Consider the following 114,060-nt stretch of genomic DNA (forward strand, 5'->3'; position numbering starts at 1 on the left):
GTCGGGGTGGCGCGGGCGCTGGCGGCCGACCCTCCGGTGCTGCTGATGGACGAGCCCTTCGGGGCCGTCGACCCGGTCGTCCGCGAACATCTCCAGACGGAATTCCTGCGGCTTCAGTCGCAGGTGCGAAAGACCGTGCTCTTCGTGACGCACGACATCGAGGAGGCGGTGCGGCTCGGCGACCGCATCGCGGTGTACGGATCCGGGCGCATCGAACAGTTCGACACCCCGGCGGCCGTGCTGGGCGCGCCCGCCTCGCCGTACGTCGCCGACTTCGTCGGCGCCGACCGGGGCCTCAAGCGGCTCTCGGTCACCCCCATCGAACCCGGCGACCTCTGGCAGCCGCCCGTCGTCCACCTCGACGACCCGCTCACCAAGGCGGCCGCCCGCCTGTCCTCGGACGGCGCCCGGTGGGCCGTCGTCCTGGACGACGCGGACCATCTCCACGGCTGGATCCCGGCGGACGCGGCCGACGGGCAGGACGGGACGGTACGGGACCATGCCCGCCGGATGGAGGCGTGGCTGCCGGTGGGGGCGCCGCTCAAGCAGGCGTTCAGCACGATGCTCCAGCACGACGCGGGGTGGATCGCCGTCCTGGACGGCGAACGCTTCCTCGGCGTCCTCACCCCGGGGCGCCTGCACGAGGCCCTGCGCCGCTCGATCGACGCCGACGCGGGCGGAATCGCCCGCGGCGACGTCAACCTCCAGACGGTGGCCGACACCTGAGCCCTGCCCCCACCCCCGGCCCCGGCCCGGTGCGGGGCTCCGCCCCCGCACGGCACCGGGCCTACGGGGGCGCTCCGGCGCGCCTCGCCAAGCGCGCGGGCTGCGGAGCGCCGCCGGGCGCCCAGCGGCGGTCCCGGTCCGCGGAGCGCGTGCGGGGCCCCGGGGCGGAGCCCCGCCGCGCGGCGGAGCCGCATATCGGACGCTGCGGGAAGGGGCGGCGTGGGGGAAGGACCGCTCAGTCGGCTCGGAGGCGGGTGCTCATCCATTCCAGGGCGGGGGACACCTCGCGCTTCCAGGTGTTGAAGTTGTGGCCCCCGGTACCGAGGATCATCGACGAGATGCGGATCGGCTCGCCGCGGCGGTTCCGGTCCTGCACCTTCGCCACGAACCGCATCGTCGCCCCGTAGTTCTTCTCGCCGCGCTCGCTGCTGCTCACCAGCAGCGAGACCGGCGGGGCGGGCTGGTGGTCGAGGCGCCACATGAGGTTGTTCTCGCGCTCCAGCTGCTTGCTGCCGCCGAAGAGATCGCCGGTGGTCGGGTCGATGGGGGCCTTGTAGTAAGGGGACAGCCCGACGGCGGTGGAGAACGCGTCGGGGTGGCGCATCGCCATCTTCAGGGCGCAGTAGCCGCCGGTGGAGTTGCCGATGACACCCCAGTTGCGGGCCTGTGTGCCCGCCCGGTAGTGCTCGGAGACGGCCTTCGGCACGTCCTTGGTGAAGAAGGTCTCGGTCTGCGGACCGCCGGGGACGTCCATGCACTCCGTATCCCGCGGCGGCACCACCGTCGGCCGCATCATGACCAGGATCGTCGGTTGCATCCTTCCCTCTTTGACCAGCTTCTGGGACTTCTGGGGGTATTTCAGACCATTGATGAGGGCCTCGGTGGTGCCCGGGTAGCCGGTCAGCACGAGGGCCGCGGGGAACCGGCGCTCGGCGTACCCGGGCTGGAAGTACTCCGGCGGCAGATAGACGTACGCGGGGCTCGCGATCCGCGAGACCGGCCCCCGGAAGGTGACCTTGTCGATGCGCCCGCCGGCCGCGGGCGACGAGCCGCCGGAGACGTTGAGCTTGCGGCTCTCGGTGACCTTCACCCGGCCCCCGGGGGTGTCGTGGTCCACCACCACCCCCATCTCGTTCTCGCCCCCGAAGAGGTCGGCCCATGATCCGTAAAAACCGAAAGACTGATTGGCGAACAATCCAAAGGCCGCGAACACCGCCACCTGGGTTGCCGCTAGCATGCCGACCCGGCCGACCACGGCGGTCACCCCGCGTCCGGCCAGCCGCGGCCACAGCCATATCGTGGCTGTGAACAGCAGCAGCGCCGCGACGACAGCCATGATCACGACGTTGTTGCTCGTGAGACCCATCACTATCTTTCTGCCGGGCGGCGGTCGTCCGTGCCGCGGGGGGCGCCTTCCGGCGGGAGCCGGGGGCGGAACCCCGCCGCCTCGAACTGCATCTAGATAGACGCAAATCGTGCGGAAGCTGCGTCAGAGAACCAAAGATCCTTTGACCGAAGCGACGGGAATGCGAATGTCTGACAGTCCAGATGCCGAAAAGTCCGGAGGGGTTCCCAACCGGATACGGCGCGTGCTGCGCGGGCCGCGTCCGGAGACGGTCCCCACCGCCGTCGGCACGGCCTGCACGGTGATCGGGCTCGTGGACATCGTTTTTCCGCGGCTGCGGCACAGCAAGGTGCACGCGCTGGCGGAGCTGCTGCCCGGCGCGGTCAGCTCCCTGGCCGCCGCGGCGTCCATCGTGGTCGGGCTGCTGCTGCTGATGCTGGCGCACGGCCTGAAGCGGCGTAAGCGCCGCGCCTGGGTGGCGGCGGTGGCACTGCTGCCGGTCGGGGCGGCGGCCCAGCTGCTGTACCGGCACTCGGTCCTGGGCACCGTCTTCTCGCTCGTCCTGATGGTCGTGCTGCTGCACTACCGCCGCGAGTTCGCCGCGCTGCCCGACCCGCGCAGCCGCTGGATGGCGCTGGCCAACTTCGTGGTCATGGGCGCGGTGAGCGTCGGGGTCGGGCTGCTCATCGTGCGGTCGCACCCGGACACCATCGAGGGCGCGCCGTCGCTGGCGGCGCAGCTGGAGCACGTGCTGTGGGGGCTGTTCGGCTTCGAGGGGCCGGTCGGCTACCGCGACGGCGCGGACTACACGGTCGGCTACTCGCTGGGCGCGCTCGGCCTGCTGACGGTCGCCACCACCGCGTACCTCGCCTTCCGCCCCGAGCACCCGGCCGCCCGGCTGACCGCCTCCGACGAGGAGCGGCTGCGGGAGCTGCTGACCACCCACGGGCGTCGCGACTCGCTCGGCCACTTCGCGCTCCGCCGCGACAAGGCGGTGATCTTCTCGCCCAGCGGCAAGTCCGCCGTCTGCTACCGCGTGGTCTCCGGCGTGATGCTGGCCAGCGGTGACCCGGTCGGCGACGTCGAGGCGTGGCCGGGCGCGATCGCCGCGTTCATGGAGGAGGCGCGGGCGCACTCCTGGACCCCCGCGGTGATGGGGTGCAGCGAGACCGGCGGCGAGGTGTGGACCCGGGAGACCGGTCTTGACGCGCTGGAACTGGGCGACGAGGCGATCGTGGACGTCGCGGACTTCACCCTCTCCGGGCGCGCCATGCGCAACGTGCGCCAGATGGTCAAGCGCATCGAGCGGGCCGGTTACGAGACGAGGGTGCGCCGCGTCGCCGACCTCGACGCGGCGGAGCTGGAGGCCGTCCGGCGCGCCGCAGAGGACTGGCGGGGCACCGACACCGAGCGCGGCTTCTCGATGGCGCTGGGCCGGATCGGCGACCCGGCGGACGGCGAGTCGGTGATCGCCACCGCCCACAAGACCGCCGAGGAGGGCGCCGAGGAGGGTCCGTACGGAGACCTGAAGGCCGTCCTGCACTTCGTGCCCTGGGGCCCGGACGGGATGTCGCTGGACCTGATGCGGCGCGACCGGAGCGCCGACCCGGGCATGAACGAGCTGCTGATCGTCGCCTCGCTCCAGGCCGCCCCGGCGCTGGGCGTCACCCGCGTGTCGCTGAACTTCGCGATGTTCCGCTCGGCGCTGGCGCGCGGCGAGAAGCTGGGCGCGGGCCCGGTGCTGCGTGGCTGGCGGGGGCTGCTGGTGTTCCTGTCCCGCTGGTTCCAGATCGAGTCGCTGTACAAGTTCAACGCCAAGTTCCGGCCGCGCTGGGAGCCGCGCTTCGTGGTGTTCCGCAACACCCGGGACCTGCCGCGCATCGGGCTGGCCGCGATGCAGGCCGAGGGGTTCGTCTCCCTCGCGCTGCCCCGGCTGCTGCGCCGCGGGCGGCGCGCCGAGCCGCGGCCCTGCGCGCACCAGGCCCCGGCCCGGCGCCGCGAACTGGAGCAGGCCGCCTAGACCCCCGCGTCCCCCGCCCGGGCTGCCGGTACGTCTAGCCTTAAGGTCATGAGGACGTTGCGCGAGCGGGGCCGAGTGACCGGACTGCCGGAATGGGACCGGTGTGCGGTCATGGGCGTGGTGAACGTCACGCCGGACTCCTTCTCCGACGGCGGCCAGTGGTTCGACACCGACCTGGCCGTCAAGCACGGTCTGGACCTGGTCGCGGCCGGGGCCGACCTGGTGGACGTCGGGGGCGAGTCGACCCGGCCGGGCGCGGCGCGCGTCGACGAGGCCGAGGAGCTGCGCCGGGTGATCCCGGTGGTGCGGGAGCTGGCCGCGGCCGGCGTCTCGATCAGCGTGGACACCATGCGCGCCACGGTCGCCGAGCGGGCGATCGAGGCGGGCGCGCTGCTGGTCAACGATGTGAGCGGCGGCCGCGCCGACCCGGCGATGGTGCCGGCGGTGGCCGCGGCCGAGGTGCCCTTCGTGGTGATGCACTGGCGCGGCCAGTCGATCGACATGAGCAACCGGGCGGTGTACGAGGACGTGGTCGGCGAGGTCGTCGCCGAGCTGCGTACCAGCGTGGAGCGGGCCGTCGAGGGCGGTATCGCCCCCGAGCGGATCGTGCTCGACCCGGGACTGGGCTTCGCCAAGGACGCCGAACACGACCTGGCGCTGGTCGCGCACCTGTCCGCACTGCGCCAACTGGGCCGCCCGCTGCTGGTGGCGGCCTCCCGGAAGCGGTTCCTGGGCCGGGTCCTGGCCGACGACGGGGGCGCTCCGCCGCCCGCCAGGGAGCGGGACGCCGCGACCGCCGCGGTGACCGCGATCGCCGCGCGCGAGGGCGCCTGGGCGGTCCGGGTGCACGAGGTGCGGGCGAGCGCGGACGCGGTGCGGGTGGCCCGGGCCATCGAGACGGCCGAGGCCGCATACCCCGAGAACGCGACGAACGCGGCGAACGCGGCGGGAGCGCTGTGACTTCCCTTACCGACAGCGAGCGGGTGGCGCTGGTGAACACCGCTCTGTACGAGGCCATGGAGCAGGGCGACCACGGGGCGCTGGACCGGCTGTGGCTGGATTCCGCCGAGACCGAGGTGTCCTGTGTGCACCCGGGCTGGCCGGTGCTGCGCGGCCGGGGCGAGGTCTTGCGTTCGTACGCGCTGATCATGGCGAACACCGACTACATCCAGTTCTTCCTGACCGACGTCGAGGTGTCGGTGATGTCCGACACCGCGCTGGTGACCTGCACCGAGAACATCCTCAGCGGCGCCCCGGCCGAGGAGGAGGGGCAGCTCGGCCCGCTGGTCGGCCAGCTGGTGGTGGCCACGAACGTGTTCCGGCGCACCGACGACGGCTGGAAGGTGTGGTCGCACCACGGCTCCCCGGTGCTCGCGGAACGTGACGACGAGGGCCCGGAGGGTCCCGATGACGACGATCGGCTGATGCCGGGCTGAGTCCCTGGTCCCGGCCCCGTGATGGCTCGAATGGGGTCCGTTCGAGCCGTGCGAGGTGCGGGTAGGTGAAGGTGGCGCGGGGCTGTGGGAGGCATCCGCCGCGACCCCGTGGGCATGTGCCGCCGACATTCGCAGGTAGATTCGAGGAGGTTCCCCCCCGACGGCAGGGGGTCACTGGTGCGTTCCGGACCGGCCGGGGCGTGCCCGCGTAACCGACGACCAGCAGGAGTGATTCGGGTGGATCGTGTCGCGCTGCGCGGCCTGAGGGCTCGTGGGCACCACGGCGTGTTCCCGGAGGAGCGCGAGGAGGGCCAGACGTTCGTCGTGGACCTCGTGCTCGGCCTGGACACCCGTCCCGCCGCCGCCGACGACGACCTGACCAAGACCGTCCACTACGGCGTGGTGGCCGAGGAGGTCGTGGACGTGGTGCGGGGCGAGCCGGTCGAGCTGATCGAGACCCTTGCCGAACGGATAGCGGACACCTGCCTGAAGCATGATGTGGTGCGCGAGGTCGAGGTCGTCGTCCACAAGCCGCAGGCCCCGATCACCGTTCCCTTCGACGATGTCACCATCACCATTACCCGGAGCCGAGTATGAGCAGCAGCGACCCGACCGTGCAGCCCGTTCCCGCCTCCGTGGTGGAGAAGGTGGACGCCGCCGATGTGACCCTGTCCAACCCCAAACGGGCAGTGATCTCCCTCGGCAGCAACCTGGGCAACCGCCTGGAGACCCTCCAGGGCGCGGTGGACGCGCTGGAGGACACCCCCGGCCTGCGGGTCAAGGCCGTTTCTCCGGTGTACGAGACCGAGCCGTGGGGCGTGGAGCCGGGCACCCAGGCGACGTACTTCAACGCGGTGGTGCTGGTGAAGACCACGCTGCCGCCGTCCTCGCTGCTGGAGCGCGGCCACGCCATCGAGGAGGCGTTCGAGCGGGTGCGGGACGAGCACTGGGGTCCGCGCACCATCGACGTGGACATCGTGGCGTACCAGGACGTGGTCTCCGACGACCCGCGGCTCACCCTGCCGCATCCGCGCGCCCACCAGCGGGCCTTCGTCCTGGTGCCGTGGAACGACGTGGACCCGCGGGCCGAGTTCCCCGGCCGCGGCAGCGTCTCGGCGCTGCTGGACGAGGTGGGCGACGACGGCGTACAGGTCCGCACGGACCTGGAACTGCGACTGCCCGAGTAGACGTTGACCAGGTGACCAGACGTTGATGCGTGGAGGGGCGACCGCTCGGTGAGGCAACTTCGGATCGGGGTGCTGGTCGGGCTGTTCGCCGTGGCCGGTGTGGTGTCGTGGGCGGGCTCCCGGCTGTGGGACACGCTGGGGTCGCTGCCAAGCGTTCCGCTGGCGGCGCCGATCGTGCTGGCGCTGATCGCGGTCGTGCTGCTCGCGACCGCGATCTCGCTGCGCGCCCGGCTGCGCGCCCAGCGGGAGCGGGAGCCGGACGCGAAGGGCGTGGACCCGATGGTGGCCGCCCGCGCGGTGGTTTTCGGCCAGGCGAGCGCGCTGGTGGCGGCGCTCGTCGCGGGGATGTACGGCGGGGTCGGCGTCTTCCTGGTCCTGGAGCAGCTCGACGTACCGGCCCGCCAGGACCAGGCCATCTACGCGGGCGCTTCGGTGCTGGCCGGCGCGGGTGTGGTGGCCGCCGCGTTCTTCCTGGAGCGGGTCTGCAAACTGCCCGAGGACGACGAGGAGAACGGGCGCGGCCCGGGCGCCTCCGCCCGGGCCTGAGAGCGTCGTCCCGGCCCTCAGCGGGCCGTTCAGCGGGCCATGATGAGGCTCATCGCCTCGGCCCGGGTGGCCGGATCGCGCAGCTGGCCGCGCACGGCCGAGGTGAGGGTCTTGGCGCCGGGCTTGCGCACCCCGCGCATGGTCATGCACATGTGCTCGCACTCGACCACGACGATCGCCCCGCGCGGTTCCAGTATCCGCATCAGCGAGTCGGCGACCTGGGTGGTCAGCCGCTCCTGGACCTGGGGGCGGCGGGCGAACACGTCCACCAGCCGGGCCAGCTTCGACAGCCCGGTGATCTTTCCGTCGTGGGACGGGATGTAGCCGACGTGCGCGACCCCCACGAAGGGCACCAGGTGGTGCTCGCACGAGGACATCACCTCGATGTCCTTGACCAGCACCATCTCGTCGTGGCCCAGGTCGAAGGTGGTGGTCAGGACGTCCTCGGGCTCCTGCCGCAGCCCCGCGAAGATCTCCTTGTACGCGCGGGCCACCCGCCCCGGCGTCTCCCGCAGCCCCTCACGGTCCGGGTCCTCACCGACGGCGATCAGAAGCTCACGGATCGCGTTCTCGGCTCGCTTCTCGTCGAACACGCCGATGGTGCCCTCGCCGTCCAGCGTCACCGGGTCCGTCATGGGGCTTCCTCGTTCCTGATGTGCACAAATGCGGAATGCCGCGTCCCCAAGGCTAGAACCTGGGTGACGCGGCATTCATTCCGGGTCCTCCCGGGGCCCTCTCGGGCCCCGGGAGGCCGGGATCAGCTTTCGGAGCCGGAGCCCGACTCCTCGGGCCGCTCGACGCCGTCCTCGGGCGCGGTGGCCTTGGTGAGCGAGGCCGCCGAGGTGGGCTGGGCACCGTTCGCCGGGGCGAGCTCCCGGGGGGAGAGCACCGGCGGGCGGGTGGAGGGCGTACGCCGCGAGGAGCCGGTCCACGCCGGGCGGGCCGGACGCTTCACGACCGGGGCGAAGATCTCGGCGATCTCCTCCTTGTTCAGCGTCTCCTTCTCCAGCAGCGCCAGCACCAGGTTGTCGAGGACGTCGCGGTTCTCGACGAGGATCTCCCACGCCTCGTTGTGCGCGGCCTCGATGAGCTTCTTGACCTCCTCGTCCACCAGGGCGGCGACCTCTTCCGAGTAGTCGCGCTGGTGGGCCATCTCCCGGCCCAGGAACGGCTCGGAGTTGTCGGAGCCGAACTTGATCGCGCCGAGCCGCTCGGTCATGCCGTACTGCGTGACCATCGCGCGGGCCGTCGCGGTCGCCTTCTCGATGTCGTTCGAGGCGCCCGTGGTCGGGTCGTGGAAGACCAGTTCCTCGGCCGCCCGGCCGCCCATCATGTAGGCGAGCTGGTCCAGCATCTCGTTGCGCGTGGTCGAGTACTTGTCCTCGTCCGGCAGGACCATGGTGTAGCCCAGGGCCCGGCCTCTGGAGAGGATCGTGACCTTGTGCACGGGATCGCTGTTCGGAGACGCCGCCGCGACCAGGGCGTGACCGCCCTCGTGGTACGCGGTGATCTTCTTCTCCTTGTCGCTCATGATCCGGGTCCGCTTCTGGGGGCCGGCCACGACGCGGTCGATCGCCTCGTCCAGGTAGTGGTTGTCGATCAGCTTCTTGTCGCCGCGGGCCGTCAGCAGGGCGGCCTCGTTCAGCACGTTCGACAGATCGGCACCGGTGAAGCCGGGGGTGCGGCGGGCGACGGCCGACAGGTCGACGTCCGGTGCGACCGGCTTGCCCTTCTGGTGAACCTTGAGGATCTCCAGACGGCCCTGCATGTCCGGGCGGTCGACGGCGATCTGCCGGTCGAAACGGCCCGGGCGCAGCAGCGCCGGGTCCAGGATGTCCGGCCGGTTGGTGGCGGCGATCAGGATGACGCCGCCCTTCACGTCGAAGCCGTCCATCTCCACGAGCAGCTGGTTCAGCGTCTGCTCGCGCTCGTCGTGACCGCCGCCCATGCCCGCGCCGCGGTGCCGGCCGACGGCGTCGATCTCGTCGACGAAGACGATGGCCGGGGCATTGGTCTTGGCCTGCTCGAACAGGTCACGGACCCGGGAGGCACCCACACCGACGAACATCTCGACGAAGTCGGAGCCGGAGATCGAGTAGAACGGGACGCCCGCCTCACCCGCGACGGCGCGCGCGAGCAGGGTCTTACCCGTACCGGGCGGGCCGTACAGCAGCACACCCTTGGGGATCTTGGCACCGACGGCCTGGAATTTCGCCGGCTCCTGGAGGAACTCCTTGATCTCCTGGAGTTCCTCGACCGCCTCGTCCGACCCCGCCACATCGGTGAAGGTCGTCTTCGGCGTGTCCTTGGTGATCAGCTTGGCCTTCGACTTCCCGAAGTTCATCACTCGGGAGCCGCCGCCCTGCATCTGGTTCATCAGGAACAGGAAGACCACGACGATCAGCACGAACGGGAGCAGCGAGAGCAGAATCCCGACGAACGGGTTCTGCTTCGAAGTCGAGACGTTGTACCCGTCGGGGATCCCGTTGTCCTTCTGGGCATTGGCCTGAAGGGTCCTGGCGAGGTCGACGCCCTGGTCACCGATGTAGGTCGCCTGGAGCTTGTTGCTCCCCGAGACCTTGGCGACATTGTCCTTGAGTTCGACCTTGATCTTGTGCTCGTCGCCGGTCGTCAGCTCGGCGGACTGGACCTGGTTCCTGTTGATCGCCTTGACGACCTGGCTGGTGTCCACCGACTTGTAGCCGCCGGACGAGCCGACGACCTGCATCAACACGACCACGGCGAGGACGGCCAGCACGATCCACATGACCGGCCCACGGAAGTAGCGCTTCACGTCCATCCATACGGGGCGAAACCGCCCCGTCCCTCCTGCCACAGTGAGGCACGGCAGCCCTGGAGGGGCGCCTGTGCGTGCGGTGTATTGCGGTGTATTTAGTGGTGTATGAGCTGTGTAACCCTCAGTCTCGAAAAAGACTGACCTTCGGACGGTACCCCAGCATTGTCACCCGACGCCGCCGTGGAGTGTTAACACATCCGCCTTCCCCTGCTCCAACGGCGGAAAACCGCGCCAGGTTCCCAGGGGGCGGCGGTGCCTCTCAGCCGCCGTAGACGTGCGGGGCCAGGGTCCCGACGAACCGCAGGTTGCGGTACTTCTCCGAGTAGTCGAGGCCGTATCCGACGACGAACTCGTTCGGGATGTCGAAGCCGACCCACTTCACGTCGATGGCGACCTTGGCCGCCTCCGGCTTGCGCAGCAGCGTGCACACGTTCAGCGAGGCGGGCTCGCGCGACCCCAGGTTGGACAGCAGCCAGGACAGCGTCAGGCCGGAGTCGATGATGTCCTCGACGATCAGGACGTGCTTGCCCTTGATGTCGGTGTCCAGGTCCTTGAGGATCCGGACCACGCCCGAGGACTGGGTGCCCGCGCCGTACGACGACACGGCCATCCAGTCCATCGTGACGGGCGTGGAGAGGGCTCGTGCCAGGTCCGCCATCACCATCACCGCGCCCTTGAGCACGCCGACGATCAGCAGGTCCTTGCCCTCGTACTCGTCGTCGATGCGGGCGGCCAGCTCGGCCAGCTTCGCGTTGATCTCATCCTCGGTGATGAGGACCGACTTGAGGTCGGTGCCCATGTCCTTGTCGTCCACCCGCGCCACTCTCGTTCGACGTAACCGGCTCATCTGGCTCGGGCGGGTCAGCCCTGCCGGATCACCAGTCTGCCACCCTCCCGGCGGACCTCGACGCGGCCGGGGAGGTTGATGGCCCGCTGACCCCGCCAGCCGGTGATCAGCCGGTCGACTTCCTCGATGTGGCGGGCGAAGAGCGACCCGGCGGGCGCGCCCGCGGCGATGGCGGCGCGGCGCAGCACCCGGCGGCGGACGGCGGGCGGCAGCCCGTGCAGGCCGACGGTGTCCAGCTCGACGGCCTCGGCGCCGCCGGACCCGGCCCCGGGGGCGGGGGCCGGGGCGGTGCGCAGGACCTCGGCCTCGGCGCGGACGGCCCAGGCGTCGAGGGCGTCGGCGTCGTCGCGGGAGAGCTGGGCGGTGCGGGCGAGGGCCTCGACGACGCCCTTGCCGAGGGCCTTCTCCAGGACGGGCAGCGCCTCGTGGCGGACCCGGGAGCGGGTGTAGGCCGGGTCCACGTTGTGCGGGTCGTCCCAGACGGGCAGCGCCTGGACGAGGCAGGCCTGGCGCACGGTGTGCCGGTCGAGCTGGAGGAAGGGGCGGCGGTAGCGGCCGCCGGTGCCGGAGACGCGGGCCATGCCGGACAGCGAGCGGGTGCCGGAGCCGCGGGCGAGGCCCAGCAGAACCGTCTCGGCCTGGTCGTCGCGGGTGTGGCCGAGCAGCACGGCGGCGGCCGCGTGGCGCTCGGCGGCGGAGTCGAGGGCGGCGTAGCGGGCGTCCCGGGCAGCGGCCTCGGGGCCGCCGTCCCGGCCGACGGACACGGCGATGGACTCGACGGGGGCCAGGCCCAGCTCCCGCATCCGCTCGGCGACCTCGGCGGCGCGCAGGTCGGAGCCCGGCTGGAGGCCGTGGTCGACGGTGACGCCGCCGGCGCGCAGGCCGAGCCGGGGGGCCTCGAAGGCGAGCGCGGAGGCGAGGGCCATGGAGTCGGCTCCGCCGGAGCAGGCGGCGAGCACCAGGGGGCGGCTCTCGCGGGGGGTGGAGCCGCGGGGGGCGGGCGCCTGGGCCGGGGAGGCCGGGGAGGGCTGCGCGGGGGCGGAGGCGGCCGGGGAGTCGACGAGGACGTCGTGGAGGACGCGGCGGACCGCCAGGCGTATCGCGGCGACCGCTGGATGGGGACCCATGTCCGTTTCCCATCTGTCATGCGAGGGGGTGCCTCGGGGGGCGAACGAGATGTCGTCACGCGGGGGGATTCGTCACGCTGTGTATGTCGATGGTGACAGAAGCGAGCTGTTCCCCGAGCATCGCACGCCTACCCGTCGCTAACGGTCCCTCGGACGAGTGATTAACGGGAGCATTCATCCGTTCCCAAGTGAGCCGGTTTCACGACTCTGCCTTACGGTGCACCCGCGCGACCCACTCGGCGGGTTTGCTGATCTCCGACTTGGTCGGGAGCGTGTTGGGGGACGTCCAGACCCGGTTGAAACCGTCCATGCCGACCTGGTCCACCACGGCCCGTACGAACCGCTCACCGTCACGGTACTGCCGCAGCTTGGCGTCGAGCCCCAGCAGCTTGCGCAGCGCCTGGTCGAGGCGGCCCGCGCCGCTCGCCCGCCGCTTCTGGAACTTCTCGCGGATCTCGGCGACGGTGGGCACGACGTCCGGCCCGACGCCGTCCATCACGTAGTCCGCGTGCCCCTCCAGCAGCGACATCACGGCGGTCAGCCGGGCCAGGATCTCGCGCTGGGCCGGGGTCTGGACCAGCTCGATGATGCTGGGCGCGGCGCCGCGCTCCGCGGCCTCCTCGCCGTCCGGCCGCCCACCGCCCAGCGACTGGACGGCCTCCCGGATCCGCTCCAGCAGGGTGGCCGGATCCACGTCGGTCTCGCCCAGGAACGCCTGGATCTCGGACTCGATGTGGTCGCGCAGCCAGGGCACCGCGGTGAACTGCGTACGGTGCGTCTCCTCGTGCAGCGAGACCCACAGCCGGAAGTCGTGCGGGGCCACGTCCAGCTCGCGCTCCACGTGGACGATGTTGGGGGCCACCAGCAGCAGCCGGCCGCCGCCCGCGGCCCCGGCGGGCAGGTCGCGGGTGGCGGGCGCGAACGTCTCGTACTGGCCGAGCACCCGGGACGCCAGGAACGACAGCAGCATCCCCAGCTCGACGCCGGTCACCTTGCCGCCGACCGCGCCCAGCACCGCCCCGCCGGGGAGCCCGCCGCGCCGGTCCTGCATCTTGCCCAGCAGCGGCGACAGGAGCTGGCGGAAGCCCGCGACATTGGCCCGGATCCAGCCGGCGCGGTCCACGACGAGGACGGGGGTGTCGGAGGCCGGGCCGCCGGGGACGGCCATCCGGGTGAAGCCGCGGACGTGCTCCTCCGAGGATTTCGCGTGCCGTCGCAGCTCCGCGACGACGGCGCGCGCCTCGTCCCGGCTCACCTCGGGGCCCGGGCGCACCAGCCGGGTCGCGGTCGCGACGGCCAGGTTCCAGTCGACCATCTCCACACCACCGATGCTCGTCATGGCTTCACGGTACGTGGCCCGCGCCCCATCCGGGAGGAGACGACTCCCCGCACACGCGGCCGCCCCCGGCCCGACCGGGCGACGCGTCACCTCCGGCTCCGCTGTCTCGCCTCTGCCTCACCGGCATCCGCAGTTGGCGAGCGCCGAGGCCATGGTGTCCAGGGCCCGCTGGGCGCCCTGGGGGTCGGTGGTGCCGTTCGTCATGAACGCGAACACCAGGAGCCGCCCGTCGGCGTCGACGACGCTGCCCGCCAGGGTGTTGACCCCGGTCAGGGTGCCCGTCTTGGCGCGCACCACGCCACGGCCGACGGTGTCCGCGTCGTAGCGGGCGCGCAGGGTGCCGCTGAATCCGGCCACCGGCAGCCCGGTGAGCAGCGGCCGCAGCTCGGGGTGGCCGATGTCCGCGGCCCGCACCAGCACCCGGGCGAGCAGCGCGGCGGAGACGTGGTCGTCGCGGTCGAGCCCGCTGCCGTCCGCGATCCGGGCGCCGGAGACCGGCAGCCGGAGCTTCTTCAGCCGGGCGGTCACGGCCTTCGCCGCGCCGTCGAAGCTCGCGGGCTCACCGGCGGCGACGGCGGTCTGCCGGGCCAGGGCCTCGGCGATGTCGTTGTCGCTGTTGGTCAGCATCCGCTCGACGAGCGCGGACAGTGGCTGGGAGCGGACGGTGGCCAGCGGTTGGGGGCGCTTTCCGGCCTCCCGTTCCCGCGGGTCCCCGGTCACCTCGACGCCGCGGTCGCGCAGCATCGAGGCGAAGGTTCCCGCCGCGTCGGCCGCGGGGTCCTCGGAGCGCGCGGCCGGGCCGTGGTCGCTGTCGTCGAGGCGGCCCTCGTCGGCCATCAGCGGGGTGACGGGCGAGATGTTCTCGTTGGGGCCGATGGGGTGCAGCCCGGGCCCGGAGTAGAGCGAGGTGTCGTACCCGAGCCGGACGGACGTCGTGCCGCGCTTCTTGAGGGCGCGGGCGGTGTCGTCGGCCAGGGCGCGCAGCGAGGCGGGGCGCTCGGCGCCCTTGGCGCCGCGGGCGGTGAGGGTCGGGTCGCCGCCGCCCACGAGCACGATGCCGTCGTCGGCGCCCTGGACCACGGTGGTCTTGATCCGGTAGTCGGGCCCGAGGGCGGAGAGCGCGGCGGCGCCGGTCGCCAGCTTGATGGTCGACGCGGGCACCACGGCGTTCTTCGCGCCGGTCCCGAACACCTGCTGTCCCGTCGTCACGTCCACGACGGACGCCGAGCGGTCGCTGCCCAGCGCGGGGTCGTCCAGCAGCGGTTCCAGGGTGTCGGCGAGCCCGCCGCCGGTGGGCGGCGGCACCGCGTCCTCGCCGCTGTCCGGCGACGGCACGGCGCCTGGCGCGCCGAGGGCGGCCAGCACGGGCGCGGCGCTGGGGGCGGGCTTGCCGGGGTGACGCTCGCCACCCGCGGCCGGTCCGCGGGCGGCCCGGGCGCGTTCGGCCGTACGCTGGCCGGTGTCCCAGGGCCCGGAGGCGAGCACCGATCCGGCCGCGACGGCGAGGCCGACGGTGCCGGAGACGGCCACCAGCCGCCAGGTGCCGCGCTGTTGGGGCGGGGTGCGCCGCCAGCGGTCGTGGAGCCCGGTGCGTCGCCACAGGTCGCGGACCCGGCTGTGCCACGGCCGTTCCCGGACCGGGCGGTTCCACCAGTGGTCGCGGAGCCGGACCCGGACGGCGGCGACGCGGCGCCACTGGTCCCGCACGAGGGTCCGCCCGCGTGCGAGCAACTCCCTGAACTGCCGTGATCTGGCTTCAGGCACGACGGACCAGCCCCTTTCGCCACCACACACCTGCGTGGGGGACACTTAATCACCAGACGTATGTGTTGATCATGGAGGAGCCACCCGTGGAGTTCGACGTCACCATCGAGATCCCGAAGGGTTCGCGGAACAAGTACGAGGTGGACCACGAGACGGGGCGCATCCGTCTCGACCGTCGACTCTTCACTTCGACCAGCTACCCGGCGGATTACGGCTTTGTCGAGAACACCCTCGGCGAGGATGGCGACCCGCTGGATGCCCTGGTCATTCTCGACGAGCCGACGTTCCCCGGCTGCCTGATCAAGTGCCGTGCGATCGGCATGTTCAGGATGACCGACGAGGCGGGCGGCGACGACAAGCTGCTGTGCGTGCCCGCGTCGGACCCGCGGGTCGAGCATCTGCGTGACATTCACCACGTGTCGGAGTTCGACCGCCTGGAGATCCAGCACTTCTTCGAGGTCTACAAGGACCTGGAGCCCGGCAAGTCGGTCGAGGGGGCCAACTGGGTGGGACGCGCCGAGGCCGAGGCCGAGGTCGAGGCGTCCATCAAGCGCCTGGAGGCGTCCGGCGGCCACTGAGCCCCGACACCCGAACGGGCCGACCACAAGGTCGGCCCGTTCGTCGTTTACGCAGGTCGGAGCAGGGCAGCCGCGGGTCAGAAGCCGCGGGTGCGCTTGGCCGCGCGACGTCCCGAGGGGTCGTCCCCGCTGCCCGGGATCTTGAGGAACAGCCGGGCCGCCTCGCCACCCAGGTTCACCCCGATGGCAATCGCCAGGGCGAGTGCCGCCGCCTGGGTGAGGTGGGGGATGCCGCGGTCCAGATTTCCCTGGGCGAGGGCGAGCAGTCCGAAGTACGTCGCGCTACCGGGCAGCAGCGGCCCGATCGCCGCCGTGACGTACGGCAGCGCCGACGCGTAGCGGTAGCGGGAGAGCAACTGCCCGAACAGGCCGACCAGCCCGGCGGCCACGGTCGTGGCGGCGACCGGCGGCACCTGGGCGGTGTCGGCGAGCGCGCCGTAGACCACCCAGGCGACCCCGCCGTTGAGGGTGGCGAACAGCACGGTGTGACGTTCCTGCTGGAGCAGGATGCAGAACGTCAGCGCCAGCAGCATCGCCGCCAGGATCTGGGTGACCGGCCGCACATCGTGGCCCAGCGCCGCCTCCGGGTTCAGCTTGGCGTTCAGCTGGAGCCCGCCGTACAGCACGGTGAGCACGCCGCAGACGATGCCGACGATCAGGTAGCCGACCTCCAGCAGCCGGGCCGCGGCGGTGATGTAATACCCGGTCAGCCCGTCCTGGACGCTCGCCACCAGGGCCCGCCCGGGGATCAGCGCGAACAGCCCACCGGTGATCACCGCGGACGACTGGAGTCCCGCGCCCATGAGGCTGAGCGCGATCCCCATCGCGGCGGGCGGCATCGCCGCGACCACGAACTGGTAGAACTCCGGCAGTCCGCGCCCGGACGCCAGCCACGCCAGCCGGTCGCCCAGCATCGCGCCGATCGCCGCCGCGAAGAACACCGGCCACGCACCGCCGACCAGCATGCTCGCCGCGCCCGCCAGTCCGCCGGCGGCCACGGTGAGCGCCCAGCCAGGGTACGGGTGGCGGTTACGGCGGATCTCGGCGAGCCGCCGGTACGCCTCCTCCAGGGTGAAGTCGTCCTGCGAGGTGATGTCGTCGACGAGCCGGAAGACGGCGGCCAGCCGGTTGTAGTCGGTGCCCCGGCGGCGCACCGTACGGCTGGCGGTGACCGGGTCGTCGACCAGCGAGGGCTGGTAGCTGACCGACAGCAGGGTGAAGGTCACGGTCGGCTCGCAGCGGTGGAGCCCGTACGCGTGCGCCACACCGAGCATCGCCGCCTCGACGTCCTCGGCGCCCTCGCCGCCCGCGAGGAGCAGCTCGGCGATGCGGAGGGTGAGATCGAGCACACGGGGGACGGCGGGGCCCGTGTCGTCCTGCGGATCGGTGCGCTCGGCCGGTGTCGGACGCTCGCTGATCGGCATCCGCAGCATCGTGCGCATCCGGTCCTGCCAGGGCGAATCCTTGGTCAGCCGGACCATGGGTATGCCGTTCGGCGGTGTGAAGGCCGGGAAGCCGCCGGTGGTCTGGTTGGCCGACGTGACGACCCCGGCGGGCGGCACGAAGGCCGAGCTCTCGGTCTCGGGTGCGGTCAGCTCGGCGGCCAGCCCCTGGGGGATGGCGAACTCCGAGGTCGGGTGCTCACCATCGGGCGAGGGCGGCCGCGGTACGCCCTGGGGCGGTGTGAAGGCACTGTGCGCCTCATCGGACTGCGGCTTGCGGTTCTCCGCCGTATCCGCGTCCTGCGTGCCCGCGCCACGCTGCCCGTACTGTCGGTCCGACCCCACTGCCTCGCTCCTCGACCGCCTCCCCGTCACTCTTCCAGCAGCCACGATGCATCATCGGCGGCCACCGCAGCCCATTGTGCGGGCAGGTGGCCGCCGAGTGGGAGTGGGGGCAGCGTGTGCGACGGGTGTGTAGTGGGGTGACCCCTGTGAAGTGACGGTGAAGATGCGCCTCGGACGGGAACCCCGGGCCCCGGTCGGCGCTCGGGGCGCCGCCCGGTCAGCGCTTGGCGTGGCGGCCGCGCGGCCCCTGCTGGTCGGCCACCGGCCCGGCCGGTGCCTCGGCAGCCGCCTTCTTGGACTGGCTCCGGGCCCGCAGGAACTCGATCACGATCGGGATGACGGACAGCAGGACGATGCCGACCAGGATCAGCTCGATGTGCTTGTGGACGAAGTCGACCTTGCCGAGCGATGCGCCGAGCAGGGTGACACCCGTGCCCCACAGCACACCGCCGACGATGTTGAAGATGATGAACGAGCGGTAGTTCATCCGGCTCACGCCCGCGATGATCGGCGTGAACGTGCGCACGATGGGCACGAAGCGGGCCAGGATCAGCGACTTCGGACCGTGCTTCTCGAAGAACTCATGCGCCTTCTCCACGTTCTCCTGCTTGAAGAACTTGGAGTCCGGGCGCTTGAACAGCGCGGGCCCGACCTTCCGGCCGAAGAGATATCCGACCTGGTCACCGACGATCGCCGCGACGGCGACGGCCGTGCACACCAGCCACAGCTCCTGCTTGATCACATCGGTGGTGACCAGCAGACCGGTGGTGAACAGCAGCGAGTCGCCCGGCAGGAAGAAGCCGATGAGCAGGCCGGACTCCGCGAAGACGATGGCCAAGACGCCGAGCAGCCCGAAGGTTTCGATCAGATAGTCCGGGTCCAGCCACTGAGGGCCGAGCGCGAGGGTGGTCACGGGTCACAGGCTCCTGGGTCGAGGGGTGCAGGCTCGTGCTCGTGCGAGGCCCGGCCGCAGGGTCGGGGTACGGACTGCTGCGGGGTCATCGCTTCGCAGTGTGCCGCCCAAAGCTATCAACGCCATGTGCGTGCCCGTGGTTCCCGCTGTCCGCCCGCTCACACCCGAGGCCCTCTCAGCCGTGGCGCTCCGCGTTGGCCCGGATCGCGTCCCTGAGGTACGCGGCGAGCCCCGGCTTGGCCTTGTCGATGTTCTCGGTGAAGCGGTGATCCGTCACATAGTTCTCGGCGATGCAGGCGTGGAGCTGGTGGGAACAGTCGTAGTGGTTCCGGACGATCCCCTGCCGGTGCTCCTCGGCGAGGTCCATCGCGGCCTCGGATTCCGGCGCGGCGCCCGACTCCATCAGCGCGACGAAGCGGTCGTTGAGCCCGTCGGCCTCGGCCTGGATCCGCTGCCAGTCCTCCTTGGTGTACGAGGCCGCCCTGCGCTGCGACTCCCGGTACGCCTCGGTGTCGCCCCAGCGCTCCTCGACCTCGTCCGCGTACTGGTCCGGATCGAAGTCCCCGAAGACCTCGAACTTCTCCTCGGGGGTGAGATTGATGCCCATCTTGCGTGCCTCCATGGCGTGTTCGACGGCGGCGGCCATCTTCTGGAGCTGCTCGATCCGGTCGGTCAGCAGCGAGTGCTGACGCCGCAGGTGGGCCTGCGGATCCGCGTCCGGGTCGTCGAGGAGGACCGCCACCTCGTCGAGCGGAAAGCCGAGTTCCCGGTAGAACAGGATGCTCTGGAGCCGGTCGAGGTCGGCGTCGTCGTACCGCCGGTGCCCGGCCGTGCTGCGGGTGCTCGGGCGCAGCAGCCCGATCTCGTCGTAGTGGTGCAGCGTGCGCACCGTGACCCCGGCGAAGCCCGCGACCTGTCCCACGGAATAGCTCATGACCTGGTCCGCTCTCCCTGCATGTCGTTGTACGGGGGCCCGTACGGGCTCCACGGTGGCGCCTCACGTCGCGTGAGGTGCAAGTCCGGATGCCGAAATCATGCGGGCGCGATCCGCGTTCCCTGGCATCCTGCCGATTGTGCTGGGGATAACCGATCTTTCGACGTATCTGGCGGGACTTGCCCTGATCATCCTGCTGCCGGGCCCGAACTCGCTCTATGTGGTGTCGGTCGCCGCCCGCCGCGGCCCCCGCACCGCCTACCGGGCGGCGGGCGGGGTGCTGTGCGGGGACGCGGTGCTGATGACGCTGTCCGCCGGCGGCGTGGCGTCGCTGCTCCAGGCGAGCCCGGCGCTCTTCGCCGTGGTGAAGTTCGCCGGTGCGGGCTATCTGACCTGGCTCGCCGTGGGCATGCTGCGCGGGGCGCGGAAGCTGTGGCGCCAGGGGCCGGGCAGCGGCGCGCGGACTACCGGGGCCGCGGAGACGGCCGCGGGTGCCGCGGACGGCGAGGGCGGCGTGGCGCCCGGGGCGCCCGGGGCGTCCGGGGCGGTCGGGGCGTCCGGGGCGGTCGGGGCGTCCGGGGCGGTCGGGGCGGTCGGGGCGGTCGGGGCGGTCGGGGCGGTCGAGCGGCCCTACCGCCGGGCCCTGGTCGTGAGCTTGCTGAACCCGAAGGCGATCCTGTTCTTCATCTCCTTCTTCGTGCAGTTCGTCGACCCGGAGTACGCCCATCCGGCGCTGTCCTTCGTGGCGCTGGGCCTGTGGGCGCAGCTGTTCAGCATCACCTACCTGTCCCTGCTGATCTTCGGCGGTACGTATCTCGCGGCCGTCTTCCGGCGGCGCAAGCGGCTGACGGCCGGGCTGTCGGCGGGCGCGGGGGCGGCGTTCCTGGGCTTCGCGGCGAAGCTGTCGCTCAGCAGCGCGGGCTGACGGCCACGGGCTGTCGGCGCGGAATCCGGGCGGCGCGGGATCCGGGCATTTGCGCCATATGTCCGTAATTTAATGGGCATGGCACTTCACGGCGGCAGACGCGACGCGGCAAAGCGGCCCGACATCTCGGTCAACCCCTTCTACGGCGTGGCCGATCCGGTCAGCGGCATGACGACGAACCCGCCGCGCCGCTGCCTCCCGGACGGGCCCATGGCCCCCTCCGCCGCGTACCAGCTGGTGCACGACGAGCTGATGCTCGACGGCAACGCCCGTCAGAATCTCGCCACCTTCGTCACCACCTGGATGGAGGCACAGGCGGGGCGGCTGATGTCCGACTCCCGGGACAAGAACATGATCGACAAGGATGAGTACCCGCGCACCGCGGAACTGGAGCGGCGCTGTGTGACCATCCTGGCCGACCTGTGGCACGCCCCCGACCCGCATACGGTGATGGGCTGCTCCACGACGGGGTCGAGCGAGGCGTGCATGCTCGCCGGACTGGCCTTCAAGCGGCGCTGGGCCAAGCGCAACCCCGTCCGCTATCCGGCCACCGCCCGGCCCAATCTGGTCATGGGGATCAACACCCAGGTGTGCTGGGAGAAGTTCTGCGCCTACTGGGAGGTGGAGCCGCGGCAGGTGCCCATGGAGGGCGACCGGTTCCACCTCGACCCCCAGGCCGCCGCCGAGCTGTGCGACGAGAACACCATCGGGGTCGTCACCGTGCTCGGCTCGACCTTCGACGGGTCGTACGAGCCGGTCGCCGAGGTGTGCGCGGCCCTGGACGACCTCCAGGAGCGCACCGGGCTCGACGTACCGGTCCATGTGGACGGCGCCTCGGGCGCGATGGTGGCGCCGTTCCTCGACACCGACCTGATGTGGGACTTCCGGCTGCCCCGCGTCTCCTCCATCAACACCTCGGGGCACAAGTACGGCCTGGTCTACCCGGGGGTGGGCTGGGCGCTGTGGCGTACGCCGGAGTGCCTGCCCGAGGAGCTGGTCTTCCGGGTCAACTACCTGGGCGGCGAGATGCCGACCTTCGCGCTCAACTTCTCCCGGCCCGGCGCCCAGGTGGCCGCCCAGTACTACACCTTCCTGCGGCTGGGCCGGGACGGCTACCGCGCCGTCCAGCAGACCTCCCGCGACGTGGCCTGCTCGCTCTCGACACGGATCGCGGAGCTGGGGGACTTCAGGATGCTCACGCGCGGCGACGAGCTGCCGGTCTTCGCCTTCACGACGGCGGAGGAGATCACCAACTTCGACGTGTACGACGTGTCGCGGCGGCTGCGCGAACACGGCTGGCTGGTGCCCGCGTACTCGTTCCCGGCGAACCGCCAGGACCTGTCGGTGCTGCGGGTGGTGTGCCGCAACGGCTTCTCGGCGGACCTGTCCGACCTCTTCCTGGACGACCTGCGGACGCTCCTGCCCGAACTGCGGAAGCAGTCGGCGCCGATGGAGCGGCCCGCGGAGGTCGCCACGGCCTTCCACCACTGAGCGCGGTGCCCGCCGCCGGGGATCAGCGCGCCTGAGCGGTGGCGCGGAGCAGCTCGACCCTGCGCCGCACGGCCTCCAGGGCGCCCGGCCTGCGGCCCGGCACCCGGCCCCGCAGATCGATCAGCATCGGCGCGAGGGCATGCGCCCGGGCCGGTTCCTGGACGAACTGCCACTGGTGGTGGGCCCGGTCCACGGCGCCCTCCACCTCGGGGTGTCCGGTCGGCTCGCCGTTGCCCAGCCGGGCGTCGGCCACCGCCAGCCACAGCTCACACGCGCGGGCCGGATCCCCGGCGATCCGCGCGAGGTCGGCGCGGACCTCCAGCCAGTGGATCGCGTCGGAGGAGCGCGGCCCGGCCGACCGGAGGGCCTCCTGCTCCCAGGCGGCGGCCATCGAGGCGGCCTCGCTGTGGCGTCCGGCGTGCGCGGCCTCGAAGATCGCGGCGTGCGGATCGGGGACGGGCTCGGGCCGCCGGGCCGGTATGGGCTCCGGTGCCGGGGCGCCCCCGGGGGCGGGCGCGGCAGGCGTGGGCGGAGGCCCGGGCGGCGGCGAGGCGGACGGCGCGGCCGGTCCTCCCTGGGGCGGCTGGTGTTGGTGTGGCCCCTGGGCCTCGTACGACCCGTGTGCACCGTGCGGCTCGTGCGGCTCGTGTGCACCGTGCGGCTCGTACGACCCGTGTGCACCGTGCGGCTCGTACGACCCGTGTGCACCGTGCGGCTCGTGCGGCTCGTACGCCCCGGGCGCCCCGTACGTCCCCGACGCCTCGTACGCCGCGTAGCCCTCCACCGGTGCGCCCAGCAGCAATCCGGGCCCGGCGCCCAGCCCGGCCTCGGCGGCGGCCTGCTGGTGCAGCAGGGCGAACGGCGGGCTGCCCTCGTGCTCACCGCGCAGCAGCCCGGCGAGGGCGCGGCTGTAGACGGGCGCCGCGAGTTGGCGCTTGGGCGGGGCGGGGGCGATCGCCCCGTACAGCGTGAGCCCGCCCGCGAGCGTATCGACCGGCAGCCGTCCGTCGGAGAGCCGCGGCCAGGCGGTCTCGTCCGCCACCAGATCGGCGAGCACCGTGGTGCTGCCCGGCGGCCGCTGGGCCAGCTCGGCGGCCAGCCAGTGCCACGGCAGCGCGGTGTAACGGGCGGTCCTCGGCGTCGTACGGGCCAGCGCGATGTGCGGCAGCCGCTGCTTGTGGTCGAGGGTGAGCTGGCCCGCGAGATAGACGAGCACCGGGCCCGGGTGGGCGGCCGCCGTCCGCAGGTGCGTGAGCACGGTCTGCGGATCGGCGGGGTCCACGAGTTGGACGACGCTGGCGCCGCCCGGCGTGCCCAGCAGCGCGGCCGGAGGCACGGCCGCGAGCTGTGGCAGCGCGGCGGCCGCGTCCATCAGCCGCTGCTTGCCCATCGGACCGGCGGCGAGGAGCAGGGCGTAACCGGGCCCGCTCGTCCGTGCCGCCCCCGTGCCCGCCGTGTCGTTCCCCATACGTGCACCGTATCCGCATCCGGCGACGTCGGGTGGGGGTGTGACATAGCTGGCATCGGGGACGGCGGGTCGGACACTCAGCGGCTGAGCCCCCGGTAACGGGCCACGGCGAGCGGGAAGAAGACCACGAGGAGCGCCAACGGCCAGCAGACCGCGAGGAGTCCGGCGTGCTCCTCGGCCCACGACGCGCCGTGGCCCCCGGGGCTCCCGAACAGGTCACGGACCGCGGTGGCCGTCGCCGACATCGGGTTCCACGCCGCGATCGAACCGATCCAGTCGGGCATCGACCCGGGCGCGGCGAAGACGTTGGACAGGAAGCCGATCGGCCAGACCAGGATCTGCACGGCCTGCACGAGTTCGGGCCGCCCGGCGAGCAGGCCCAGATAGATGCCGATCCACAGCATCGCGAAGCGCAGCCAGAGCAGCAGCCCGACCGCGAACAGCACGTCACCGATGCCGCCGTGCCAGCGCCAGCCCATCGCGAGCCCGACCCCGATGAGGAGCAGCAGGCTGAGCGCGGACTGGAGCATGTCCAGCACGCTGCGCCCGATCAGCACCGCGGAGGAGGCCATCGGCAGGGAGCGGAAGCGGTCGATGACGCCCTTGTTGAGGTCCTGGGCGATCGCGAGCATGGTGCCTTCGAGGCCGAAGACCATGGTGAGGGCGAGCATGCCCGGCACCAGGTAGTGCTTGTAGTTGCCGCCGCCCGGGACGGTCATCCCGCCGCCGAGGAAGTACGCGAACATCAGCAGCATCATCACCGGGAAGACCAGGCCCACCACCACCTGAACGGGCTGGCGGGCCCAGTGGGCGAGGCCGCGGCGGGTCATGGTCCAGGAGTCGACGAGGGTCAAGGCGGTCATACGGAGGTCTCCTCTGCGGCGTCGTCACGGGTCTCGTCGCGCGTCTCGTCGCGCGTCTCGTCGCCGGTGAGGTGCAGGAACACCTCGTCGAGGGTGGGGCGGCGCAGGGCGATGTCCTCCGCCTCGATCCCGGCCGCGTCCAGCGCCCGTACGGTCTCGGTGAGGGCGGCGACCCGGTCGGTGACCCGGGCGCCGATCCGCCGCCGGTCGGGGTCGGTGTCGACCGAGGCGGCGCGGGTGGCCATGCCGATCACCGAGGCGGCCGCGGCCAGTTGACCGGCGTCGCGCAGGACGACGTCGATGCGGTCCCCGCCGATGCGGGCCTTGAGCTGGTCGGTCGTGTCGTCCGCGACGGCCCGGCCGTGGTCGACCACGCAGACGCGGTCGGCGAGCTGGTCGGCCTCCTCCAGGTACTGGGTGGTGAGCAGGACCGTCGTACCGTCGCCGACCAGGGAGCGGACCGACTGCCACACCTCGGTGCGGCCGCGCGGGTCGAGCCCGGTGGTGGGCTCGTCCAGGAAGAGCACCCGCGGCCGCACGATGAGGCTCGCGGCCAGGTCCAGCCGCCGCCGCATGCCGCCGCTGTACCGGCCGACGGCCTTGGTACCGGTGTCGCCGAGGCCGAACCGCTCCAGCAGCTCGTCCGCGCGGGCCGCCGCGCGCCGCCCGCCGAGGTGGTGGAGGCGGCCGAACATCTCCAGGTTCTGCCGCCCGCTCAGCTCCTCGTCCACCGCGGCGTGCTGGCCGAGCAGCCCGATACGGTGGCGGACCTCGTCGGGCCGGCGCAGCACGTCGTACCCGGCGACCTCGGCGCGGCCGCCGTCGTGGCGCAGCAGGGTGGCCAGGATGCGGACGCAGGTGGTCTTGCCCGCGCCGTTGGGGCCGAGCAGGGCGTGCACGGTGCCGGACGGGACGGTCAGGTCGAGTCCGGCCAGGGCCGGTTTTCCTCCGGGCCGCTTTGCTCCGGCCCGTGGTGCTCCGGCTCGTGGTGCTCCGTAGGTCTTGCGCAGTCCTTCGACGACGATCGCGGGATCGCTGTCGGCCACGGTCTTCCCCTCTCGCTCCGCAATGAGCCGCATTAGTCAAATTTGACTACGAACCTCCGGAAGGTACTCCCCGATCCGGGTCTAGTCAAACTTGATTACTGGCGGACCTACTCCGCGTGCGGGTTCGGCGCCCCGTCCGGCAGGACGTCCACCGAGCGCTCCCCCTCGCCCGCCATGACGTACGCCCCGCCTTCGAGCCGCTCGATCAGCCCGCGGGTCCACTCGGCCCCGCTGTCGGCCGAGTGGACCCAGAACTTCATGATCTCGCCGATATGACCCCACTCGTCGGGGCTGTCCTGCGGCGGCGACCAGTGCCGGGTGACCTCGGCCCGCCACCCTTCCAGCGCCGCCACCCGCTCCTTCAGCAGCGCGATGGCCTCGGCGCGGGGCAGGTCCACGATGAACCCGACCCCGGCCGTCAGCTCGTCGATCTTCTGGTCGTGCCGCAGCAGGGCGTCCCGCAGGAGCTTGAAGTACTCCTCCTCGCCCGCCGCGGTCAGCTCGTACTCGGTGCGCGGCGGGCCGCCGGCGGTGCTCGGGGCCACGTCGTGGGCGCGCATCAGGCCCTGCTTCGCCATCTGTTTGAGCGCGTGGTAGATCGATCCGGGTTTGGCGTTGGACCACTCGTGCGCGCCCCAGAACTCCAGGTCGTTACGGACCTGATAGCCGTGTGCGCGCCCGTGCTGGCGCACCGCTCCCAGCACCAGCAGCCGGATCGCTGACATGTGCCCGTCTCCCCATCCTGCCCCCGCCTGACCTGCGCTGGGGTCCAGAGTAGGGGTGTCAGCCCTCCATGAGCGACCAATCGGGCTCGGGCATCGCACCGGTCTCGAAGACCAGATCGAACGCGCCCTTCCCGTCGATCGTCTCGCGGATGATGTCCGCGTGCCCCGCGTGCCGGGAGACCTCCTCGATCAGGTGGAGGACCAGCCAGCGCCAGGTCCGGGTGCCGCCCTCGTCCCACGGGTAGCGGGGCGACTCGAACGTGTCGTCCATCGAGGACAGCGCGAGCACGGCCTCGTCGGTCGCGCGCGCCACCGCCTCGTACCGCTCCAGCAGCACCGGCACCGTCTCGTCGGCGGTGGGGGTGAAGCCTGCCTCGAACTTCGCCAGCGCGTCCTTCGGCGGCCAGTCGTCCACACGGCCCTGGCCCTTGCGGGTCCAGTCCGCTTCGGCCTGGGTCACATGCTTGATCAGCCCGGCCAGGGACAGCGCGCTCGCGCTCGGCGCGCTGCGGGCCTGCTCCTCGGTCAGACCGTGCACGGCGCGCCGGATGCCGCCGCGCTGCGCGTCCAGATAGGCCAGCAGCGCGGAGCGCTCGTCCTTGCAGGCTTCGGAGTTCACGACGGTGGGCATGGCTGCCGCCTTTCACGAGGAGGGCGCCCGGTCGGGTGCCCTTCGACGAACCTCACCTTAGGAAGGCTTGCGGTCAGCTTCTGTCCGCAAGCGCGAAAATCCGCAAACCCGAAGGCCCGCAAGCCTTCCCGGCGTCACGTCAGAACGGGAACTGGCTGCGGCCGTGCTGGATCGAGATCCACTTGGTGGTGGTGAAGTCCTCGACCATCGATTCCCCGTTGAGCCGCCCGACCCCCGAGTGCTTCTCGCCGCCGAAGGGCACGATCGGCTCGTCGTGCACGGTGCTGTCGTTCACATGGATCATGCCGGTGTGGACGCGCTTGGCGAGGCGCACCCCACGCTCGATGTCGCCGGTGTGCACGGCGCCGCTGAGGCCGTAGTCGGTGTCGTTGGCGATCCGCAGGGCCTCCTCGTCACCGTCGAACGGGATGAGCACCACGACCGGGCCGAAGACCTCCTGGCGGAGGATCGCCGAGCCCTCGGGGACGTCGCCGAGGACGGTCGGCTCCACCAGGGTGCCGTCGGCCCGCCCCCGTACCAGCGCGGTCGCGCCGTCGGCGATCGTCTGGTCGACGAGCGCGGTGACGGCCTCGGCCTGGCTCTCGTTGATCAGCGGGCCGATGTGGGTGGCCGGGTCGGCCGGGTCGCCCACCGTCAGCGTCTTCACCTTGGCCACGAACTTCTCGGTGAACGCGCACTCCACCGACCGGTCCACCAGCACCCGGTTGGCGGCCATGCAGACCTGCCCCTGGTGGACGAAGCGGCTGAACACCGCGGCGTCCACCGCGTAGTCGAGGTCGGCGTCGTCCAGCACGATCAGGGCGCTGTTGCCGCCCAGCTCCAGGATGGAGCGCTTGAAGTGCGAGGCCGCGACGGTGGCCACATGGCGGCCGACCCGGTCGGAGCCGGTGAACGAGATGACCTTCGGGACCGGGTGCTCGATCAGGGCGTCACCGATCTCCGCGATGTCGGTGACGACCACATTGAGCAGCCCGGCCGGAAGCCCGGCCTCCTCGAAGATCTTCGCCACCAGACCGCCGCCGCATATCGGGGTGTTCTGGTGCGGCTTGAGGACGACGGCGTTGCCGAGGGCCAGCGCCGGGGCGACCGACTTCAGCGACAGCAGGAAGGGGAAGTTGAAGGGGCTGATCACGCCGACGACGCCGACCGGCACCCGGTAGAGGCGGTTCTCCTTGCCGTCGTCGGGCGACGGCAGGATGCGGCCCTCGGGGCGCAGCGCCAGCTGGACCGCCTCGCGCAGGAACTCCTTGGCGAGGTGCAGTTCGAAGCCCGCCTTGACGTGGGTGCCGCCGCACTCCGCGATGATCGTCTCGGTCAGCTCCTTCTCGCGCTCCTCGATGACGCGCAGCACCCGCTCGAAGACCGCCCGCCGGGCGTACGGGTTGCGGGCCGCCCACTCCGGCTGGGCCCGCTCGGCGGTGCGGTAGGCGAGGTCGACCTCGTCGACGGTGGCCACGGTGATCGAGGCCAGCTTCTCCCCGTCGTACGGGTTGAAGTCGACGATGTCCCAGGAACCGCTGCCGGTGCGCCACTCACCACCGATGTACTGGAAGGCCAACTCGGAGAAGTAGGACATGCCATCCCTATCTGGAGGACGCGGGACCGCATCCGGACACCCGCGAACGCGTGGGGGGTATTCCTGACAGGGCGTCATCCTACTGATCGGTCAGAGCTCGCGCAGGAGCTCCCCGAGCAGGTCCCGGCTCTTCTCCGGGGACAGGCTGTCCGCCCCCAGCCGCTCCAACGCCCGCTCGTACTGCCCCACTTCATCGGGCTTGTCCAGGTAGAGGGCGCTGGTGAGCTGTTCCAGATAGACGATGTCCGGCAGGTCGGACTCCGGGAACCGGAGCAGGGTGAACGCCCCGCTCTCCCCCGCGTGCCCGCCGAAGGCGAACGGCATCACCTGGAGCGTCACGTTCGGCGCCTCCGAGACGGAGAGGAGGTGCCGCAGCTGGGCGCGCATCACCTCCGACCCGCCGTACGGGCGGCGCAGCGCGGCCTCGTCCAGCACCACGTGGAACGCCGGGGCCCGCTCGGAGACCAGCAGCTTCTGCCGCTCCAGTCGCAGCGCGACCCGCCGCTCCACCTCGGACTCGCACGCCTGCGGCTGGCCCCGGGTGACCACGGCGTGGGCGTAGCCCTCGGTCTGGAGCAGGCCGTGGATGAACTGGACCTCGTAGACGGCGAGGTGCGAGGCGGCGCCCTCGAGACCGACGTACGTCTGGAACCAGCCCGGCAGCACATCGCCGTAACTGTGCCACCAGCCGGTGAGGTTGGCCTCGCGGGCGAGGCCGAGCAGTGCCGCGCGCTCCGCCTCCTCGGTGACCCCGTACAGGGTGAGGAGGTCCTCGATGTCGCGCGCCTTGAAGCTCACCCGGCCCAGCTCCATCCGGCTGATCTTGGATTCGGAGGCGCGGATCGAATAGCCCGCCGCCTCGCGGGTGATACCCCTGGCCTCGCGCAGCCGCCTGAGTTGGGAGCCCAGGAGAATGCGGCGCACCACCGATCCACTCGACTCGCTTGCGGTCATGTGTCCGTGACCCTCCCTGTACGGAACGCGCTCTTCCGGTGATTGGGCCCCCGCAACCCGGCAGGCCGAAGTCTGCCACTTTCCGGGCTCCGGTCTGTGCCCAAGCGGTTACCCGACCGGGAGTCCTACGCATATGTGCGTAGAACGAAAGTGTGGCAAAGATGCATGCACTACCTCAATACCCGTGCGTGCACGTGCATTTGCCCTTGCATCTGCCGTCGGCATTCGAAACCATGGGGTACGCGCACGTGCAAGCTCGTACGAGATCTGGCCAGGATTCGTCAGGGCCACGGATGCAGGAGTGCTCGCATGGGGAGCGAAGGTACGGCCCTGCTGGAACCGTTGTGGCGGGGGCTTCCCGCGATCGATCCCTCCGCCGTCTCCGGCGCCGTCTCCTGTTCCCTTCCGGCCCGCTACGACGCGGTCAAGGGGGCGCGGCAGTTCACCGGCGCCACGCTGCGGCAGTGGGACATACCCGAGTTGCTCGACGAGGTGGCCCTCGTCGTCTCCGAACTGGTCACCAACGCGCTGCGGCACGCGGTCGCCGGGGCGCTGCCGGGCGGCCCGCCCGGGGACGGACCCGAACCACCCCTGGTGCGGCTCCACCTGATGTACTCCGCCTCCCGGCTGGTGTGCGCCGTACGCGACCCCAGCGAGGCCGGACCGGTCGCCGGGGAGGCCGGCTCCTGCGAGGAGTCCGGGCGGGGGCTGCATCTGGTGGAGTCGTTCACCGACGGCTGGGGCTGGCATCCGCTGGCCGGAACGCTGCCCGGCAAGATCGTCTGGGCCCTGTTCCGCCTGCCCCGCACCTGAGCCTAGTGAGGCGTCGCCTCCGGCGGCGCCGTCGTGATGCCCAGCGAGTGCAGCTGGAAGAGCCGCGACACATCGTGGGAGGTGACGATCCCCTCCAGACGCCCGTCGTCCACCACCAGCACCGGCATCCCCCCGGCCCCCGGCCGGGCCCGCTCCAGCACCTCGCTCAGCAGCTCGTCCGACGTCGCGACCGTGCACCGCGACAGCGGCGTCGCCACCTCGCGCACCCGCCGCTCCTCCCGCATCCCGGCCGGGACCGCCGCCAGCGCGCGCAGCTCCACGACACCGCTGACCCGGCCCTCGAAGTCCAGCAGCGGCAGCACCGAGTGGCGTGAGTGCGCGGCCACCTCGTCGATGAACCGCCCCACCGGCAGCCAGTCGGCGCCCGTCGCGACCGGGGACGACATCGCGTCGCCCGCCCGCACCCCGCGCAGCGCCGTGTTGATACCGGCGCGCTGCCGCTCCGCGTTGGCGATCACCAGGATGAACAGCCCGACGAGCGAGATCCACAGCCCGCCGCCCTCCCCGCGCACGAACGAGAACCAGCCGACGGCGATGAGCAGCACCCCGAAGATCTGGCCGCTGCGCCCGGCCGCCCGCTCGGCCCGTTCCCGGTCGCCCGTACGCCACCACAGCACCGCCTGCACCACCCGGCCGCCGTCCAGCGGCGCGGCGGGCAGCAGGTTGAACACCCCCAGCAGCAGATTCGCCCAGCCCAGCCAGATCAGCAGCGCCGCCGGTACGCCCCATCCGGCCAGCGCGTTGGCCCCGATCCCGGCGCCCACGGCGATGCCGCCGATGGCCAGGCTGGTGAGCGGGCCGCTGATGGCCACGAGCAGGGCGATCCGGGCGGTGCGCGGCCGCCCCATCTGGGTCACGCCGCCGAGCGCCCACAGCGTGACGTCCTCCACCGATACGCCCCTGCCGCGCGCGGTGACCGCGTGCGCGGCCTCATGCAGCAGCAGGCTCCCCATCAGCAGAAGGGCGCCGATCACGCTCGCGACCGCGTACACGAGCCCGGTCCGCCCGGGTGTCCAGGCGGGCAGCGTCTCGCGGCCGAGCCCATAGGCGAGCAGGACGATCAGTACGGGGGCACTCCAGTGCATGCGCAGCGGCACCCCGAGGACATGTCCGACGCGGACCGAGCCGTTCATCGCTCATCGCCGTTCTCACATCAGAACGACCCCCACCGATACCAGTGTCGCTCACGCGCCTATGTCACGCGCGGGCTCTCAGGGGCGGGCTCTCACGCGTGGCCGACCGGGTCGTGCACCAGGTGATCGAATTCCCCGTCCTTCGCGCCGCGCAGCATCGCCTCGACCTCGGCCGGGGTGTAGACGAGTGCCGGTCCGTCCGGGAAGCGGGAATTCCGTACGGCCACGTGCCCACCGGGCAGCTTGGCGAACTCGACACAGGACCCCTGGGAATTGCTGTGCCTGCTCTTCTGCCAGACGACCCCCTGGAGGTCCGCGGCCGCCATGCCGTTGTACGGGTGGTCGCGCACAGGGCTCTCCACTGTTCGTGCATTAGTGCAACTGTCAACTGACTGGGATGATAGCCGCATTTCTTTACGTATGCATGGGCTAATGCATGAGCAAATGCACGTGCACGTCGAGTGATCACGTGAGCACGGCGTCTTCTGCCCCGACCTGAGCGCGTCAGTCGTCATGGAAGCCGTCATGGATCACGTCATGGACGTCATGGACGTCATGGAAGAAGACGACGAGGACGCCCCGCGGGTTGGCCCGCGGGGCGTCCTCGTCGTCGGGTTCGTCAGGGCGTGCCGGAGGGCTCGGCCAGGGCGGTGGAGGTGGAGACGGGGGCGCCGAAGTCCGGGGTGCCGTCCGCGTTCCAGTTCACCTTCTGCGCCCGGGTGGTACGGGTGCCGCTACAGCCGTCCGTCGCCTTGGCGTTGGCGTGATAGGCCATCCAGACCTCCTTGCCGTCGGGCGACGGGAAGAAGGAGTTGTGGCCCGGGCCGTACACCCCGACCGCGTCATTGCGCTGGAAGACCGGGGCGGCGTACTTCTTCCACGCGCCCGCCGCCAGCGGATCGCTCCCGGTCAGGGGGTGTCCGCAACGTCGCGTCGGATCAGCCCGCGGCGTCAGGGGGCACCTCCCGGCGGTAGCCGGGGGCGCGTGCGATCGCAAGGCGGAGGGTCGCCCTCGCGGGGGCACCTCCCGGACGCGGTAGCTGGGGGAGCGTGCCAGGCGTCGCGGGCCCGACGGGACTTTGCGGACACCCCCTAACCCCTCGCGCAGTGCCCGCCCTTGCTCCGGGCCGTTGTCAGACCCCCCTGCCAGACTCACGGTCATGAGGTGGGCAGCGGCAGAGACGGGCGACGGGGGTGTTCGTCTCTGCCCGCTCGACGCCTCCGGGAAGGCCGCCGGACCGGTCGTCGAGGTCCCGGCGGCGCGGGGCGGGATCGCGGAGGCCGTGCGGTCCCGCCCCGAGGCCGACCGGTGGGTGTGGCGGTCCACCGCCGAGGTCTACCCACGGCTGCTGGCGGCCGGAGTCCGGGTCGAGCGGTGCTACGACGTGGAGGCGGCCGAGGCGCTGCTGCTCGGCCACGAGGGACGCTCGGGCGCCCCGCGCTCCCTCGCCGCGGCCTGGGCCCGGCTGCGCGGGCTGCCCGTCCCCGAGGACCCGCCGGTGCGGGCCGCCCAGACCCAGCCGTCGCTCTTCGAGCCCGGCCCGCCGCCGCTGCCGCCCGGCACCGACCCGCTCGACGCGCTGCTGGCGGTGTACCAGGCGCAGCTGGCCCGTACGGAGGCGGCCGAGCACCCGGGCCGGATGCGGCTGCTGACCACCGCCGAATCGGCCGGGACCCTGGTCGCCGCCGAAATGCGCAGCGCCGGGGTGCCCTGGCGGGCCGACCGCCACCGGGAGCTGCTGGACGAGCTGCTCGGCGAGCGCTATCCGGGCGGTCTCGAGCCGCGGCGGATGGCCGAGCTGGCCGACGAGGTGTCCCGCGCCTTCGGGGAGGGGGTGCGGGTGCGGCCCGATCTGCCCGCCGACGTCATCCGGGCGTTCGGGCGCGCGGGCATCGCGCTCACCTCCACCCGGGCGTGGGAGCTGAAGGAGATCGACCACCCGGCGGTGGAGCCGCTGCTGCGGTACAAGAAGCTGTACCGGCTGCACACCGCCCACGGCTGGTCCTGGCTCCAGTCCTGGGTGCGCGACGGCCGCTTCCGCCCCGAGTACCTGCCCGGCGGCACCGTCTCCGGCCGCTGGACCACCCACGGCGGCGGGGCCCTCCAGATCCCCCGGGTGGTGCGGCGCGCGGTCGTCGCCGACCCGGGCTGGCGGCTGGTCGTCGCCGACGCCGACCAGATGGAGCCCCGGGTGCTCGCCGCGATCTCCCGCGACCCCGGTCTGATGGAGGTCGCGGGCACCGGCCGGGATCTGTACGCGGAGCTGTCCGACCGCGCCTTCGCGGGCCGCCGCGACCAGGCCAAGCTCGCGCTGCTCGGCGCCGTCTACGGGCAGACCTCCGGCGACGGGCTCAAGCACCTCGCCGCGCTCAGGCGCCGCTTCCCGGCGGCCGTGGCGTACGTGGACGACGCGGCCCGCGCGGGCGAGGAGGGCCGTCTCGTACGGACCTGGCTGGGCCGCACCTGCCCACCGGCCGGGGGCGCCGCCACCGACGAGGCCGACGAGGCGGGCCTGCCGCGCGACCTGGACGAGGAGCCGCGTTACGGCAGCACGCCGAGCGCCCGCGCCCGTGGCCGCTTCACCCGGAACTTCGTCGTCCAGGGCAGCGCCGCCGACTGGGCGGTGCTGATGCTCGCGGCGCTGCGCCGCGCCCTGGCGGCCGCCGGGCTCAGCGCCGAGCTGGTCTTCTTCCAGCACGACGAGGTGATCGTGCACTGCCCGGAGCCCGAGGTGGCGGCGGTCCGGCAGGCGATCGCGGAGGCGGGCGAAGCGGCGGGCACGATCGCCTTCGGCACCACCCCGGTCCGCTTCCCGCTCACGGTGGCCGCGGTGGAGTGCTACGCGGACGCCAAGGACTAGCGAAAGGGCGGCCGGAGAGGGAGGGGGCCTCGCCCGACCGGCGCACCTCCGGAGGCAGCGGCCGCCTCCGGCCGCACACGATGGCCACATGAGCATCAGCCTCGAGCGGCTGCGTCGCTGCTCCATCGCCGTGGACCTCGGAGCGTCCAGGACCCGCGTCTACCTCAAGCGCACCGGGGTGATCGTCGACGAGCCCACCGTGGCCGCCGTCAACACCCGCACCGGCGCGGTCATCGCGGTCGGGGCGTTCGCCGAGCGCATGACGGGCCGTACGCCCGCCCACATCCGTGTGGTGCGTCCCGTGGCGGGCGGCACCGTCGTCGACATCGCCATGGCCCAGCGCATGCTGCGGCTGCTCCTCGGCGCCAAGCTGCGCCGCGCCTGGCGCCGCAAGCCGCGGCCGAGCGCCGCCGTCTGCGTACCGCACGACGCCGATCCGCTCGCCCAGCGCGCCGCCGTGGAGACGCTCGCCGGACTCGGCGCCAAGCGGGTCGAGCTGGTGGACACGCTGATCGCCGCCGCCGTGGGCTGCGGGCTGCCCGTGGAGCGGCCCGAGGCGACGATGATCGTGGTGTGCGGCGCGGCGACCACCCAGGTCGCGGTGTTGTCGCTGGGCTCGATCGTGGCCGCCGAGCGGGTGCCGGTGGGCGGTGAGACGGTCGACCACGCCGTCGTCCAGCATCTGCGCAACGAGCATGCGCTGATGCTGCCGAGCCAGGCCGTCCGCCCGCTGCACCTGATCCTCGGCGACACGGCGCTCGCCTCGCTCGGCACCGAGGTGCACGGCCGCGACGTGGCCACCGGGCTCGCCCGGTCCGTAACGGTGGACGTCGAGGGCGTACGCAACGCCATCCGCACCCCGCTGACCGGCGTCCTCGACGCGATCAGCGCCGTACTGCGCCGCTGCCCGCCCGACCTGGTGGCCGACCTCGCCGACCGCGGCATCATGCTGGCGGGCGGCAGCGCGGTGCTGCCCGGTCTGGACACCCTGCTGCGGGAGGCGACCGGCGTCCCGGTGAACATCGCGGACAACCCGGGCGTGTGCGCGGTGGAAGGGCTCGGCGCGATGCTGGAGGGCAAGGTCCAGCCCCATGTCCTCAGCTCGGCCATCACCTGAGGACCGCCGCCTGAGCACCGCCGCCTGAGCACCGCCGCCTGAGGGCCCTTCACCCGCTCCTCCCCACCACTCCTCCGGGCAACTCGAGCAACTGATCGGAACTTTCTTCCCGCCGCGTTGAGTGGCCGCCCCCTCCCGTCCGTACGAAGGGAGGAAGAGGCCGACATGGCCACCCAACCCCCCCGGGGCACAGACCGGGAGTCGTCAGTTGATGTTGTCCAACTCAGGTCCTGTCCTGGAGGTTCTGGTGCACGACGACGCCGCCGTGGCCGATGAGCGTCCGTCCAGATCGCAGCGCGGTACACCGGACGAGCAACTCATGCGTGCGCTCTACCAGGAGCACGCCGGACCGTTGCTCGCGTTCGTACTGCGTCTGGTCGCGGGCGATCGCCATCGCGCGGAGGACGTCGTGCAGGAGACCCTGGTCCGCGCCTGGCGGAATGCGGACCAGCTGTCCCGGGCCACCGGTTCCATCCGGCCCTGGCTGGTCACGGTCGCCCGCCGCATCGTCATCGACGGGCACCGGAGCAGGCAGGCCAGGCCCCAGGAGGTCGATCCGTCTCCTCTGGAGCTGATGCCGGCGGAGGACGAGATCGACCGGGCACTACGGCTGATGACACTTTCCGACGCGATGCACGACCTCAGCGACGCCCACCGCGAGGTGCTCGTCGAGACCTACTTCAAGGGCCGTACGGTCAATGAAGCGGCGGAAACGCTCGGCATACCCAGCGGGACGGTTCGGTCCCGGGTCTTCTATGCGCTGCGCTCCATGAAGCTCGCGCTTGAGGAGAGAGGAGTGACGGCATGACAGCGCAGGCGCACCACGCGGGACACGACGCCGTTGGCGCGTATGTGCTCGGCGTGCTCGACGAGGCGGACGCCACCTATTTCGAGGAGCATCTGGCCGGTTGCGACCAGTGCGGGCGGCAGCTCGACGAGCTGACCGGACTGGAACCACTGCTGGCGGACCTCGCGGCGGACATCCCCGGCATCCACGGGGCACCCGGCCGCACCGCGATCACGGGCCACACCCCGCACGCGTTCACCGCCACCCCGACCGCGATCGACACCCTGACCGCCAGGCCCGGCCCCTCCCTGCTGAACCGCATGGTCGGCGAGGTCGCCGCGGCCCGCAGCAAGCGCAAGCGGCGCGGTCTCTACCTGGTCGCGGCGGCGGCCGCCCTGATCGTCGGCGGCCCGCTCGGCACGATGGCCGTCACCTCGGGCTCCGACGCGAACCCGCCCGTCGCGGCGAGCCCGACGACCGACAAGGCGCTCTTCGACGAGATGCCGATGAAGATGGAGGGCACCGACGCGACCACCAAGGTGGCGGCGGCGGTCGCGATGCAGGACAAGATGTGGGGCGTCGACGCCGTGCTGCGGCTGAAGAACGTCAAGGGCCCGCTCAATTGCAGCCTGATCGCGGTCTCGAAGGACGGCCATGAGCAGACCATGATGACCTGGGCCGTGCCGGAGCGGGGCTACGGGATCGAGAACAGCCCCACGAAGACGGCCAGAGATCCGCTGTGGGCGCACGGCGGCGCGGGCCTGAAGAGCGACGACATCGAGCGCTTCGAGGTCCGTACGTCCGACGGCAAACGTCTGGTCTCCATCAAGGCGTAACCGGCCCCGCCCGGGGCTCCTGGCCGCCGTGCCACTCGGATCGCCGACCATCCCGTGCGGCGCTGTGAGCGAGATGTTACACAGGGTGTGATATGTCGCTTTCGCGTCCCCGGGGGGTCCGGATCCGAGGAGGCACACGTGGCTGACCCGGACGCCCATCAGCAACGCATGTTCAGCCAGTACGTGCTGCCCGAGATCGAGGTGCTGCTGCGCGTGGCGATGTCTCTGACCGCTCAGCGCGCCGACGCCGAAGATCTCGTGCAGGACACGTTACTACGGGCGTACCGGGCAGTCGGCCGTTTTGACGGGAGACATCCACGGGCCTGGCTGCTGACGATCATGCGGCATGCGGAGGTGAGCCGGCGCCGCCAGCGTCGGCCCCGCCTGCTGGACGACCCGGACACCGAGCTGGAACGGCTCTCCCCCGCCCGCGACGCCACCCCGGAGGAACTGGTGGTGGACACCGCGTTCGACGAGGCCGTGGACGCCGCGTTCACCGCGCTGCCGCTCCGCGACCAGCAGGTCGTGCGGCTGGTCCACGTGGACGGACTGTCGTACGCGGAGGCGGCGCAGGTGCTGGACGTCCCCAAGGGGACGGTGATGAGCAGGCTGCACCGCGCTCGCAAACGGATCCGTAACCAACTGCTGGCCGCGGGGCGCACCGGACGGGAACCTGAGCGAGGTGAGGCATGAGCCGATGGACGTGGTGGCGCGAGACCGAACGGCGCCGGACGAGGGAGTGCCCGGTGGGTGCGCCGATGCTCCAGGCGTATCTCGACGGCGAACTGGACGCCCCGGACGCGGGCCGGGTGCGGGCCCATGTGGCGGAGTGCCACGCGTGCGCCCGTGAGCTGTCCCTCTACCAGCGCATCACCAGCGAGCTGGCCTCCCGGGGGGTGACCGACGAAGCGGCGCTGGCGCGGCTGAAGGAGTTCGCGGCCTCGATCGCGGAGCGGGAGAGCCCCCGGGAGCCGGGGCCGGACCCGGATCGGATGCCGGGATCGGGTCCGGGGCCGGGCCCGGGGTCGAGTGCGGTACCCAAGGCCGGGGGCTGACATCACGCCGTAGCGCGGCCGAGCACAGCAGCACGGCCGCGGTGAGCAGGGTTCCGGAGACGAGGGCGACATCGGCCAGGTTGAACACCGGGCCGCGCCCCGCCACCGTGATCCAGTCGACCACAGCGCCGCGCAGCGGGCCCGGCGGCCGTACGACCCGGTCGGCACCGTTGCCGACCGAGCCCCCGGCGATCAGCGCCATGCCGAACGCCAGGCTCCGGCGGTGGGCCCGCAGCCCCGCGCAGACGGCGGCCAGGGTGGCGACCGCGCCGATCAGGGTGATCATGGAGATCAGCACCGGGCGGCCGTGCCCCAGCCCGAAGGCCACCCCGGCGTTGTGCACCAGCAGCGTCCGGAGCGGCCCCAGCCGGGCCTGCGGCCCCGACGTACCGCTCCAGGCGGCCAGCGCGAGCGCCTTGCTCACCTGGTCGGCCGCGATCACCATGAGCGCGGCCAGCGGGAAGAGCAGCCGACCGGTATGGGGGTGGGGGTTCATGGCGGGCCTCCCTGAATGCCGGGGCCCGGTCCACGGGCGCGGTCGGGGCCCAGGGAGGGAACCCGGCGGGAGCATGTCCCGCTTCCCTCCATACGAGACTTTCCGGACTTTCCGGTCTTCCCCGCGAAGTGCCGGCATGATCGGGATGCGGACATGATCGGGGTGCGGACATGACGGAGGGCCCGCAGGCGGCTGCCTGCGGGCCCTCGCTGTCACATCACCGTGCTCGGCTCAGTGCCGGAAGGGGTCACTCCGACGCCTTCCCCTTCGGCTCCAGCAGAGGCATCTGGTACTTGGACAGCATCTTCATCTTGTTCTTGTCGACGGTCTTCCAGTCCTTGTTCAGCACACCGCCGGTGTCACCCGAGTCCGGGTTCCAGGTCCAGTAGGTGTAGCTGATCTGGTTCTTCTTGAGGTAGTCCATCAGGGCGTTCTGCCAGATGGCTTCCTTGCTGTTACCAGCGGTCTTGCGGCCACCGAACTCGCCCAGGAGCAGCGGACCGATGTTCTGCTGCTTGATGTAGGCCCAGTGCTTCTTCCAGATGGCCGGCATGTTCTTCGGGAAGTCCTTCGCCTGGAACCAGTTCTGGTTGAACACGCCCGGACCGTAGTCATGGGCCGAGTAGACGACCTTGTTGCCCTCGTCCAGCTTCACCGGGTACTTCTTCACACCCTGGAGGTCGCCACCCCACCAGAACTGCTCGTTCTTGTGGCGGTCGGTGCCCTCGACGAAGATCAGCCAGTTCTTGTTGACCTTGTGGATCGCGTTACCGGCCTTGGTGGCCGCCATGCGCCAGTCGGTCTTCTTGTTGCCGTCGCCCCACGTGGCCTGGCCACGCGGCTCATTGTGCAGGTCGGCGCCGATCACGCGGTCGTTGTTCTTGTACCGCTTGGCCAGCTTGACCCAGTCGCTCAGCCACTTGTTCTCGGTGAGGCTCTGGGAGTACCACAGCTCACTCTGGCCGTACTGGTCCGGGCGGTGCTGGTCCAGGATCACCATGATGCCGCGGTCGGTGGCACCCTTGACGACCTTGTCCATGATCTGCTGGCCGGTGAGGCCCTTCAGGTCGGGGTTCTGCTTGAAGTCGATCCCGTTGGGCTTGCTCTTGGCGTCGAACATCTCGTTCGCGTAGGGGAGCCGCATGGTGTTGAAGCCCTGCTTGGCCATCTGGTCCAGCATGGAATCCAGGCTGCGGGTCCACAGGCCGTGCGGCGCGAAGGTGCCGGTCTCGAAGCCGAACCAGTTCACACCGGTCAAGACGACCTTCTTGCCGTTCGAGTCGACGATGTCGCCCTTCTTGGTCGACAGCGGGAAGTCGACGTCCGAGCCGGCGGGCTTACCCGGGGCGGAGGACGAGGAACCCGCGTCGTCGCCATTCATGGCGAACGCCGTGACGGTGCCACCCACGGCAGCGACAGCGACGACGGCCGCGGCGATACCCATGCGCAGACGGCGGGAGCGGGGAGCGCTCTTCGTCTCGGTGGTCTCGGGGTTGGTCGGGACGTTGTTCTGGTCCATGGGGGAATTCATTCGGTGATACTCCTGAGGAATTCGCGTATTTCGGTCTTGAGGATGCTGGGGGTGTTCGTCGGAGATTCCAGGCATTCCAAGTAGGGGTCGGATACGGCGGTCAGCCGGACAATCCGCGCCTGCGGGAGGAGATCACCGATCAAGCGGTCCAGCCCTTGGGCCTTCCAGCCGGGCTCGTCCACATCGATCAGCACCACATCCGGTTGCATTTCACGCGCCAGAGAAATTGCCTCCCTGGCCGATCCGGCAATTCCGGACAACTCCAGTCCCGGCTCCTCGATCACGAGATCGGCGAGAGCACTCAGCACCTGGGTGTGGTGCTCCACGACGAGAACTCTTTGCATCGATGGAGCTCCTTCGGGCTTTTTTGTCCTGTCGCTCACCGACATTAGAAAAGCCCGGGGCTCGAAACACCGTACGGATGGCCGAAATCTGGATACCTCAATTGCAGGAATTCAGGGCACGCCAAACGGCCGAATTCCGACTACCTCAGTTGAGGTAGCGGAATTCGGCCGTTTTGTATGGGGTATGTCCGTTTTGCGGGGGTGGTTCAGGGCATGCGAAGGGCCTCCGCGGGACCCGGGAGGGGTCCTACGGAGGCCCAGGAAGCCCTACGGAGGGCGGATCAGCGGTCAGTCGGTAAGCCGGTCAGCCGGTCAGCCGGTATGCGTAGCCGGGGACGAAGACGCCCGCACCGGCCGCACAGCCGTCCGCCTGCCCCGGCTGCTTGATCCACAGGAAGGCGTCGACCCCGGGGATCCCGGTGGCCGCGGTGGGGGGCCGGCCCAGCTTGCGGCCGGGCGGATCACAGAACTGGTGCTTGGGCGTAGGCCCCGCCCCGTTGCGGCTGGTGTCGACCACGACCCCCAGCCGAGGGCGGCGCAGCTCCCGCAGCACGGACAGGCCGTAGCGCACCTCGTCGCCGGTGGCGTTGAAGTTGGAGACGTTGACCGCGATGCCGTCCCCGTACCGGTCGATACCGGCGTGCCGCAGCCGCCCGGCCATGGTGCGGGCGGGCTGCCAGCCGGAGTTCCCGGCGTCGTAGTAGACCCGGGCGCGCGGGGCCCGCTCGTGGAGCGTCCGGGCCGCGTACGCCAGCGCGGCGAACCGCTCCGCGCGCTGCCGCTTCCGCAGACAGCCCAGGTGGGCGAGGGCGTCCGGTTCGAGGACGACCAGGGCGGGCCGGTCGCCGATGCCCCGGGTGAAGGCGTCGATCCAGCGCCGGTAGGCGACACCCGCGTCCCCGCTGCCGCCGGCGCTGTACTGCTCGCAGTCGCGCTGCGGGATGGCGTACGCGACCAGGACCGGCAGCCGCCGCCGGGCCGCAGCCGTGCCGACCAGGCCCCGGGCCCGCTCCTCGACCAGCGACTCGTTGGTCTCGGTGAACCAGGCGGCCTGCGGCTGGGCGGCGATGCGCTTGCGGATGGTCGCCGCCCGACGGTCGCGCGGATGGGCGCGCACCCAGGACGCGGCGGGGTTGTGCGGGTCGACGTAGAAGCGCGTCGTCGCGGGATAGAACGGCTTGGTTACGGGGAGTGACGGAATGATGGCAGGGGTGTCCGCGGGCTCCAGCAGCGTACGCACCGTGGTGGCGGCCATCACGACCTCGGCCACCAGCACCATGACCAGCACCTGGGCAGCCATGCCGCGGCTCAGCCATGCGGTCCGGCGCGACCGCGCCGGCGGGCGGGCCCGGTCGGCGCGGTCGCGCGGTCCGGTGAACATCGCCGGCCCCGCCGTCAGCTGTGGTGGGAGTTGCCGGGCGGCGGGCGGCGGCGGCTGATGAGCACCACGGCCAGCACCGCGAGCACGACCAGCACACCGGCCACCACCCCTATCGTGACCAGGGCGGATGTATCCCCGGACGCCTCGGAGGCGGCGGCCGCCTTGGTGCGGTGCGGGGAGGGGGCCGCGGTGGGCTCGGCGGAGGGCGGCGGCGCGGCCCGGTCCGCGAGCGCCCTGGCGGGGGCGATCACCCCGTAGCCGTAGCGCGGATCGTGGCCCGCGGAGCCCTTCCGGTCGGCCGTGTCGATCAGCTTCCGCACGATCTGGCGGGAGTTCCAGCGGGGGTGTTCCGAGCGCAGCAGCGCCGCCCCGGCGGCGACCCAGGGCGCGGCGTAGCCGGTGCCGTCGCCGGTCCAGTAGTCGTTGTTGCCCGCGGTGGTGAGGATGGCGACGCCGGGCGCGGCGAGCGTGATCGTCCCGCCGTGGTGGGACGAGGTCCACACGGCGCCCTTCTTGTCGGTGGCCACGACGGCGACGACACCGGGGAGGGCCGCCGGGTACGTGGGCTTGTTGCCGTCCTTGCCGTTGTCACCGGCGCCCGCCACGACGACGGCGTCCTGACCGGCGGCGTACTTCACCGCGGACTTCAGGTCGGCGCTCGGGCGCTTGAAGGACACGGCCACGTGGATGATGTGCGCGCCATGGCTCGCCGCATGGCGGATGGCCCGGGCGGTGGCCGTGACCTGGGGCTTTCCGTTGCGGTACACCCCGAGGGGCATGATCCGGGCGCGGGGTGCGAGCCCGTACACCCCGTCGCCGCGGTAGTTGCGGCCGGTGCCGACGATGATGCCCGCGGCGTGGGTGCCCTGCTCGTCCTCGTTTCCGTCGTCCCGGGTGACGGGGCTGCCGCCGCCCGCGAAGTCCTTTCCGGCGGCGACCCGCCCGCGCAGATCCGGATGGGTCGCGTCCACCCCGGTGCCGACGACCGCCACGGTCACTCCGGCGCCCTTGCTGAATTTCCATGCGCGCTCCGCCTTGAGCGCGGTGAGCGCCCATTCGGAATCGTGCAACGCACCGCTGTCGGAATCACTCGGCGCGGCGTCACTTGCCGCAGCCGGCGTGGCCAGTGCGAGGGTCATCGCTGCGATGACCACTCCGGCCCGGCCGGCGAATGGATGGCGTGACATCACGTGACCTGACATTACGTCACCTACTCTCGTCGCACGGGACGCAAGGCCGTCGGGCCCCTTTCATCTTGGGCAGCACCCGGAAGTACTGACACCCGCGGGCGAGGGATCCGCCGTTCCCCTCTTCGGGGGAACGGTGCGGGCCCGGAAAACCGGCGCTCCCCGAAATGGGGGAGGAAGGAGGTCCGCCGAAGGTGCACTCACCGCTCCCCCGGGCGCGGGTACTACCTCCTTTGCGGGTGACGCACTCTGGGACTCGACGGCGATAAGAGCCTCCTGTCGAGGGAGTCGCGATGCAGCGTTTCCGAACGTTCAGTGAGCGCGCGGGAGAGCCGGGCGATCGAGCGGACGTGGCCACCGACAGGCGAAACGGGACCCCGGTCCGGGCCCGCTCGCCGCGGAAAAGGCCGGCGGGTCTGCCCGGTCTGGCGCTGCGCTTCGCGGTGGTCGGCGGGGGCGGTGTGCTGGTGAACTCGGCGGCGCTCTTCGCGCTCTACCACTGGGCCGGGCTTCCGCTTCTGGTGGCGTCCGGAATCGCGGTGGAACTCGCCGTGATCCACAACTATCTGCTCAACGACCGGTGGACCTTCGCCGTGCGCACGCCGTCGGCCAGACGTTTCGTCAAGTTCAACGTATCCGTCCTGGGCGGACTCGCGGTCAACGTCGTTCTCGTCTGGTCGCTGGTGCGCTCCGGAATGTATCTCCTGCTGGCGAATTGCCTCGGCATCTCCGCCGCGTTCGCGGTCAACTTCGCCTGTAGTACGGGATGGGTTTGGGGGAGGCGGAGCCGATGATGATCCCCATCGTCTATCTGGTGCTGGTGCTGGTCTCGCTCCTGCTCACGGTGCAGTCGACCCACGTCCTCTACCTCATGCTCTACACCTGGGACCGGCGGGACGCCGAACGGAAGGCCAGGGCGCCGGACACCTTCATTCCGCCGCGGCTCTCCTTCAGCGTGCTGCTGCCCGCCCGGCATGAGGAAGACGTCATCCAGTCCACCATCGAGCGAGTGGTCCGCGCCGACTATCCGGCCGAATTGCTGGAGGTCTTCGTGATCTGCTCACAGGACGACGACGGCACCGTGAAGAAGGCCGAGGAGAAGATCGACCAGCTGGCCCGGGAAGGGCTGCACAACGTGCGGGTCGTGGTCTTCGACGACGGGCCGATCAACAAACCGCACGGGCTCAACACCGCCCTGCCGCAGACCGCCAACCAGGTGGTGACCATCTTCGACGCCGAGGACGACATCCACCCGAAGATATTCCGGCTCGTCAACACCGTGATGGTGAAGGAGCGGGTCCGGGTGGTGCAGGCGGGCGTCCAGCTCATGAACTACCAGTCCAATTGGTATTCCACGCTGAACGTCCTGGAGTACTTCTTCTGGTTCAAGAGCCGGCTGCACTACCACGCCCACCACGGCTCCATCCCGCTCGGCGGCAACACCGTCTTCTTCGCCCGCGAACTGCTGCTGCGGCTCGGCGGCTGGGACGACCGCAACCTCACCGAGGACGCGGACATGGGCCTGCGGATCTCGGCCATGGGCGAGCGGGTGCGCGTGGTCTACGACGACCGGTACGTGACCAAGGAGGAGACGCCGCCCACCCTCGGCCACTTCATCCGGCAGCGCACCCGCTGGAGCCAGGGCTTCATGCAGACCCTGAAGAAGGGCACGTGGAAGAAGATGCCGACGCGCAAACAGCGCTGGCTGGCCTTCTACGTGCTGGTGTTCCCGCGCGGACAGGCGTTGCTCGGCCTCTATCTGCCGATCTCGCTCGGCATGATCCTGATCCTCAAGGTGCCGGTCCTGATCGCGCTCTGCTCGTATCTGCCCGTACTGCTGCTGGTCGCGCACTTCCTGGTGCAGATGGTCGGCCTGTACGAGTTCACCGGCGCCCATGGCCTCGAGGCCTCGCCGAAGGCCGTCCTCCGGATGGCGATCGCCTGGTTCCCGTTCCAGATGGTCCTGGCGTACGCGGCGCTGCGGGCCATGCGGCGGCAGCTGGCCGGCCGCCACGACTGGGAGAAGACACAGCACGTGGGCGCCCACCGGGGCTCGACCGAGGAGGCGGAGTCGCGTGTCGCATGACCCCGTGCCCAGCCGGGCACCCTCGAACCCGCCGGTCGCCGTCGGCAAGAACGCCGACCCGAACGCCGGCCGGGCCGATCAGACCACGGACCAGGATCAGGCCGCCCCGCAGCGGCCCCCCGCGCGGCGCCGCCGCCGGTTCTCCGTGGAGCGCGGCTGGTTCCCGCCGCTGGGGAACGCCGGGAAGATCGCCCTGGCGGTCTCCCTGCTGACCGGAGCGCTCACCCACGGCTACCACCTGTTCCGCTACCCCCTCTACCTCACCGACGAGGGCATCTACATGCAGCGGGCCTGGTCGCTGGTGCGCGAGACCAGCCTGTCCCCGTACACCTACGACTACGACCACGCTCCGGCGGGCTGGATCACGCTGGCCGGCTGGGTCTTCCCGCTGCCGCAGCAGTTCGAGACGTTCGGCAACGCGATCAACACCGGTCGCTTCCTGATGCTCCTGGTTCATGTCGCGAGCGTCTATCTGCTGTTCGAGATCACCCGGCGGCTGTCGGGCAGCGTGCTGGCCGCCACCGTCGCCGCGTTCTTCTTCAACGTCTCGCCGATCGCGGTCTACTACCAGCGCCAGGTGCTGCTGGACAACCTGATGATGTTCTGGCTGCTGCTGAGCCTGTTCGCCCTGCTGCGCCGGGAGACCACCATCAGGTCGGTGTTCGGCGGCGGAATGGCGCTGGGGCTCGCGCTGATCACCAAGGAAAACGCGATCTTCTTCGTGCCGAGCTTCATCTATCTGCTCTACCGGCGGATCAAGGGGTCGCCGAGCCACCGGTTCCTGCGGACGCTCTGGCCGTTCGCCGCAGCGGCCCCGATCGGCGCCTATGTGACGTACGCGCTGCTCAAGAACGAGCTGCTGCCGAGCAGTTTCGACTTCGACCTGAACAACCCGCCCGCGGACCACGTCTCGCTGCTCTACACCCTGTGGTGGCAGCTCAACCGCAGCCAGGGCAACCTGCTCAGCCACGACGGGCTGCTGTACACGAGCTGGCTGATGCGCGACTCGTTCATGCTGATCGCCGGGTTCGGGGCGATGCTGCTGTGCCTGTGGTGGGGGCTGCGGGACCGGCAGCGCAACCTGGGCTACCTGATCATCGGGACCCTGGCCTTCGGCTACACCTTCTACCTGCTGCGCGGCAGCGTGGTGCTGGACTTCTACGTCACCCCGCTGATCCCCATGTTCGCGATGAGCATCGGCATGACCGTGGACCGGCTGCTGAAGGCCTCGTTCAAGAACCGCTTCGTGCGGGGAGCCCATTCGCTCGTCCGGGTCGGTGCGCCCTCGCTGGTCGCGGTCGTCCTGCTGATGTCACCGTCCTCCGGATATCTGGTGCACACCAATACCGAGGGCGTCGTACAAATCGCGGACCAGTATCAGACGAAGATCAATCTCACCAAAATGCAGCATGATCAGATCGCCTGGGTGCGGAAACACGTCCCGTCCAATTCGCGCATCATCATGGACGACGACCTGTGGGGAGAGCTGCACGATGTGCGCCCGTTCTACCCGTACGCGCATTCCCATTGGAACGCCGCATCCGACCCCGATGTGCGCGACAAGCTGTTCAAAAAGAGATGGCAGAACATCGACTACATCATCCTGTCGAACAAGATGCGCAAGTCGATGGCCACAAACAATGCCGACGGGCGCGAGAACTGGATTCTCAAGGCCCTCCAGAATTCCGACCGGGTCTGGTCGAGAATCCAGGGCAACATCAAGCTCGAAATCTACCGGGTGCAATAGCCGCGGGAAGAGGAGGTGAAGGCCATGCCTGAGTACGACGACGACTGGGATGTTCCGGAGGACAGGGATGTTCCCGAGTACGAGGAGAAATCCCCGGACGGGAGCGACCCGGGCGACAAGCCCAAGAAAAAGCTCACCTGGAAGACCGTCCTGCTCGCTCTCGTGGTCTTCGCGATCGTCGGATCGCTCGTGCAGGTGATCGCGCGCGGTGGCTTCGGTGGCGCCCTCGACACCACCGGCAACGGAGGCGGCGGCGCCCCGAAGAAGGGGCATCCGCAGGAGCGGCAGGAGGTACGGCCGCCCAAGCAGCCCAAGACCATCAAGCTGGGCAACCAGCGCATCCCGCAGGCGTCCGGCCCGATCATCGTGCTCAACCCGGGCCTGGTGACCCCCGGCGGCAAGGCGACGGTCGAGGGCGGCGGCTTCGGCAAGAAGTCCACCGTGGACCTGCTGCTCAAGGCCCGGGCGTCGGACACCAAGGGCCGGGCGATCGGCAGCGTCAAGACCGACCGCTACGGCTCGATCTACGCCCGGTTCACCGTGCCCGAGTCCAACAGCGGACGGCCCGCCACCCTCGTCGCCCAGCAGCGCGGCAGCGCCAACGCGGCCGAGGCCAAGGTGATCACCGGCGGTGCGGTCGGCACCGCGCGGATCAACAAGATGGTCGGCCGCCCCGGCGACATCGTCTCGGTCAGCGCCCACGGCTTCCGGCCCGGCGAGTCGATCGACGTCTTCTGGGGACGGACCACCGGCACCCCCGTCACCACGCTGCACACCGACAGCGGCGGCAGCGTGGGCCGCGCGGACATCAAGGTCGGGGTGGCCCCGACCGGCAACAGCACGCTGGTCCTGGTGGGCAAGCGCAGCAAGACCACGGCCACCGCGCCCTTCCAGATGCTGGCCATGTACCCGTCGATGAAGTCCAAGCCGTACGCGCTCAAGGCCGGTCAGCGGATCACGCTGTCCGCCAACAAGTTCGCGCCCGGCGAGCGGGTCCTGGTCTACATCAACCGCAACAGCGGGCTGCCCGCCTTCACCGCCCAGGCGAACGGCATGGGCCAGATCCGCGACGTGGCGTTCAACGTGCCGTTCGGGCTCAAGGGCCGCCAGACGCTGATGGCGATCGGCGACCAGAGCCGGGCCGTGGTGCGCTCCGGCTTCACGGTGCTGCCGTACTCCCCGTCCGCCGAGCCCAGCGCCTTCGGCGGCAGGGCGGGCACCACGCTGAGCTTCTACGTCGCGGGCTTCGCCCCGGGCGAGACGGTGGTCGCGTACGCCGGGTCCGGCTCCACCGGGCAGCGGAAGATCGGGACCTTCCAGGTCGACGAGCGGGGCAAGGCGTCGGCGGTGGGCTCGTACCGGATCACCGCGGCCGATGAGAACGGCGTCGCCTTCCAGCTCGTCGGCCAGAAGAGCGGCGGTATCGCCAAGGCCAGCATCAACATGTCCTCGGGCCACGGACAGAACGATTAGGTACACCGGTGACGCCGGTGACGTCGGCGAAGACGCCCGAGCGGGAACGTGGGCCGGTCCGTCCGGCGGCCTCGGGGGCCAGGGGCCCACGTTCGCGATAGTCCGGAGATGTACCATGCGTCCTGGAGTGTCCTATGAGTATTATTTTCGGCCCTAACTCGCGAAGAGTCCTCCAGTTCCTGACCCATATCGAGGACCTCTCCCCCGAAGAAATCGACCGGGTGGCCGATCTGTGGAAGCAGACCTCCAGCCAGACCCGCGCCGAGGGATGGGCGGAGGTCCACCGCACCACGACCGACGAAGAGCGGTACCGCATCCTCGTGGCCGCCGCCGTCGCGCGGCGGGCCGCCCTGGACGCGGCCCGGACCCACCGGCGCCACGACTGGGCCTTCTGGGCCGCGGTGTGGGACGCCGCGGCGGCGGTCGCCGTGTGCGATCGCATCGGAAGCCACTACAACGTGCTGGTCGCGCCGCTCGCCGCGGTCATGCCGTCGCTGTCGCACTGCCGGCGCGATGAACTCAGCACCCGCGAACTCCAGGGTGCCGTCCTCAAGGGAGGTGGGTAGCGATGGGTGACGACCGGATCGACGTTGTGGTGGCCGATGACGACCCGGCAGTCCGGGAGGCCCTCGCGGACCTCATCGACTCCCACCCCGACCTGGAACTCGTGGGCCTCGCCATCGACCACGAGCAGGCCGTGCACGAGGCGGTCCTCCACCACCCCCGCGTCGTGATCATGGACGTGCACATGCCCAAGGGCGACGCCCCGGGCAGCGTCCGCGCCATCCGTGACCAGGCCCCCGACGCCCGCGTGGTCGCGCTGTCCGCCCACGGCGACCGCGAGACCGTCCTCAACATGCTCGCCGTCGGTGCCACCGGCTACCTGGTCAAGGGCACCCCGGCCGAGGAGATCCTGGAGGCGATCAACAGGGCCGCCCGCGACCAGTTCTCCATGTCCGCCGATCTGCTCGCCGACTGCGCGGAGCCGCTGCGCCGCGCCGACCGTGCCTCCTGGCGGTTCGAGGACCTGGTGGGCGGGCGGCTGGAGGAGTCGTACGTGGACCTGCTCGGCCACGCCCCCTGCGGCGTGCTGGTCCTCGGTTCCCGCGGCCGGATCGAGTTCGCGAACGCCCACGTACGGCACATGTTCGGCTACAGCTCGGCCGAGCTGCGCGACAAGCGGCTGCGGGACCTCGTCCCCGAGCGCTACCGCACCGCCTCCGAACAGCTCGTCGGCCGGGTGTTCAGCGCGCCCTCCGCGATGGCGGGCCGCCGCCGGGACGGCACCGAGTTCCCCGCCCAGTTCAGCGGCGGCCATCTCCAGGGCAAGCGGGCCCGCGGCGTCGTCTTCGTCGCCGACCTGAGCCAGCTGCGGGCCGCCGAGAGCCGGTTCCGCCAGCTCATCGAGTCCTCCCCGGACGCGATGATGATCGTCGACGCCGCCGGGCGCGTCCAGGCCGCCAACAACCGCACCGAGGCCCTCTTCGGCTACGACCGCGACCACCTCATCGGCCGCGCCGTCGAGGCGCTGCTGCCCGACCAGCCGCTGACCATCTCGCTGCGCGAGTGGGACGAGTCCGAGGAGCCGCTCGGCCACAGCATGGAGCTGGTCGGCCGGCGCAGCGACGCCAAGCAGTTCCCGGCCGACGTCAGCATCAGCCCGCTGCGCACCGAGGAGGGGCTGCTGACCGTCCTGACCGTCCGGGACATCACCGAGGTGCAGCGCGCCCAGTTCGTCCTGGAGCGCAGCCTGGAGCTGCTGGAGGTCACCGACCGGGACCGGCAGGCCCTGCTCAGCCATCTGGTCCACGCCCAGGAGGCCGAGCGCGGGCGGATCGCCGCGGACATCCACGACGACACCATCCAGGTGATCACCGCGGCCAGCCTCCGGCTCCAGCAGCTGCGGCGGCGGCTGCGGGACCCGGAGGAGCAGCGGGTGATGGACAAGCTGGACGAGACCCTGAAGCTGTCGCTGAGCCGACTGCGGCAGCTGATCTTCGACCTCCGCCCGTCCAGCCTGGAGCACGGCTGCCTGGCCGCCGCGCTGCGCGGGCTGCTGGAGCAGATCCGTACCGAGACCGGGCTCACCTACCGTCTTGAGGACCGGCTCGCGGCCAAGCCGCCCGCCGAGACCATGGCGCTGATCTACCGGACCGCGCAGGAAGCCCTGATGAACGTGCGCAAGCACGCCCGGGCGAAGACGGTGCACGTCCAGCTGCTCGGGCTGGACGAGGGCTGTCTCGTACGGATCGTCGACGACGGCCAGGGCTACAACCCCCTCGAAGTCGAGTCCCGCCCGGGCCACCTCGGGCTGTCCCTCATCCAGGAGCGCGCCCAGATCGCGGGCGGCTGGTGCCGCATCGAGAGCGCCCCGGGCACGGGCACCACCGTCGAGTTCTGGGTGCCGCTGGGCGATCCGCCGGTCCCGGACCTCGGCGCTCCGTCCGTCGGCACCCCGTCCCTCGGCTGCCCGGCCTCGGAAGGGGAACCGGAGCCGTGACCGCCCCGGCGGAGCTGACCAAGGTCCTGATCGTCGAGGACCACCGGGTGGTCGCCGAGGGGCTGTGGGCGCTGCTGGCCGAGTACGGGGACCTGACCGTGGTCGGGTGGGCCGACTCGGTCGCCGAGACCGTGCCCATGGCCAAGGAGCTGTCCCCCGATGTGGCCCTGATCGACTTCCGGCTGCCCGACGGCACCGGGGCCGACGCGGCCGCGGGCATCCGGGCCCATGACCCCTCCTGCGCGATCGTGATCCTCAGCGCCGACGCCAGCGACTCCGCGCTGCTGGCCGCGGTGGAGGCGGGCGCCTGCGGCTATCTGCTGAAGTCGGCGAGCGGCGACGAGATCGCCTCCGCCATCCGCTCCGCCGCCGAGGGCGAGACCCTGATCCCCGCCGGAACCCTGGTGGAGGTGCTGTCCCGGCACCGCGAGTCGGCGCGCTCGACCGCCGAGCAGACCGGGCGGCTGGAGAGCCTGACCCGGCGCGAGCAGGAGATCCTCACCCTAATGGGCCAGGGCCTGGACAACCGGGCGGTCGCGGAACGCTTGCTCATCAGCTACGCGACCGTGCGCACCCATGTGCGCAAGATCCTGGAGAAGCTGGAGGTGCGCTCGCAGCTGGAGGCGGTCGCCAAGGCCACCGAGTGGGGTTTCCGCCCCGTCGAACCGGAGTGAGGGGCCGGGGCCCCTCGGCCCTCCGCCGTCTCCGTCAACCGGGGGCGGACGAATGGGGGACGAAATCCCCCGACTGATGGAATTCCGGACACCGCTCACCGGGTTCCCCTCCCGTGCGCACCCCCTGCGCGCAGCTGGACGCTCCGTTCCGTTGTTCCCGTCGTTCTCCTTTTCGTGGGCAGGTGAGTCAACGTGGCGCTTCGCGTTCTGATCGCAGACGATCATGCGGTGGTCAGGCAGGGCCTGCGCATGATTTTGGGACTCGACAACGAGATCAAGGTGGTCGGCGAGACGACCAACGGCCGCGAGGCCGTACGGCTGGCCCGGGAGCTGTGCCCCGACGTCGTCCTCATGGACCTGCTGATGCCCGTGATGGACGGGGTGTCGGCCACGGCGGAGATCCGCCAGGACATCCCCGAGGTCGAGGTCGTGGCGCTGACCAGCTCCCTCGACGACGCCATGGTGATGGGCGCCGTACGGGCCGGGGCGATCGGCTTCCTGCTGAAGAACGCCGAGGCCGACGACCTGAGGAACGCGGTGAAGGCCGCGGCCGCCGGCCAGATCCATGTCTCCCCCGCCGCGATCTCCCGGCTGATGGGCCAGGTCCGCGAGCCGAGCGGCCCGGAACAGCTCACCGAGCGGGAGACCGAGGTGCTCACCATGCTGGCCCGCGGCAAGGCCAACAAGGAGATCGCCCGCGATCTGCGGATCGGCCAGCAGACCGTGAAGACGTACGTGAGCCACATCCTGACCAAACTCGGCGTCCACAGCCGCACCCAGGCGGCGGTGTACGCGGTGCAGTCGGGCCTGGTGCCGGCCGGTGAGCTGACCCCGCCCGAGGCGGTGGAGTCCACGACGAGGGAGCAGTGGTGGTCGGCGTGATCGCGTTTGAGATCCATGGGCACCGGTACGGGTGCGGATGCGGCCGGGGATACGGCTTCCCGTTCCGCCGGCGGGGGCGCCGCGCGGCGCTCGCCGAGGTCACCGGGCAGGTCCTGGCAGGCGAGCCGGGCGACGAGGTGCTGCGGCTGATCGCCGCCCGCCTGCGCGAGCTGCTGGGAGCCGACCTGGCGCGGGTGATGGTGCTGGAGCCGGGCGACGTCCTGGCCGTACGCGCCACCGACGGCACCCCGGACGCCGTCCCCCGCGGGCTGCTGACCCCGGGCGGGTCCGCGCCCGCCCGCAAGGCGATCCGCGCCGGGCGGCCCACGGTCTCCGGGGGCGAGCGCCAGTCCCCCTTTCGCCGTGCGCCGCACGACGCGGCCCTGACCTCCGTACTGGACGCGCCGCTGCTGGTGCGCGGCCAGGTCGCGGGCGTGATCGAGGTCGCGACGAGGCGCGGCGGCCGACGGCTCACCCGGGCCGACGTGCGGACCGTCCGGATGTTCGCGGAGCCCGCCGGGCTCGCCGTGGCCCGGCTCCGCGGCCGCGAACAGCTGCGCCGCGTCGCCGCCACCACCGCCGCGGCCGCCGGACAGGGCTCCGTACGGCGCACGCTGGACTCCCTGGCCGCGGGCGCGGTGGCCCGTACCTCCGCCGCGAGCTGCACCGTCTACCTCCTGGAGCCCGGCCCTGGCGCCGTCCTGCGCATGGCGGGCGGCGGCCACGGGCACACCCCGCCGTCCCGCACACCCGCGCTGGAGGCGATCGCGGCCGCCGCGCCCGTGTTTTATGAGGGCGAGCCCGGGACCTCGGGCACCCCGGCGCGGGGCGCGGTCGCCGCCTGGCCGCTGCTGCGCGAGACCACCGTGATCGGCGCGATGTGCTGCCACTTCCCGGCGGGCCGCCGCCCCGGCGAGACCGACATGACCGTCCTGGAGGTGATCGCGGGCCACGCGGCGTGCGCGGTGGAGGACGACCGGCAGCGCGCGGCCGCCCGGGAGACGGCGGTACGGGAGGAACGGCAGCGGGTCTCCCGGGAGCTGCACGACTCGGTCTCGCAGGCGCTGTACGGCATCGCCCTGGGCGCCCGTACCGCCCGTGAACTGCTGGAACGCGACCTGGCCGAGCCGACAGGGGTGGCCGAGCTGGCCCAGCTCGCCGAGCCGATCGAGTACATCAGGCGGCTCGCGGACGTCGCCATCGCCGAGACCCGCACCCTGCTGTGCCAGCTGCGGCCCGAGCACCTGGAGGCCGAGGGCCTGGTCGCCGCGCTCACCCAGCACGTGGAGACGCTGCGGGACCGGTACGGCATCACGGCCGAGGCGACGCTCGGGTCCGAGCCGGAGACCACCCCGGAGGCCAAACACGCCCTGTACCGGATCGCACAGGAGTCGCTGCACAACATCGCCAAGCACTCCCGGGCCCGGAACGTCACCCTCCACCTGCTCAGCGGCCCCGGCACGGTCACGCTGACCGTGGCCGACGACGGCGTGGGCTTCGACTCCCAGGGCACGTTCCCCGGCCACCTCGGGCTGCTCTCGATGCGGGAACGGGCCCGCGAGGTGGGCGGCACTCTGCTCGTGGACAGCCGCCCGGGGCAGGGCAGCCGGATCCGGGCCACGGTCCCGGCCGAGCCCTGAGCCGGACCCGGGCGACATATGAGACATTGCTGACCTCTGGGCCCTGCTGTCCTCTGGACCCTGCTGACTTGTGAAGGGAGCCCCGGGTGACCGTCGTCGGGAACCACACACGGGAACCGGACCTGCGGGCCGCGCTGGCGGCGGTCGAGGAGAGCCTCGTGGAGGCCACCCGCAGCGACGTGCCGTTCATCTCCGGGACCGCCCGCCATCTGGCACGCCCGGGCGGCCGCCGCTTACGGCCGCTGCTGGTCCTGCTGGCCGCCCGGTTCGGCGACCCGGACGCACCGGGCGTGGTGCCCGCGGCGGTCGTCGTCGAGCTGACCCACCTGGCGACGCGCTACCACGACGACGTACGGCACGAGGCGAAACCCTCGGTCGCCGTCCTCATCGGCGACTTCTTCTTCGCCCGCGCCTCCCGCCTCCTGGCCGGGCTGGGGCCACGGGCCGTACGGCTCCAGGCCGACGCGTTCAAATGCCTGGTCAGCGGCCAGATCCTGGAGACGACCGGCCCCCGCGACGGCCACGACCCGGTCGCCCACCACCTACGGACCCTGGCCGCCCGCACCGGCGCCCTCACCGCCGTCTCCGGCCGACTCGGCGCGCTGACCTCCGGCGCCACGGAGGAGACCGCGGACGCCCTCGCGGTGTACGGCGAGCGGCTGGGCGTGGCCCGCCACCTCGCCGCCGAACTGCGCTCCCCGGTCCACGGCGCCCCCACCCTGCCGGTCCTGCTCTCCGGCGACCCGGCGGCCCCGGCCACGACCGAGGCCCGCGACGAGGTGCTCCGCCAATGCGCCGCGGCCCGCGCGGCCCTCACCCCGCTCCCACCCGGCCCGGCCCGCACGGCCCTGGCGGAACTCTGCGACGCGGTGGCCGAAGACACCTGACCCCGACAGCCGCCACGGCCGCGCTCAGGACGGCCGCTCGCCCCGTGACAGCGCCTTCCCGAACCGCCGCAGCCGGGCCAGCGCCCCGGGGTCCAGCGGCTCCCGCCGCCGCACCAGCGCCCGCGCCAGGACCCGCCGCACCTCCGCGCCCGCACCACCACACCGGCACGCGCCCGTACCCGCGCCCTGGCTGGGTCCCCTGTGTGTCTCCACCCCACGGGAACCCCGCCCGGCGCCACCCGATTCCACTCCCGGGGACCGGGCTACGGCGCCCACCAGTTGTGGCTGACCACCAGCATCGCCTGCACCTGCACGCTCGCCGCGTAGTACCGGTCCGGCACCGGCGGCGACGCCGCCATCCACCCCCACAGCGCGTCCAGCCACTCCTGACCGCCGCCGCCCACCATCGCCGCCACCCCGAACGGCGCGACGAACGCCCCGGACGCGCCCTCCCCGTACGCCGCGCCGTCCAGCCGGTACCCGCACCGGATCCGGGCCGGATCACCGTGCGTCGCCGCGCGCATCCACCGCCCCATCCGCCCGGCGGCGGCCCGCGCCCGCGCGTCGCCGCTCACCACCGCGTCCACGCCGATCCGCCAGGGGTCGCGGCAGGCGTTCCAGTGGTGGTCGCCGTCGTGCTCGCTCTCCAGCACCCGCCCCGGCGCCGGCTTCGGATGGCTTCCCGTGTCCACCACGAAGTCCGGGAGCAGCCCGGTGTCCGGCGCGTACTGCCGCTGCAACGCCTCCACCAGCGACAGATGCGTGTCCAGCGCCGCGCCCCACCGCGGGTCCCCCGTCACCGCCCGGAACGCCCTGAAGTGGCCGGGCATCCAGTCCGAGGTGCGGGAGACCTCGTCGAAGTGGCCCGAGGACCAGTCGCCGAGCTTGATCGGCCCGCCCGACGCGGGCAATCCCGTCTCCCGGAGGGCGTCGATCCGGCGGAGGGCCCGCGCCCGGTAGTCGCCGCCCCACTGCCGGTCCGCGAGCAGCAGCCCGTACGCGATGTCCAGGTCACCGTCGGTCGCGGAATTCGCCCCTCCGACGTCCCGCCCCGCATCGTCCTGCTGGGCGGCATGCAGATCGGGATGACCGGAGGACGGATGGGCGAGGACATACCGGAAAATCCCGTCGAAGACGTCCCGGGCCTCGGGGTCGGCGCCCGCCATCAGCGCGCTGATCACCATGCCGTACCCCTGCGCCTCGGCGACGTACGGATACGCGGCGTCGGGGGCGTACACCGCGCACGAACCATCACCCCGGGGCCGTACGAAGTGGCGCTTCCACAGCCGGTAGTGCTCCAGAACCCGCTGGTCGGCGGCCGCCGGGTCGCCGGAGAACCGCAGCGTACCGGGGGCGTACGGAAAGGAATGGACGCCGAACGGAACACCGACCCGGTCGGTCCTCATCGCAGTGGCCGCCGCCGCGCCCGCCGCGACCAGTGCACGGCCAGGAAGATCACATCGCCCACGAACACCGCCACGCCGACGATCAGCAGATAGCTCAGCCCGGTCACCACCGTGCCGATGAGCCCGAGCACCATCGCCACGATCACGAAGAAGAGGAAGAGAGCCACCGCGCGACACCTCCCGCCCCCTCAGGGACCACCGCCGCCCCCATCGGCAACCAGGGACAACCGCCCGCGCACCCCATCAGCGGCGGGCGAGCCGCCGCTGACCGCCGACGCCCGCCGTGTACGCCTTGCCGTAGTACTGGAAGATCGCGCCCTCCTCGTCGGCGGGCAGCACATCGTCCACACCCAGCGACGGGGCCTTCTTCACCAACGCCCGCGCATACGCCACCTTGACGTAGCCCGGCCCCACGATCGCGTCGTCCACGGGAACGAAGACCAGTCGGTGCCGGGTGGGCACCCCGGTACGGACCGTCGCCATCTCGGGCTGGTCGGTCGACGTCGACACGTAGACCGACTCCAGCGCGCCGATCTTGCGCCCTTCGTCGTCCACGACATCGCGGTCGCGCCACTCACGGATATCAGCCGGCTGGATCATGATCATCACCCTCTGCCCTGGCCGCCCTCTACACCTCCAGGCTGCGCCTCGCGACGGCGTTCGACAACTGACCGAAATGATCAGGAGTGTGCCCTACGCGGAGGGGTACTCGGGCGTCGGAGGTTGATAATCATGGTCCCCCTTCTCGTGGTACTGCTTCTCGCGCTCCTCCTCTTCGGTGCCGGGTTCGCCCTGAAGGCACTGTGGTGGATCGCCGTCATCGTTCTCGCGGTCTGGCTGCTCGGCTTCATCGTCCGCCCCACGACGGGCGGTCGCAGGGGACGCTGGTACCGCTGGTAGCACACCACAAGGAAAGTGGGGCCCGACCGGATTCCCGGTCGGGCCCCACTCATACGCTCATCGAGCTTCGCTCGAGCTCATCGCAGTCGGCCTAGTCGGCCAGCATCCCGCGCCGCAGCCGCGTCAGCGACTTCGTGAGCAGCCGCGACACGTGCATCTGGGAGACACCCAACTCGGCACCGATCTCGGACTGGGTCATCTCCTCGCCGAACCGCATCTGAAGGATGCGCCGGTCCCGCTCCCCGAGCTGCTCCACCAGCGGCTTGAGGGCGTGCAGGTTCTCCACGACCTCCATCGCGGGATCGACCTCACCGATCCGGTCCGCGTACGTGGTGACACGGGTCGTACCGGTCTCGGGATCGGCGGGCGCGTCCAGCGACGAGGTGCTGTAACCATTGCTGGCCACCAGCCCGTCGAGCACCTCGTCCTCGCTCAGGTTCAGGTGCTCGGCCAGCTCGGTCGTCGTCGGCGACCGGTCGAACCGCTGGAACAGCTCCTCGTTCGCCTTGGCCAGGTCGATCCGCAACTCCTGCAACCGGCGCGGCACATGCACCGCCCAGCTCGTGTCGCGGAAGAACCGCTTGATCTCACCGACGATGTACGGAACGGCGAAGGTCGTGAACTCGACCTCGCGGCTCAGGTCGAACCGGTCGATCGCCTTGATCAACCCGATCGTCCCGACCTGGACGACGTCCTCCATCTCCACCGAACGATTACGGAACCGCCGGGCGGCGTACCGCACCAGTGACAGGTTCAACTCGATCAGGGTGTTCCGCACGTACTGGTAGTCGTGCGTCCCCTCTTCCAACTCGGTGAGCCGGTCAAGGAAGACCTTGGTCAGCGCACGAGCGTCCTGTGGCGTCACCTTGGTCGGGTCCGTTACGGCCGGCAGCCCCACAACCCCACACGTCCGCTCAGCCTCCCCTGCCGTCAGCTCTGACGAATCCACGGTTGCCGTGCCGTTCACTTCGCCCTCCCTGCCCATCGGCTTGCTTCAGCTGAACGAGGACCCGCCTACCCACCATTCACACCCCCATGCCCAATTCCTTGAACAACGAGGCGGCTTCCGCCACCGCCCGCCCCCACCCATCCACCCCGTTGCCCCTCTCCCCCAAAGATCGCCACTCACGGCGAACCGCTGACCTTCCCCAACTCGTCTACGACGGTGACCAGCTAGGGAAGGTAAGCGCTCGATGGGCTCTCTGTTCACCATCGTGATGGTCACCGCGGTCTTCCTGGTGATCATCACCGTCTTCGCAAAAGCGGCCAAATCCGGATCGAAAGGCACTCCCCTCGAACTCAACCGCGGCCGACGCCGCAACTCCGGCAGCTGGTGGGCCGGAGGCAGCGGCGGCTCGTCCTGCGGCGGCAACTCCTCGTGCGGCGGAGGCTCGTCCTGCGGCGGAGGAGGCGGTGGTGGCGGAGGCTGCGGCGGAGGAGGAGGCGGAGGAGGCGGCTGAACGGACTCCAACTCCAGCGAAAAGCCCAGGCCACACGAGATGTGACCTGGGCTTCGCAGGAACATCCCCGCGGGTGCGGGGAGCGGCCGGCGCCTCGGCAGGCCGCTGTCCTTCAGTGAGCTCCCGTCGGGTCAAGGGGTGGCGCTCTTCGCGGACCACAGTCCCACGAGATCGCGGTAGAGATCGGACTCCGCGAGCATCCGGTCGTGGCTCCCGATCCGCGGGGCCCCGCCGGGCAGCAGAAGGTGAGGAGTGGGAGGAGCACGACGTCGTGTTCACGCGGCCGGACGGCCGACCGCTCGATCCCCGCGCGGACTGGGAGGAGTTCAAGGAGCTGCTGGAGGAAGCGGGGATCAGCGACCGCCGCCTGTACGACGGAAGTCGCCACACCGCAGGCACGATCCTGAACGAGCTGTGGACATGCCCACCATCCTGGAGATCCTGCGGCACACCCAGATCAGCCAGACCCGGCGGCAGGAAGGGCCGATCCGCCCTCTCGAAGGACGCGATGCGCCGCATGGGCGAGTTCTTCGTGCCCAGGCCCGAGAACCTCGCTGCGATCAAGACTGATTCCGTCGACACTCGCGCTGCCCGCTCATGTCGCCGCCGACGCATCCGCTGACACACAAAACCCCAGCTCAGACACTGCCTGACCTGGGGTTCCAGTGGAGCCGCCTAAGGGAATCGAACCCTTGACCTACGCATTACGAGTGCGTCGCTCTGGCCGACTGAGCTAAGGCGGCATGCTGGTGGTGCCTGATCGGCAACAGCAGCTTCGCCAAGTCTACACAGTCCCGGGGGGTGCTCCGTACGGGGTTCCGGGGCGGTGGACCGGGAGGTCAGGTGCAGCGGCGGTGGGTGGGGGNGGGGGGTCGGCCGGTGAGGAGGTAGGTGTTGATCACGGTGTCGACGCAGCCGCTGCCGCGGGAGTAGGCGGTGTGGCCGTCGCCGTCGTAGGTGAGGAGGGTGGCGGAGGTGAGCTGGGAGGCGAGGGCGCGGGCCCAGCGGTACGGGGTGGCGGGGTCGCGGGTGGTGCCGACGACGACGATGGGGGCGGCGCCCTCGGCCCGGAGGGGGTGGGGGTGGCCGGTCGGGCGGACGGGCCAGTAGCCGCAGTTCAGGGCGGACCAGGCCAGGGACCTGCCGAAGACGGGGGATGCCTTCTCGAAGGCGGGGAGGGACGCGCGGACGTCGGCGGGGGTGCGGAACGCGGGTGGGAGGTCGAGGCAGTTGACGGCGGGGTTGGCGTACATGAGGTTGGCGTAACGGCCGTCGGTGTCGCGCTCGTAGTAGAGGTCGGCGAGGTCCAGCAGACCCTTGCCGTCGCCGCGTTGGGCCGCGCGGAGGGCGGTGCGCAGCTGCGGCCAGGCGCCCTCGTCGTACATCGCGGTGATCACGCCGATGGTGGCGAGGGATTCGGTCAGCGTGCGGGAGCCGCCGGTGGGGACCGGGTGGGAGTCGATGCGGCGGAAGAGGGCGCCGAGCCGCTTGCGGGCGTCTCCGACGGTGCCGGTGCCGAGGGGGCAGCCGGAGCGGCGGAGACAGTCGCGGGCGAAGGCGGTGAAGGCGGTTTCGAAGCCCGCGGTCTGGTCGCGGTTCATGCGCCGGGAGGTCAGCGTGGGGTCGAGGGCGCCGTCGAGGACGAGGCGGCCGACGCGGGCCGGGTAGAGGTCGGCGTAGGTGGCGCCGAGGAAGGTGCCGTAGGAGGCGCCGACGTAGGCGAGTTTGCGGTCGCCGAGGGCGGCGCGCAGGAGGTCCATGTCGCGTGCCGCCTCGACGGTCGAGACATGGCCGAGGACGCGGCCGGAGCGGGCCGCGCAGCCGCGGGCGAACTTCTTGTACGCGGCGACGAGCCGACGGATCTCGACGGGGTCGTCGGGGGTCTGGTCGGTCCGGGTGAAGGAGTCCATCTGCCGGTTGTTCAGGCAGGTGACGGGTTCGCTCCCGGCCACTCCGCGCGGGTCCATCGCGACCAGGTCGTACCGTGCACGGACCGGCGCCGGGTAGCCGATCGCCGCGAAGCTCTGGAGATAGCCGATCGCGGAGCCGCCCGGGCCGCCCGGGTTCACCAGGAGCGAGCCGATGCGGCGGGCGGAGCGGGTCGCCTTCTTCCGGGAGACCTCCAGCTTCAGGTCCCGGCCGGCGCCGGGCCTGGCGTAGTCGAGCGGGGCCTTCAGCGTGGCGCAGTCGAAGCCCGCGCCGCCGGGGCACTTGTGCCAGGTCAAGGTCTGTTCGTAGTAGGGCTTGAGGGCGGTGGGGACGGCCGTCGGCAGGGATGCGGCGGGCGGCGCCGAGGCTCCTACGGAGCAGCCTGAGAACAGCAAGGCGGCGCCCGCGACGGCGGCGCCGATGGTGGTGAGCGTGCTGCTGCGGCTGGTGGCCATCGGCGGATCCCTCGGGTCGCGGGCGCTGGCGAGGAACCGCCAGCGATACGGAGGGTATCCGTCCGACTACGCTCCATGCGGCGCCGGACTCACTCGTACGGGTGAGGAAGCCGCCCACAGCCGCTCCACCGCGGCGGCCGCGCCGCGCTCAGCCCGCGCGCAGCGCCATGGTCATCGCCTCCACCGCCAGCAGCGGCGCCACATTGCGGTCCAGCGCGTCGCGGCAGGCCGCGACCGCCTCGATCCTGCGCAGCGTCCGCTCCGGCTTCGAGCCGGACGCCACCCGCTCCAGGGCGTCCCGGACGTCGGTGTTGGCGAGCGCGACCTGGGAGCCGAGCTGGAGGGCCAGCACGTCCCGGTAGAAGCCCGTCAGCTCGGTCAGGGCCAGGTCGAGGCTGTCGCGCTGGGTGCGGGTCGCGCGGCGCTTCTGGCGGTCCTGTAGCTCCTTCATGGCCCCGGCCGTGCCGCGCGGCAGCCGCCCGCCCGTACCGGCGGCGGCGCCGAGCGCGGCGCGCAGCTCCTCGGTCTCCTTGGCGTCGACCTCCTCCGCGACCTGCTTGGCGTCCTCGGCCGCCGCGTCGACCAGCTCCTGCGCGCCCTTGAGGCAGCCGCCCACGTCGTCGATGCGCAGCGGGAGCTTCAGCACCGCCTTGCGGCGCGTCCGGGCCCGCTCGTCGGTGGCCAGCCGCCGGGCGCGGCCGATGTGCCCCTGGGTGGCGCGGGCGGCGGAGGCGGCCAGCTCGGGGTCGATGCCGTCGCGGCGGACCAGGATGTCCGCGACGGCGTCCACCGGGGGCGTACGGAGGGTGAGGAGGCGGCAGCGGGAGCGGATGGTGGGCAGCACGTCCTCCAGGGAGGGCGCGCACAGCAGCCATACGGTGCGCGGGGCGGGCTCCTCGACGGCCTTCAGCAGCACATTGCCCGCGCCCTCGGTGAGGCGGTCGGCGTCCTCCATGACGATCACCTGCCAGCGGCCACCCGCCGGGGAGAGCTGGGCGCGGCGGACGAGCTCGCGGGTCTCCTTGACGCCGATGGTGAGCATGTCCGTACGCACCACCTCCACATCGGCGTGCGTACCGACCAGGGCGGTGTGGCAGCCGTCGCAGAAACCGCAGCCGGGGGCGCCGCCGAGCGCCCGGTCGGGGCTCACGCACTGAAGCGCGGCGGCGAAGGCGCGGGCGGCAGTGGCCCGGCCGGAACCGGGCGGGCCGGTGAACAGCCAGGCGTGCGTCATCTTGGACGACGCCATGGGCTCGGCCTCGGACTCGGCCGACGCACCGGCCGTGACCAGCGCGTCCGCGTCGTGCGCGGCAGCGGTCAGCTGGGCCGCTACTCGGTCCTGCCCGACCAGGTCGTCCCATACCGCCATGGCTGCCTCCGCCTTATCTGCCCAACGCGTCCCATTGTGGGGCACCCCACCGACAACGCCGCCAGGCGGTCAGCGACGGCGCCGGCCGCCGCCCTCGTCGTCGCGGTCGGGGTCGCCGAGGAGTTCGTCGGCGAGCGTCGGAAGGTCGTCCAGCGGGGTCTCCTCCGCCCAGTCCGGGCGCGGGCGCCGACGGCGCGCCTGGTCCTCCCCCTGGTCCTGCTCCTGGTCGAACTGCGGCAGCTCGCGCGTACGGTCGTCCGCCTGCGCCCGGCCCTGCTCCTGCCCCTGGTCCTGCTCCTCCTTGCGGAACATCCACGGCGGAACCCGGTCGGCCGGATCGGCGGGCCGCCCCTCCCGTACGGGCCGCTCGTCCCGTACCGGCGGCAGGACAGCCGTCTCGTCGGTCGCGGAGGACCCCGGCTGGGGAAGGACCGTGGTCTCCTCGGCGTCCGGCTCGCGCCGGGGTGGCACCGGCGGGAGCACGGCGGTCTCGTCGGTCTCACGGGCCTCGCCGGTCCCGGCCGTCTCCGGGCGGGCGGTCCGCGGGTCGAAGTGCGGCGTCCGGACCGTCTCGGCCACGTCGGACGGCGCGTCGGACGGGGTACCCCCCGCCGCCTCGGGCGCCTCATCCGTCGTACCGGGCGGCTTCGGGAGCTCGGTCTCCACGGTCGGAGCGTCCGCCGCCTGCCGCGCCTGCTCGGCCCGCAGCAGCGCCTCCTCCGCCTTGCGCTGCTCCTCCTGGCGGCGCGCCGCCGCCTCGGCCCGCTCCTGGGCCTGCGCCGCGGCCTTGCGGCGGAGCCGCTCCTGCTCGGCGGCGCGGGCGCGGTCCTCGGCCTCGATGCGCTTGCGGTCCTCCTCGGCCCGACGGCGCGCGTCCTCGGCCCGCTTGCGGGCCTCCTCCGCCTGCCGCTCGGCCTCGCGCTGCCGCGCCTCCTCCAGCTCGCGGCGCTTGCGCTCCTCCTCCTCGGCGCGCGCCTTGGCCAGCGCCTCCTGGCGCTCGCGCTCCAGCCGCTCCTCCTCCGCCTTGCGGGCGGCTTCCTCCTCGGCCTTGCGGCGCGCCTCTTCCTCCGCCGCCTTCCGGGCCTCCTCCTGGGCCTTCAGCTCCGCCTCCGACAGCGGCAGCATCTGGTCCAGTCGGTGGCGTACGACGGAGGTGACCGCCTCCGGCAGCTGTCCGGCGTCCACGACCAGGTAGCGGGCCGGGTCGGCGGCGGCGAGGGCGAGGAATCCGGAGCGCACCCGCTGGTGGAACTCGGCGGGCTCGGACTCCAGCCGGTCGGGGGCCTCGGTGAAGCGTTCGCGGGCGGTCTCCGGGGAGACGTCCAGCAGCACCGTCAGATGCGGCACCAGGCCGTTCGTCGCCCAGCGGGAGATGCGGGCGATCTCGGTCGCGGCGAGGTCGCGGCCCGCGCCCTGGTAGGCGACGGACGAGTCGATGTAGCGGTCGGAGATGACGACCGCGCCGCGCTCCAGGGCCGGGCGGACGACGGAGTCGACGTGTTCGGCGCGGTCCGCCGCGTACAGCAGCGCCTCCGCGCGGTGCGAGATCCCCGCGGACGAGACGTCGAGCAGGATCGAGCGCAGCCGCTTGCCGATGGCGGTCGCGCCCGGCTCACGGGTCACCACCACCTCGTGGCCCTTGGCCCTGACCCATTCGGCCAGCGCCTCGACCTGCGTGGACTTGCCCGCGCCGTCGCCGCCCTCGACGGCGATGAAGAAGCCGTTCGCGGCCGGGGCCTCCTCCGCGCCCCCGCCGCGCAGCAGCGCCTCGCGCAGGTCCTGCCGCAGCGGGACGCCCTGCCGGTCGTCGGTGCGGCCGAGGACCAGCGCCGCGATGGGCAGCAGCAGCGCGCCGACGAGCATGAGCGTGAAGGCCGCGCCGCCGTGGGCGAACACGAAGTCGCCGCTGCCGAGCCGGTGCGGCCCGATCACGGCGGCGAGCAGCGGGGCGGCTACCGCGCCGAGGCCGACGGCGACGCGGACGACGGCGTGCAGGTGCTCGGTCATCCGGGGCCGGCGGGATTCCTCCAGCTCCTGGTCCAGGAGGGAGTGGCCGGTGTTCGCGGCGATACCGGCCGACAGACCAGCGAGCAGGGCGATCATCAGGACGGTCGTCGCGTCGTGCACCAGGCCCGCCGCGAGCAGCGCGAGACCGGTCAGCGCGACCGACAGGGCCAGCAGCCGGCGCCGCGAGAGCCCCGGGAGGACCTTGGGCGCCGAGCGGATGCCGATCGCCGGGCCGCCGCTGAGGACGAGCACGAGCAGCGAGAAGCCGACCGGGCCGCCGCCGAGGTCGACGGCCTGGAGCGCGGCGACGCCGACGGCCGCGGCGATGGCGGCCGCCACTCCGGCGCAGGCGAGGATCAGCAGCGGCGCGGCGCCGGTACGGCCCTTGTCGGGACCGGAGCCGGAGGCGGCGCGCGGCCGGCGCAGCCCTTCGAGCGGGGAGCGCGTACGGGGCGTCTGCGCGCCGGGCAGCTCCACGAAGTAGAGGACCGAGATGGACGCGGCGAACAGCCCGGCGCCGACGTACGAGCCGAGGGCCGCCTGGTGGGCGTGGAACCAGCTGACGCCCGTCCCCAGCAGCCTGCCGATGAGCATGACAACGAGGAGCCCGCCGGCGGCCAGCGGCACGCTGAGGAAGTTCGTCCGCAGCGAGAGGCGGCGCAGCGCGTCCATGTGGTCCGGCAGCGGGCGCACGGCGGCGCCCTCGACCGGCGGCGCGGGGAGCAGCGCGGGGGCCGCGTCGTCCTTGGCGATGGTCCAGAAGCGTTCGGCGACGCCCACGACGAAGGTCGTGATCAGCAGCCAGGCGACGGCGTCGTCGGGCGTCCAGTCGATCCACAGCGGTGCGATGAGCAGCAGGACGAGCCGCAGCCCATCCGCGCCGATCATGGTCCAGCGGCGGTCCAGCGGACCGGACGGGCCGATGAGCGCGGAGATCGGGCCGAGGAGCACCGCGCCGAACAACAGGGTCGCCAGGAGCCGCATGCCCAGAACGGCCGCGACCGCCAGCGCCGCCCCCCGATAGCCTCCGCCGAAGGAGCCCGCGGACACCGCCGCCTGCAACGACAGCAGGACGAGCACCAGCACGGCCAGCGTGTCCGCGGCGCCACCGACGAGTTGGGCGCTCCAGAGCCGGCGTAGCGGCGGATAGCGCAGGAGGGCTCGGACGGCACGCTCGCGGGAGTCCGCGGCAAGGGCGCCGGAAGTGGGGGTCACGTCCGAAGGCTGCTCTCGCGTCATCCCGCCAGCCTATCCGGATCACGTGAATCCACGTCCCCCCGGCCGAACAAACGGGCGGGGGCACGCGGATGACGTGGCCGCGACCAGGCGTTTACTCCGCCTTGGCCGCCGTCTTCTCGGCCGTGGCCGTCTTGGCCGCGGTGGTCTTCTTCGCGGCCGTCTTCTTGGCCGTGGTCTTCTTCGCCGCGGTCGTCGTCTTCTTCGCAGCCGTCTTCTTGGCGGCCGTCTTCTTCGCGGTGGTCTTCTTGGCCGCCGTCTTCTTCGCGGTGGTCTTCTTCGCCGCCGTCTTCTTGGCGGTCTTCTTCGCCGGGCCCTTGGCCCGCTTCTCCGCCAGCAGCTCGTAGCCGCGCTCGGGCGTGATCGTCTCGACGTCGTCGTCCCGGCGCAGCGTCGCGTTGGTCTCGCCATCCGTGACGTACGGGCCGAAGCGGCCGTCCTTGACCACGACCGGCTTCTCGCTGACCGGGTCGGTGCCCAGCTCCTTCAGCGGCGGCTTGGCCGCGGCGCGGCCGCGCTGCTTGGGCTGGGCGTAGATCGCCAGCGCCTCGTCGACCGTGATGGTGAAGATCTGCTCTTCGCTGCCCAGCGAGCGCGAGTCGGTGCCCTTCTTCAGATACGGGCCGTAGCGGCCGTTCTGCGCGGTGATCTCGGTGCCCTCGGGGTCGGTGCCGACGACGCGCGGCAGCGACATCAGCTTGAGCGCGTCCTCCAGGGTCACCGTGTCCAGGGACATCGACTTGAAGAGCGAGGCGGTGCGCGGCTTGACCGCGTTCTTGCCGGTCTTCGGGGTGTCGTCGGGCAGCACCTCGGTGACGTACGGACCGTAGCGGCCGTCCTTGGCGACGATCGGACGCCCGGTCTCCGGGTCGGTGCCCAGCTCGAAGTCGCCGCTCGGCTTGGCGAGCAGCTCCTCCGCGAACGCCACGGTCAGCTCGTCCGGCGGCAGGTCGTCGGGGACGTCGGCGCGGTGGCCGGTCTCGCCCTCGGTCTGGGACGGGCGCTCGACGTACGGGCCGTAGCGGCCGACGCGCAGCATGATCCCGTCGCCCACGGGGAAGGACGAGATCTCCCGGGCGTCGATCGCGCCCAGGTCGGTGACCAGCTCCTTCAGCCCGCCGAGGTGATCGCCGTCGCCGTTCCCGGCCTCGGCCGCGGCGCCCTCACCGGCGTCACCGCCGTCGGCGCCGTTCACGCCCTCGCCGAAGTAGAACCGCTTGAGCCACGGCACGGCCTGGGCCTCACCGCGCGCGATGCGGTCGAGGTCGTCCTCCATCTTCGCGGTGAAGTCGTAGTCGACGAGCCGGCCGAAGTGCTTCTCCAGCAGGTTGACCACGGCGAAGCTCAGGAAGGACGGCACCAGCGCGGTGCCCTTCTTGAACACATAGCCGCGGTCGAGGATGGTGCCGAGGATCGTGGCGTACGTGGACGGACGGCCGATCTCGCGCTCTTCCAGCTCCTTGACCAGCGACGCCTCGGTGTAGCGGGCCGGAGGCTTGGTGGCGTGGCCGTCGGCGGTGATCTCCTCCGCGGTGAGCCCGTCGCCCTCGGCGACCTGCGGCAGACGGCGCTCGCGGTCGTCCAGCTCGGCGTTCGGGTCGTCGGCGCCCTCCACGTAGGCCTTCATGAAGCCGTGGAAGGTGATCGTCTTGCCGGAGGCGGAGAATTCCGCGTCCCGGCCGTCGCTCGCCCGGCCGCCGATCTTGACGGTGACGGAGTTGCCGACCGCGTCCTTCATCTGGGAGGCGACGGTCCGCTTCCAGATCAGCTCGTAGAGCCGGAACTGGTCACCGGTGAGCCCGGTCTCCGCCGGGGTGCGGAACCGGTCGCCCGAGGGGCGGATGGCCTCGTGCGCCTCCTGCGCGTTCTTCACCTTGCCCGCGTACGACCGCGGCTTGTCCGGCAGGTAGTCGGCACCGTACAGCTGCGTGACCTGCGCCCGGGCCGCCGCCACCGCCGTGTCGGACAGGATGGTGGAGTCCGTACGCATGTAGGTGATGTAGCCGTTCTCGTACAGCTTCTGCGCGACCTGCATGGTGGCCTTGGCGCCGAAGCCGAGCTTGCGGCTGGCCTCCTGCTGCATCGTCGTCGTACGGAACGGGGCGTACGGCGAGCGGCGGTAGGGCTTGGACTCGACGGACCGCACCGTGAAGGCGGTGTCCGCGAGGCCGGCGGCCAGGGCGCGGGCGTCCGCCTCGTTCAGGTGCAGGACGTTCGAGCCGTCCTTCAGCTGCCCGAGCGAGGTGAAGTCACGGCCCTGGGCGACGCGGCGGCCGTCCACGGCGGACAGCCGGGCGCCGAAGGTGCCCGGATCGCTGACGTCACCGGCGCGGCCGGTGGAGAAGGTGCCGGTCAGGTCCCAGTACTCGGCGGAGCGGAAGGCGATGCGCTCGCGCTCGCGCTCGACGACGAGACGGGTAGCCACCGACTGGACGCGGCCCGCGGACAGGCCCCGCATGACCTTCTTCCACAGGACCGGCGAGACCTCGTAGCCGTAGAGGCGGTCCAGGATGCGGCGGGTCTCCTGGGCGTCGACCAGGCGCTTGTTCAGCTCGCGCGGATTGGCGACGGCCTCGCGGATCGCGTCCTTGGTGATCTCGTGGAAGACCATCCGGCGGACCGGCACCTTGGGCTTGAGGACCTCCTGGAGGTGCCAGGCGATGGCCTCGCCCTCCCGGTCCTCATCGGTGGCGAGGAAGAGTTCGTCGGACTCGGCGAGCAGCTCCTTGAGCTTCTTGACCTGGCTCTTCTTGTCCGCGTTCACCACATAGATGGGCTGGAAGTCCCGCTCGACGTCCACGCCGAGCCGGCGCACCTCGCCGGTGTACTTGTCGGGTACCTCGGCCGCACCGTTCGGCAGGTCCCGGATGTGCCCGACGCTCGCCTCGACCACGTAGCCCGGGCCCAGGTAGCCCTTGATCGTCTTCGCCTTGGCAGGCGACTCGACGATGACGAGTCGGCGGCCGCCCTGTGCGGTCTCGCTGGTGGTCGGGGACAACTTCGCTCTTCTCTCCGGTCGACGCTCGGTGAACGGACGCTTGCAGCGCGGGTAACGCGTACACGGCCCTCTACGGTGACGCTGCGGAGTGTGACGGTACATCCCGCCCCCGTGTCAAACGGAAAAAGCCCGCAACGCCACTCGAACGGTAACCCGACAAGCGTCCTGTCTGCCGCCCGGACCGGCACAAGCCTCGCGGAAGGCGCCCTGTCAGGCGTAACCGAGGCACCAGATCCCGCCGCCCAGACAGGCGGCGGCGAAGAGAAGGGAGAGGGTCGCGGAAGCGACGGGACTCACACCATCGGCGACCGGCACACGCTGCCGCAGCCGCACCGCTGTCCACAGCAGCAGGGCCGTACCGAACAACACGAATGCCGTTCCGGCAAAGATCGCAGGTCCGCTCTCCATGCCCGGAGCGTGGCACGCGCGGGAGGCGTACGCACGAACCCCGGGTGAACGGCGCGCGACCGCCCTTTCCGGCCCCGTTCACGTCCCCGGCGGCGGCATCCCGCCACGCGGGGCAGCGGCATCCCGCCACGCGGAGGCAAGGGGGCGCGCGGCCGCGCCCCCGGCGTACGCCCCGCGCGCTACGGGACCTCGTCGGCCACCGGCTGGAGAAATCCCTGTTCGACGAGGAGCCGGATGGACTGCGGGGTCCGGTCGCGCAGCACCACCGGGTCCTCCCCGAGCAGCTGGGCGATCGCGTCCAGGATCCGGCCCGCGCTCAGCGTGCCGTCGCACACCCCCGCGAAGCCCGCGCTCACCGTGTCGACCTTGGTCGCGCGGCGCATGCCCCGGTTCTGCCGCAGCACCACGTGCTCCGGGTCCTCCATGCCGGGCAGCCCGACCTGCTCCTGGACGACCTCGTCGGCGAGCCGGAAGCGGGCCGTCAGCAGCGCCGCGTCGTCGTGTGCGCGCAGGAAGTCCTGGCGGTCGAAGTGGGCCGCCACGGCCTCCCCCAGCGGCTGCTCGACCGGGTGCGGCCACTCCTCCACCGTCACCGACGGCTCGTCGGCGCCGGACTTGCGCAGCGTGATCCAGCCGAACCCGACGGCCGTGGTCCCGCTCGCCTCGAACTCGTCCAGCCACGCGTCGTAGCGCGCCGCGTACGCCTCGGGACCGGCCAGGTGCTCGCCCGCGTCACGCAGCCACAGCTCGGCGTACTGCGCGACGTCCTGCACCTCGCGCTGCACGATCCAGGCGTCGCAGCCGGGCGGTACCCAGGAGGCGAGCCGCTCGCGCCAGTCCTCGCCCCGGACGTGCTGCCAGTTGGCGAGCAGCTGGCACCAGCCGCCGTCGGCGAGATGACCGGCCGCCTGCTGGACGAGGGTGCGGCACAGATCGTCCCCGGACATCCCGCCGTCCCGGTAGACCAGCCGGTCGCCCTCCGCGGAGCGCGGCGAGATCACGAACGGCGGGTTCGACACGATCAGGTCGTACGTCTCGCCGCCGACCGGCTCGAAGAGCGACCCCTCGCGCAGATCCGGCTCCGGCGCCCCGGAGAGGGCGAGGGTGAGCCGGGCCATGTCGAGGGCGCGCGGATTGGGGTCGGTGGCGGTGACGCGGGCGGCGTGCCGGCTCGCGTGCAGCGCCTGGATGCCGGAGCCCGTGCCGAGGTCGAGGGCCCGCTTGACGGGCGTACGGACGGTGAGACCGGCCAGCGTGGTGGACGCGCCGCCGACGCCGAGGACGAGCTGCGAGCGCTCCGCGGCCCCACGGGCGCCGCCGGGCCCGCCGATGCCTCCGGCGCCGCCGACCGCGCAGCCGAGGTCGGAGACGATCCACCAGTCCTGGCCCTCGGGGCCGCCGTACGGGCGCACGTCCACGCTCGCGCGCACCTGGGAGCCGTCCCGCACCAGCCAGCCGTCGGTGAGGCAGTCCGTCACCGGCAGGGCCTCGGCCGCCCGTTCGTCGGAGACCGGGCGCTGGAGCAGAAAGAGCCGCACCAGGATCTCCAGCGGGCTGTCGCCGCGGGCCGCGCGCAGCGCGGGGACGGTCTCGCCGCGGGCCAGGGCGGCGTAGGCGGAGGCGCCGAGCAGATCCAGCAGGCCGTCGGCGGTGAACGCCGCGGCCAGCAGTGCTTCGCGGAGGTGGGTGGTGCGCTCGGGGTCGGGGATCGGGAGGCGGGACGGGGGCTGCTGCGTACTCACGCCCCCATTGTCGGGGCAACCGCCGACCGTCGGCGACGACGGGCGGCGGCCTGTGGAAAAGCCACCCTGTGGATAACTCGGCACCCCGACGACCCGACAACAGGGGCGTGCGGCCCGGCCCTCTCGCCTTACGTGGCGCTGGTGGCGCCGGTCTTCGGCTTCTGGCAGCCGGGCTGCTTCGACATCGCGGTGCCGACCTTGCCCGCCTGGAGCTGCTGGAGGGCCTTGTCACCCGAGTCGCTGAGCTTCTTGAGCTCGTCGGCGACGCCCTTGAGGCCCTCGGCGAACTTGGACTTGTCCGAGGTGTCGAGCTTGTCGACGGTCGTCTTCAGGTCGTTGTACGCCCCGGAGGTGGCGTTCAGCTCCTTGACTGCCTGCTTCTGGGTCTGCTCGCCGTTGTCGACGGGCGGGGCGCCGGCCTTCTTCACCGCCTTGGCGAGCGCCGCGTAGGACTCGGAGATCTGCTGGAACGCCTTGGAGTCCGTCTGCTGGAGCTTCTTGGAGTCCTGCTCCTCGGACGCCGCCCGAATGGAGGCGTTGGCGCCCTGGATCTTCTTCAGCTGCGGCTGCACCTCGTCACAGACCGATTTGGCCCAGGCGTTTGCCTTCTTGTCACTATCATCATCGCCGCCGCCGCAGCCGCTCAGCGCCAGTACGAGTGCCGCACCGCCGGACAGTGCCACAAGCTTCTTGTTCACCGGATTGGTCCCTTCCATGGCTCTCGGCCCCGGAACATACACGGCCAAGCCGCTCGGACCGTCTGCCGAGCATCCTGTATGGATACTTTTGCAGCCAATTGAACCAAGCTCGGTGTGCCATCCGCCTCATCGCGCTCATGTGGTGAACGCGCCGAATGGCGGACACGGCTGCGGGCGGACGGCGTGCCGTCGCACACCGACCGCCCGCATGCCGCGGGGGCTCACAGGGCCCCGTGACCGCTTCCGGGTCAGGACACCACCGCCGCGTCGGCTGACTTCGCGACGCGTTCGGAGTTGCCTTCGTCACCCACGGCGATTCCGCGCCGCTTGGAGACGTAGACGGCGCCGACGATGATCGCGACGGCCAGCGCGGCGATCACAGCGCGGAGCCCCGGGCTCGCGTCCTCGCCGTAGCTGAACTTCACGACCGCCGGGGCGATCAGCAGCGCCACCAGGTTCATGACCTTCAGCAGCGGGTTGATCGCGGGGCCGGCGGTGTCCTTGAACGGGTCGCCGACCGTGTCGCCGATCACCGTGGCGGCATGGGCCTCGCTGCCCTTGCCGCCGTGGTGCCCGTCCTCCACCAGCTTCTTCGCGTTGTCCCAGGCGCCCCCGGAGTTCGCGAGGAAGACCGCCATCAGGGTGCCGGTGCCGATCGCCCCGGCCAGGAACGAGCCGAGCGCGCCGACCCCGAAGGCGAAGCCGACGGCGATCGGCGCCAGCACCGCCAGCAGACCGGGGGTGGCCAGCTCGCGCAGCGCGTCCTTGGTGCAGATGTCGACGACCCGCCCGTACTCCGGCTTGTCGGTGTAGTTCATGATCCCGGGCTTCTCCCGGAACTGCCGCCGCACCTCGAAGACCACCGCACCGGCCGACCGCGACACCGCGTTGATCGCCAGCCCCGAGAAGAGGAAGACGACGGCGGCACCGAGGACGAGCCCGACCAGGTTGTTGGGCTGCGAGATGTCCAGGCTGAGGTTCATCTGCCCGGCCACGGAGGTGTGCACATCGGAGACGGCCTCCGCGATGGCGTCGCGGTAGGAGCCGAAGAGCGCCGCCGCGGCGAGCACCGCCGTCGCGATGGCGATGCCCTTGGTGATCGCCTTGGTGGTGTTGCCGACCGCGTCGAGGTCGGTGAGCACCTGGGCGCCCGCACCCTCGACGTCGCCGGACATCTCGGCGATGCCCTGCGCGTTGTCGGAGACCGGGCCGAAGGTGTCCATCGCGACGATGACGCCGACGGTGGTGAGCAGACCGGTCCCGGCGAGCGCGACCGCGAACAGCGCCAGCATGATCGAGGTGCCGCCGAGCAGGAACGCGCCGTAGACGCTGAGCCCGATCAGCACCGCCGAGTAGACGGCGGACTCCAGCCCCACCGAGATGCCGGAGAGCACCACGGTGGCCGGGCCGGTCAGCGAGGTCTTGCCGATGTCCCGGACGGGGCGCCGGGTGGTCTCGGTGAAGTAGCCCGTGAGCTGCTGGATGAGTGCGGCGAGCACGATGCCGATGGCGACGGCGACCAGCGCGAGGATGCGCGGATCACCGCTGTGGCCGAGGATCTCGCGGTTGGTGACACCGTCGAGGTCGGCGTAGCTGGACGGCAGATAGGTGAAGACCGCGGCCGCCACCAGCGCCATCGAGATCACCGCGGAGATGAAGAAGCCGCGGTTGATGGCGGTCATCCCGCTGCGGTCGGCGCGGCGCGGGGCCACGGCGAAGATCCCGATCATGGCGGTGAGCACACCGATGGCCGGGACGAGCAGGGGGAACGCGAGGCCCGCGTCGCCGAAGGCCGCCTTGCCGAGGATCAGCGCGGCGACCAGGGTCACCGCGTACGACTCGAACAGGTCGGCGGCCATGCCCGCACAGTCGCCGACGTTGTCGCCCACGTTGTCCGCGATGGTCGCGGCGTTGCGCGGGTCGTCCTCGGGGATTCCCTGCTCGACCTTGCCGACCAGGTCGGCACCGACGTCGGCAGCCTTCGTGAAGATGCCGCCGCCGACCCTCATGAACATCGCGATCAGCGCGGCACCGAGACCGAAGCCCTCCAGCACCTTGGGCGCGTCGGCCGCGTACACGAGCACCACGCAGGACGCGCCCAGCAGGCCGAGGCCCACGGTGAACATGCCGACCACGCCGCCCGTGCGGAAGGCGATCTTCATCGCCTTGTGCGAGACCGCCGTCAGATCCACGGCGGGCTTCCCGGGGTCCCCGGGAGCGGACGATGCGGAATCCCCGTTGACCGAGGTGGTGGGAGCCTCGGGGGTCGCTTCCCGGGCCGCGGCGGCGACGCGCACATTGCTGCGCACCGCGAGCCACATGCCGATATAGCCGGTGGCCGCCGAGAATCCCGCGCCGATCAGAAAGAACGCCGACCGCCCGATGCGCTGCGGCCAGTCGTCCGCCGGCAACAGCATGAGCAGGAAGAACACGACCACGGCGAATCCGCCGAGAGTGCGCAGCTGCCGGGCCAGATAGGCATTCGCGCCTTCCTGAACGGCCTCGGCGATCTTCTTCATACTGTCCGTGCCCTCGCCGGCTGCGAGCACTTGTCGTACCAGCACCACGGCGACAGCGAGCGCCGCGATCGCGACCGCGGCGATCACCATCACGATCACCCGGTTGTCATCGGTCAGCTCTGCGGCGGCCAGGGTCGTGGTGAGATCCAGCTGATGAGGGGTGAGAGGCCCCGCCATTCGTCCTCCTTGACGTTTGGCACATGGGCGCGCGCAGCAGTTCTGCGACCGCAGAAGAGCCGCCACGCTCAGGCGTCCTGAGCTCAAGATGTGGACGGATTGTAAGTAGCGTCACACGATCAAAACAGGGCGCCGGAATGGGAATTCGCCTGCACCAGCGAAGATCAATAGGTTTGGGCCCCGGGAATTCCTCCGGAAGGAGGAAGGTCAACAATTCACTGACGAGGGTGGAATGATCTCCATAAACGATCTCAGTGCACTATGAAAAGTGCTGTTCAGAGCGGTTTTCCGGACCTCCGGAAGGGCCTCGGGAAGGACGGCCGGAACGAGAACCGGAACGTGCCCCGGAACGACGACCGGGCCGACCGTCACGGAGACGGCCGGCCCGGAGGTCACGGCGGATGGAGCGGGATGGCGGCGGAATCGTTACGGCACGAGGGACTGGGGTGAGGCCGGCCAGCTCATGCGGATCACACCGCCGGTCTCGCTGGTCGTCACCTCGACGTCGTCGACGAGCCCGCTGATGACCGCGAGGCCCATCTCGTCCTCGCTCTCGCCCTCGTCGTCCACATCCGGGTGGGAGCCCGGGGCGTGCCCCGCCGAGGTCGGGGACTCATCGCCGACCTCGATGGAGAACTTCTTCTCCTCCTCGGTGAGCGCCACCCGCACCGGGGCGTCCACCCCGTTGCTCAAGTGCAGCCCCACCGCACGGGTGCAGGCCTCGCCGACCGCGAGCCGCACCTCGTCGAGCACGGCCTCGTCCACCCCCGCCCGACGCGCTACGGCAGCCGCGACCAGCCGGGCGGTCCTGACGTGCTCGGGAAGCGCGCTGAAGCGGAGTTCGACAGTGGCCATGCCATCCCCCTCGGGCGTATGGGCGTGCAGATCGGGGGGCCGGGCGAAACCGCCCGGGACCCCCTTGTTGGTCTTCCCGCGGTGACTGGTCAGTCAGTCGCCGCGACAGCGTCCTCGACCGAGGTGTGGATGGGGAACACCTTGGTCAGGCCGGTGATACGGAAGATCTTGAGAATGCGCTCCTGGTTGCACACCAGACGCAGTGAGCCCTCATGGGCACGTACGCGCTTGAGCCCGCCGACGAGCACGCCGAGCCCGGTGGAGTCGAGAAAGTCGACGCCCTCCATGTCGACGACCAGGTGGTAGCTACCGTCGTTGACAAGCTCGACCAGCTGCTCGCGCAGCTTGGGCGCGGTATATACATCAATCTCGCCACCGACCTCGACGACCGTGCGGTCGCCAACGGTCCGAGTCGACAGGGACAGGTCCACGGATCCTCCAGCACCTTGCATCGAGCGGTCGCCCCCCATGGATCGGCAGCCGCGATGGCATTCAATCACTTACCAGCAGGCGTGCACGACGCCTTGAGCCCATTGTCCGTCAGACCAGTGACACACTCGGTGTCGATGGCCCACAACCAACTCCCGCGGCAGGCGGGCATACGCCCCTCGCCCCGGGCCGTTCTCGACCGGCTCGGCACCGGAGCAGGCCGAGGCGCGCGCATCACTCATACGGAGCACTTGCCCCCGCGTCTCGGCAGCCATGCCGACTGGCCTTCGCCGATCCGGCCGGAAGTGATCGACGCCGTCCGGGCCGCCGGAATCGAGCGCCCGTGGACCCATCAGGCACGCACGGCCGCCCACGCCCTGCGCGGAGAATCCGTGGTCGTGGCCACCGGCACCGCCTCGGGCAAGTCCCTGGCGTATCTCGCCCCCGTGCTCAGCACCCTGCTGGACGGCTCGGAGGAGCCCAGCGGGCGGGGCACGACCGCCCTGTACCTCTCGCCCACCAAGGCGCTCGCCGCCGACCAGCGCCGCGCCGTGGCCGACCTCACGGCCCCGCTGGGGGCCGGGGTGCGGGCGGCGGTGTACGACGGCGACACGCCGGTGGAGGAGCGCGAGTGGGTCCGCCAGTACGCGAACTACGTGCTCACCAACCCCGACATGCTCCACCGGGGCATCCTGCCCGGCCACCCCAGGTGGTCCTCCTTCCTGCGTGCGCTGCGCTACGTCGTCATCGACGAGTGCCACACCTACCGCGGCGTCTTCGGCTCCCATGTCGCCCAGGTGCTGCGCAGGCTCCGGCGGGTCTGCGCCCGCTACGGCTCCTCGCCCGTCTTCCTGCTCGCCTCGGCCACCTCCGCCGACCCGGCCGTGGCGGCCACCCGGCTGACCGGGGTGCCGGTCGCGGCGATCACCGAGGACTCCTCGCCCCGCGGCGAGGTGGTCTTCGCCCTGTGGGAGCCGCCGCTGACCGAGCTGCACGGCGAGCAGGGCGCCCCCGTCCGCCGCACGGCCACCGCCGAGTCCGCGGACCTGCTCACCGACCTCGCCGTCCAGGGCGTCCGCACCGTCACCTTCGTGCGCTCCCGGCGCGGCGCCGAACTGATCGCCCTGATCGCCCAGGAGCGGCTGGCGGAGGTCGACCGGTCCCTGCCGGACCGGGTGGCCGCGTACCGCGGTGGATATCTCCCCGAGGAGCGCCGCGCCCTGGAGCGGGCCCTGCACTCCGGTGACCTCCTCGGCCTCGCCGCCACCACCGCCCTGGAACTCGGCATGGACATCGCCGGTCTGGACGCCGTCGTACTGGCCGGCTATCCCGGCACCCGGGCCTCCCTGTGGCAGCAGGCGGGGCGGGCCGGACGCACCGGGCAGGGGGCGCTCGCGATCCTGGTCGCCCGCGACGACCCGCTGGACACCTATCTCGTCCACCACCCGGACGCTCTCTTCCGGCAGCCCGTCGAGTCCACCGTCCTGGACCCCGACAACCCGTACGTCCTCGCGCCGCACCTGTGCGCGGCCGCCGCCGAGCTGCCGCTCACCGAGGCGGACCTGGACCTCTTCGGCCCCGCCACCGAGGAGCTGCTGCCGCAGCTGGAGCAGCGCAAGCTGCTGCGCCGCCGCGCGACCGCCTGGCACTGGACCCGCCGCGAGCGCGCCGCCGACCTCACCGACATCCGCGGGGAGGGCGGCAGCCCGGTCCAGGTCGTGGAGGCGGCGACCGGACGGCTGCTGGGCACCGTGGACGCCTCGGCCGCGCACACCACCGTCCACGAGGGCGCCGTCCACCTCCACCAGGGCCGGAGCTATATCGTCCGGCAGCTCGACCTGGAGGACTCGGTCGCGCTGGTGGAGGAGGCCAGTCCGCCGTACTCGACCACCGCCCGCGACACCACCGCGATCTCCATCCTGGAGACCACCACCGAGATCCCGTGGGGGGACGCGCGGCTGTGCTTCGGCTCCGTCGAGGTCACCAACCAGGTCGTCTCCTTCCTGCGCCGCAAGCTGATCAGCGGTGAGGTGCTGGGCGAGACCAAGCTCGACCTCCCGCCCCGCACGCTGCGCACCCGGGCCGTGTGGTGGACGGTGACCGAGGACCAGCTGGAGGACGCCCGGGTCCACCCCCAGGCCCTCGGCGGCGCCCTGCACGCCGCCGAGCACGCCTCCATCGGCATACTGCCGCTCTTCGCGACCTGCGACCGCTGGGACATCGGCGGGGTGTCGGTCCCCCTGCATCCCGACACGCTGCTGCCGACGGTCTTCGTGTACGACGGCCACCCCGGCGGGGCGGGCTTCGCCGAGCGCGCCTTCCACACGGCCGCCCGCTGGCTGACCGCCACCCGCGAGGCGATCGCGGCCTGCGAGTGCGAGGCGGGCTGCCCGTCCTGCATCCAGTCCCCGAAGTGCGGCAACGGGAACGATCCGCTCGACAAGCGGGCCGCCATCCGCCTGCTGACGACGCTCCTGGCCAAAGCCCCGGACCAGCCGCCCGCCGAAGGCTGACCGGGCCCCGGCGCCCGCCGTGGGCTCCCGGACGGCCCGCTCCGCCGAGCGCCCGCCGCGGCCGGGCACGGGAGGGCCGGGTACAGGGGTGTCGGCGGGGCCCGCCCGCGACCGGACCCGGAGGGCGAACGGCCCGGCCCGCACCTCCGCCGTGAGGTCCGCGATCTCGCCGCTCAGAGCGCACCGCACCACGCGCGCACCCTGGGCGGAGGCCACCCGCCGGGCGAGGCGGCAGGCGGCCCCGCGTCCCTCCAGGCCGTGGTCCGCCGCCGCGAGCGCCGCCAGGTCGGCGGCCCCGCCCGCCCGATGGCGCGCCACCATGACCTGCCCGGCCGTCAGCACGATCGCGAACACCGCGCACAGCGCCGTCGCGGCGAACGCCGCCCACACCGTCGCCGACCCGCGGTCGCCCGCGCCGCGTACGGAGCGCCTCACCGGCCCGTGCCCTGCCCGACGTACGGATCGCCTCACCGGCCCGTGCCCTGCCCGACGTACGGATCGCCTCACGGCCCCGTCCCCCGCCTCGTGTCGGCCGCTCCCACCGTGTCCTCGGCGAGCGCGGACGACTCCGCGTGCAGCCGGAGTGCCAGCGGACCGGGACCGACCGCATGGGTCCGGACCCGCACCCGCACCAGGTCTCCGTCCCGCCACAGCTCCACCCGCGCGCCACGCGGTGCGGCCGACCGGGCGGCGGCCACCGCGGCGTCCCGCGACTCCGAGCGCGCCGCCGCCCGGGCCCCGGCCTGGGCCGCGTCCTCGCAACTCAGCTGTGCGGACGCGGCCATCAGGCCCCAGATCAGCATCAGGGCGAACAGGGCCAGCACCGGCAGCGCCACGGCCGCCTCCGCGGTGACGAACCCCTGGTCGGCCCCCATCCGGGCCGCTCGTCCGCGGACCACTCCCGGTGCGCCCCGCGCGCGGAGCGCACCGCCCCGCGCGTCCGCCCGTCCCGCCGCGGACGGCACCTCAGAACGGCGCATCGAGAGCCCGCCCGATCACCGATTGCAGCGCACCGCTGACGGTCCCGCTCGTCACCACCTTGTACAGCACCGCGGCGAAGGCGCACGCCGCCAGCGTCCCCATCGCGTACTCGACGGTGGCCATGCCCGCCTCGGACCGCGCACGCGCTGCCGCACGCCGCCGGGCCCACCACTGCTTCATCTTCATCATTTCGGTCCCCCCTCGTAGCTGTCATTGCCGTACAGAAGCCGATCTCTCGTGCCGCGCCGGGCCGGGGCGCCGTGCTCAGGTGTGGCCCGCCAGACCGCCCGCGAGCCCGGTCATCACCGGGGCCACGCCGATCAGCAGATACGCGGGCAGGAAGCAGGCCCCGAGCGGAGCGGTGGCCAGCACGCTCGCCCGATCGGCGCGTCGGCCCGCTTCTCTCCCCTGCTCGGCGCGGCAGTCGGCAGCGATCCGGGACACCGGCTCCACCGCCGGGGCGCCCGTGGTCCCGGCATGCTCCAGGGCGCGCGCCAGCCCACTCGCGCCGGGCAACGCGCCAAGCCGCCCCCAGGCGCCGGTCGGCTCTCCTCCCAGCCGCAGTTCCGCAGCGGTCCGGACCAGCCGGTCGCCGAACGGGCCACCGAGCGATTTGCCCACCGCGTCCGCCGCCGTGCGCGGGTCCGCCCCGGCGGCCAGACAGGCCGCCAGCAGGTCGGCGGCCAGCGGAATCTGCCGCACCGCCTCGGCCGCCTCGCTCCCCGGGCCGCCGGACCGGCCGTCGGACCGCCGCGCGGCGGTCTGCCGCCGCTGCCACCGCCGGACGCCGTACGCGGCCGCCAGACCCAGCACCCACCCCGGCGGCCCTCCGACGAGGACGACACCGGCCAGCAGGACACCGAGGGAGGCCGCCCAGGCCAAGGCTGCGCCCTCGTCGATCCGCGCGCGCCATCGCTCCCAGGCCCGGGCCCGCTTCCGGATCGCGTCGGTGGCCGCGTCCGTTCGTCCGCCCGGCAGCAGTGCCGCCAGACGCCGCCCGGCGGCACGGTCCCGCCGGGCCTGCACCACCGCCATCGCCACGTACGTGACGGCCGCCATGAGGGACAGCGTGATCCCCAGCCTGTGGACAAGGACGGCGCTCATCGGCCGACTGCCTTCCCTGGGGCGAGCGCCGCCCGCATCGATCTCCTGAGCCAGACGAACCCCGCCCACTCCAGCAGGCAGCCGCCCAGCAGACAGCCCAGCCCGACCGGGGTGTGCAGGAGCTGATGCAGCGGCTCGGTGCCCAGCGCGGCGCCCATCACCAGTCCGAAGGCCGGCAGCACGGCCAGCACCGCGACGGTGACCTTGGGTCCCGCCAGCCTGGCGCGCAGAACCTCCCGCTGCTCGCGCTCGGCGCGCAGCGCCGAGGCCACCCGGTCGAGCCCGGCGGCAAGCCCCGCGCCCTCGTCGACGGCCACCTGCCAGCAGGCCGCGACCCCGGTCAGCCCCTCCGCGCCCGGCTGCCGGGCCGCCCTGCGCAGCGCCTCGGGCACATCCCCGCCGAACCGGGCGGCGGCGGACACCAGCCCCCATCGCTCCCCCAGGTCTCCCGAGGGCACGGACAGCAGCGCCTCGCCGGGCTGTCGCCCGGCCCGCAGCTCGCCCGCCACGGTGCCGCACAGCTCGATCACTCCCGTCGCACGGCGGTCGCGGGCCCGGACGCGCTCCCGGGTCCTCAGCCACCGGCCGACGACCGGCACGGCCGCCACCGCGGCGAACAGCGGCAGGACCGACGCGCCGAGCACGGCGAGCACACAGCCGACCGGAAGGCACAGCAGCTCGCGTCCCATCCGCCCGCCGTACCTGACCCGCCAGCGCTCCTTGAGCCAGGCGACCGTCTCGGACAGCCGCCGCGCCGGGTCCGGCCCGCTGGGCGCGACGGGTCCGCCACCCGCGAACAGCAGTCTGGCCCGGCGCAGCTCCCGGTCCCGCCCGGAGAGCAGCCACGCGGCCACCACCGCGCACAGCAGCGCCGCGCCGAGGGGCAGCGCCCCGGGGTTCCCTCCGATGCCGGTCATGACGCACCTCCGCCTCGTGCGCACAGCCGCTGAAGCCGCTGCCAGCCCGCCGCCCGCTCGAAGCCCTGCGGGCCCCACAGGGCTGCCGGCACGGTGGTGACGAAGCCCGCGCGGTCCCGGTCCAGCACGTGCAGTTCGGCGATCCTGCGCCGTCCGCCGCGGTCCCGCACCAGATGGACCACGACCGACAGGGCGGCCGCCAACTGGCTGTGCAGCGCGGCCCGGTCCAGGCCCGCGGTCGAGCCGAGCGCCTCCAGCCGGGCCGGTACGTCTCCCGCCGTATTGGCGTGGACGGTGCCGCAACCGCCCTCGTGGCCGGTGTTCAGGGCGCCCAGGAGATCGGTGACCTCGGGACCCCGCACCTCACCGACCACGAGCCGGTCGGGCCGCATCCGCAGCGCCTGGCGCACCAGGTCCCGCAAGGTGACCTGGCCGCGGCCCTCCTGGTTGGCGGGGCGGGTCTCCAGCCGGACCACATGGGGATGATCGGGCCGCAGCTCCGCCGAGTCCTCGGCGAGGACGATGCGCTCCTCCTGGCCGACCAGCCCCAGCAAGGTGCTCAGCAACGTCGTCTTGCCGGACCCGGTGCCGCCGCTCACCAGGTACGAGAGCCGGGCGTCCAGCATGGTCCGCAGCAGCTCCGAACCGCCGGGCGGCACGGTCCCGGCGGCCACCAGCTCGGCGAGGGAGAACGCCCGCGGACGCACCACCCGCAGCGACAGACAGGTGGATCCGACGGCCACCGGCGGGAGCACCGCGTGCAGCCGAGTCCCGTCCGGCAACCGGGCGTCCACCCAGGGCCGGGCGTCGTCCAGCCGCCGCCCGGCCACCGCGGCGAGCCGCTGGGCGAGCCTGCGCACGGCGGCCGCGTCGGCGAAGGTGACGGCCGTCCGCTCCAGCCCTGCGCCGCGGTCCACCCACACCTCGTCGGGGGCGGTGACCAGCACGTCCGTGACCTCCGGCGCGGCGAGCAGCGGCTCCAGGGGGCCGGTGCCGACCAGTTCGGAGCGCAGGGCGGCGACCACGCCGAGCACTTCGGTGTCGCCCAGCAGCCGCCCCTCCTCGCGCAGGGCGGCCGCCACCTGGGAGGGGCTCGGATCCGCACCGCTCTCCGCCAGCCGCAGCCGCACCGCGTCCAGCAGATCCAGGGTTTCGATGCTCATGCGGTGACACCCCCCGCGCCGGGCAGGGCCCGCGCCCAGAACTCGGCGCAGAACCGGCCGAGCGGGCCGCGCGCGCTGCCGCCCGGGGGCTCGCCGCCGTCGATCGCGTCCAGCAGTCCCGGCTCCGGCGGCAGTTGACCGGCCAGCGGCAGCCCGAGCAACCGGGCGATCTCCTCGTCGTCCAGCTCGGGCCCGCACGGGCCCCGAACCACGGCGCGCAGATCGCTCAGCACCATGCCCACCGTGGACGCCACCCGGTGGGCGGCCGCGACGGCGCGCAGCTCCGCCGGAACGACCAGCAGGCCGAGGTCCACCTGGGCGAGGGCCTCGGCCGCCGCATCGTCCACCCGGCGCGGCAGATCCACCACCACGACCCCGCCGCGCCGACGGGCCGCGGCCAGCACCGCGCGCATTGCCGAGGGCGGAATGACGACCGAATCGCCCCTGTCCCAGCTGAGCACCCGCAGGGAGTGCAGCTCGGGCAGGGATTCCTCCAGCGCGCTCCCGGCGACGCGGCCGCGCGATTCGGCGAAGGCGGGCCATCGCAGCCCCTCCGACCCCTCGCCGCCGAGCAGCACGTCCAGGCCGCCGCCCAGCGGGTCACCGTCGATGAGCATGGTGCGCCGGCCCGAGCGGGCCGCCGAGACGGCCAGGGCGCAGGCGAGGGTGGAGGCTCCGGCCCCGCCGCGGCCTCCGATGACCCCGATGGTCAGGGCCTGTTGCCCGACCCCCTCCGCGACATCGGCGATCCGGTCCACGAGCCAGGTCTCGGCATCGGGCAGGAACGCCACATTGTCGGCGCCGAGATCCACCGCCCGGCGCCAGATGTCGTGGTCGTCGAGATCGCGCCCGATGAGCAGCACGCCCGCTCTGCGGACGCGGTCCCGGAGCCCGGCCGCCGCGTCGTCCCCTACGAGAATCAGCGGCGCGCCCTCCCAATTGCCCCGGCGCGTGAGGGCGCCATGGGCCACTTCGGCCTCGGCTCCGGCGGCCGCGCACAGGCGCAGCAGATCGTCGAGAAGCTCTTCGTCCTCGGTGATGATCAGCGGTCTGCCGCGCTGTGCTTCTTCCGGTGATGACCGTTCCGGTGTGATGGATGCAGTCACGATCCCCTCCCCATATCGTTACGCGCTCTCACTCACGCGAACGGCGAGTGCAAACAACGCGGAGAATCACCGTGTCGCGATCCTGAAAATCTTGGGGATCTTGGTTCAAAACCGTGGACAACTCATCAGTTGTGAATATCCCAGTCACCTAAACCAGTGACTTCCGGAGTGCAGCCTAGCGATTACGTACGGTAACCGTTCAGGCTGTTGGGGAGCAGGCGTCACCCAGGCCCGGATGAGGGGAGAAAGATCTCGCGAAAGGCCCGAAAAAGCGTCCGGACATGCGACGACCCCCGCCGGGGGGGAGAGCGGGGGTCGTCCCCACGGCCGACTCGGGGGGGGAGGAGTCGGACCGGGTTAGCACGGTCGCGAACGATCCGTGACTTCCATGGTGTACCCGAGAGCCTTCTCAGGCAAACCCACGCGCCTCAGCTTACGCCGAATGGTGGGCCCTATGCTCGGCGTCGTGGAAAACCACTCCTTGCCCCGGACAGCCGCCTTCTTTGACCTGGACAAGACGGTCATTGCGAAGTCAAGCACGCTCACCTTCAGCAAGTCCTTCTACCGGGGTGGGCTGATCAACCGTCGAGCCGTACTGCGTACTGCTTATGCCCAGTTCGTCTTCCTCGCCGGCCGCGCCGATCACGACCAGATGGAGCGGTTGCGCGAGTACCTCTCGACACTCTGCCGCGGCTGGAATGTCGCACAGGTGAAGGAGATCGTCGCGGAGACTCTGCACGATCTGATCGACCCCATCATCTACGACGAAGCGGCCTCGCTCATCGAGGAACACCACACCGCCGGACGCGATGTGGTGATTGTCAGCACCTCGGGAGCAGAGGTCGTGGAGCCGATCGGCGAGCTGCTGGGCGCGGACCGGGTGGTGGCCACCCGCATGGTCGTCGAGGACGGGGTCTTCACCGGGGAGGTCGAGTACTACGCCTACGGGCCGACGAAGGCGGAGGCGATCGCCGAGCTGGCCGAGTCCGAGGGATACGACTTGTCGCGCTGCTACGCGTACAGCGATTCGGGGACCGATCTGCCGATGCTGGAGTCGGTCGGCCATCCCCACGCGGTGAATCCGGACCGGGCCCTGCGTCGCGAGGCGGTCGCCCGCGGCTGGCCGGTCCTCTCCTTCGACCGCCCGGTGCGACTGAAGCAGCGGCTGCCCTCGCTGTCCATGCCGCCGCGGCCGGTGCTCGCCGCGGTCGCGGCGGTGGGTGCGGCCGCCGCCACCGCCGGTCTGGTCTGGTACGCCAGCCGACGCCGCGCCCCTTATGCCCGCGTTTGACCTCGTCGCAAAGATCTGCGTGGAGGGGTTCCACTTGGCTCCGCGCAGGAGTAGAAAGGAATCGACGGCCCGCGAGACCAGGGGTATCCGGGAGGATCTCCCCAGACGCACCAAGGCCCCACGGACCGAGCACGGATGCCGGGCACCCACGCGACGCCGACCCGTCGATTACGGGCCAGCCGCACCAGGTGACGGGCGAAGATCCCGGCCTGATGGGCGAATTTCTGTGCACGCACTGGTAACCCGGCGGACGTGCCAGCGGCGGCACCCTCGTGGTGCCGCCGCAACTCTGTCCGGACCCGGAAACGCCGGGAGCCGACGACCTCAGGCCGCTCCCCGCTGCATGGCCTCGCATACGGCCGTGCTTTCCCGCACGCCCAGCTCAACCGACCGTCCGCAGTGCGCGATCCAGGCCGCCATACCCTCGGGCGTCCCGGACACGTAGCCCTCCAGCCCGGCCACACACATCGCGGCACCCTGCTCCGCGTGGCCCACCTCCGCCGGGCAGATGGACTTCGGGTCGAGCCCGCTGCCGACCAGCACGATCCGCTCGGCCGCGCGCGCCACCAGGCCGTTGTAGGAGGCGAAAGGCCGCAGCGCGAGCAGTTCACCGTGCACCACCGCGGCCGTCACCAGCGCCGGGGCCTCGCTGCCCGCGAGCAGCAGCCGCGCCAGGCCGTCGAGTCGGGCCGCCACCTCGTCGGCGTCCGGAGGCTCCGGCCCGACCAGTTGCTCCCGTACCGGTTCGCCCGCCAGCCGGGGCCGTCCGACTCTGTCGTCATCGTCCGCCCCTCCGGCCGCGACCAGATGCAGCCGGGCCAGTACCCGCAGCGGCGACTGCCGCCAGACGCTCAGCAACTGGCCTGCCTCGGCGGTCACCCGCAGCGCCGCACCCACCGTGTGCGGCTCTCCCTCGGCCCCGAAGTCGGTGCGGCGGCGGACCTCTTCGAGCGCCCAGTCGGCACCGGCCAGCGCCGCGGAACCACGCGCTCCGCGCAGCGCCGCCTCCGACGTGACCTCATTGCTGCGGCGACGCATCACCCGGTGGCCGTAGACCCGGTCCACTGCCGTCCGTACGGCCTCCACGGACTCGGCCACACCGGGCAGCGCCGCCAGGGTGGCGAGCGGATCTGCTGACGTACTCATGAGTACGACCCTACGCACCCGTTGCCCGGCGCCCCTCGTTGGAGTGGTTTTCTTCACGTAAATCCCTCATGGGAGAGGATCACTCACCTACGCTTTCTGAACATGAAGATCGCTTTCGTAGGCAAGGGCGGCAGCGGCAAGACGACGCTGTCGTCGCTGTTCATCCGCCATCTCGCCGCCACCCGCGCCCCGGTCGTCGCGGTCGACGCCGACATCAATCAGCACCTGGGCGCGGCACTCGGGCTCGACGAGGCGGAGGCCGCAGCGCTGCCCGCCATGGGCGCCCATCTCCCCCTGATCAAGGACTACTTGCGCGGGACGAACCCCCGGATCGCCTCGGCCGAGACCATGATCAAGACCACGCCGCCCGGCGAGGGTTCGCGGCTGCTGCGCATCGGCGAGGACAACCCCGTCTACGAGGCGTGCGCCCGGACCGTCCCGCTCGGCGACGGGGAGGCGCGGCTGATGGCGACCGGGCCCTTCACCGAGTCCGATCTCGGCGTGGCCTGCTACCACTCCAAGGTCGGCGCGGTCGAGCTGTGCCTCAACCATCTGGTCGACGGGCGCGGGGAGTTCGTGGTCGTCGACATGACGGCGGGCAGCGACTCCTTCGCCTCCGGGCTCTTCACCCGCTTCGACATGACGTTCCTGGTCGCCGAGCCCACGCGCAAGGGCATCGCGGTCTACCGCCAGTACAAGGAGTACGCCCGCGACTTCGACGTGGCGCTGCGCGTGGTCGGGAACAAGGTGCAGGGCCCGGACGACCTCGCCTTCCTGCGCGCCGAGGTGGGCGACGACCTGCTGGTCACCGTCGGCCACTCCGACTGGGTCCGGGCGATGGAGAAGGGCCGGGCGCCGCGCTTCGCGGAGCTGGAGGAGCCCAATCGCGAGGCGCTGCGCACGCTGCACGACGCGGTGGACGCCTCCTACGAGCGGCGGGACTGGCAGCGCTACACCCGCCAGATGGTGCACTTCCACCTGAAGAACGCGCAGAGTTGGGGCAACGCGAAGACGGGTGCCGACCTGGCGGCACAGGTCGATCCGGCCTTCGCCCTGGACGAGGCCTCCCCGACCGGTCGGGCAGCGGCCGCCCCCGCGCCCGCCTAGTCGCCCGCCCGGCGCGGTCATCTCACCTGACTATTCACCCCATAGAAGGAACAACGGCCCACTCCTCCTCAAAAAGCTTCCCACTGACTTTACCTGGCATTACGATTCATTTACCAACGCTTGGGAGTCAGCACCGCAGTACGCCGTGACCCACGGCCGCGCCTTGCCCGCGACCGCGAAGCCCCGGAGGAGACGGGAATGTTGAAGCTCTTGGACCAGATCGCGCTTGCCGCGGGCGCCCCGCTCCAGGCCGGGCTGATGACCGCCGCGCTCGCCGGGATCGCGATCGTCGTCTTCGTCTCGCTGCGCCGCTTCAACCGGCCGCAGCGGCCGGTCACCGAGGCGGCCGGCGCGCCTTCCTGCCGCCCGTGGACGCCCTGGCGCAACCACCATTGCACCCGCCCCGCCCCGGCGGCCGGGGACGGACACGAACACGGGCGCGGGGAGGGCGCGGGGCAGCTGCTGGGCGGGGTGAGCGCCTTCCAGCGCAACACCGCGCCTCTGGTGCGCGACGAGCTGGCGCGGCTCGCCCGGGAGGGACAGCGGCCCACCCAGCTGTTTCTCACCTGCGCCGACTCCCGGCTGGTGACCAGCATGATCACCTCCAGCGGCCCCGGCGATCTGTTCACCGTGCGCAATGTGGGCAATCTGGTGCCGCCTCCCGGCGCGGACGCCGCCTGCGACTCGGTGGGCGCGGCCATCGAGTACGCGGTGGAGGTGCTGAGGGTCGGCAGCATCACGGTGTGCGGGCACTCCGGATGCGGGGCAATGCAGGCGCTGCTCGGTTCGTCGTCCACGCCGCCCGGGGCGCAGACTCCCCTGGCGCGCTGGCTGCGCCACGGCAGGCCCGGGCTGGCGCGGATGGAGCGGATCGGGCGGCTGGGGCGAGGCGAGGTCGCGCTGGCCGACCGGCCGGTGGCCGACGATGTGGAGCGGCTGGCGCTGATCAACGTGATGCAGCAATTGGAGCATCTGATGGCGCACGCCTGCGTCGCGCGACGGGTGGCGGAGGGAGGGCTGGTACTGCACGGGATGTACTTCCATGTGGCGGAGGCTCAGGCGTACGTACTGGAGCCCGGATCGGGCCGATTCCTGGCCGTCCGGCCGGATGACGGCACCCCGGTGGCCCTCTGTGCGGCCGGTCCGGCCGCCGCCCCGGAGCCCGGAAAGAGGGGAGCCGCGGAAGCACTGGAGACGATCCGATAACAGGTCTAAACCAATTTACGGCGACAGCGCCTTGTCAGGGCCTACCCGGGGCTGATGAGCTAGGGCGGGGACACAACGGACACCCTGGGAATGGGAGATGTCGTGAGCAACGAAAGCCTGGCCAGCCTTCTTCGGGAGGAGCGCCGCTTCGCGCCGCCGGCCGAGCTGGCCGCGAACGCCAATGTCACGGCCGAGGCGTACGAGCGTGCGAAGGCGGACCGCCTGGGCTTCTGGGCCGAGCAGGCCCGTCGGCTGACCTGGGCGACCGAGCCGACCGAGACGCTCGACTGGTCGAACCCGCCCTTCGCCAAGTGGTTCGCCGACGGCAAGCTCAACGTGGCGTACAACTGCGTCGACCGCCATGTGGAGAACGGGCTCGGCGACCGGGTCGCGCTCCACTTCGAGGGGGAGCCGGGCGACACCCGCTCCCTGACCTACGCCGAGCTTCAGCGGGAGGTCTCCCAGGCGGCGCATGCGCTGACCGAGCTGGGGGTCCGGGCGGGCGACCGGGTCGCCATCTACCTGCCGATGATCACGGAGACCGTCGTCGCGATGCTGGCCTGCGCCCGCATCGGCGCCCCGCACTCCGTGGTCTTCGGCGGTTTCTCGGCCGACGCCCTCGCCACTCGTATCCAGGACGCCGACGCCCGCGTGATCATCACCGCCGACGGCGGCTACCGGCGCGGCAAGCCGTCCGCGCTCAAGCCCGCCGTCGACGAGGCCCTGACCCGTCCCGGCACCGAGAACGTGCGCAGCGTGCTGGTCGTCCGCCGCACCGGCCAGGAGGTGGCCTGGACCGAGGGCCGCGACGTCTGGTGGCACGAGATCGTGGACCGCCAGCCGGAGCAGCACACGCCCGAGGCGTTCGACGCCGAGCACCCGCTGTTCATCCTCTACACCTCCGGCACCACCGGTAAGCCGAAGGGCATCCTGCACACCACCGGCGGCTACCTCACCCAGGTGTCCTACACCCACCACGCCGTCTTCGACCTCAAGCCGGAGTCGGACGTCTTCTGGTGCACGGCCGACGTCGGCTGGGTCACCGGCCACTCGTACATCGTCTACGGGCCGCTCTCCAACGGAGCGACCGAGGTGCTCTACGAGGGCACGCCGGACACCCCGCACCAGGGCCGCTGGTGGGAGATCGTCCAGAAGTACGGGGTCACCATCCTGTACACCGCCCCGACCGCGATCCGCGCGTGCATGAAGTGGGGCGACGACATCCCGGCCAAGTTCGACCTGTCCTCGCTGCGCGTCCTCGGCTCGGTCGGCGAGCCGATCAACCCCGAGGCGTGGGTCTGGTACCGCAGGAACATCGGTGCGGACACGACGCCCATCGTCGACACCTGGTGGCAGACCGAGACCGGCGGCATCATGATCAGCCCGCTGCCGGGCGTCACCGCGACGAAGCCCGGTTCGGCCCAGGTGCCGCTCCCCGGTATCGCCGCCACCGTCGTCGACGACGAGGCGAACGAGGTGGCGAACGGTGCGGGCGGGTATCTGGTGCTCACCGAGCCGTGGCCGTCGATGCTCCGTACCATCTGGGGCGACGACCAGCGCTACCTGGACACCTACTGGTCCCGCTTCGAGAACCGCTACTTCGCGGGCGACGGCGCCAAGAAGGACGACGACGGCGACATCTGGCTGCTCGGCCGGGTCGACGACGTGATGCTGGTGTCCGGCCACAACATCTCGACGACCGAGGTCGAGTCGTCGCTCGTCTCGCACCCCAAGGTCGCCGAGGCCGCCGTCGTCGGCGCCACCGACCCGCAGACCACCCAGGCGATCTGCGCCTTCGTCATCCTGCGCGGCGGCGCGGCCGAGGACGAAGGTCTGGTCGAGGAGCTCCGGGCGCATGTCGCCAAGCAGCTCGGCCCGATCGCCAAGCCCAAGCGGATCCTGCCGGTGGCCGAGCTTCCCAAGACCCGTTCCGGCAAGATCATGCGTCGGCTGCTGCGCGATGTCGCCGAGAACCGCTCGCTGGGTGATGTCAGCACGCTCACCGACTCCTCCGTCATGGATCTGATCCAGAGCAAGCTGCCGTCCGCGCCCAGCGAGGACTGAGCAGCGGAGCCTGAGCAGCAGCCCGCCCAGCGGTCCGCACAGCGGCCCGAGCCGAGGTCATGCGGCCGAGGGGGTGTCTTGTCGGTCAGGCCGGATCAGCGAGCGGCGTCAGGGGGCACCTCCCAGCGGTAGCTGGGGGCGCAGGGGGCACCTCCCAGCGGTAGCTGGGGGAGCATCGCAACCCGCGTGAGGAGAGCGCAGGGGGCACCTCCCAGCGGTAGCTGGGGGAGGCGCTGCGCGCGACGAGCGCGGGGCCGCGAGGTGCCGTGCCAGGCGTCGGCTCCCGCCACGCGGCGGCGCCCCTAGGCTGTTCCGGTTAAGGTGAGAACCTGACGCGCTAACAACGCGTCAAGATCACAGGGCGCGCCGGGAAGTCTGGTCGGCACACGGCACACGTGTGTCCCCACCCGCCCGACGACCCAGGAGGCCCCGCCCGTGGCCGCGCCCACCAGCCGCACGTTCCTCGGCCGCCTTTCGCTCCCCGAGCGGACGTTCATCACCGACGCGCTGCGCACCGAGACCGTCGGCGGCATGATCCTTCTCGTCGCCGCGATCGCCGCGCTGATTCTGGCGAACACCCCGCTCAGCGGCGTCTACGGCGACATCAAGGACTTCTCCTTCGGCCCCCAGGCGCTGCATCTGCATCTGTCCGTCGAGTCCTGGGCCACGGACGGCCTGCTCACCGTCTTCTTCTTCGTCGCCGGCATCGAGCTGAAGCGCGAGCTGGTCGCGGGCGAGCTGCGCGATCCGAAGGCCGCCGCGCTGCCCGTGATCGCCGCGCTGTGCGGCATGGCCGCCCCCGCGCTCGTCTACGTCGTCGTCAACGCGACCGGCGGCGGCGGCCTGAAGGGCTGGGCCGTACCGACCGCCACCGACATCGCCTTCGCGCTCGCCGTCCTCGCCGTCATCGGCACCGCGCTGCCCGCCGCCCTGCGCGCGTTCCTGCTCACGCTCGCGGTCGTCGACGACCTCGGTGCGATCCTGATCATCGCGATCTTCTTCACCAAGGACATCGACGTCATCGCCCTCGGCCTGTCCTTCGCCGGGCTCGCCCTCTTCCGGCTGCTGCACCACAAGGGCGTACGCGGCGCGTACATCTACGTCCCGCTCGGCCTGGTCATCTGGGCGCTGATGCACGCGAGCGGAGTGCATGCCACCGTCGCGGGCGTCGCGATGGGCCTGATGCTGCGCTGCACGGTGCGCGAGGGCGAGGACCGTTCCCCCGCCGAGCGCGTCGAGCACCGGGTGCGCCCGCTCTCGGCCGGGCTCGCCGTGCCGGTGTTCGCCCTGTTCGCCGCCGGTGTCCCGATATCCGGCGACGCCGTCGCGGGCGTCTTCACCCGCCCCGAGACGCTCGGCGTCGTCCTCGGCCTGGTGGTGGGCAAGGTCGTCGGGGTCTTCGGGGGTTCGTGGTGCTCCGCCCGGTTCACCCGGGCCGAGCTGAACGAGGACCTGGCGTGGGCGGACGTGTTCGCCGTCGCGACGCTCGCCGGCATAGGTTTCACCGTCTCGCTCCTCATCGGCGAACTGGCCTTCCCCGACGATCCGGCGCTCGCCGAGGAGGTGAAGTCGGCGGTCCTCATCGGCTCGCTGTGCGCCGCGCTGCTCGCGGGCATCCTCCTCAAGCTGCGCAACAACCGCTACCAGCGGCTGTATCAGGACGAGGAGCGGGACGAGGACATGGACGGCATTCCCGACGTCTATGAATGCGACACCCCCGAATACCACCTGCGGATGGCCGCGATCCATGAGTCGAAGGCAGCCGAGCACCGGCGGCTTGCCGAAGTGGCCGCCGGGGGCGGCTCGGACGACGATGGTCCGGCATGATCTGAGACGCCATGATCTGAGAGGCTTGAAAGCCGCGGAACAGCGCAGAAGACCTGCACGCGCGGAAGACACGCGAAGACGACCGGAAGACGTACAAGAGCAGAGGGAGATGGCGATGAGCGCAGCCGACGACGGCGGCAACCGCAGCCTCGGCCAGCTGGTGGCCACGGCGACCACCGAGCTGTCCGCGCTGATGCACGACGAGATCGCGCTGGCCAAGGCCGAGCTCCGGGTGGGTGCCAAGAAGGCCGCGTTCGGCAGCGGCGCCGGTGTGGCGGCCGGGGTGCTGATCCTCTTCTCGCTTCCCGTGCTGAGCTTCGCCCTCGCCTATGGGCTGCGTTCCTGGACCGGCCTCGGCCTCGCCTGGTGCTTCCTGATCGTGGGCGGCATCTACTGGCTGATCGCCGGAATCCTGGGCCTGGTCGCGCTGGTGAAGTTCAAGAAGGTGAAGGCGCCGAAGCGGTCCATCGCCTCGTCCAAGGAGACGGCGGCCGTCCTCGGGAACGTCAAGCCGCATCCGCGGGCCGCGGGGAACGGCGGCCGCTCCGTACGGGATGTGACACGCTCGTCGGCATGAGCGTCCCTGATATCTCCGCGTCGGTCGTTCGGCTGGACGGCCCCTGGACCCACCGGGACGTCGCGGCCAACGGCGCGCGCTTCCACATCGCCGAGCTGGGCGACGGCCCGCTGGTGCTGCTGCTCCACGGGTTTCCGCAGTTCTGGTGGACCTGGCGGCACCAGCTGACCGCGCTCGCCGACGCCGGCTACCGGGCGGTCGCGATGGACCTGCGCGGAGTGGGCGGCAGCGACCGTACGCCGCGGGGGTACGACCCGGCCAACCTCGCCCTCGACATCACCGGTGTGATCCGCTCGCTCGGTGAGCCGGACGCCGCCCTGGTCGGCCATGACCTGGGCGGATACCTGGCGTGGACGGCCGCGGTGATGCGGCCGAAGCTGCTGCGGCGGCTCGCGGTGACCTCCATGCCGCATCCGCGGCGCTGGCGCTCGGCGATGCTCGGGGACGTCCGGCAGAGCGCCGCGGGCTCCCACATCTGGGGCTTCCAGCGGCCGTGGCTGCCCGAACGTCAGCTGGTCGCGGACGACGCGGAGGCCGTGGGGCGGCTGATCCGGGAGTGGTCCGGGCCGCAGCTGCCCGAGGACGAGGTGGTGGACGTCTACCGGCGGGCGATGGCCATCCCGTCGACCGCGCACTGCTCGATCGAGCCGTACCGCTGGATGGTGCGGTCGCTGGCGCGGCCGGACGGTATCCAGTTCAACCGCCGGATGAAGCGGCCGGTGCGGGTGCCGACCTTGCATCTGCACGGGTCACTCGACCCGGTGATGCGGACCCGCAGCGCGGCGGGGTCGGGGCAGTACGTGGAGGCGCCGTACCGCTGGCGGCTCTTCGACGGCCTCGGCCACTTTCCGCACGAGGAGGATCCGCACGCCTTCTCCACGGAGCTGATCAACTGGCTCAAGGACCCGGAACCGGACCGCTGAGCCGACTCCGGACCGAACGCCGGACCAAGCGGCCGGACCGAGCGCCGGACCGCGCCCCGAAACGGCGCCGAAACGGCACCGAAACGGCCGCTGAGGCAGCCCGTGCGAACAGGTGTTTCTCGAACAGCCACTTGCCTGGCGCATAGGCCAATTGCCGCAGCCACCGGCGATTACCGACCTTGGGCCAGGGGCAAAGTCCGGAGTATGGGCTGGACGCACGACTACCGTGACGCACCAAGCGGCCGCGGCCCCGAAGCCGCCGCCGCTGCCAATGCCGCACTGAGCGTTTCCGAGCGGAGCGGCTCCGGGCCTGTTCAAGGCCATGACCCCAATATCGTCGGGATTCCCCGCATCATCCGGCGCCGTGCCCGCTGGGTCTCGGCGCGGCTGCGCCATCCACGCAGCCGGTAGGCAACACCTACCGGCTCGCGTCTCCGTCAGCCAGGAGCACCGGAACCGCCCGACACACCGGGATCACCGAGAGCTCCTGGAACACCGGGAAAGCGGGCTAGAGGGCACACCCCTGGCTGTCCACCGGCTGATCGGCCGTACGCCCCTTCTCGGCATCCTTGCGCACCTCGTCCGCCGTCAGCGCGTACCCCGTGTCCGCGTCGTCGAGCGACTTGGCGAAGACCACGCCGTACACCCTGCCCTGCGGGGTGAGCAGCGGGCCGCCGGAGTTGCCCTGGCGCACGGTCGCGTACAGCGAGTAGACATCGCGCTGCACGGTGCCGCGGTGGTAGATGTCCGGGCCGTTGGCCGTGATGCGGCCGCGGACGCGGGCCGCGCGCACGTCGAACGCGCCGTTCTCCGGGAACCCGGCCACGATCGCGTCGTCGCCGCTGTTCGCGTCGCCCTCCGTGAACCGGAGCGCGGGGGCTTGCAGCGAGGGCACATCGAGGACCGCGATGTCGCGCTTCCAGTCGTAGAGCACGACCTTCGCGTCGTACAGCCGGCCCTCGCCGCCTATCTGCACCGTCGGGTCATCGACGCCGCCGACCACATGGGCGTTGGTCATGACCCGGTTCTGTGCGTAGACGAAGCCGGTGCCCTCCAGGACCTTGCCGCAGCTCGGGGCGGTACCGACGACCTTCACGATGCTCTTCTGGGCCTGGCTGGCCACCGGGGACTGCGCGAGCGCCGGGTCGGGCTGCGGCACCGAGGTGATCGGCTCGTTCGAGAACGGCGAGAAGACCTGCGGGAAGCCGCCCTGCGCGAGCACGGTGGAGAAGTCGGAGAACCAGGTGTTGGCCTGCTCCGGGACCACGCGCGAGACCCCGAACATCACCTTGGATTCGCGGACCTCCTTGCTCACGGTGGGGAGCGAGGTCCCCGCCACCAGGGAGCCGAGCAGCCAGGCGACCATCAGCATCGCCAGGACGTTCACCAGCGCGCCGCCGGTCGCGTCCAGGGCGCGCGCGGGTGACCAGGTGATGTACCGGCGCAGCTTGTTTCCCAGGTGGGTCGTGGCCGCCTGGCCGACCGACGCGCACACGATCACCAGCACGATCGCCACGATGGCACCGAAGGTGCCGGGCGATGCCCGGTCGGTGGTGCCGTCCCAGATGACCGGCAGCAGATAGACCGCGACCAGGCCACCGCCGATGAATCCGATCACCGACAGCACGCCGACGACGAAGCCCTGGCGATAGCCGATGATCGCGAACCATACGGCGGCGAGCAGCAGCAGGATGTCCAGCACATTCACCGGGACACCGTCTCACGCGCGCCAGTCGAGTGGGACGTGGTTCTCCCGGTCCCATGGTCGTTCCCAGCCGGAGTAGTGCAGTATGCGATCGATCACTCCCGCGGTGAAACCCCAGACCAGGGCGCCTCCGACCAGGAAGGCCGGGCCCCGGTGACCGCTGGGGTGCACGGTCGTCGCCCGGTTCGCCGGATCCGTGAGATCCGCCACGGGAACCGTGAAGACCCGGGCCGTCTCGGCGGGGTCCACCGGCCCGACCGGGCTCGGCCGCCGCCACCAGCCCAGGACGGGCGTCACGACGAAGCCGCTCACCGGGATGTACAGCCGCGGCAGGACGGCGAAGACCTGGACGCCCGCGGGGTCGAGCCCCGTCTCCTCCTCGGCCTCGCGCAGCGCCGCATGCAGCGGACCGACCCCGCCCGGATCACCGTCCTCGGGGTCGAGGGCGCCGCCGGGGAAGGACGGCTGGCCCGCGTGCGAGCGCAGCGAGCCCGACCGTTCCATCAGCAGCAGCTCGGGGCCGCCGGGGCCCTCCCCGAAGAGCACCAGCACGGCGGAGGGGCGGCCGCCGCCCTGCGGCGGCGGCAGGAACCGGCTCAGCTGATGCGGCTCGATCGTCTCGGCCGCCCGCGCCACGGGGAGCAGCCACTCGGGCAGCCCCTGTGAGCTGACCCCCACGCCTCCGCCGTACGTGCTCGTCATCCGGCGGCTCCCAGCGGGGCGGCAGGGCTCCCCGGGTAGTCGGCGGGTGGGCGCAGCCGCTGCCCCGGCTGGCCGCCCATCTCGTACTTCAGCAGCTTCTTCGCCTTGTCCGGATCGGTCTCGCCCTCCCCGTACGCCGGGCAGAGCGGGGCGATCGGGCAGGCGCCGCAGGCGGGCTTGCGGGCGTGGCAGACGCGGCGGCCGTGGAAGATGATGCGGTGCGAGAGCATCGTCCACTCGCTCTTCGGGAAGAGCGCGGCGATCTCCGCCTCGACCTTCTCCGGGTCCTCCTGATCGGTCCACTTCCAGCGCCGCACCAGCCGCCCGAAGTGGGTGTCGACGGTGAGCCCGGGCACCCCGAACGCGTTACCGAGGACCACATTGGCCGTCTTGCGGCCGACGCCGGGCAGCGTGACCAGGTCCTTCAGCCGCCCCGGCACCTCGCCGTCGAAGCGGTCGCGCAGCGCGGCGGAGAGGCCCAGCAGGGACTTGGCCTTGGCGCGGAAGAAGCCGGTGGGCCTGATCAGCTGCTCCAGCGCCTCGGGGTCGGCGGCCGCCATGTCCTCGGGGGTCGGGTACGCGGCGAAGAGCGCGGGGGTGGTCTGGTTGACCCGCAGGTCGGTGGTCTGGGCGGACAGGACCGTGGCGACCAGCAGCTGGAACGGGTTCTCGAAATCCAGCTCGGGGTGGGCATACGGGTAGACATCGGCCAGCTCGCGGTTGATGCGCCGGGCGCGGCGGACGAGCGCGAGCTGGGATTCCGGCCGGGAAGGCTTCGCGGGCTTGGCCGATTTTGCGGTCTTGGCGGTCTTCGCGGGCTGCGCGGATTTGGGCGCCTTCGCCGCTTTCGTCGGCTCGGCACGCGCTTGTTCGCCCACAGCAGAATTACGAGATGCGGTCACCCGTTCGGCCCCCTTGCCCCGTGCTCTCACCGGCGTATTGGACACCCGGCCAGCCTAAGCCCCGCCACCGACATCCGGCCGGGCCACCGACGAGACCGTGCCCAATCGGACCCCTGCCGCACGGTCCGGCAGGCCAGTGCGTCAAACTTGTGATTGATCGCACTGTTTTACCGTCCGGCATCATGGGGACGACGGTCCCCTGTGCATGTCGACAAGGAGAGACTCGTGGACGACGTTCTGCGGCGCGCCCCGCTCTTCGCGGCGCTCGATGACGAGCAGGCCGCTGAGCTGCGCGCCTCCATGGGAGAGGCAACCCTCGCGCGGGGTGACGCCCTCTTCCACGAAGGGGACCCGGGCGACCGCCTGTACGTGGTCACCGAGGGCAAGGTGAAGCTCCACCGCACCTCTCCCGACGGCCGCGAAAACATGCTGGCCGTACTCGGCCCCGGCGAGCTGATCGGCGAGCTGTCGCTCTTCGACCCCGGCCCGCGCACCGCCACCGCCAGCGCCCTCACCGAGGTCAAGCTGCTCGGCCTCGGCCACGGCGACCTCCAGCCGTGGCTCAACGCCCGCCCCGAGGTCGCCTCCGCGCTGCTGCGCGCCGTGGCCCGGCGCCTGCGCAAGACCAACGACCAGATGTCCGACCTCGTCTTCTCCGACGTGCCCGGCCGGGTCGCCCGGGCCCTGCTCGACCTGTCGCGCCGCTTCGGCGTGCAGTCGGAGGAGGGCATCCACGTCGTCCACGACCTGACCCAGGAGGAGCTGGCCCAGCTGGTCGGCGCCTCCCGCGAGACCGTCAACAAGGCGCTCGCCGACTTCGCGGGCCGCGGCTGGCTGCGGCTGGAGGCGCGCGCCGTGATCCTGCTGGACGTCGAGCGGCTGGCCAAGCGCTCCCGCTGACGCAAGACGCCGCAAGGGCCCCTGCCGGAATCCCCGGCCGGGGCCCTTCGCCGTTACCGGATCAGACCACGCCCGGATCAGACCACGCCCGGATCAGCCCACACCCGGATCAGACCACACCCGGATCAGTGCATTCTCAGATCAGCCCGTGCTCACCCAGATAGTCCAGCTGAGCCCGCACCGACAGCTCCGCCGCGGGCCACAGCGAGCGGTCCACGTCCGCGTACACGTGCGCCACGACCTCCGAGGGCGTGCGGTGGCCGCTCTCGACCGCCGTCTCCACCTGCGCGAGGCGGTTGGCGCGGTGCGCGAGGTAGTACTCCACCACGCCCTGCGCGTCGTTCAGCACCGGGCCGTGGCCCGGCAGCACCGTACCCACCCCGTCGTCCACCGTGAGCGACCGCAGCCGCCGCAGGGTGTCCAGGTAGTCGCCGAGCCGCCCGTCCGGATGCGCGACGACCGTCGTACCGCGCCCGAGCACCGTGTCGCCCGTCAGGACGGCGGCGTCGGCGGGGAGATGGAAGGACAGCGAGTCGGCGGTGTGGCCGGGCGTGGACACCACCCGCAGCTCCAGACCGCCGGTGGTTATGACGTCCCCCTGCTCCAGCCCCTCGTCGCCCAGCCGCAGCTGAGGGTCCAGCGCCCGGACCCGCGTCCGGGTCAGCTCGGCGAAGCGGACCGCGCCCTCCGCGTGGTCGGGGTGGCCGTGGGTCAGCAGCGTCAGTCCGATCCGCTTCCCGGCCCGCTCCGCCGTCGCGATCACGTTCCGGAGGTGGCCGTCGTCCAGCGGGCCGGGGTCGATGACGACGGCGAGATCGGAATCCGGTTCGGCGACGATCCAGGTGTTGGTGCCGTCCAGCGTCATGGGCGACGGATTCGGCGCCAGGACGCACACGGCGCGGTCGGTCGCCGGGCCGCCGATCGCGCCCCCGCGCGGCTGCCCGGGCAGGGAGGCTGCGTACGTCATGCTCCGGACTCCCCCGCGGTACCCGGGATGTGCTTGGTGAACTCGTCGTGGCCCGGCCAGCTCAGCACCAGATCGTCGCCCTCCAGCCGGGCCTGTGCGAGCACGGGGGTCAGGTCCTGGTCCACGGCGGCCACCAGCGCGTCGTGGACCGTGCCGTACGGCCGCAGCTGCCGCAGCGTCGCGATGGTCGGCGGCATCATCAGCAGCTCACCCCGGTCGTAGCCGTCGGCGGCGTCCCCGGGACGGATCCAGACCGTACGGTCCGCCTCCGTGGAGGCGTTGCGCGTACGCTGCCCCCGCGGCAGCGCAGCCACAAAGAACCAGGTGTCGTAGCGGCGCGGTTCGAACTCCGGCGTGATCCAGCGGGCCCAGCCGCCCAGCAGGTCCGAACGGAGCACCAGCCCCCGCCGGTCGAGGAATTCGGCGAACGACAGATCCCGGGCGACCAGCGACAGCCGGTCCGTCTCCCAGTCGTCGCCCGTGGTGTCCGCGACGACCGTGTGCGGGGTCGGGCCCGCGAGGAGCACGCCGGCCTCCTCGAAGGTCTCCCGGACCGCCGCGCACACGATGGCCTGCGCCTGCGTCGCGTCGCTCTCGTCGAGACCCAGCCGCCGCGCCCACTGGGCGCGCGAGGGCCCGGCCCAGGCGACCATCCGCTCGTCGCGCGGGTCCACCGAGCCACCCGGATAGGCGTACGCGCCTCCGGCAAAGGCCATGGAGGCGCGTCTGCGCAGCATGTACACGGCGGGCCCGGCCGCATCGCCGCCGCGGTCGCCGCCCTCGCCGTTGGTTCCGAACTGTTCCCCGTGCTCCCCGTCCTGCCCGCACGGCGCACCGTCCGGTCCGTCCCGCAGCAGCAGCACGGTGGCGGCCCGGCGCGGCGTCACCGGCGTCAGCTCACCGGCCGACAACGACCGGATGCGCTCTGGCCACTCGGGTGGATACCACTGGCCATTCGTAGTGGACATGGCCGGATGCTATGCGTTTGCGGGCGGATGTTCGAGGGGCCCCGGCCGGGGCCCGGACCGCGCCAGGGGCCCTGACCAGCGACTAGTCCGCGACCTCGACCTGGATCTCGACCTCGACCGGCGCGTCCAGCGGCAGCACCGCCACGCCGACCGCGCTGCGCGCGTGCACGCCCGCGTCGCCCAGCGCCTCGCCCAGCAGCTCGCTCGCGCCGTTGACGACGCCCGGCTGCCCGGTGAAGTCCTGGGCCGAGGCGACGAAGCCGACGACCTTCACCACGCGCACGACCTTGTCGAGGTCCCCGACCACCGACTTCACGGCGGCCAGCGCGTTCAGCGCACAGGTGCGCGCCAGCTCCTTGGCCTCCTCCGGCGTCACCTCCGCACCGACCTTGCCGGTCACGCCCAGCTTCCCGTCGACCAGCGGCAGCTGGCCCGCGGTATACACGTACGGCCCGGTGCGGACCGCCGGGACGTAACTGGCGAGCGGCGCCGCGACCTCGGGCAGCGTCAGACCGAGCCCGGCGAGCTTCTCCTCGACGGCGGTCACGCCTTCTCCCGCTTCAGGTAGGCCACCAGCTGCTCGGGGTTGTTCGGCCCGGGCACGACCTGGACGAGCTCCCAGCCGTCCTCGCCCCAGGTGTCCAGAATCTGCTTCGTGGCGTGTACGAGCAGCGGCACGGTCGCGTATTCCCACTTCGTCATGCAGCCGACTGTAATGCCTCACTCCCGGGGCCTGGTGCGTAGGCCGTGGGGGGACTGGTTAGGCTCCCCAGTGTGAGCAGGCTCCATGTCGTCAGTGGCAAGGGCGGAACCGGCAAGACCACGGTCGCCGCCGCACTCGCGCTGGCCCTCGCGGCCGATGGCAGGCGCACGCTGCTGGTCGAGGTCGAAGGCCGCCAGGGCATCGCGCAGCTCTTCGAAACGGAGGCGCTGCCCTATGAAGAACGCAAGATCGCGACGGCACCGGGCGGCGGGGAAGTCCACGCCCTCGCGATCGATCCGGAGTTCGCACTCCTGGACTACCTCCACATGTTCTACAAGCTGGGTTCGGCGGGGCGCGCCCTGAAGAAGCTCGGGGCGATCGACTTCGCGACCACGATCGCGCCCGGGCTGCGGGATGTGCTCCTGACCGGCAAGGCGTGCGAGGCGGTGCGCCGCAAGGGCAAGGACGGCCGCTTCGCCTACGACTCCGTGATCATGGACGCCCCGCCGACCGGCCGGATCACCCGCTTCCTGAACGTCAACCACGAGGTGGCGGGGCTGGCCCGGACCGGCCCGATACACAACCAGGCCCAGGCCGTCATGCGCGTCCTGAAGTCGCCCCAGACGGCCGTCCACATGGTGACGTTGCTGGAGGAGATGCCGGTCCAGGAGACCGCGGACGGCATCGCGGAGCTGCGCTCGGACGGCCTTCCGACGGGCGCGGTCATCGTCAACATGGTGCGGCCCGCGATCCTCGACCACGAGGCCGTCGACGCCGCCGCCAACGGCCGCCGCACGGCCGTCGCCAAGGCGCTCTCGCAGGCCGGGCTGGGCGGCGCGCGCCGTGGTGGCCTCGCCGAGCGGCTGGTCGACCCGCTGCTGGAGCAGGCGCGCGAGCACGCGGAGCGCGTCGCCCTGGAGCGGGCGCAGCGGTCCGAGCTGGCCGGTCTTGACCTGCCGCTGCACGAGCTGGAGCTGCTGACGGAAGGCGTCGACCTGGCCGGGCTGTACCGGCTGGCGGCGGATCTGCGCAAGCAGTGGCCGTCGTGAGCGGCACGGGCACGGCGCGCGCCCCCGGCGGCGCGCCCCGCGGCACGGGCACGGCGTGCGTCCCCGGCGGCGCGCCCCGTACGGGCGGCACCAACGGCACGAACCGCCGTCAACGCCGCATGAGCGGCACAAGTGGCACACGCCGTACGCAGGAGGCGGCATGAGCATGGACGTGGCACCCCGGCTGGAGACCGACGCGCTGCTGGACGACCCGCAGACCCGCATCGTGGTGTGCTGCGGCTCCGGCGGCGTGGGCAAGACCACCACGGCCGCCGCCCTGGGCGTACGGGCCGCCGAGCGCGGCCGCAAGGTCGTCGTCCTGACCATCGACCCGGCCCGCCGGCTCGCGCAGTCCATGGGCATCGACGCGCTCGACAACGTCCCGCGGCGGGTGGAGGGCGTCGGGGACGAGGCGGGCGGCGAACTGCACGCCATGATGCTGGACATGAAGCGGACCTTCGACGAGTTCGTCGAGGCGCACGCCGACCCCGAGCGCGCCCGCGCGATCCTGGCGAATCCCTTCTACCAATCGCTGTCGGCCGGGTTCGCGGGCACGCAGGAGTACATGGCCATGGAGAAGCTCGGCCAGCTGCGGGCCCGCGAGGAATGGGACCTGATCATCGTCGATACGCCGCCCAGCCGGTCGGCGCTGGACTTCCTGGACGCCCCGAAGCGGCTCGGCTCGTTCCTGGACGGGAAGTTCATCCGGGTGCTGATGGCTCCGGCGAAGGTCGGCGGCCGGGCCGGGATGAAGTTCCTGAACGTGGGCGTATCGATGATGACGGGCACGGTCAGCAAGGTCCTCGGCGGGCAGCTGATGCGCGATGTGCAAACGTTCGCGGCTGCGATGGACACCATGTTCGGCGGGTTCCGCACTCGCGCCGAGGCCACCTACCGGCTCCTCCAGGCGCCCGGTACGGCCTTCCTGGTGGTGGCCGCCCCGGAGCGGGACGCCCTGCGGGAGGCCGCCTACTTCGTGGAGCGGCTGGCCGCGGATCAGATGCCGCTGGCCGGTCTCGTACTGAACCGGGTGCACGGCAGCGGCGCCGAACAACTGTCGGCGGAACGGGCCCTGGCTGCGGCGGAGATGCTGTCCCTGAAGATCGCCACCGTTCCGGATCCGCCGGGGGAGGGTAGCGTTCCGGCCAACCCCGGCGAGGGCGCGGAAAATCTTGGTGCCGACGGATTTGTCGATCCCGACTCAGGGAATGCTCAAGCCCGGAACGCCTCAGCAGCGGACAATTCCTCGGTAGCGGACCCCGACGTCTCCCCCACGTCGGCGGAGCGGCTCGCCGCGGGACTGCTCCGGTTGCATGCGGAACGTATGCAGGTGCTCGGACGCGAGCAGCGCACACACGACCGCTTCACGGCGTTGCACCCCGAAGTTCCGGTGGCCCAAGTGGCCGCGCTCCCTGGAGACGTACACGACCTGGCAGGGCTGCGGGCGATCGGCGATCGCCTCGCGGCGGCCCCGGCGGACCGGCCCAAGCGCACGGCAGGCTGACGCCCGGCCCATGACCGTGAGGACGGCCGACGCGAACGCCGTCAGGACAGGCTGACGCCTACCCGAGCGCCCCGGGCGCGCGTACGCACGGCGGCGCGTAGCCGCGGCGTGCTCCATGGCAACAGGGCGCGACCCGGCATAGGTGTGCCCCGGCGTGGGTGCGGCATGGCGCGCGTGCGCAAGCCGTGGCGTAACCCCATGCGTAGTCCTACGCAGGTGCGCCCGGCACGGCACACGGCCGGGACGGTCGCAGCGCCTCGCCGCGGATCCCCAATCGTCCGCGCCGTCGCGCTCCGCACGTCGTCGCCCATGCACGTCGTCGTCCATGGCGTGGCGGGCTGCCCCAAGGTCCGCAGGCCCCCATGCCCGTGAACCACCTCGCCCGGCCACGACCGGCCGCGACCACCGTCGCGGCCGTACTCGTGTCGTAACACCCTTCCTCGTCCCGACGCAGATGAGAGAACAAGCCCGTGACGAGGGGTGGGTGAGATGAAGTTGTGTTGTGATGCGATGCGACGTCGTCGTCACGCACCGGCCTGCCGGCCGACCGCTATCCGACGGCAGCGAAGCGCTCGTACTCTTCGTCGTCGAAGGGCAGAATGCCCGCGCTGCGCTCGTACTCGGTGCGTGCGGTCTCCAGCAGCCTTCGCCAGGAGGTCACCGTCGGGCGGCGGCGCAGCAGCGCCCTCCGCTCTCGCTCGGTCATCCCTCCCCACACACCAAACTCGACACGGTTGTCCAAGGCATCCGCAAGGCACTCGGTGCGCACCGGGCATCCGGTGCAGACCGCTTTGGCCCTGTTCTGTGCCGCGCCCTGGACGAACAGTTCATCTGGATCAGTAGTGCGGCAGGCGGCCTGCGCACTCCAGTCGGTTACCCAGCCCATGCTGGCGCCGTCCTCTCCCGAATCGGAGCTCCCCCACGGCGACAAACGGCATATTCACCGTCGCCAGTTGAGGACGTTACGGAAGGCAAGCAGGGCGCACCACACCCTCCGGGCCCAATCTTGGATGGCCCGAACGGACTATGGGTACGCGGCAGATCACCCAACGGAGTGAGCTGACGACATTTGCGATTACTGGTGCAAACCAGGGCAGTTCACCCGGCGAACGCCGGGCAGCTCATGACACGAGGCCACAATCCGGGCACGTCTCATCACTCACTCGAGTGAGGGCGGGGATGTGGTGCGATGCGGTGCGATGTGGCGCAGCAGCACATGCGTGACTGGCGTGAAACAGCGTATGCGAACACGCGGTCCCCTGTCCGGCGATTCGCCACGTAGGCTGCCTCTTATGGGTTACACGCGCTCGGGCGGAGGGCTGTCCACCGCTCAACAGGCCGCCAAGTTCCTCGGCGTCAGCGCGCTGGCCGGCGCCGTGATGGCCGGGCTCGCGCTTCCCGCCGTCGGGGCCTTCGGCCTCACCGCCAAGGAAACGGTCCAGGAATTCGACGATATTCCGGCCAATCTCAAAACGCCGCCGCTCAGCGAGCGGACGACGATCCTGGACGCGAAGGGCGGGGAGATCGCGAAGGTCTACTCGCGTGACCGCACCATCGTGAAGCTGGGCGACGTCTCCCCGTACATGCGCAAGGCGATCGTCGCGATCGAGGACGCGCGCTTCTACGAGCACGGGGCGGTCGACCTCAAGGGCATCCTGCGCGCCGCCAACCGGAACGCGCAGAGCGGCGGGGTCTCGCAGGGCGCCTCCACCCTCACCCAGCAGTACGTGAAGAACGTCTTCGTCGAGGAGGCGGGCAACAGCAAGGAGAAGTTCGCCGAGGCCACCCAGCAGTCCATCGGCCGCAAGATCAAGGAACTGAAGTACGCGATCCAGGTCGAGAAGGAACTGGGCAAGAAGCGGATCCTGGAGAACTACCTCAACATCACGTACTTCGGGCAGCAGGCCTACGGCATCGAGGCCGCCTCCCAGCGCTACTTCAGCAAGCCCGCCAAGGACCTGAAGGTGGAGCAGGCCGCGCTGCTGGCCGGTCTCGTCCAGTCGCCGAGCCGCTACGACCCGGTCACCAACCCGGACACCGCGAAGGCCCGCCGCAACACCGTGCTCCAGCGCATGGCCGACGTGAAGGACATCACCCCGGCCCAGGCCGCCGCCGCCAAGAAGAAGCCGCTCGGCCTCGACGTCAGCATGCCCCGCAGCGGCTGCATCACGGCCGTCAAGGGCGCGGGCTTCTACTGCGACTACGTCCGCCAGATCTTCCTCAACGACCCGGTCTTCGGGAAGACGGCGGCGACGCGCGCCAAGCGCTGGAACCAGGGCGGCCTGACGATCCGTACGACGCTGGACCCGCAGGCGCAGGAGTCGGTCCAGAAGTCGATCAAGTCCCACGTCTACCAGTCCGACAAGGCCGCCACCGCCGTCTCGCTCGTCGAGCCGGGCACCGGCAAGGTCCTGGGCATGGGCCAGTCCAAGCCGTACGGCTTCGGCAAGGACCAGACCCAGATCAACCTCTCCGCGGACCACTCCATGGGCGGCTCGAACTACGGCTTCCAGGTGGGGTCCACGTTCAAGCCGATCACCGCCGCGGCCGCCCTCGAGCGGGGCATGAAGCCGTACAAGAGCTACTCCTCGCCGTACAAGATGGAGTATCCGAGCCCCGTCAGCACCTGCAAGGGCACCTGGAGCAACAGCGAGGGCGCGACGGTCGAGAACGAGAACGAGTCCGAGCGCGGCCCGTACGGGATGAAGGAGGCGACCGCGAAGTCGGTCAACACCTACTTCGTCCAGATGATCAGCGACATCGGCGTCTGCCCGGTGACCGAGCTGGCCGACAAGATGGGCGTGGAGCGGGCCGACGGCAAGGAGCACCACCAGGTGCCCTCCCTCACCCTCGGCACCGAGGGCTTCTCCCCGCTGACCATGGCCAACGCGTACGCGACCTTCGCCAACCGCGGCGTCTACTGCTCCCCGGTCTTCATCGACTCGATCACCGGCCCCGGCGGCAAGAAGCTGAAGGTGCCGCAGTCGAAGTGCTCGCGCGCGATGTCCGAGAAGACCGCGGACACGATCAACACCCTGCTGCGCGGTGTGGTCGAGGACGGCACCGGCAAGAAGGCCGGTCTCCAGAGCCGGGCGAGCGCCGGCAAGACGGGTACGACGGATGAGCGCAGGGCCGCCTGGTTCGTCGGCTACACCCCGAACCTCGCCGGCGCGGTGTGGGTCGGCGGCGGCCCCGGCGCCAGCGACCTCAAGATGGAGAACATCACCATCGGCGGTGCCTACCACGAGAAGGTCTACGGCGCGGACACCCCCGGCCCCATCTGGAAGGACGCGATGAGCGGCGCGCTGGACGGCAAGCCCGCGCCGAATTTCGTCAGCGTGCCGATCAAGGACCCCAACGCGCGCAAGCCCACCCCGCCCAAGAATCCGGGCCGCGAGAAGCCCGGCCGTGAGAAGCCCGGGAACGGCGGCCAGGACGACCCCTGGCCGGACATCTCCCTCCCGCCGGGCGTGATCGGCGGCAATGGAAACGGCGGCAATGGGAACGGCGGCTTCGAGTGGCCGCGGTAGCGGTGCCCGCGGCCGACTGAGCGCGGAAGGGGCCCGGACGAGAGATCGTCCGAGCCCCTTCCTTTATGCCCCTTGTTTCCCCTACCCGCCCGCGAGCTGCCGCTTCACCGCGGCGGCGACCCGGCCACCCTCGGCCCGGCCCGCGATCTTCGGGTTCACGATCTTCATCACCGCGCCCATCGCCCGCGGCCCCTCGGCGCCGCCCGCGGCGGCCTCCCGGACCGCCTCCGCGACCAGCGCGTCCAGCTCGTCGTCCGTCAGCGGCTGCGGCAGGTACCCGGCGAGCACCTCGCCCTCGGCCCGCTCCCGCTCGGCCTGCGCAGCCCGGCCGCCCTTGTCGAACGCCTCGGCCGCCTCGCGGCGCTTCTTCGCCTCGCGCGCGATGATCTTCTCCACCTCGGCATCGGACAGCTCCCGGGAGCTCTCCCCCGAGACCTCTTCCTTCGAGATCGCGGTGATCGTGAGCCGGAGCGTGGAGGAGCGCAGCTCGTCGCGCGCCTTGATCGCCGCGGTGAGATCGTCATGCAGCCTGGACTTGAGCGTCGTGGTCATGGCGTCGAGTCTGCCAGCACTGGCCGGGAATCACCCGAAGATTTCTCCCCCGGCGGCGTTCTGCGACCATGGAGACCATGCGCGCGCGATACGGAGTACCCCTGGGAATCACGGCGGTCGGCGCAGCCGGTCTCGCCTACGCCGTCGGCTTCGAAGTGCGGTCCTTCAGGCTCCGCCGCATCACCGTACCCGTGCTGCCGCGCGGCATGCGGCCGCTGCGCGTCCTCCAGGTCTCCGACATCCACATGGTGAGCGGGCAGCGCAAGAAGCAGCGCTGGCTCCAGTCGCTCGCCGGGCTCCGCCCCGACTTCGTCGTGAACACCGGCGACAACCTCTCCGACCCGGAAGGCGTCCCCGAGGTCCTCGACGCGCTCGGCCCGCTGATGGAGTTCCCCGGCGCGTACGTCTTCGGCTCCAACGACTACTACGGACCGAAGCTGCGCAACCCCGCCCGCTACCTGATGGAAAAGGCCAGCGGCCGCCACGGTCTGAACGGCAACCCCCCGGCCGTCGGCGTTGTCCACAACCCGTGGACGGAGATCCGCGACGCCTTCGACGCGGCCGGCTGGGTCGGCCTGTCGAACACCCGCGGCCGGCTCAAGCTGGACGGCATCGAGATCGCCCTCACCGGCCTCGACGACCCGCACATCAAGCGCGACCGCTACGCCGAGGTCGCCGGCGGCCCCGAATCCGGCGCGGACCTCTCCCTCGCCGTCGTCCACGCCCCGTACCTCCGCGTCCTCGACGCGTTCACCGCCGACCGCTACCCCCTGATCCTCGCGGGCCACACCCACGGCGGCCAGCTGTGCATCCCCTTCTACGGCGCCCTGGTCACCAACTGCGACCTGGACACCCGCCGGGTCAAGGGCCTCTCCACCCACGAGGCCGGGGACCACACCTCCTACCTCCACGTCTCCGCAGGCTGCGGCACCAACCGCTACACCCCCGTCCGCTTCGCCTGCCCCCCGGAGGCCACCCTCCTCACCCTCACCCCGCAGGCCCCCTGACCCACCTCCCCGCCCCGACCTGCGAGACCGCGGAAACCGGATTTCGTGTCTGGCCACAGGTCCGCTAAAGTAGAGCTCGTTGCTTCGGGGTGTAGCGCAGCTTGGCAGCGCGCTTCGTTCGGGACGAAGAGGTCGTGGGTTCAAATCCCGCCACCCCGACTGAAGGAACACCAGGTCAGGGGCCTGATCCGCGAAAGCGGGTCGGGCCCCTGACTTGTTTGTGGGGCCCTTTGGGAGCCGTTTGGGAGCCGACCCAGAAATCCGGCTCCCGGACCGCTCCCATTCCTCCCCCACGGAGGTGGCGCCTGGCGCATCACGGGGAAGCCGCCGAGCACATGGCCGAGTGAGGTGCGCCACGACGCGCGGTGGCTGCCGACACAGGCGGCCAGTGCATGCGTGTCTCCACTCCCGCTGTGCCACCATCCCTGGGGCCGGATTCCGAGCAGTGCTCCCGAAACGGCTGACGCCGACGTGAACGATGTTGGCGTTGCCGACGCCTCTCCCCACGACCGATCCTGGGCACCGGCAGGCAAGGGGGACAGGATGGGGCTCGTGCTCTTCCCGGGAGACGGCAACGTGACCAGCCCGGACGTCTCCTGGTCCTATACCGGCTTCAACGTGTTCAGGGAGTGGCTGGCCCAGGCCGAAGGATTCACCCTCGCCGAGATGCACGGCTTCGGCGGAGACCGCCCGTGGAGCAGCGTTTCCACGACACTGGCCCCGCTGCTCGACCATCCAGACGACGACGCCCCCGACCTCACGCCCGCTCAATGCGCGGCCATGCTGCCCCGGTTGGAAGCAATCATCGACCAGCGGCAACACGATGGCAGCGATCCCGTCCTCCAACGGCACACCGATGACGCCCGCCAGCTGGTCGCCGTCATGAGGCTCTGCGTGAACAAGGACGTCGAGCTCATCTTCGGGTGACCACCGGCCCGCAGCGCGTCCTCTGCACCCCGAGCACGGTCGGATCGACGCACGGCACCGATAGCCCTGGCTGCGACTCGGCTTGGTCGGCCATCCACCGCGTGCGGCCCCGCCCCCGCCAAACTGCCCAGAACGCGGCCAGGGACTGCGGGCTAAGGTCTCCCGCCGCACACTGCGATTCTTCGCCCGCGCCCCTGGTTCGCCCGTGCCCCGTGAACACCGCGGGGCTGACTGCGCGGCGCAAGAGGCCCTTGTACGCCACCCAACGGGCCCTTAGGCTCGCGCACTTGAGCCGACGGCTGTGGGGGGGGCTGGGCATGGCGGTGTTGATGGTGGCCGCGACGGTGTATGGCGTCGTGCAGCTGCTGGTGTTGTCATCGCCGACGCGTTCGGTGCGGGTCTCCACCGTCCTGCTGGCGATCGCACTGGGCGTCTACGGCTGCGGCATCGTGACCTTGCTGCTGGAGTACGCGTATACACGCACTGTCTCCGACCAACCCCATGGCGGGGCGCTGCTCAACACCGTGAAGACGGCCAGTTACACCGTCGACCCGGTCATCGAAGAGCTGGTCAAGATCACGCCTCTGCTGCTGGCGGCGTGGAACGTCAAGATCCGCCGCCAGTGGGGCCTGACCGACTACGTGGTCACCGGCGCGGCGCTGGGCGCGGGGTTCGGGCTGCTGGAAGCGGTGGCCAGGTTCGGACTGGACGCGGCCCGGTCCATCAGCCACCCGGCCGGTGGCTGGGTGATCCCCGACAGCCTGCAAGCGCCTTGGATCCCTGGCCCCGATCAGGTCTTCGCTGCCTGGTTCCCCGCCCCCTTCACCAGCTTGGACTTCGGCGGTGCCCACCCGGCCGCTGACACCAGCCCTCATCTCGTCTACACCGCCGCCGCGGCCCTGGGGGTCGGCATCCTCATCCGCGGTCGCCGCTGGCTGCGGGCCCTGGGGCTGGTGCCCATCGCCGCTGCCTGTGCTCACCACATGCTCACCAACTACGCGGCCGCGCAACCTGGCGCCCGGGACACCCAGTCACTGGTCGAAGACCTCAACGGCATCCTGTGGACCATCCCGCTGGCCGTGCTGGCCATCGCGATGGCCGCCGACATGTGGCAGATCCGCCGTGCCAAACGGACGGTCGCCGGCGTACTGCTCCGCGAGGAGCGAGCCGGACGCACCGGCCTTACGGCATTGGCTGGATACGGGCTGTGGCGAGTCCCCTGGTCGACGCTGATCGCACTGCGCTTCGCCCGCATGCGTCGAGCCCTCTTCTACGCTGCGGCCAGCACCCCGTACACCGACATCGCTCCTCTGCACCGCACTGTCGCTTGGACCACCGCCCAGATCGACGCCACCGACCACCAACACGCCTGGCAAGGCATCGGGCTACGAACCGTTCGTCAGGCCGCCCGCTCATTACGGGACCGGCGAAGATGGTGGTTCATCCTCATCTCCTTGGTCCTGATGCTCCCCGCCGTGGTCTTCCTCGGCGCGGGATCCTTCCCCGCTGCCGCCGAACTACAGGAACGCTTCACCACCAGCGACGGGCCCGCTGTCCTGCTGGCCTTCGGTATCGCCGCGCTGCTGTGGACCGCCTGCAACCTCACCAGACTCCTGCGTACCTGGCAGGCAACCAGCACGCTCCCCCTCGCCGACGCCCACGCCGTCGTCCGCTTCCGCATCTGGACCGCGCTCGGCAGTCTCATCACAGGCACCGTGCTCCTGCTTCGCATGCAACAGGAAGGGCTCGGCGCCGGCGACAAACTCTTCCGCAACTTCCACCTGTTGGAAGCGCTCAACAACTTCCTCGCCTACCTCGGCTTCGCCCTCATCCTTCTCGCCCTCCTTGCCCTCTTCCCACCAGGCGGTGGACTCGCCTTCGCAGGCGCCGGCGTCGCAGCAGGCACCATCACCGTCGAAGCCGCCATCCACGCCACCGCGCTGGGAACGCTCGGCATCGTCCTCATGACCGCCGCGGGTGGTGGCGCACCCACCGACGGGCCGCCCGAGGGACAGGCGGACGCCGGGAGCCAGAGTGGCTCGCGCCCCAAGTCGGAAGAGCCGAACCCCGTCACCGAGGAGCAACAGCAATCCTTCAATCAGAGCCAGCAGCATCTGAACGGGCTCAGCAAGCGGAAACAGGCAGACGAGGTCGGCAGAGGCTTCGAAAGAGACGGTCAGAAATACAAGCCTGAAGCGCCACTACTCAAGACCGGCAAACACGGCGTTGACTGGTCCGAAGGAACGGCTCGCGCGATAAGAGACGGTCGACCCCAGGGGCAGTTCGGCAGCGCAGCGGATGTCAAGTACGCAGCGGAACGCGGAGCCGAACTAGGGCCGAATAAAACAGGGTTCTTCAGGCTACCCGAAGGGCATAATTGCATAGAGTATCTTCCAGATGGCACGACGCGCACACCGAACAGCATTTTCGTCAAGGTGTACCCGAATGGCAAGGTCCACGCCTACCCGCTGACTCGATAGGAACAAGCATGAACTTCCGGCTGCAAGCAGGGAACCCTGAGGCCCTGAAGGTTGGGCCAGCCGACGACATGGCGGACGCGGCAGGGCAGATGTATCCCATGGAGACCGAAGATGCCATCCTGTTCTGGAACCGGGTCCCCGTGCGACTCGAATACCGTTACGATGTTCCCGTTTTGCTTGATGACCTCATCCCGCTGCTCGAAGAAGTCCAGAATCCGGCGTTCTCTCAAACGCAGGTCCACTGGGGGTCCGACGCATTCTCCACCGAATGGAACATCGTCCGTGATGGAGATTCCCTCAGAATCGATTCACACTGGAACAGCATCCATGGAAGCTACGAATTCCTCCTCAACGACCGAAGCCAGTTGACCGTAGGAATCGCTGCCTTCGTAGCCGAGTGGCTGAAATTGCTACGCCGGATCACATCCGACCTCATCATCTGCCATGTGCGCCTGGCGGATGATGACATCGCGGTCCGGGCGAAAGCTCTGTTGTCGAAGTCGGGCTGACCCTCCGAGGAGGGGACGCGCAGGCTCTCCGGGTACAAGGCCGAGCCGCGGCAAGGATGGGTACGTGCGCACCTGGTGAGGGCGGGAGCCGTACACCGGATTTGAGATCGCGCCCGGAATGCACAATCCCGGTCCCTGCCGTGCCCGGGCCGCGGCTCGACACGACGGCAGTTCGTGACGCGCTGGGCAAGCTACTCGAACCGGACCGCCGAGGACATGCGGCATCCGGACGAGTCGGACTACCGCACGCACGGACAACGCGACGATGGCATGCAGTGATTAGTGCGCCGCCAGACGCGCCCGCAGGAGATCGCTGAGCATGCGTACCGGTGAGGTTGGGCACGCCAAGGAGCACGGAACAGTTGAATGGCTGATCGTCCCGCTTGCTCCCGGGTGCCACACGAATGTGGTCCGTGCCCGGGAGGTCGGACGACTCAAGCCGTCAGGCGCATCCCCTCTGACTCTTCTGAGGCAAGCCTCAGCTTGGTCTTCGGCGGCAACGCGGCACTCGGCACGGTCCGCGGCGTGAGGAAGCATGCCTCCACGTTGCCTACTCCAGGGGAACCCCTGAAGCGACCATGCTCCGCTCCACGCGTCGCAGGCGAAATCGACAGCAGCACGGGGCGGTCAACTCACAGTGGACAAAGCGCCGTTGTTCCACCTCCCTGCATCCTCGATGCACCTCTGTGAACGACTCACTGCCAAGCCCCCCAGCCCCGTCGGGCCAACAGGCCCCGCCCTTCTGCCGCAGCCTCCACCCACAGGACACGCCCATCACGCCACCGTGGCTCCTCCGTCAGGCCGTTCCTGGCTCCGCGAACGCCGGGCGCCATTCCTCACTCATTGCTGGTCATCCTCTCGGTGCAGGGCGCGCAGTGGGGCGAGGATCAGGAGTGCCCTGCCCTTCCTGCTCGGCTGTCGGTTCCCGTAGAACACCGGCCTTCGCTGAGATGTCGCGCAGGAGTGCGTCCCGCAGGGTATGCAGCGTCGCGATCTTGGCGACCAGGAGTCGCGCCACGGTGTGCAGGGGATCGGCCATTGTGTGAAAGTCGGTACGCGTGAACCGGTCCGGCCAGGTGACCTCCAGACGTTTGAGGGCGCCGGCGGAGATTTCCCGCCCGTTCTGGCCCTGCGCCAGCCGTGCGATGTCGCTGCTCCTACTCCTGAGTTCGTGGAGCAGCCACCAACCGTCCTCGTCCTCAATGGGTCGTATGGCCACGACGCCCCTGAGAGGTGTTGCTGGTCGGCGCGGCACGGCGATGTGTGCGCCGTCGGAACGGGTACTCAGCATCAAGGTGCCGGGAGGATGTGCCTTGCCGCCGTTCGCTGGGCTACTCAGACGGAATCTCTGAACGTGGGGCACGGGGAGGCCATAGAGATCTTTGGGGGCGATCACGTCGGCTACATCGGTGGTGAGTTCCGTGGGCAACGGGGGAAGCGAGCGTTCGGAGCCTTCGCCCGTCTTCGGTTTGGCGACCTTCGCGAGCGGGTGTGTCTCCCATGGGGGAATCGTCGACGCCCAGTCGTCATGAAGGGCGTCGGCCAGTTGCACTGCCTTGCACGCGGTCTCCTGGTAGAGGGCGGTCATCTCCTCGATGAGGCCGAAGGCCCGGTGGTATGCGGTGATGACGTCTGGCGGGGGCAGCGGAAACAGCATGCGGTGGAGGGTGTCGAGGCTGATGGTGGGCTCGACATGTGCCGTCACGTCCTCGTCGATGCGGGCCTTCGCCGTGGGTGTCTGTAGCCAGATACGCAGCCACCGCACTATGTGCGGCTCAGCGCGGATGATGCCGATCGACCTGGTCGCTGTACATCCCGCGTGCTCGGCAGTGACCAGTGCGGAGTCGCCCACCCGCCGGACGAGAACGACGGCCAGGTCGCCCTCCCTGAGGGTTGCCCGGCTGGGCGGGGATTCGCCCAGCCGACACTCATTGGCCCTGGGCGAGAGGATCCTGCCGTCCTGGACGAACGTCGAGCTAACGACTCCTGCAGTCTGATCGGCAGCCGCATCGTCGAGGAAACCGGAGGTGGTGTATATGTCCCTGCGGGCCCGCTCGATTTTGATGGAGGTCGTCCGCCAAGCCGCCCTGCCTGAGTCGCCCTCTTCGGCATTGGCTTCCATCAGATCTCCTCCAAGACGTCCAGCAGTCGGAGTTCCAGGTCGCGCATCTGGTCGAACTGATCGGCCAGTTCGAGTTTGAGCTGCTCGACCCGGCTCCGTGTGTCCCGTTCGGGACTGGGAACCTCCACGGCGTACGAAGTCGGCATCAGGCTGTACTCCCGATCGGCGATCTCCTCGGTGGAGCAGCTTCGGGACCAGCCAGCTGCGTCGTTGTACGGCGAGGCCGCAGCACCGTTCTCGGAGAGGCCACGCCAGGCCGCCAAGGTGGTCAGGATCAAGGCCGCGTTCTTGTTGCCCAGCCTCCTTGCTCTCGAATCCGGGACCGGTTCGAAGGCTCGCCGCGCGTTGACGAAGAGCACCTGCCGGCGACGGTCCAGGACACCCCAGCCGGGACGCGCGCTCTTGTCCCTGTTGAGCACCCACAGACAGGCCGTGGCTTTGCTGTGACCGAACACGCGAGGTGGCAGAGCGATCAGGCACTCGACGAGATCGTCACGCAAGAGGCGTTCACGGAGCCTTCGGG

The 114,060-nt window shown here is 71.2% G+C and carries 102 protein-coding genes, 2 tRNA genes and 5 pseudogenes (2 of these 109 only partly in view); 49 read left to right on the forward strand and 60 right to left on the reverse strand.

Annotated features, from left to right (window positions below):
- A protein-coding gene (locus LCH29_RS24885; protein WP_446463954.1) for a betaine/proline/choline family ABC transporter ATP-binding protein crosses the window boundary here: on the forward strand, nucleotides 1–726 show its 3' portion. The gene continues 432 nt to the left of window position 1, outside the view; only the last 726 of its 1,158 coding nucleotides appear in the window; the start codon falls outside the window, past its left edge; the stop codon is at nucleotides 724–726.
- A gap of 235 nt (nucleotides 727–961) precedes the next feature.
- Here the strand turns inward: LCH29_RS24885 and LCH29_RS24890 are convergent, their stop codons facing one another.
- The gene (locus tag LCH29_RS24890) at nucleotides 962–2,092 is read right to left on the reverse strand and encodes an alpha/beta hydrolase (protein WP_446463955.1); all 1,131 of its coding nucleotides are present in this window, start codon (nucleotides 2,090–2,092) and stop codon (nucleotides 962–964) included.
- A 166-nt stretch (nucleotides 2,093–2,258) separates the two neighbouring features.
- Here LCH29_RS24890 and LCH29_RS24895 point away from each other — a divergent pair, with 166 nt between their 5' ends.
- The 6 genes from LCH29_RS24895 to LCH29_RS24920 all read left to right on the forward strand — a co-directional run bounded on the left by LCH29_RS24895 (nucleotide 2,259) and on the right by LCH29_RS24920 (nucleotide 7,260).
- Complete coding sequence (locus LCH29_RS24895; RefSeq protein ID WP_446463956.1) at nucleotides 2,259–4,091, forward strand: phosphatidylglycerol lysyltransferase domain-containing protein; 1,833 nt, start codon at nucleotides 2,259–2,261, stop codon at nucleotides 4,089–4,091.
- A gap of 48 nt (nucleotides 4,092–4,139) precedes the next feature.
- Nucleotides 4,140–5,051 (forward strand): dihydropteroate synthase, encoded by a 912-nt coding sequence (gene folP, locus LCH29_RS24900; protein ID WP_446463957.1) that lies wholly within the window; start codon nucleotides 4,140–4,142, stop codon nucleotides 5,049–5,051.
- Entirely contained in the window at nucleotides 5,048–5,527 is a 480-nt protein-coding gene (locus LCH29_RS24905; RefSeq protein WP_123106853.1) for a nuclear transport factor 2 family protein, read from the forward strand. Before folP ends, LCH29_RS24905 begins: the two co-directional genes overlap by 4 nt.
- Nucleotides 5,528–5,755: 228 nt before the next feature.
- Nucleotides 5,756–6,124, forward strand: a complete 369-nt coding sequence (gene folB, locus LCH29_RS24910; protein WP_078510390.1) for a dihydroneopterin aldolase — start codon at nucleotides 5,756–5,758, stop codon at nucleotides 6,122–6,124.
- The gene (folK, locus tag LCH29_RS24915; protein ID WP_446463958.1) at nucleotides 6,121–6,714 is read left to right on the forward strand and encodes a 2-amino-4-hydroxy-6-hydroxymethyldihydropteridine diphosphokinase; all 594 of its coding nucleotides are present in this window, start codon (nucleotides 6,121–6,123) and stop codon (nucleotides 6,712–6,714) included. The genes folB and folK overlap by 4 nt, the downstream gene beginning before the upstream one ends.
- 48 nt (nucleotides 6,715–6,762) lie before the next feature.
- Entirely contained in the window at nucleotides 6,763–7,260 is a 498-nt protein-coding gene (locus LCH29_RS24920; RefSeq protein WP_446463959.1) for a DUF3180 domain-containing protein, read from the forward strand.
- 29 nt (nucleotides 7,261–7,289) lie between these two features.
- On the opposite strand, the gene folE is transcribed toward LCH29_RS24920, so the two are convergent.
- From folE to dacB, 6 genes are all read right to left on the reverse strand, one after another.
- A complete protein-coding gene (folE, locus tag LCH29_RS24925; RefSeq protein WP_446463960.1) occupies nucleotides 7,290–7,895 on the reverse strand; it encodes a GTP cyclohydrolase I FolE in 606 nt (201 codons plus the stop codon).
- 122 nt (nucleotides 7,896–8,017) lie between these two features.
- Complete coding sequence (gene ftsH, locus LCH29_RS24930; protein WP_446463961.1) at nucleotides 8,018–10,060, reverse strand: ATP-dependent zinc metalloprotease FtsH; 2,043 nt, start codon at nucleotides 10,058–10,060, stop codon at nucleotides 8,018–8,020.
- 256 nt (nucleotides 10,061–10,316) lie between these two features.
- Nucleotides 10,317–10,856, reverse strand: a complete 540-nt coding sequence (hpt, locus tag LCH29_RS24935) for a hypoxanthine phosphoribosyltransferase (protein WP_123106858.1) — start codon at nucleotides 10,854–10,856, stop codon at nucleotides 10,317–10,319.
- Nucleotides 10,857–10,918: 62 nt separating this feature from the next.
- Nucleotides 10,919–12,031 carry a tRNA lysidine(34) synthetase TilS gene (tilS, locus tag LCH29_RS24940; protein WP_446463962.1) on the reverse strand — a complete coding sequence of 371 codons (1,113 nt, stop codon included), beginning with the start codon at nucleotides 12,029–12,031 and terminating at the stop codon, nucleotides 10,919–10,921.
- 199 nt (nucleotides 12,032–12,230) lie between these two features.
- Nucleotides 12,231–13,370 (reverse strand): zinc-dependent metalloprotease, encoded by a 1,140-nt coding sequence (locus tag LCH29_RS24945; protein WP_446463963.1) that lies wholly within the window; start codon nucleotides 13,368–13,370, stop codon nucleotides 12,231–12,233.
- Nucleotides 13,371–13,487: 117 nt separating this feature from the next.
- Complete coding sequence (gene dacB / locus LCH29_RS24950) at nucleotides 13,488–14,972, reverse strand: D-alanyl-D-alanine carboxypeptidase/D-alanyl-D-alanine endopeptidase (RefSeq protein WP_446464096.1); 1,485 nt, start codon at nucleotides 14,970–14,972, stop codon at nucleotides 13,488–13,490.
- A 248-nt stretch (nucleotides 14,973–15,220) separates the two neighbouring features.
- On the opposite strand from dacB, the gene LCH29_RS24955 reads away from it, so the two are divergent.
- The gene (locus LCH29_RS24955; protein ID WP_009716864.1) at nucleotides 15,221–15,712 is read left to right on the forward strand and encodes an inorganic diphosphatase; all 492 of its coding nucleotides are present in this window, start codon (nucleotides 15,221–15,223) and stop codon (nucleotides 15,710–15,712) included.
- Between the two features lie 77 nt (nucleotides 15,713–15,789).
- On the opposite strand, the gene LCH29_RS24960 is transcribed toward LCH29_RS24955, so the two are convergent.
- From LCH29_RS24960 to LCH29_RS24970, 3 genes are all read right to left on the reverse strand, one after another.
- Entirely contained in the window at nucleotides 15,790–17,499 is a 1,710-nt protein-coding gene (locus tag LCH29_RS24960; protein ID WP_446463964.1) for a threonine/serine exporter family protein, read from the reverse strand.
- Between the two features lie 217 nt (nucleotides 17,500–17,716).
- Nucleotides 17,717–18,412 carry a DedA family protein gene (locus tag LCH29_RS24965; protein ID WP_446463965.1) on the reverse strand — a complete coding sequence of 232 codons (696 nt, stop codon included), beginning with the start codon at nucleotides 18,410–18,412 and terminating at the stop codon, nucleotides 17,717–17,719.
- 175 nt (nucleotides 18,413–18,587) lie between these two features.
- Nucleotides 18,588–19,346 carry a MerR family transcriptional regulator gene (locus LCH29_RS24970; protein WP_446463966.1) on the reverse strand — a complete coding sequence of 253 codons (759 nt, stop codon included), beginning with the start codon at nucleotides 19,344–19,346 and terminating at the stop codon, nucleotides 18,588–18,590.
- Nucleotides 19,347–19,485: 139 nt separating this feature from the next.
- Here LCH29_RS24970 and LCH29_RS24975 point away from each other — a divergent pair, with 139 nt between their 5' ends.
- The gene (locus tag LCH29_RS24975) at nucleotides 19,486–20,271 is read left to right on the forward strand and encodes a LysE family transporter (RefSeq protein ID WP_446463967.1); all 786 of its coding nucleotides are present in this window, start codon (nucleotides 19,486–19,488) and stop codon (nucleotides 20,269–20,271) included.
- 78 nt (nucleotides 20,272–20,349) lie between these two features.
- Nucleotides 20,350–21,762, forward strand: coding sequence for a glutamate decarboxylase (locus tag LCH29_RS24980; RefSeq protein ID WP_446463968.1), 1,413 nt, complete (start codon nucleotides 20,350–20,352; stop codon nucleotides 21,760–21,762).
- A gap of 22 nt (nucleotides 21,763–21,784) precedes the next feature.
- On the opposite strand, the gene LCH29_RS24985 is transcribed toward LCH29_RS24980, so the two are convergent.
- The 7 genes from LCH29_RS24985 to LCH29_RS25015 form a co-directional block, all read right to left on the reverse strand.
- Nucleotides 21,785–23,230, reverse strand: coding sequence for a hypothetical protein (locus LCH29_RS24985; RefSeq protein WP_446463969.1), 1,446 nt, complete (start codon nucleotides 23,228–23,230; stop codon nucleotides 21,785–21,787).
- Between the two features lie 77 nt (nucleotides 23,231–23,307).
- Nucleotides 23,308–24,093, reverse strand: coding sequence for an ABC transporter permease (locus LCH29_RS24990; RefSeq protein ID WP_446463970.1), 786 nt, complete (start codon nucleotides 24,091–24,093; stop codon nucleotides 23,308–23,310).
- On the reverse strand, nucleotides 24,090–25,139 hold the full coding sequence (locus LCH29_RS24995; RefSeq protein ID WP_446463971.1) for an ATP-binding cassette domain-containing protein: 1,050 nt from the start codon (nucleotides 25,137–25,139) through the stop codon (nucleotides 24,090–24,092). The genes LCH29_RS24990 and LCH29_RS24995 overlap by 4 nt, the downstream gene beginning before the upstream one ends.
- 107 nt (nucleotides 25,140–25,246) lie before the next feature.
- Nucleotides 25,247–25,864: a PadR family transcriptional regulator gene (locus LCH29_RS25000; RefSeq protein WP_446463972.1), complete on the reverse strand. Its 618-nt coding sequence runs from the start codon at nucleotides 25,862–25,864 to the stop codon at nucleotides 25,247–25,249.
- Nucleotides 25,865–25,922: 58 nt separating this feature from the next.
- Complete coding sequence (locus LCH29_RS25005) at nucleotides 25,923–26,495, reverse strand: DinB family protein (protein WP_446463973.1); 573 nt, start codon at nucleotides 26,493–26,495, stop codon at nucleotides 25,923–25,925.
- Nucleotides 26,496–26,634: 139 nt separating this feature from the next.
- The gene (locus tag LCH29_RS25010) at nucleotides 26,635–28,092 is read right to left on the reverse strand and encodes an aldehyde dehydrogenase family protein (RefSeq protein ID WP_446463974.1); all 1,458 of its coding nucleotides are present in this window, start codon (nucleotides 28,090–28,092) and stop codon (nucleotides 26,635–26,637) included.
- Nucleotides 28,093–28,182: 90 nt separating this feature from the next.
- On the reverse strand, nucleotides 28,183–29,046 hold the full coding sequence (locus LCH29_RS25015) for a helix-turn-helix domain-containing protein (RefSeq protein ID WP_446463975.1): 864 nt from the start codon (nucleotides 29,044–29,046) through the stop codon (nucleotides 28,183–28,185).
- 309 nt (nucleotides 29,047–29,355) lie between these two features.
- On the opposite strand from LCH29_RS25015, the gene LCH29_RS25020 reads away from it, so the two are divergent.
- A complete protein-coding gene (locus tag LCH29_RS25020; RefSeq protein ID WP_446463976.1) occupies nucleotides 29,356–29,859 on the forward strand; it encodes an ATP-binding protein in 504 nt (167 codons plus the stop codon).
- Between the two features lie 2 nt (nucleotides 29,860–29,861).
- Here LCH29_RS25020 and LCH29_RS25025 read toward each other — a convergent pair whose 3' ends face one another.
- The 3 genes and pseudogenes from LCH29_RS25025 to LCH29_RS25035 form a co-directional block, all read right to left on the reverse strand.
- Complete coding sequence (locus tag LCH29_RS25025; RefSeq protein ID WP_446463977.1) at nucleotides 29,862–31,013, reverse strand: site-2 protease family protein; 1,152 nt, start codon at nucleotides 31,011–31,013, stop codon at nucleotides 29,862–29,864.
- Nucleotides 31,014–31,105: 92 nt separating this feature from the next.
- Complete coding sequence (locus LCH29_RS25030) at nucleotides 31,106–31,339, reverse strand: DUF397 domain-containing protein (RefSeq protein WP_123100487.1); 234 nt, start codon at nucleotides 31,337–31,339, stop codon at nucleotides 31,106–31,108.
- Between the two features lie 293 nt (nucleotides 31,340–31,632).
- Nucleotides 31,633–31,926, reverse strand: a pseudogene (locus LCH29_RS25035) (family 43 glycosylhydrolase); the annotation flags it as partial.
- Between the two features lie 247 nt (nucleotides 31,927–32,173).
- On the opposite strand from LCH29_RS25035, the gene LCH29_RS25040 reads away from it, so the two are divergent.
- From LCH29_RS25040 to LCH29_RS25065, 6 genes and pseudogenes are all read left to right on the forward strand, one after another.
- Entirely contained in the window at nucleotides 32,174–33,874 is a 1,701-nt protein-coding gene (locus LCH29_RS25040; protein ID WP_446463978.1) for a bifunctional 3'-5' exonuclease/DNA polymerase, read from the forward strand.
- Nucleotides 33,875–33,962: 88 nt separating this feature from the next.
- Complete coding sequence (locus tag LCH29_RS25045; protein WP_446463979.1) at nucleotides 33,963–34,991, forward strand: rod shape-determining protein; 1,029 nt, start codon at nucleotides 33,963–33,965, stop codon at nucleotides 34,989–34,991.
- A gap of 211 nt (nucleotides 34,992–35,202) precedes the next feature.
- Nucleotides 35,203–35,799: a sigma-70 family RNA polymerase sigma factor gene (locus LCH29_RS25050; protein WP_050799946.1), complete on the forward strand. Its 597-nt coding sequence runs from the start codon at nucleotides 35,203–35,205 to the stop codon at nucleotides 35,797–35,799.
- Nucleotides 35,796–36,614: a zf-HC2 domain-containing protein gene (locus tag LCH29_RS25055; RefSeq protein WP_446463980.1), complete on the forward strand. Its 819-nt coding sequence runs from the start codon at nucleotides 35,796–35,798 to the stop codon at nucleotides 36,612–36,614. Before LCH29_RS25050 ends, LCH29_RS25055 begins: the two co-directional genes overlap by 4 nt.
- 138 nt (nucleotides 36,615–36,752) lie before the next feature.
- Nucleotides 36,753–37,307 carry an RNA polymerase sigma factor gene (locus LCH29_RS25060; protein ID WP_107450999.1) on the forward strand — a complete coding sequence of 185 codons (555 nt, stop codon included), beginning with the start codon at nucleotides 36,753–36,755 and terminating at the stop codon, nucleotides 37,305–37,307.
- A 65-nt stretch (nucleotides 37,308–37,372) separates the two neighbouring features.
- Nucleotides 37,373–37,447, forward strand: a pseudogene (locus tag LCH29_RS25065) (zf-HC2 domain-containing protein); the annotation flags it as partial.
- A 37-nt stretch (nucleotides 37,448–37,484) separates the two neighbouring features.
- On the opposite strand, the gene LCH29_RS25070 reads toward LCH29_RS25065, so the two are convergent.
- From LCH29_RS25070 to LCH29_RS25090, 5 genes are all read right to left on the reverse strand, one after another.
- A complete protein-coding gene (locus LCH29_RS25070) occupies nucleotides 37,485–38,165 on the reverse strand; it encodes a signal peptidase II (RefSeq protein WP_446463981.1) in 681 nt (226 codons plus the stop codon).
- A 247-nt stretch (nucleotides 38,166–38,412) separates the two neighbouring features.
- Entirely contained in the window at nucleotides 38,413–39,684 is a 1,272-nt protein-coding gene (locus tag LCH29_RS25075) for a glycoside hydrolase family 5 protein (RefSeq protein WP_446463982.1), read from the reverse strand.
- Between the two features lie 8 nt (nucleotides 39,685–39,692).
- Nucleotides 39,693–40,022: a DNA-binding response regulator gene (locus LCH29_RS25080; protein ID WP_446463983.1), complete on the reverse strand. Its 330-nt coding sequence runs from the start codon at nucleotides 40,020–40,022 to the stop codon at nucleotides 39,693–39,695.
- Between the two features lie 322 nt (nucleotides 40,023–40,344).
- On the reverse strand, nucleotides 40,345–41,421 hold the full coding sequence (locus tag LCH29_RS25085) for a glycoside hydrolase family 6 protein (protein WP_446463984.1): 1,077 nt from the start codon (nucleotides 41,419–41,421) through the stop codon (nucleotides 40,345–40,347).
- A gap of 14 nt (nucleotides 41,422–41,435) precedes the next feature.
- Nucleotides 41,436–42,491: a S8 family serine peptidase gene (locus tag LCH29_RS25090; protein WP_446463985.1), complete on the reverse strand. Its 1,056-nt coding sequence runs from the start codon at nucleotides 42,489–42,491 to the stop codon at nucleotides 41,436–41,438.
- A gap of 410 nt (nucleotides 42,492–42,901) precedes the next feature.
- Between LCH29_RS25090 and LCH29_RS25095 the strand changes: the two genes are divergently transcribed.
- From LCH29_RS25095 to LCH29_RS25140, 10 genes are all read left to right on the forward strand, one after another.
- Entirely contained in the window at nucleotides 42,902–43,402 is a 501-nt protein-coding gene (locus LCH29_RS25095; RefSeq protein WP_446463986.1) for a GtrA family protein, read from the forward strand.
- Nucleotides 43,399–44,694 (forward strand): glycosyltransferase, encoded by a 1,296-nt coding sequence (locus LCH29_RS25100; RefSeq protein WP_446463987.1) that lies wholly within the window; start codon nucleotides 43,399–43,401, stop codon nucleotides 44,692–44,694. Before LCH29_RS25095 ends, LCH29_RS25100 begins: the two co-directional genes overlap by 4 nt.
- Nucleotides 44,684–46,441 (forward strand): ArnT family glycosyltransferase, encoded by a 1,758-nt coding sequence (locus LCH29_RS25105; RefSeq protein WP_446463988.1) that lies wholly within the window; start codon nucleotides 44,684–44,686, stop codon nucleotides 46,439–46,441. Before LCH29_RS25100 ends, LCH29_RS25105 begins: the two co-directional genes overlap by 11 nt.
- A gap of 24 nt (nucleotides 46,442–46,465) precedes the next feature.
- Complete coding sequence (locus tag LCH29_RS25110; RefSeq protein WP_446463989.1) at nucleotides 46,466–47,914, forward strand: hypothetical protein; 1,449 nt, start codon at nucleotides 46,466–46,468, stop codon at nucleotides 47,912–47,914.
- A 134-nt stretch (nucleotides 47,915–48,048) separates the two neighbouring features.
- Nucleotides 48,049–48,480, forward strand: coding sequence for a hypothetical protein (locus LCH29_RS25115; protein ID WP_446463990.1), 432 nt, complete (start codon nucleotides 48,049–48,051; stop codon nucleotides 48,478–48,480).
- A gap of 2 nt (nucleotides 48,481–48,482) precedes the next feature.
- Nucleotides 48,483–50,414 carry a PAS domain S-box protein gene (locus LCH29_RS25120; RefSeq protein ID WP_446463991.1) on the forward strand — a complete coding sequence of 644 codons (1,932 nt, stop codon included), beginning with the start codon at nucleotides 48,483–48,485 and terminating at the stop codon, nucleotides 50,412–50,414.
- A complete protein-coding gene (locus tag LCH29_RS25125; protein ID WP_123103618.1) occupies nucleotides 50,411–51,088 on the forward strand; it encodes a response regulator in 678 nt (225 codons plus the stop codon). Before LCH29_RS25120 ends, LCH29_RS25125 begins: the two co-directional genes overlap by 4 nt.
- Before the next feature lie 192 nt (nucleotides 51,089–51,280).
- Nucleotides 51,281–51,970, forward strand: coding sequence for a response regulator (locus tag LCH29_RS25130; RefSeq protein ID WP_446463992.1), 690 nt, complete (start codon nucleotides 51,281–51,283; stop codon nucleotides 51,968–51,970).
- Nucleotides 51,967–53,610: a GAF domain-containing sensor histidine kinase gene (locus LCH29_RS25135; RefSeq protein WP_446463993.1), complete on the forward strand. Its 1,644-nt coding sequence runs from the start codon at nucleotides 51,967–51,969 to the stop codon at nucleotides 53,608–53,610. The genes LCH29_RS25130 and LCH29_RS25135 overlap by 4 nt, the downstream gene beginning before the upstream one ends.
- Nucleotides 53,611–53,696: 86 nt before the next feature.
- Nucleotides 53,697–54,497, forward strand: coding sequence for a polyprenyl synthetase family protein (locus tag LCH29_RS25140; protein WP_446463994.1), 801 nt, complete (start codon nucleotides 53,697–53,699; stop codon nucleotides 54,495–54,497).
- 24 nt (nucleotides 54,498–54,521) lie between these two features.
- Here the strand turns inward: LCH29_RS25140 and LCH29_RS25145 are convergent, their stop codons facing one another.
- From LCH29_RS25145 to LCH29_RS25160, 4 genes are all read right to left on the reverse strand, one after another.
- Nucleotides 54,522–54,710, reverse strand: coding sequence for a hypothetical protein (locus LCH29_RS25145; RefSeq protein WP_446463995.1), 189 nt, complete (start codon nucleotides 54,708–54,710; stop codon nucleotides 54,522–54,524).
- Nucleotides 54,711–54,760: 50 nt separating this feature from the next.
- Complete coding sequence (locus tag LCH29_RS25150; protein WP_446463996.1) at nucleotides 54,761–55,903, reverse strand: glycosyl hydrolase family 8; 1,143 nt, start codon at nucleotides 55,901–55,903, stop codon at nucleotides 54,761–54,763.
- A complete protein-coding gene (locus LCH29_RS25155) occupies nucleotides 55,900–56,070 on the reverse strand; it encodes a hypothetical protein (protein WP_446463997.1) in 171 nt (56 codons plus the stop codon). Before LCH29_RS25155 ends, LCH29_RS25150 begins: the two co-directional genes overlap by 4 nt.
- A 76-nt stretch (nucleotides 56,071–56,146) precedes the next feature.
- Entirely contained in the window at nucleotides 56,147–56,503 is a 357-nt protein-coding gene (locus LCH29_RS25160) for a PRC-barrel domain-containing protein (protein ID WP_446463998.1), read from the reverse strand.
- 132 nt (nucleotides 56,504–56,635) lie between these two features.
- Between LCH29_RS25160 and LCH29_RS25165 the strand changes: the two genes are divergently transcribed.
- The gene (locus LCH29_RS25165; RefSeq protein ID WP_009716824.1) at nucleotides 56,636–56,803 is read left to right on the forward strand and encodes a hypothetical protein; all 168 of its coding nucleotides are present in this window, start codon (nucleotides 56,636–56,638) and stop codon (nucleotides 56,801–56,803) included.
- 91 nt (nucleotides 56,804–56,894) lie between these two features.
- On the opposite strand, the gene LCH29_RS25170 is transcribed toward LCH29_RS25165, so the two are convergent.
- Nucleotides 56,895–57,788: an RNA polymerase sigma factor SigF gene (locus LCH29_RS25170; protein WP_446463999.1), complete on the reverse strand. Its 894-nt coding sequence runs from the start codon at nucleotides 57,786–57,788 to the stop codon at nucleotides 56,895–56,897.
- 208 nt (nucleotides 57,789–57,996) lie between these two features.
- Here LCH29_RS25170 and LCH29_RS25175 point away from each other — a divergent pair, with 208 nt between their 5' ends.
- Nucleotides 57,997–58,263 (forward strand): hypothetical protein, encoded by a 267-nt coding sequence (locus LCH29_RS25175; protein ID WP_446464000.1) that lies wholly within the window; start codon nucleotides 57,997–57,999, stop codon nucleotides 58,261–58,263.
- A 232-nt stretch (nucleotides 58,264–58,495) separates the two neighbouring features.
- A pseudogene (locus tag LCH29_RS25180) lies at nucleotides 58,496–58,885 on the forward strand (tyrosine-type recombinase/integrase); the annotation flags it as partial.
- Between the two features lie 44 nt (nucleotides 58,886–58,929).
- Here the strand turns inward: LCH29_RS25180 and LCH29_RS25185 are convergent.
- From LCH29_RS25185 to bldG, 11 genes are all read right to left on the reverse strand, one after another.
- A tRNA-Thr gene (locus LCH29_RS25185) sits at nucleotides 58,930–59,006 on the reverse strand.
- Nucleotides 59,007–59,102: 96 nt separating this feature from the next.
- Complete coding sequence (locus LCH29_RS25190; protein WP_446464001.1) at nucleotides 59,103–60,647, reverse strand: alpha/beta hydrolase; 1,545 nt, start codon at nucleotides 60,645–60,647, stop codon at nucleotides 59,103–59,105.
- A 148-nt stretch (nucleotides 60,648–60,795) separates the two neighbouring features.
- A complete protein-coding gene (locus LCH29_RS25195) occupies nucleotides 60,796–62,016 on the reverse strand; it encodes a DNA polymerase III subunit delta' (protein WP_446464002.1) in 1,221 nt (406 codons plus the stop codon).
- Between the two features lie 69 nt (nucleotides 62,017–62,085).
- Nucleotides 62,086–65,262: a dTMP kinase gene (tmk, locus tag LCH29_RS25200; RefSeq protein ID WP_446464003.1), complete on the reverse strand. Its 3,177-nt coding sequence runs from the start codon at nucleotides 65,260–65,262 to the stop codon at nucleotides 62,086–62,088.
- A 91-nt stretch (nucleotides 65,263–65,353) separates the two neighbouring features.
- On the reverse strand, nucleotides 65,354–68,257 hold the full coding sequence (gene topA, locus LCH29_RS25205) for a type I DNA topoisomerase (protein WP_446464004.1): 2,904 nt from the start codon (nucleotides 68,255–68,257) through the stop codon (nucleotides 65,354–65,356).
- A gap of 210 nt (nucleotides 68,258–68,467) precedes the next feature.
- The gene (locus tag LCH29_RS25210) at nucleotides 68,468–68,665 is read right to left on the reverse strand and encodes a hypothetical protein (RefSeq protein ID WP_179935256.1); all 198 of its coding nucleotides are present in this window, start codon (nucleotides 68,663–68,665) and stop codon (nucleotides 68,468–68,470) included.
- A 179-nt stretch (nucleotides 68,666–68,844) separates the two neighbouring features.
- Nucleotides 68,845–70,407, reverse strand: coding sequence for a DUF7059 domain-containing protein (locus LCH29_RS25215; protein ID WP_446464005.1), 1,563 nt, complete (start codon nucleotides 70,405–70,407; stop codon nucleotides 68,845–68,847).
- A 128-nt stretch (nucleotides 70,408–70,535) separates the two neighbouring features.
- Nucleotides 70,536–71,105 (reverse strand): small secreted protein, encoded by a 570-nt coding sequence (locus tag LCH29_RS25220; protein WP_446464006.1) that lies wholly within the window; start codon nucleotides 71,103–71,105, stop codon nucleotides 70,536–70,538.
- A gap of 248 nt (nucleotides 71,106–71,353) precedes the next feature.
- Complete coding sequence (locus LCH29_RS25225) at nucleotides 71,354–73,801, reverse strand: sodium-translocating pyrophosphatase (protein ID WP_446464007.1); 2,448 nt, start codon at nucleotides 73,799–73,801, stop codon at nucleotides 71,354–71,356.
- Nucleotides 73,802–74,227: 426 nt separating this feature from the next.
- Nucleotides 74,228–74,656, reverse strand: coding sequence for an ATP-binding protein (locus LCH29_RS25230; protein WP_123103588.1), 429 nt, complete (start codon nucleotides 74,654–74,656; stop codon nucleotides 74,228–74,230).
- An 89-nt stretch (nucleotides 74,657–74,745) separates the two neighbouring features.
- Entirely contained in the window at nucleotides 74,746–75,087 is a 342-nt protein-coding gene (bldG, locus tag LCH29_RS25235) for an anti-sigma factor antagonist BldG (RefSeq protein ID WP_009716787.1), read from the reverse strand.
- A gap of 54 nt (nucleotides 75,088–75,141) precedes the next feature.
- On the opposite strand from bldG, the gene LCH29_RS25240 reads away from it, so the two are divergent.
- A complete protein-coding gene (locus LCH29_RS25240) occupies nucleotides 75,142–77,598 on the forward strand; it encodes a DEAD/DEAH box helicase (RefSeq protein ID WP_446464008.1) in 2,457 nt (818 codons plus the stop codon).
- A 156-nt stretch (nucleotides 77,599–77,754) separates the two neighbouring features.
- Here LCH29_RS25240 and LCH29_RS25245 read toward each other — a convergent pair.
- From LCH29_RS25245 to ssd, 7 genes and pseudogenes are all read right to left on the reverse strand, one after another.
- Nucleotides 77,755–78,105: pseudogene (locus LCH29_RS25245) on the reverse strand (Rv3654c family TadE-like protein); the annotation flags it as partial.
- Nucleotides 78,102–78,473: a TadE family type IV pilus minor pilin gene (locus LCH29_RS25250; protein WP_446464009.1), complete on the reverse strand. Its 372-nt coding sequence runs from the start codon at nucleotides 78,471–78,473 to the stop codon at nucleotides 78,102–78,104. The gene LCH29_RS25250 and the pseudogene LCH29_RS25245, both read right to left, overlap by 4 nt.
- A 91-nt stretch (nucleotides 78,474–78,564) precedes the next feature.
- Nucleotides 78,565–78,768 (reverse strand): DUF4244 domain-containing protein, encoded by a 204-nt coding sequence (locus tag LCH29_RS25255; RefSeq protein ID WP_446464010.1) that lies wholly within the window; start codon nucleotides 78,766–78,768, stop codon nucleotides 78,565–78,567.
- 75 nt (nucleotides 78,769–78,843) lie between these two features.
- Nucleotides 78,844–79,638 carry a type II secretion system F family protein gene (locus LCH29_RS25260; RefSeq protein ID WP_446464011.1) on the reverse strand — a complete coding sequence of 265 codons (795 nt, stop codon included), beginning with the start codon at nucleotides 79,636–79,638 and terminating at the stop codon, nucleotides 78,844–78,846.
- 41 nt (nucleotides 79,639–79,679) lie between these two features.
- Nucleotides 79,680–80,600 carry a type II secretion system F family protein gene (locus LCH29_RS25265; protein ID WP_446464012.1) on the reverse strand — a complete coding sequence of 307 codons (921 nt, stop codon included), beginning with the start codon at nucleotides 80,598–80,600 and terminating at the stop codon, nucleotides 79,680–79,682.
- Nucleotides 80,597–81,763 (reverse strand): TadA family conjugal transfer-associated ATPase, encoded by a 1,167-nt coding sequence (locus LCH29_RS25270; RefSeq protein ID WP_446464013.1) that lies wholly within the window; start codon nucleotides 81,761–81,763, stop codon nucleotides 80,597–80,599. The genes LCH29_RS25265 and LCH29_RS25270 overlap by 4 nt, the downstream gene beginning before the upstream one ends.
- Complete coding sequence (gene ssd, locus LCH29_RS25275) at nucleotides 81,760–82,869, reverse strand: septum site-determining protein Ssd (protein ID WP_446464014.1); 1,110 nt, start codon at nucleotides 82,867–82,869, stop codon at nucleotides 81,760–81,762. The genes LCH29_RS25270 and ssd overlap by 4 nt, the downstream gene beginning before the upstream one ends.
- 454 nt (nucleotides 82,870–83,323) lie before the next feature.
- Here ssd and LCH29_RS25280 point away from each other — a divergent pair, with 454 nt between their 5' ends.
- Nucleotides 83,324–84,160 carry an HAD family hydrolase gene (locus tag LCH29_RS25280; protein WP_446464015.1) on the forward strand — a complete coding sequence of 279 codons (837 nt, stop codon included), beginning with the start codon at nucleotides 83,324–83,326 and terminating at the stop codon, nucleotides 84,158–84,160.
- 324 nt (nucleotides 84,161–84,484) lie between these two features.
- On the opposite strand, the gene LCH29_RS25285 is transcribed toward LCH29_RS25280, so the two are convergent.
- Complete coding sequence (locus LCH29_RS25285; protein ID WP_446464016.1) at nucleotides 84,485–85,306, reverse strand: oxidoreductase; 822 nt, start codon at nucleotides 85,304–85,306, stop codon at nucleotides 84,485–84,487.
- A 102-nt stretch (nucleotides 85,307–85,408) separates the two neighbouring features.
- Between LCH29_RS25285 and LCH29_RS25290 the strand changes: the two genes are divergently transcribed.
- The 7 genes and pseudogenes from LCH29_RS25290 to LCH29_RS25320 all read left to right on the forward strand — a co-directional run bounded on the left by LCH29_RS25290 (nucleotide 85,409) and on the right by LCH29_RS25320 (nucleotide 93,421).
- A complete protein-coding gene (locus tag LCH29_RS25290) occupies nucleotides 85,409–86,413 on the forward strand; it encodes an ATP-binding protein (protein WP_446464017.1) in 1,005 nt (334 codons plus the stop codon).
- Between the two features lie 318 nt (nucleotides 86,414–86,731).
- Nucleotides 86,732–87,619: pseudogene (locus LCH29_RS25295) on the forward strand (carbonic anhydrase); the annotation flags it as partial.
- A gap of 102 nt (nucleotides 87,620–87,721) precedes the next feature.
- Nucleotides 87,722–89,683 (forward strand): acetate--CoA ligase, encoded by a 1,962-nt coding sequence (gene acs, locus LCH29_RS25300; RefSeq protein ID WP_446464018.1) that lies wholly within the window; start codon nucleotides 87,722–87,724, stop codon nucleotides 89,681–89,683.
- Between the two features lie 435 nt (nucleotides 89,684–90,118).
- Complete coding sequence (gene nhaA, locus LCH29_RS25305) at nucleotides 90,119–91,510, forward strand: Na+/H+ antiporter NhaA (protein ID WP_446464019.1); 1,392 nt, start codon at nucleotides 90,119–90,121, stop codon at nucleotides 91,508–91,510.
- 115 nt (nucleotides 91,511–91,625) lie between these two features.
- Nucleotides 91,626–92,087 (forward strand): phage holin family protein, encoded by a 462-nt coding sequence (locus tag LCH29_RS25310; RefSeq protein ID WP_123098278.1) that lies wholly within the window; start codon nucleotides 91,626–91,628, stop codon nucleotides 92,085–92,087.
- The gene (locus LCH29_RS25315) at nucleotides 92,084–93,010 is read left to right on the forward strand and encodes an alpha/beta fold hydrolase (protein ID WP_446464020.1); all 927 of its coding nucleotides are present in this window, start codon (nucleotides 92,084–92,086) and stop codon (nucleotides 93,008–93,010) included. The genes LCH29_RS25310 and LCH29_RS25315 overlap by 4 nt, the downstream gene beginning before the upstream one ends.
- A gap of 204 nt (nucleotides 93,011–93,214) precedes the next feature.
- The gene (locus LCH29_RS25320) at nucleotides 93,215–93,421 is read left to right on the forward strand and encodes a hypothetical protein (protein WP_446464021.1); all 207 of its coding nucleotides are present in this window, start codon (nucleotides 93,215–93,217) and stop codon (nucleotides 93,419–93,421) included.
- A gap of 97 nt (nucleotides 93,422–93,518) precedes the next feature.
- Here LCH29_RS25320 and LCH29_RS25325 read toward each other — a convergent pair whose 3' ends face one another.
- The 3 genes from LCH29_RS25325 to nth are packed head-to-tail and all read right to left on the reverse strand — an operon-like array spanning nucleotide 93,519 to nucleotide 96,295.
- A complete protein-coding gene (locus LCH29_RS25325; RefSeq protein ID WP_446464022.1) occupies nucleotides 93,519–94,718 on the reverse strand; it encodes a MarP family serine protease in 1,200 nt (399 codons plus the stop codon).
- Nucleotides 94,719–94,730: 12 nt separating this feature from the next.
- A complete protein-coding gene (locus tag LCH29_RS25330) occupies nucleotides 94,731–95,417 on the reverse strand; it encodes an NUDIX hydrolase (protein WP_446464023.1) in 687 nt (228 codons plus the stop codon).
- The gene (gene nth, locus LCH29_RS25335; RefSeq protein WP_446464024.1) at nucleotides 95,414–96,295 is read right to left on the reverse strand and encodes an endonuclease III; all 882 of its coding nucleotides are present in this window, start codon (nucleotides 96,293–96,295) and stop codon (nucleotides 95,414–95,416) included. The genes LCH29_RS25330 and nth overlap by 4 nt, the downstream gene beginning before the upstream one ends.
- A 249-nt stretch (nucleotides 96,296–96,544) precedes the next feature.
- On the opposite strand from nth, the gene LCH29_RS25340 reads away from it, so the two are divergent.
- A complete protein-coding gene (locus LCH29_RS25340) occupies nucleotides 96,545–97,219 on the forward strand; it encodes a Crp/Fnr family transcriptional regulator (protein ID WP_009716739.1) in 675 nt (224 codons plus the stop codon).
- Nucleotides 97,220–97,355: 136 nt separating this feature from the next.
- On the opposite strand, the gene LCH29_RS25345 is transcribed toward LCH29_RS25340, so the two are convergent.
- From LCH29_RS25345 to LCH29_RS25360, 4 genes are all read right to left on the reverse strand, one after another.
- Nucleotides 97,356–98,186, reverse strand: a complete 831-nt coding sequence (locus LCH29_RS25345) for an MBL fold metallo-hydrolase (RefSeq protein ID WP_446464025.1) — start codon at nucleotides 98,184–98,186, stop codon at nucleotides 97,356–97,358.
- Complete coding sequence (locus LCH29_RS25350) at nucleotides 98,183–99,154, reverse strand: NUDIX hydrolase (RefSeq protein WP_446464026.1); 972 nt, start codon at nucleotides 99,152–99,154, stop codon at nucleotides 98,183–98,185. Before LCH29_RS25350 ends, LCH29_RS25345 begins: the two co-directional genes overlap by 4 nt.
- Before the next feature lie 82 nt (nucleotides 99,155–99,236).
- Nucleotides 99,237–99,701 carry a RidA family protein gene (locus LCH29_RS25355; RefSeq protein WP_123098270.1) on the reverse strand — a complete coding sequence of 155 codons (465 nt, stop codon included), beginning with the start codon at nucleotides 99,699–99,701 and terminating at the stop codon, nucleotides 99,237–99,239.
- The gene (locus LCH29_RS25360) at nucleotides 99,698–99,856 is read right to left on the reverse strand and encodes a DUF4177 domain-containing protein (protein ID WP_003967454.1); all 159 of its coding nucleotides are present in this window, start codon (nucleotides 99,854–99,856) and stop codon (nucleotides 99,698–99,700) included. Before LCH29_RS25360 ends, LCH29_RS25355 begins: the two co-directional genes overlap by 4 nt.
- Before the next feature lie 72 nt (nucleotides 99,857–99,928).
- On the opposite strand from LCH29_RS25360, the gene LCH29_RS25365 reads away from it, so the two are divergent.
- Genes LCH29_RS25365 through LCH29_RS25375 form a run of 3 tightly spaced genes read left to right on the forward strand, consistent with a single transcriptional unit; the run spans nucleotide 99,929 to nucleotide 102,410 of the window.
- Entirely contained in the window at nucleotides 99,929–100,906 is a 978-nt protein-coding gene (locus LCH29_RS25365) for an ArsA-related P-loop ATPase (protein ID WP_446464027.1), read from the forward strand.
- Nucleotides 100,903–101,070, forward strand: a complete 168-nt coding sequence (locus LCH29_RS25370; RefSeq protein WP_446464028.1) for a hypothetical protein — start codon at nucleotides 100,903–100,905, stop codon at nucleotides 101,068–101,070. Before LCH29_RS25365 ends, LCH29_RS25370 begins: the two co-directional genes overlap by 4 nt.
- Nucleotides 101,067–102,410, forward strand: a complete 1,344-nt coding sequence (locus LCH29_RS25375; protein ID WP_446464029.1) for an ArsA family ATPase — start codon at nucleotides 101,067–101,069, stop codon at nucleotides 102,408–102,410. Before LCH29_RS25370 ends, LCH29_RS25375 begins: the two co-directional genes overlap by 4 nt.
- A 550-nt stretch (nucleotides 102,411–102,960) precedes the next feature.
- Here the strand turns inward: LCH29_RS25375 and LCH29_RS25380 are convergent.
- Nucleotides 102,961–103,296, reverse strand: coding sequence for a WhiB family transcriptional regulator (locus tag LCH29_RS25380; RefSeq protein ID WP_030829787.1), 336 nt, complete (start codon nucleotides 103,294–103,296; stop codon nucleotides 102,961–102,963).
- Nucleotides 103,297–103,702: 406 nt separating this feature from the next.
- On the opposite strand from LCH29_RS25380, the gene LCH29_RS25385 reads away from it, so the two are divergent.
- Complete coding sequence (locus tag LCH29_RS25385) at nucleotides 103,703–105,940, forward strand: transglycosylase domain-containing protein (RefSeq protein ID WP_446464030.1); 2,238 nt, start codon at nucleotides 103,703–103,705, stop codon at nucleotides 105,938–105,940.
- A gap of 81 nt (nucleotides 105,941–106,021) precedes the next feature.
- On the opposite strand, the gene LCH29_RS25390 is transcribed toward LCH29_RS25385, so the two are convergent.
- Complete coding sequence (locus LCH29_RS25390; RefSeq protein WP_009716731.1) at nucleotides 106,022–106,492, reverse strand: GatB/YqeY domain-containing protein; 471 nt, start codon at nucleotides 106,490–106,492, stop codon at nucleotides 106,022–106,024.
- 77 nt (nucleotides 106,493–106,569) lie between these two features.
- On the opposite strand from LCH29_RS25390, the gene LCH29_RS25395 reads away from it, so the two are divergent.
- From LCH29_RS25395 to LCH29_RS25415, 5 genes are all read left to right on the forward strand, one after another.
- The gene (locus LCH29_RS25395; protein WP_446464031.1) at nucleotides 106,570–107,499 is read left to right on the forward strand and encodes a metallophosphoesterase; all 930 of its coding nucleotides are present in this window, start codon (nucleotides 106,570–106,572) and stop codon (nucleotides 107,497–107,499) included.
- An 85-nt stretch (nucleotides 107,500–107,584) separates the two neighbouring features.
- A tRNA-Pro gene (locus LCH29_RS25400) sits at nucleotides 107,585–107,658 on the forward strand.
- A gap of 384 nt (nucleotides 107,659–108,042) precedes the next feature.
- Entirely contained in the window at nucleotides 108,043–108,426 is a 384-nt protein-coding gene (locus LCH29_RS25405; protein WP_446464032.1) for a hypothetical protein, read from the forward strand.
- 317 nt (nucleotides 108,427–108,743) lie between these two features.
- A complete protein-coding gene (locus LCH29_RS25410; protein ID WP_446464033.1) occupies nucleotides 108,744–110,906 on the forward strand; it encodes an RNase A-like domain-containing protein in 2,163 nt (720 codons plus the stop codon).
- Nucleotides 110,907–110,914: 8 nt separating this feature from the next.
- Nucleotides 110,915–111,415, forward strand: a complete 501-nt coding sequence (locus tag LCH29_RS25415; RefSeq protein ID WP_446464034.1) for a hypothetical protein — start codon at nucleotides 110,915–110,917, stop codon at nucleotides 111,413–111,415.
- An 850-nt stretch (nucleotides 111,416–112,265) separates the two neighbouring features.
- Here the strand turns inward: LCH29_RS25415 and LCH29_RS25420 are convergent.
- Together LCH29_RS25420 and LCH29_RS25425 are read right to left on the reverse strand one after the other, a co-directional pair.
- The gene (locus LCH29_RS25420) at nucleotides 112,266–113,537 is read right to left on the reverse strand and encodes a hypothetical protein (RefSeq protein WP_446464035.1); all 1,272 of its coding nucleotides are present in this window, start codon (nucleotides 113,535–113,537) and stop codon (nucleotides 112,266–112,268) included.
- On the reverse strand, nucleotides 113,537–114,060 hold the 3' portion of the coding sequence (locus LCH29_RS25425; protein WP_446464097.1) for an N-6 DNA methylase. Its footprint extends 979 nt past the window's final position; only the last 524 of its 1,503 coding nucleotides appear in the window; its start codon lies beyond the right edge, outside the window; it ends in the stop codon at nucleotides 113,537–113,539. Before LCH29_RS25425 ends, LCH29_RS25420 begins: the two co-directional genes overlap by 1 nt.

The sequence above is a fragment of the Streptomyces sp. BRA346 genome, assembly GCF_052851135.1.

Coding starts and splice junctions, on each gene's coding strand:
- LCH29_RS24890 (WP_446463955.1), bottom strand. CDS start 2,092: ATGGGTCTCACGAGCAACAACGTCGTGATCATGGCTGTCGTCGCGGCG.
- LCH29_RS24895 (WP_446463956.1), top strand. CDS start 2,259: ATGTCTGACAGTCCAGATGCCGAAAAGTCCGGAGGGGTTCCCAACCGG.
- folP (WP_446463957.1), top strand. CDS start 4,140: ATGAGGACGTTGCGCGAGCGGGGCCGAGTGACCGGACTGCCGGAATGG.
- folK (WP_446463958.1), top strand. CDS start 6,121: ATGAGCAGCAGCGACCCGACCGTGCAGCCCGTTCCCGCCTCCGTGGTG.
- folE (WP_446463960.1), bottom strand. CDS start 7,895: ATGACGGACCCGGTGACGCTGGACGGCGAGGGCACCATCGGCGTGTTC.
- ftsH (WP_446463961.1), bottom strand. CDS start 10,060: ATGGACGTGAAGCGCTACTTCCGTGGGCCGGTCATGTGGATCGTGCTG.
- hpt (WP_123106858.1), bottom strand. CDS start 10,856: ATGGGCACCGACCTCAAGTCGGTCCTCATCACCGAGGATGAGATCAAC.
- tilS (WP_446463962.1), bottom strand. CDS start 12,031: ATGGGTCCCCATCCAGCGGTCGCCGCGATACGCCTGGCGGTCCGCCGC.
- LCH29_RS24945 (WP_446463963.1), bottom strand. CDS start 13,370: ATGACGAGCATCGGTGGTGTGGAGATGGTCGACTGGAACCTGGCCGTC.
- LCH29_RS24970 (WP_446463966.1), bottom strand. CDS start 19,346: ATGAGCTATTCCGTGGGACAGGTCGCGGGCTTCGCCGGGGTCACGGTG.
- LCH29_RS24980 (WP_446463968.1), top strand. CDS start 20,350: ATGGCACTTCACGGCGGCAGACGCGACGCGGCAAAGCGGCCCGACATC.
- LCH29_RS24985 (WP_446463969.1), bottom strand. CDS start 23,230: ATGGGGAACGACACGGCGGGCACGGGGGCGGCACGGACGAGCGGGCCC.
- LCH29_RS24990 (WP_446463970.1), bottom strand. CDS start 24,093: ATGACCGCCTTGACCCTCGTCGACTCCTGGACCATGACCCGCCGCGGC.
- LCH29_RS25000 (WP_446463972.1), bottom strand. CDS start 25,864: ATGTCAGCGATCCGGCTGCTGGTGCTGGGAGCGGTGCGCCAGCACGGG.
- LCH29_RS25005 (WP_446463973.1), bottom strand. CDS start 26,495: ATGCCCACCGTCGTGAACTCCGAAGCCTGCAAGGACGAGCGCTCCGCG.
- LCH29_RS25010 (WP_446463974.1), bottom strand. CDS start 28,092: ATGTCCTACTTCTCCGAGTTGGCCTTCCAGTACATCGGTGGTGAGTGG.
- LCH29_RS25015 (WP_446463975.1), bottom strand. CDS start 29,046: ATGACCGCAAGCGAGTCGAGTGGATCGGTGGTGCGCCGCATTCTCCTG.
- LCH29_RS25020 (WP_446463976.1), top strand. CDS start 29,356: ATGGGGAGCGAAGGTACGGCCCTGCTGGAACCGTTGTGGCGGGGGCTT.
- LCH29_RS25025 (WP_446463977.1), bottom strand. CDS start 31,013: ATGAACGGCTCGGTCCGCGTCGGACATGTCCTCGGGGTGCCGCTGCGC.
- LCH29_RS25030 (WP_123100487.1), bottom strand. CDS start 31,339: ATGGCGGCCGCGGACCTCCAGGGGGTCGTCTGGCAGAAGAGCAGGCAC.
- LCH29_RS25040 (WP_446463978.1), top strand. CDS start 32,174: ATGAGGTGGGCAGCGGCAGAGACGGGCGACGGGGGTGTTCGTCTCTGC.
- LCH29_RS25045 (WP_446463979.1), top strand. CDS start 33,963: ATGAGCATCAGCCTCGAGCGGCTGCGTCGCTGCTCCATCGCCGTGGAC.
- LCH29_RS25050 (WP_050799946.1), top strand. CDS start 35,203: ATGTTGTCCAACTCAGGTCCTGTCCTGGAGGTTCTGGTGCACGACGAC.
- LCH29_RS25055 (WP_446463980.1), top strand. CDS start 35,796: ATGACAGCGCAGGCGCACCACGCGGGACACGACGCCGTTGGCGCGTAT.
- LCH29_RS25070 (WP_446463981.1), bottom strand. CDS start 38,165: ATGAACCCCCACCCCCATACCGGTCGGCTGCTCTTCCCGCTGGCCGCG.
- LCH29_RS25075 (WP_446463982.1), bottom strand. CDS start 39,684: ATGGACCAGAACAACGTCCCGACCAACCCCGAGACCACCGAGACGAAG.
- LCH29_RS25085 (WP_446463984.1), bottom strand. CDS start 41,421: ATGTTCACCGGACCGCGCGACCGCGCCGACCGGGCCCGCCCGCCGGCG.
- LCH29_RS25095 (WP_446463986.1), top strand. CDS start 42,902: ATGCAGCGTTTCCGAACGTTCAGTGAGCGCGCGGGAGAGCCGGGCGAT.
- LCH29_RS25100 (WP_446463987.1), top strand. CDS start 43,399: ATGATGATCCCCATCGTCTATCTGGTGCTGGTGCTGGTCTCGCTCCTG.
- LCH29_RS25110 (WP_446463989.1), top strand. CDS start 46,466: ATGCCTGAGTACGACGACGACTGGGATGTTCCGGAGGACAGGGATGTT.
- LCH29_RS25115 (WP_446463990.1), top strand. CDS start 48,049: ATGAGTATTATTTTCGGCCCTAACTCGCGAAGAGTCCTCCAGTTCCTG.
- LCH29_RS25120 (WP_446463991.1), top strand. CDS start 48,483: ATGGGTGACGACCGGATCGACGTTGTGGTGGCCGATGACGACCCGGCA.
- LCH29_RS25150 (WP_446463996.1), bottom strand. CDS start 55,903: ATGAGGACCGACCGGGTCGGTGTTCCGTTCGGCGTCCATTCCTTTCCG.
- LCH29_RS25160 (WP_446463998.1), bottom strand. CDS start 56,503: ATGATCCAGCCGGCTGATATCCGTGAGTGGCGCGACCGCGATGTCGTG.
- LCH29_RS25165 (WP_009716824.1), top strand. CDS start 56,636: ATGGTCCCCCTTCTCGTGGTACTGCTTCTCGCGCTCCTCCTCTTCGGT.
- LCH29_RS25170 (WP_446463999.1), bottom strand. CDS start 57,788: ATGGGCAGGGAGGGCGAAGTGAACGGCACGGCAACCGTGGATTCGTCA.
- LCH29_RS25175 (WP_446464000.1), top strand. CDS start 57,997: ATGGGCTCTCTGTTCACCATCGTGATGGTCACCGCGGTCTTCCTGGTG.
- LCH29_RS25195 (WP_446464002.1), bottom strand. CDS start 62,016: ATGGCGGTATGGGACGACCTGGTCGGGCAGGACCGAGTAGCGGCCCAG.
- tmk (WP_446464003.1), bottom strand. CDS start 65,262: ATGACGCGAGAGCAGCCTTCGGACGTGACCCCCACTTCCGGCGCCCTT.
- LCH29_RS25210 (WP_179935256.1), bottom strand. CDS start 68,665: ATGGAGAGCGGACCTGCGATCTTTGCCGGAACGGCATTCGTGTTGTTC.
- LCH29_RS25225 (WP_446464007.1), bottom strand. CDS start 73,801: ATGGCGGGGCCTCTCACCCCTCATCAGCTGGATCTCACCACGACCCTG.
- LCH29_RS25230 (WP_123103588.1), bottom strand. CDS start 74,656: ATGGCCACTGTCGAACTCCGCTTCAGCGCGCTTCCCGAGCACGTCAGG.
- LCH29_RS25240 (WP_446464008.1), top strand. CDS start 75,142: ATGGCATTCAATCACTTACCAGCAGGCGTGCACGACGCCTTGAGCCCA.
- LCH29_RS25250 (WP_446464009.1), bottom strand. CDS start 78,473: ATGGGGGCCGACCAGGGGTTCGTCACCGCGGAGGCGGCCGTGGCGCTG.
- LCH29_RS25255 (WP_446464010.1), bottom strand. CDS start 78,768: ATGATGAAGATGAAGCAGTGGTGGGCCCGGCGGCGTGCGGCAGCGCGT.
- LCH29_RS25260 (WP_446464011.1), bottom strand. CDS start 79,638: ATGGCGGCCGTCACGTACGTGGCGATGGCGGTGGTGCAGGCCCGGCGG.
- LCH29_RS25265 (WP_446464012.1), bottom strand. CDS start 80,600: ATGACCGGCATCGGAGGGAACCCCGGGGCGCTGCCCCTCGGCGCGGCG.
- LCH29_RS25270 (WP_446464013.1), bottom strand. CDS start 81,763: ATGAGCATCGAAACCCTGGATCTGCTGGACGCGGTGCGGCTGCGGCTG.
- LCH29_RS25280 (WP_446464015.1), top strand. CDS start 83,324: ATGCTCGGCGTCGTGGAAAACCACTCCTTGCCCCGGACAGCCGCCTTC.
- LCH29_RS25285 (WP_446464016.1), bottom strand. CDS start 85,306: ATGAGTACGTCAGCAGATCCGCTCGCCACCCTGGCGGCGCTGCCCGGT.
- LCH29_RS25290 (WP_446464017.1), top strand. CDS start 85,409: ATGAAGATCGCTTTCGTAGGCAAGGGCGGCAGCGGCAAGACGACGCTG.
- LCH29_RS25310 (WP_123098278.1), top strand. CDS start 91,626: ATGAGCGCAGCCGACGACGGCGGCAACCGCAGCCTCGGCCAGCTGGTG.
- LCH29_RS25315 (WP_446464020.1), top strand. CDS start 92,084: ATGAGCGTCCCTGATATCTCCGCGTCGGTCGTTCGGCTGGACGGCCCC.
- LCH29_RS25320 (WP_446464021.1), top strand. CDS start 93,215: ATGGGCTGGACGCACGACTACCGTGACGCACCAAGCGGCCGCGGCCCC.
- LCH29_RS25330 (WP_446464023.1), bottom strand. CDS start 95,417: ATGACGAGCACGTACGGCGGAGGCGTGGGGGTCAGCTCACAGGGGCTG.
- LCH29_RS25345 (WP_446464025.1), bottom strand. CDS start 98,186: ATGACGTACGCAGCCTCCCTGCCCGGGCAGCCGCGCGGGGGCGCGATC.
- LCH29_RS25350 (WP_446464026.1), bottom strand. CDS start 99,154: ATGTCCACTACGAATGGCCAGTGGTATCCACCCGAGTGGCCAGAGCGC.
- LCH29_RS25360 (WP_003967454.1), bottom strand. CDS start 99,856: ATGACGAAGTGGGAATACGCGACCGTGCCGCTGCTCGTACACGCCACG.
- LCH29_RS25375 (WP_446464029.1), top strand. CDS start 101,067: ATGAGCATGGACGTGGCACCCCGGCTGGAGACCGACGCGCTGCTGGAC.
- LCH29_RS25380 (WP_030829787.1), bottom strand. CDS start 103,296: ATGGGCTGGGTAACCGACTGGAGTGCGCAGGCCGCCTGCCGCACTACT.
- LCH29_RS25385 (WP_446464030.1), top strand. CDS start 103,703: ATGGGTTACACGCGCTCGGGCGGAGGGCTGTCCACCGCTCAACAGGCC.
- LCH29_RS25390 (WP_009716731.1), bottom strand. CDS start 106,492: ATGACCACGACGCTCAAGTCCAGGCTGCATGACGATCTCACCGCGGCG.
- LCH29_RS25395 (WP_446464031.1), top strand. CDS start 106,570: ATGCGCGCGCGATACGGAGTACCCCTGGGAATCACGGCGGTCGGCGCA.
- LCH29_RS25405 (WP_446464032.1), top strand. CDS start 108,043: ATGGGGCTCGTGCTCTTCCCGGGAGACGGCAACGTGACCAGCCCGGAC.
- LCH29_RS25410 (WP_446464033.1), top strand. CDS start 108,744: ATGGCGGTGTTGATGGTGGCCGCGACGGTGTATGGCGTCGTGCAGCTG.
- LCH29_RS25415 (WP_446464034.1), top strand. CDS start 110,915: ATGAACTTCCGGCTGCAAGCAGGGAACCCTGAGGCCCTGAAGGTTGGG.
- LCH29_RS25420 (WP_446464035.1), bottom strand. CDS start 113,537: ATGGAAGCCAATGCCGAAGAGGGCGACTCAGGCAGGGCGGCTTGGCGG.